The sequence below is a fragment of the Bacillus sp. NMCC46 genome (assembly GCF_002998465.1).
Taxonomy (GTDB): Bacteria; Bacillota; Bacilli; order Bacillales; family Bacillaceae; genus Bacillus.
Window position 1 is genome coordinate 1 of record NZ_PVQZ01000003.1, and the last position, 115343, is coordinate 115343.

General features: G+C 40.4%; 125 protein-coding genes and 1 other annotated feature (1 of these 126 running past the window's edge). Of the genes, 102 read left to right on the forward strand and 23 right to left on the reverse strand.

The features are described 5' to 3' along the window. Positions 1-217: 217 nt before the first annotated feature. Entirely contained in the window at positions 218-1138 is a 921-nt protein-coding gene (gene tagU / locus C6Y01_RS09500) for a polyisoprenyl-teichoic acid--peptidoglycan teichoic acid transferase TagU (protein ID WP_034660171.1), read from the reverse strand. Positions 1139-1320: 182 nt separating this feature from the next. On the opposite strand from tagU, the gene C6Y01_RS09505 reads away from it, so the two are divergent. From C6Y01_RS09505 to C6Y01_RS09570, 14 genes are all read left to right on the forward strand, one after another. After that, positions 1321-1644 (forward strand): hypothetical protein, encoded by a 324-nt coding sequence (locus C6Y01_RS09505; protein ID WP_024423640.1) that lies wholly within the window; start codon positions 1321-1323, stop codon positions 1642-1644. 24 nt (positions 1645-1668) lie between these two features. Continuing rightward, positions 1669-3777, forward strand: a complete 2109-nt coding sequence (locus tag C6Y01_RS09510; RefSeq protein WP_106038102.1) for a SpoIID/LytB domain-containing protein — start codon at positions 1669-1671, stop codon at positions 3775-3777. A gap of 23 nt (positions 3778-3800) precedes the next feature. Beyond that, positions 3801-5291, forward strand: a complete 1491-nt coding sequence (locus tag C6Y01_RS09515; RefSeq protein ID WP_106038241.1) for an N-acetylmuramoyl-L-alanine amidase — start codon at positions 3801-3803, stop codon at positions 5289-5291. 233 nt (positions 5292-5524) lie between these two features. Continuing rightward, positions 5525-6097: a prolipoprotein diacylglyceryl transferase gene (locus C6Y01_RS09520; RefSeq protein ID WP_034660168.1), complete on the forward strand. Its 573-nt coding sequence runs from the start codon at positions 5525-5527 to the stop codon at positions 6095-6097. 199 nt (positions 6098-6296) lie between these two features. After that, positions 6297-6956 carry a sugar transferase gene (locus C6Y01_RS09525; RefSeq protein WP_034281119.1) on the forward strand — a complete coding sequence of 220 codons (660 nt, stop codon included), beginning with the start codon at positions 6297-6299 and terminating at the stop codon, positions 6954-6956. Between the two features lie 18 nt (positions 6957-6974). Then, positions 6975-8426: a teichuronic acid biosynthesis protein TuaB gene (tuaB, locus tag C6Y01_RS09530; protein ID WP_034660166.1), complete on the forward strand. Its 1452-nt coding sequence runs from the start codon at positions 6975-6977 to the stop codon at positions 8424-8426. Then, the gene (tuaC, locus tag C6Y01_RS09535; RefSeq protein WP_106038103.1) at positions 8423-9607 is read left to right on the forward strand and encodes a teichuronic acid biosynthesis protein TuaC; all 1185 of its coding nucleotides are present in this window, start codon (positions 8423-8425) and stop codon (positions 9605-9607) included. Before tuaB ends, tuaC begins: the two co-directional genes overlap by 4 nt. Before the next feature lie 79 nt (positions 9608-9686). Continuing rightward, positions 9687-11024: a UDP-glucose 6-dehydrogenase TuaD gene (tuaD, locus tag C6Y01_RS09540; protein WP_034660163.1), complete on the forward strand. Its 1338-nt coding sequence runs from the start codon at positions 9687-9689 to the stop codon at positions 11022-11024. A 14-nt stretch (positions 11025-11038) separates the two neighbouring features. Further along, on the forward strand, positions 11039-11968 hold the full coding sequence (locus C6Y01_RS09545) for an NAD-dependent epimerase/dehydratase family protein (RefSeq protein ID WP_034660160.1): 930 nt from the start codon (positions 11039-11041) through the stop codon (positions 11966-11968). A 39-nt stretch (positions 11969-12007) separates the two neighbouring features. After that, complete coding sequence (gene tuaE / locus C6Y01_RS09550) at positions 12008-13465, forward strand: teichuronic acid biosynthesis protein TuaE (protein ID WP_106038104.1); 1458 nt, start codon at positions 12008-12010, stop codon at positions 13463-13465. A 72-nt stretch (positions 13466-13537) separates the two neighbouring features. Continuing rightward, the gene (tuaF, locus tag C6Y01_RS09555; protein WP_095285725.1) at positions 13538-14215 is read left to right on the forward strand and encodes a teichuronic acid biosynthesis protein TuaF; all 678 of its coding nucleotides are present in this window, start codon (positions 13538-13540) and stop codon (positions 14213-14215) included. Positions 14216-14239: 24 nt separating this feature from the next. Continuing rightward, positions 14240-14995 carry a teichuronic acid biosynthesis protein TuaG gene (gene tuaG / locus C6Y01_RS09560; protein WP_045210160.1) on the forward strand — a complete coding sequence of 252 codons (756 nt, stop codon included), beginning with the start codon at positions 14240-14242 and terminating at the stop codon, positions 14993-14995. A 25-nt stretch (positions 14996-15020) separates the two neighbouring features. Next, positions 15021-16211: a teichuronic acid biosynthesis protein TuaH gene (tuaH, locus tag C6Y01_RS09565; protein ID WP_034660717.1), complete on the forward strand. Its 1191-nt coding sequence runs from the start codon at positions 15021-15023 to the stop codon at positions 16209-16211. 134 nt (positions 16212-16345) lie between these two features. Then, complete coding sequence (locus tag C6Y01_RS09570) at positions 16346-17413, forward strand: glycosyltransferase family 4 protein (protein WP_034660156.1); 1068 nt, start codon at positions 16346-16348, stop codon at positions 17411-17413. Positions 17414-17448: 35 nt separating this feature from the next. Here C6Y01_RS09570 and C6Y01_RS09575 read toward each other — a convergent pair whose 3' ends face one another. Together C6Y01_RS09575 and C6Y01_RS09580 are read right to left on the reverse strand one after the other, a co-directional pair. Beyond that, a complete protein-coding gene (locus C6Y01_RS09575; protein WP_034660153.1) occupies positions 17449-18540 on the reverse strand; it encodes an LCP family protein in 1092 nt (363 codons plus the stop codon). Continuing rightward, positions 18525-19193, reverse strand: a complete 669-nt coding sequence (locus C6Y01_RS09580; RefSeq protein ID WP_106038105.1) for a YigZ family protein — start codon at positions 19191-19193, stop codon at positions 18525-18527. The genes C6Y01_RS09575 and C6Y01_RS09580 overlap by 16 nt, the downstream gene beginning before the upstream one ends. 221 nt (positions 19194-19414) lie before the next feature. Between C6Y01_RS09580 and degS the strand changes: the two genes are divergently transcribed. From degS to C6Y01_RS09700, 24 genes are all read left to right on the forward strand, one after another. After that, the gene (degS, locus tag C6Y01_RS09585; protein WP_003213166.1) at positions 19415-20590 is read left to right on the forward strand and encodes a two-component sensor histidine kinase DegS; all 1176 of its coding nucleotides are present in this window, start codon (positions 19415-19417) and stop codon (positions 20588-20590) included. 64 nt (positions 20591-20654) lie between these two features. Next, the gene (degU, locus tag C6Y01_RS09590) at positions 20655-21344 is read left to right on the forward strand and encodes a two-component system response regulator DegU (protein WP_008348273.1); all 690 of its coding nucleotides are present in this window, start codon (positions 20655-20657) and stop codon (positions 21342-21344) included. Between the two features lie 217 nt (positions 21345-21561). Next, on the forward strand, positions 21562-22404 hold the full coding sequence (locus tag C6Y01_RS09595) for a DegV family protein (RefSeq protein WP_034660152.1): 843 nt from the start codon (positions 21562-21564) through the stop codon (positions 22402-22404). Between the two features lie 120 nt (positions 22405-22524). Further along, on the forward strand, positions 22525-23904 hold the full coding sequence (locus tag C6Y01_RS09600) for an ATP-dependent helicase ComFA (protein ID WP_141227726.1): 1380 nt from the start codon (positions 22525-22527) through the stop codon (positions 23902-23904). 66 nt (positions 23905-23970) lie between these two features. After that, positions 23971-24264, forward strand: coding sequence for a late competence protein ComFB (comFB, locus tag C6Y01_RS09605; RefSeq protein ID WP_060597398.1), 294 nt, complete (start codon positions 23971-23973; stop codon positions 24262-24264). Further along, entirely contained in the window at positions 24261-24947 is a 687-nt protein-coding gene (locus tag C6Y01_RS18925; protein WP_189318694.1) for a ComFC family protein, read from the forward strand. The genes comFB and C6Y01_RS18925 overlap by 4 nt, the downstream gene beginning before the upstream one ends. Before the next feature lie 56 nt (positions 24948-25003). Then, positions 25004-25423 carry a TIGR03826 family flagellar region protein gene (locus C6Y01_RS09615; RefSeq protein WP_034660147.1) on the forward strand — a complete coding sequence of 140 codons (420 nt, stop codon included), beginning with the start codon at positions 25004-25006 and terminating at the stop codon, positions 25421-25423. Positions 25424-25502: 79 nt separating this feature from the next. After that, entirely contained in the window at positions 25503-25766 is a 264-nt protein-coding gene (gene flgM, locus C6Y01_RS09620) for a flagellar biosynthesis anti-sigma factor FlgM (protein ID WP_003213252.1), read from the forward strand. A gap of 18 nt (positions 25767-25784) precedes the next feature. Continuing rightward, a complete protein-coding gene (locus C6Y01_RS09625) occupies positions 25785-26267 on the forward strand; it encodes a flagellar protein FlgN (protein WP_034660146.1) in 483 nt (160 codons plus the stop codon). Between the two features lie 15 nt (positions 26268-26282). Continuing rightward, positions 26283-27803, forward strand: a complete 1521-nt coding sequence (gene flgK, locus C6Y01_RS09630) for a flagellar hook-associated protein FlgK (protein WP_106038106.1) — start codon at positions 26283-26285, stop codon at positions 27801-27803. Between the two features lie 9 nt (positions 27804-27812). Continuing rightward, the gene (gene flgL, locus C6Y01_RS09635) at positions 27813-28724 is read left to right on the forward strand and encodes a flagellar hook-associated protein FlgL (RefSeq protein ID WP_034660144.1); all 912 of its coding nucleotides are present in this window, start codon (positions 27813-27815) and stop codon (positions 28722-28724) included. Between the two features lie 48 nt (positions 28725-28772). Continuing rightward, positions 28773-29351 (forward strand): DUF6470 family protein, encoded by a 579-nt coding sequence (locus C6Y01_RS09640; protein WP_034660143.1) that lies wholly within the window; start codon positions 28773-28775, stop codon positions 29349-29351. A 28-nt stretch (positions 29352-29379) separates the two neighbouring features. Beyond that, positions 29380-29814: a flagellar assembly protein FliW gene (gene fliW / locus C6Y01_RS09645; protein WP_034660142.1), complete on the forward strand. Its 435-nt coding sequence runs from the start codon at positions 29380-29382 to the stop codon at positions 29812-29814. Then, a complete protein-coding gene (csrA, locus tag C6Y01_RS09650) occupies positions 29808-30032 on the forward strand; it encodes a carbon storage regulator CsrA (protein ID WP_003212955.1) in 225 nt (74 codons plus the stop codon). Before fliW ends, csrA begins: the two co-directional genes overlap by 7 nt. Before the next feature lie 154 nt (positions 30033-30186). After that, positions 30187-30528 (forward strand): flagellar protein FlaG, encoded by a 342-nt coding sequence (flaG, locus tag C6Y01_RS09655; protein WP_034660141.1) that lies wholly within the window; start codon positions 30187-30189, stop codon positions 30526-30528. A 20-nt stretch (positions 30529-30548) separates the two neighbouring features. Then, the gene (locus tag C6Y01_RS09660) at positions 30549-32063 is read left to right on the forward strand and encodes a flagellar hook-associated protein 2 (RefSeq protein ID WP_106038107.1); all 1515 of its coding nucleotides are present in this window, start codon (positions 30549-30551) and stop codon (positions 32061-32063) included. A gap of 17 nt (positions 32064-32080) precedes the next feature. Beyond that, entirely contained in the window at positions 32081-32485 is a 405-nt protein-coding gene (fliS, locus tag C6Y01_RS09665) for a flagellar export chaperone FliS (protein WP_106036481.1), read from the forward strand. Beyond that, positions 32482-32823: a flagella biosynthesis regulatory protein FliT gene (gene fliT, locus C6Y01_RS09670; protein WP_106038108.1), complete on the forward strand. Its 342-nt coding sequence runs from the start codon at positions 32482-32484 to the stop codon at positions 32821-32823. Before fliS ends, fliT begins: the two co-directional genes overlap by 4 nt. A 13-nt stretch (positions 32824-32836) precedes the next feature. Further along, positions 32837-33217: a DUF8042 domain-containing protein gene (locus tag C6Y01_RS09675; protein WP_058013569.1), complete on the forward strand. Its 381-nt coding sequence runs from the start codon at positions 32837-32839 to the stop codon at positions 33215-33217. A 33-nt stretch (positions 33218-33250) separates the two neighbouring features. Next, positions 33251-34936 carry a methyl-accepting chemotaxis protein gene (locus tag C6Y01_RS09680; RefSeq protein ID WP_106038109.1) on the forward strand — a complete coding sequence of 562 codons (1686 nt, stop codon included), beginning with the start codon at positions 33251-33253 and terminating at the stop codon, positions 34934-34936. A gap of 189 nt (positions 34937-35125) precedes the next feature. Further along, positions 35126-35689: a ribosome hibernation-promoting factor, HPF/YfiA family gene (gene hpf / locus C6Y01_RS09685; protein ID WP_034660135.1), complete on the forward strand. Its 564-nt coding sequence runs from the start codon at positions 35126-35128 to the stop codon at positions 35687-35689. A gap of 186 nt (positions 35690-35875) precedes the next feature. Next, positions 35876-38401, forward strand: a complete 2526-nt coding sequence (secA, locus tag C6Y01_RS09690; RefSeq protein WP_034660134.1) for a preprotein translocase subunit SecA — start codon at positions 35876-35878, stop codon at positions 38399-38401. Between the two features lie 67 nt (positions 38402-38468). After that, positions 38469-39570, forward strand: a protein-coding gene (prfB, locus tag C6Y01_RS09695) for a peptide chain release factor 2 (RefSeq protein WP_106038110.1) whose coding sequence is annotated in 2 segments (ribosomal slippage) — positions 38469-38540 and positions 38542-39570 — 1101 coding nt in all. Because the reading frame shifts where the segments join, the coding sequence is not laid out codon by codon here. Positions 39571-39694: 124 nt separating this feature from the next. Then, complete coding sequence (locus tag C6Y01_RS09700; protein WP_106038111.1) at positions 39695-41488, forward strand: M3 family oligoendopeptidase; 1794 nt, start codon at positions 39695-39697, stop codon at positions 41486-41488. A 16-nt stretch (positions 41489-41504) separates the two neighbouring features. Here C6Y01_RS09700 and C6Y01_RS09705 read toward each other — a convergent pair whose 3' ends face one another. After that, the gene (locus tag C6Y01_RS09705) at positions 41505-42239 is read right to left on the reverse strand and encodes an alpha/beta family hydrolase (protein WP_034660132.1); all 735 of its coding nucleotides are present in this window, start codon (positions 42237-42239) and stop codon (positions 41505-41507) included. A 189-nt stretch (positions 42240-42428) separates the two neighbouring features. Here C6Y01_RS09705 and C6Y01_RS09710 point away from each other — a divergent pair, with 189 nt between their 5' ends. From C6Y01_RS09710 to C6Y01_RS09730, 5 genes are all read left to right on the forward strand, one after another. Further along, positions 42429-43277 (forward strand): YitT family protein, encoded by an 849-nt coding sequence (locus C6Y01_RS09710; protein ID WP_034660131.1) that lies wholly within the window; start codon positions 42429-42431, stop codon positions 43275-43277. Positions 43278-43325: 48 nt separating this feature from the next. Next, the gene (gene cccB, locus C6Y01_RS09715) at positions 43326-43655 is read left to right on the forward strand and encodes a cytochrome c551 (protein WP_034660130.1); all 330 of its coding nucleotides are present in this window, start codon (positions 43326-43328) and stop codon (positions 43653-43655) included. 380 nt (positions 43656-44035) lie between these two features. Then, on the forward strand, positions 44036-44722 hold the full coding sequence (ftsE, locus tag C6Y01_RS09720; RefSeq protein WP_034660129.1) for a cell division ATP-binding protein FtsE: 687 nt from the start codon (positions 44036-44038) through the stop codon (positions 44720-44722). Then, positions 44715-45605 carry a permease-like cell division protein FtsX gene (ftsX, locus tag C6Y01_RS09725; protein ID WP_034660128.1) on the forward strand — a complete coding sequence of 297 codons (891 nt, stop codon included), beginning with the start codon at positions 44715-44717 and terminating at the stop codon, positions 45603-45605. Before ftsE ends, ftsX begins: the two co-directional genes overlap by 8 nt. Positions 45606-45716: 111 nt before the next feature. Continuing rightward, entirely contained in the window at positions 45717-46982 is a 1266-nt protein-coding gene (locus C6Y01_RS09730; protein ID WP_034660127.1) for a murein hydrolase activator EnvC family protein, read from the forward strand. A gap of 50 nt (positions 46983-47032) precedes the next feature. Here the strand turns inward: C6Y01_RS09730 and C6Y01_RS09735 are convergent, their stop codons facing one another. Further along, positions 47033-47773 (reverse strand): sulfite exporter TauE/SafE family protein, encoded by a 741-nt coding sequence (locus C6Y01_RS09735; RefSeq protein WP_034660126.1) that lies wholly within the window; start codon positions 47771-47773, stop codon positions 47033-47035. A gap of 153 nt (positions 47774-47926) precedes the next feature. Here C6Y01_RS09735 and ctpB point away from each other — a divergent pair, with 153 nt between their 5' ends. From ctpB to C6Y01_RS09750, 3 genes are all read left to right on the forward strand, one after another. Continuing rightward, on the forward strand, positions 47927-49375 hold the full coding sequence (gene ctpB / locus C6Y01_RS09740; protein WP_034660125.1) for a carboxy-terminal processing protease CtpB: 1449 nt from the start codon (positions 47927-47929) through the stop codon (positions 49373-49375). 344 nt (positions 49376-49719) lie between these two features. Next, entirely contained in the window at positions 49720-50073 is a 354-nt protein-coding gene (locus tag C6Y01_RS09745; protein ID WP_007500014.1) for a swarming motility protein SwrAA, read from the forward strand. A 68-nt stretch (positions 50074-50141) separates the two neighbouring features. Next, on the forward strand, positions 50142-51329 hold the full coding sequence (locus C6Y01_RS09750) for a PDZ domain-containing protein (RefSeq protein WP_034660124.1): 1188 nt from the start codon (positions 50142-50144) through the stop codon (positions 51327-51329). A 10-nt stretch (positions 51330-51339) separates the two neighbouring features. Here C6Y01_RS09750 and C6Y01_RS09755 read toward each other — a convergent pair whose 3' ends face one another. The 4 genes from C6Y01_RS09755 to C6Y01_RS09770 form a co-directional block, all read right to left on the reverse strand. Further along, complete coding sequence (locus tag C6Y01_RS09755; RefSeq protein ID WP_034660123.1) at positions 51340-51705, reverse strand: winged helix-turn-helix transcriptional regulator; 366 nt, start codon at positions 51703-51705, stop codon at positions 51340-51342. 148 nt (positions 51706-51853) lie between these two features. Continuing rightward, a complete protein-coding gene (locus C6Y01_RS09760; RefSeq protein WP_106038112.1) occupies positions 51854-53011 on the reverse strand; it encodes a tyrosine-type recombinase/integrase in 1158 nt (385 codons plus the stop codon). A gap of 44 nt (positions 53012-53055) precedes the next feature. Beyond that, positions 53056-53529, reverse strand: a complete 474-nt coding sequence (locus C6Y01_RS09765; protein WP_106038113.1) for an ImmA/IrrE family metallo-endopeptidase — start codon at positions 53527-53529, stop codon at positions 53056-53058. A gap of 12 nt (positions 53530-53541) precedes the next feature. Beyond that, positions 53542-54120, reverse strand: a complete 579-nt coding sequence (locus C6Y01_RS09770) for a helix-turn-helix domain-containing protein (RefSeq protein WP_106038114.1) — start codon at positions 54118-54120, stop codon at positions 53542-53544. A gap of 111 nt (positions 54121-54231) precedes the next feature. Between C6Y01_RS09770 and C6Y01_RS09775 the strand changes: the two genes are divergently transcribed. From C6Y01_RS09775 to C6Y01_RS09795, 5 genes are all read left to right on the forward strand, one after another. Further along, complete coding sequence (locus tag C6Y01_RS09775; RefSeq protein WP_106038115.1) at positions 54232-54453, forward strand: helix-turn-helix transcriptional regulator; 222 nt, start codon at positions 54232-54234, stop codon at positions 54451-54453. Positions 54454-54591: 138 nt separating this feature from the next. After that, positions 54592-54864, forward strand: a complete 273-nt coding sequence (locus C6Y01_RS09780) for a hypothetical protein (protein ID WP_106038116.1) — start codon at positions 54592-54594, stop codon at positions 54862-54864. A gap of 158 nt (positions 54865-55022) precedes the next feature. After that, positions 55023-55673 carry a Rha family transcriptional regulator gene (locus tag C6Y01_RS09785; protein WP_106038117.1) on the forward strand — a complete coding sequence of 217 codons (651 nt, stop codon included), beginning with the start codon at positions 55023-55025 and terminating at the stop codon, positions 55671-55673. Between the two features lie 331 nt (positions 55674-56004). Then, a complete protein-coding gene (locus tag C6Y01_RS09790) occupies positions 56005-56355 on the forward strand; it encodes a hypothetical protein (RefSeq protein WP_106038118.1) in 351 nt (116 codons plus the stop codon). Next, positions 56352-56597, forward strand: a complete 246-nt coding sequence (locus C6Y01_RS09795) for a hypothetical protein (protein ID WP_106038119.1) — start codon at positions 56352-56354, stop codon at positions 56595-56597. The genes C6Y01_RS09790 and C6Y01_RS09795 overlap by 4 nt, the downstream gene beginning before the upstream one ends. Here the strand turns inward: C6Y01_RS09795 and C6Y01_RS09800 are convergent. Beyond that, positions 56594-56971 (reverse strand): DUF2513 domain-containing protein, encoded by a 378-nt coding sequence (locus C6Y01_RS09800; RefSeq protein WP_034665894.1) that lies wholly within the window; start codon positions 56969-56971, stop codon positions 56594-56596. The two genes, C6Y01_RS09795 and C6Y01_RS09800, sit on opposite strands and share 4 nt — an antisense overlap. A gap of 132 nt (positions 56972-57103) precedes the next feature. Between C6Y01_RS09800 and C6Y01_RS09805 the strand changes: the two genes are divergently transcribed. The 36 genes from C6Y01_RS09805 to C6Y01_RS09980 all read left to right on the forward strand — a co-directional run bounded on the left by C6Y01_RS09805 (position 57104) and on the right by C6Y01_RS09980 (position 84296). Further along, the gene (locus tag C6Y01_RS09805) at positions 57104-57856 is read left to right on the forward strand and encodes a hypothetical protein (protein ID WP_106038120.1); all 753 of its coding nucleotides are present in this window, start codon (positions 57104-57106) and stop codon (positions 57854-57856) included. Between the two features lie 173 nt (positions 57857-58029). Further along, on the forward strand, positions 58030-58440 hold the full coding sequence (locus C6Y01_RS09810; protein ID WP_106038121.1) for a hypothetical protein: 411 nt from the start codon (positions 58030-58032) through the stop codon (positions 58438-58440). A gap of 10 nt (positions 58441-58450) precedes the next feature. After that, complete coding sequence (locus tag C6Y01_RS09815) at positions 58451-59239, forward strand: Replication protein O (RefSeq protein WP_106038122.1); 789 nt, start codon at positions 58451-58453, stop codon at positions 59237-59239. Next, positions 59232-59588, forward strand: coding sequence for a replicative helicase loader/inhibitor (locus C6Y01_RS09820; protein WP_106038123.1), 357 nt, complete (start codon positions 59232-59234; stop codon positions 59586-59588). The genes C6Y01_RS09815 and C6Y01_RS09820 overlap by 8 nt, the downstream gene beginning before the upstream one ends. Next, the gene (dnaB, locus tag C6Y01_RS09825) at positions 59585-60913 is read left to right on the forward strand and encodes a replicative DNA helicase (RefSeq protein WP_106038124.1); all 1329 of its coding nucleotides are present in this window, start codon (positions 59585-59587) and stop codon (positions 60911-60913) included. The genes C6Y01_RS09820 and dnaB overlap by 4 nt, the downstream gene beginning before the upstream one ends. Then, positions 60910-61125: a hypothetical protein gene (locus C6Y01_RS09830; RefSeq protein ID WP_106038125.1), complete on the forward strand. Its 216-nt coding sequence runs from the start codon at positions 60910-60912 to the stop codon at positions 61123-61125. The genes dnaB and C6Y01_RS09830 overlap by 4 nt, the downstream gene beginning before the upstream one ends. 102 nt (positions 61126-61227) lie before the next feature. Beyond that, on the forward strand, positions 61228-61431 hold the full coding sequence (locus tag C6Y01_RS09835) for an XtrA/YqaO family protein (protein ID WP_106038126.1): 204 nt from the start codon (positions 61228-61230) through the stop codon (positions 61429-61431). Between the two features lie 101 nt (positions 61432-61532). After that, complete coding sequence (locus C6Y01_RS09840; RefSeq protein WP_142394364.1) at positions 61533-61724, forward strand: hypothetical protein; 192 nt, start codon at positions 61533-61535, stop codon at positions 61722-61724. Positions 61725-61738: 14 nt separating this feature from the next. After that, positions 61739-62242, forward strand: coding sequence for a sigma factor-like helix-turn-helix DNA-binding protein (locus C6Y01_RS09845; protein ID WP_106038128.1), 504 nt, complete (start codon positions 61739-61741; stop codon positions 62240-62242). After that, complete coding sequence (locus C6Y01_RS09850; protein WP_106038129.1) at positions 62232-62666, forward strand: ArpU family phage packaging/lysis transcriptional regulator; 435 nt, start codon at positions 62232-62234, stop codon at positions 62664-62666. The genes C6Y01_RS09845 and C6Y01_RS09850 overlap by 11 nt, the downstream gene beginning before the upstream one ends. Before the next feature lie 135 nt (positions 62667-62801). Beyond that, positions 62802-63002 carry a hypothetical protein gene (locus C6Y01_RS09855; protein WP_142394365.1) on the forward strand — a complete coding sequence of 67 codons (201 nt, stop codon included), beginning with the start codon at positions 62802-62804 and terminating at the stop codon, positions 63000-63002. Positions 63003-63118: 116 nt separating this feature from the next. After that, a complete protein-coding gene (locus C6Y01_RS09860; protein WP_106038131.1) occupies positions 63119-63463 on the forward strand; it encodes a structural protein in 345 nt (114 codons plus the stop codon). Positions 63464-63593: 130 nt separating this feature from the next. Continuing rightward, the gene (locus C6Y01_RS09865; RefSeq protein ID WP_106038132.1) at positions 63594-63773 is read left to right on the forward strand and encodes a hypothetical protein; all 180 of its coding nucleotides are present in this window, start codon (positions 63594-63596) and stop codon (positions 63771-63773) included. Then, entirely contained in the window at positions 63773-64150 is a 378-nt protein-coding gene (locus C6Y01_RS09870) for an HNH endonuclease (protein ID WP_106038133.1), read from the forward strand. Before C6Y01_RS09865 ends, C6Y01_RS09870 begins: the two co-directional genes overlap by 1 nt. A gap of 262 nt (positions 64151-64412) precedes the next feature. Beyond that, positions 64413-64901 (forward strand): phage terminase small subunit P27 family, encoded by a 489-nt coding sequence (locus C6Y01_RS09875; RefSeq protein ID WP_106038134.1) that lies wholly within the window; start codon positions 64413-64415, stop codon positions 64899-64901. Beyond that, the gene (locus C6Y01_RS09880; RefSeq protein WP_106038135.1) at positions 64888-66615 is read left to right on the forward strand and encodes a terminase large subunit; all 1728 of its coding nucleotides are present in this window, start codon (positions 64888-64890) and stop codon (positions 66613-66615) included. Before C6Y01_RS09875 ends, C6Y01_RS09880 begins: the two co-directional genes overlap by 14 nt. A gap of 14 nt (positions 66616-66629) precedes the next feature. Continuing rightward, complete coding sequence (locus tag C6Y01_RS09885; protein ID WP_106038136.1) at positions 66630-66830, forward strand: hypothetical protein; 201 nt, start codon at positions 66630-66632, stop codon at positions 66828-66830. Between the two features lie 6 nt (positions 66831-66836). Continuing rightward, a complete protein-coding gene (locus C6Y01_RS09890) occupies positions 66837-68072 on the forward strand; it encodes a phage portal protein (RefSeq protein WP_106038137.1) in 1236 nt (411 codons plus the stop codon). Further along, positions 68050-68640, forward strand: a complete 591-nt coding sequence (locus tag C6Y01_RS09895; RefSeq protein WP_106038138.1) for an HK97 family phage prohead protease — start codon at positions 68050-68052, stop codon at positions 68638-68640. The genes C6Y01_RS09890 and C6Y01_RS09895 overlap by 23 nt, the downstream gene beginning before the upstream one ends. A 54-nt stretch (positions 68641-68694) precedes the next feature. Next, entirely contained in the window at positions 68695-69876 is a 1182-nt protein-coding gene (locus C6Y01_RS09900; RefSeq protein ID WP_106038139.1) for a phage major capsid protein, read from the forward strand. A 12-nt stretch (positions 69877-69888) separates the two neighbouring features. Continuing rightward, the gene (locus C6Y01_RS09905; RefSeq protein ID WP_106038140.1) at positions 69889-70191 is read left to right on the forward strand and encodes a head-tail connector protein; all 303 of its coding nucleotides are present in this window, start codon (positions 69889-69891) and stop codon (positions 70189-70191) included. Further along, on the forward strand, positions 70173-70505 hold the full coding sequence (locus tag C6Y01_RS09910; protein ID WP_106038141.1) for a phage head completion protein: 333 nt from the start codon (positions 70173-70175) through the stop codon (positions 70503-70505). Before C6Y01_RS09905 ends, C6Y01_RS09910 begins: the two co-directional genes overlap by 19 nt. Further along, the gene (locus C6Y01_RS09915) at positions 70505-70888 is read left to right on the forward strand and encodes an HK97-gp10 family putative phage morphogenesis protein (RefSeq protein ID WP_106038142.1); all 384 of its coding nucleotides are present in this window, start codon (positions 70505-70507) and stop codon (positions 70886-70888) included. The genes C6Y01_RS09910 and C6Y01_RS09915 overlap by 1 nt, the downstream gene beginning before the upstream one ends. After that, positions 70885-71283 carry a tail completion protein gp17 gene (gene gp17, locus C6Y01_RS09920; protein ID WP_106038143.1) on the forward strand — a complete coding sequence of 133 codons (399 nt, stop codon included), beginning with the start codon at positions 70885-70887 and terminating at the stop codon, positions 71281-71283. The genes C6Y01_RS09915 and gp17 overlap by 4 nt, the downstream gene beginning before the upstream one ends. Before the next feature lie 14 nt (positions 71284-71297). Beyond that, the gene (locus tag C6Y01_RS09925) at positions 71298-71906 is read left to right on the forward strand and encodes a major tail protein (protein WP_106038144.1); all 609 of its coding nucleotides are present in this window, start codon (positions 71298-71300) and stop codon (positions 71904-71906) included. A gap of 77 nt (positions 71907-71983) precedes the next feature. Next, entirely contained in the window at positions 71984-72304 is a 321-nt protein-coding gene (gpG, locus tag C6Y01_RS09930; RefSeq protein ID WP_159159659.1) for a phage tail assembly chaperone G, read from the forward strand. Positions 72305-72531: 227 nt separating this feature from the next. Then, positions 72532-76194, forward strand: coding sequence for a phage tail tape measure protein (locus tag C6Y01_RS09935; protein WP_106038146.1), 3663 nt, complete (start codon positions 72532-72534; stop codon positions 76192-76194). Beyond that, complete coding sequence (locus C6Y01_RS09940; protein ID WP_106038147.1) at positions 76191-77018, forward strand: phage tail domain-containing protein; 828 nt, start codon at positions 76191-76193, stop codon at positions 77016-77018. Before C6Y01_RS09935 ends, C6Y01_RS09940 begins: the two co-directional genes overlap by 4 nt. 8 nt (positions 77019-77026) lie before the next feature. Then, positions 77027-78931 carry a phage tail protein gene (locus C6Y01_RS09945; RefSeq protein ID WP_106038148.1) on the forward strand — a complete coding sequence of 635 codons (1905 nt, stop codon included), beginning with the start codon at positions 77027-77029 and terminating at the stop codon, positions 78929-78931. Positions 78932-79005: 74 nt separating this feature from the next. Continuing rightward, a complete protein-coding gene (locus C6Y01_RS09950; protein ID WP_223249906.1) occupies positions 79006-80859 on the forward strand; it encodes a right-handed parallel beta-helix repeat-containing protein in 1854 nt (617 codons plus the stop codon). Positions 80860-80869: 10 nt separating this feature from the next. Next, positions 80870-82471 (forward strand): BppU family phage baseplate upper protein, encoded by a 1602-nt coding sequence (locus C6Y01_RS19085; RefSeq protein WP_106038150.1) that lies wholly within the window; start codon positions 80870-80872, stop codon positions 82469-82471. Between the two features lie 14 nt (positions 82472-82485). Beyond that, complete coding sequence (locus C6Y01_RS09960; protein ID WP_106038151.1) at positions 82486-82761, forward strand: hypothetical protein; 276 nt, start codon at positions 82486-82488, stop codon at positions 82759-82761. Further along, a complete protein-coding gene (locus C6Y01_RS09965) occupies positions 82758-82904 on the forward strand; it encodes an XkdX family protein (protein ID WP_106038152.1) in 147 nt (48 codons plus the stop codon). Before C6Y01_RS09960 ends, C6Y01_RS09965 begins: the two co-directional genes overlap by 4 nt. Positions 82905-82943: 39 nt before the next feature. Then, complete coding sequence (locus C6Y01_RS09970) at positions 82944-83156, forward strand: BhlA/UviB family holin-like peptide (RefSeq protein WP_034324986.1); 213 nt, start codon at positions 82944-82946, stop codon at positions 83154-83156. A 17-nt stretch (positions 83157-83173) separates the two neighbouring features. Then, complete coding sequence (locus tag C6Y01_RS09975) at positions 83174-83437, forward strand: phage holin (protein WP_106038153.1); 264 nt, start codon at positions 83174-83176, stop codon at positions 83435-83437. Positions 83438-83495: 58 nt separating this feature from the next. After that, entirely contained in the window at positions 83496-84296 is an 801-nt protein-coding gene (locus C6Y01_RS09980; protein WP_106038154.1) for a peptidoglycan recognition protein family protein, read from the forward strand. An 86-nt stretch (positions 84297-84382) separates the two neighbouring features. On the opposite strand, the gene C6Y01_RS09985 is transcribed toward C6Y01_RS09980, so the two are convergent. After that, entirely contained in the window at positions 84383-84877 is a 495-nt protein-coding gene (locus tag C6Y01_RS09985) for a hypothetical protein (RefSeq protein ID WP_106038155.1), read from the reverse strand. A gap of 69 nt (positions 84878-84946) precedes the next feature. Here C6Y01_RS09985 and C6Y01_RS09990 point away from each other — a divergent pair, with 69 nt between their 5' ends. Beyond that, positions 84947-85255: a hypothetical protein gene (locus tag C6Y01_RS09990; protein WP_106038156.1), complete on the forward strand. Its 309-nt coding sequence runs from the start codon at positions 84947-84949 to the stop codon at positions 85253-85255. A 246-nt stretch (positions 85256-85501) separates the two neighbouring features. Further along, the gene (locus C6Y01_RS09995) at positions 85502-86635 is read left to right on the forward strand and encodes a Rap family tetratricopeptide repeat protein (protein ID WP_106038157.1); all 1134 of its coding nucleotides are present in this window, start codon (positions 85502-85504) and stop codon (positions 86633-86635) included. A gap of 195 nt (positions 86636-86830) precedes the next feature. Here C6Y01_RS09995 and C6Y01_RS10000 read toward each other — a convergent pair whose 3' ends face one another. Beyond that, on the reverse strand, positions 86831-86986 hold the full coding sequence (locus tag C6Y01_RS10000) for an Arm DNA-binding domain-containing protein (protein WP_189318695.1): 156 nt from the start codon (positions 86984-86986) through the stop codon (positions 86831-86833). A 67-nt stretch (positions 86987-87053) separates the two neighbouring features. Next, positions 87054-87242, reverse strand: coding sequence for a hypothetical protein (locus tag C6Y01_RS19090; RefSeq protein WP_106038159.1), 189 nt, complete (start codon positions 87240-87242; stop codon positions 87054-87056). A 542-nt stretch (positions 87243-87784) separates the two neighbouring features. Between C6Y01_RS19090 and C6Y01_RS10010 the strand changes: the two genes are divergently transcribed. Continuing rightward, a complete protein-coding gene (locus C6Y01_RS10010; protein ID WP_106038160.1) occupies positions 87785-88459 on the forward strand; it encodes an NAD(P)H-dependent oxidoreductase in 675 nt (224 codons plus the stop codon). 90 nt (positions 88460-88549) lie between these two features. Further along, positions 88550-88774: a binding site (T-box leader), on the forward strand. Positions 88775-88849: 75 nt separating this feature from the next. Further along, positions 88850-90199, forward strand: a complete 1350-nt coding sequence (locus C6Y01_RS10015) for an amino acid permease (protein ID WP_034660121.1) — start codon at positions 88850-88852, stop codon at positions 90197-90199. 211 nt (positions 90200-90410) lie between these two features. On the opposite strand, the gene C6Y01_RS10020 is transcribed toward C6Y01_RS10015, so the two are convergent. The 6 genes from C6Y01_RS10020 to C6Y01_RS10045 all read right to left on the reverse strand — a co-directional run bounded on the left by C6Y01_RS10020 (position 90411) and on the right by C6Y01_RS10045 (position 98336). Beyond that, positions 90411-91826, reverse strand: a complete 1416-nt coding sequence (locus tag C6Y01_RS10020) for a HAMP domain-containing sensor histidine kinase (RefSeq protein WP_095285736.1) — start codon at positions 91824-91826, stop codon at positions 90411-90413. Next, on the reverse strand, positions 91823-92509 hold the full coding sequence (locus C6Y01_RS10025; RefSeq protein WP_034660119.1) for a response regulator transcription factor: 687 nt from the start codon (positions 92507-92509) through the stop codon (positions 91823-91825). The genes C6Y01_RS10020 and C6Y01_RS10025 overlap by 4 nt, the downstream gene beginning before the upstream one ends. Next, entirely contained in the window at positions 92506-93489 is a 984-nt protein-coding gene (locus C6Y01_RS10030; RefSeq protein ID WP_034660118.1) for a YncE family protein, read from the reverse strand. The genes C6Y01_RS10025 and C6Y01_RS10030 overlap by 4 nt, the downstream gene beginning before the upstream one ends. Before the next feature lie 277 nt (positions 93490-93766). After that, positions 93767-95101: an MFS transporter gene (locus C6Y01_RS10035; protein ID WP_095285737.1), complete on the reverse strand. Its 1335-nt coding sequence runs from the start codon at positions 95099-95101 to the stop codon at positions 93767-93769. A gap of 40 nt (positions 95102-95141) precedes the next feature. Further along, complete coding sequence (locus tag C6Y01_RS10040) at positions 95142-95714, reverse strand: TetR/AcrR family transcriptional regulator (RefSeq protein ID WP_034660115.1); 573 nt, start codon at positions 95712-95714, stop codon at positions 95142-95144. A gap of 90 nt (positions 95715-95804) precedes the next feature. After that, the gene (locus C6Y01_RS10045; protein WP_106038161.1) at positions 95805-98336 is read right to left on the reverse strand and encodes a PEP/pyruvate-binding domain-containing protein; all 2532 of its coding nucleotides are present in this window, start codon (positions 98334-98336) and stop codon (positions 95805-95807) included. A 284-nt stretch (positions 98337-98620) separates the two neighbouring features. Here C6Y01_RS10045 and C6Y01_RS10055 point away from each other — a divergent pair, with 284 nt between their 5' ends. The 3 genes from C6Y01_RS10055 (at position 98621) to uvrA (ending at position 104031) form a co-directional block, all read left to right on the forward strand. After that, positions 98621-98866 carry a CsbA family protein gene (locus C6Y01_RS10055; RefSeq protein WP_012011392.1) on the forward strand — a complete coding sequence of 82 codons (246 nt, stop codon included), beginning with the start codon at positions 98621-98623 and terminating at the stop codon, positions 98864-98866. A gap of 295 nt (positions 98867-99161) precedes the next feature. Next, positions 99162-101147 carry an excinuclease ABC subunit UvrB gene (uvrB, locus tag C6Y01_RS10060; protein WP_034660110.1) on the forward strand — a complete coding sequence of 662 codons (1986 nt, stop codon included), beginning with the start codon at positions 99162-99164 and terminating at the stop codon, positions 101145-101147. Positions 101148-101154: 7 nt separating this feature from the next. Further along, entirely contained in the window at positions 101155-104031 is a 2877-nt protein-coding gene (gene uvrA, locus C6Y01_RS10065) for an excinuclease ABC subunit UvrA (RefSeq protein WP_034660108.1), read from the forward strand. 226 nt (positions 104032-104257) lie between these two features. On the opposite strand, the gene C6Y01_RS10075 is transcribed toward uvrA, so the two are convergent. Beyond that, positions 104258-104488 (reverse strand): hypothetical protein, encoded by a 231-nt coding sequence (locus C6Y01_RS10075; RefSeq protein WP_034660106.1) that lies wholly within the window; start codon positions 104486-104488, stop codon positions 104258-104260. 195 nt (positions 104489-104683) lie between these two features. Between C6Y01_RS10075 and C6Y01_RS10080 the strand changes: the two genes are divergently transcribed. The 5 genes from C6Y01_RS10080 (at position 104684) to C6Y01_RS10100 (ending at position 110661) form a co-directional block, all read left to right on the forward strand. Beyond that, entirely contained in the window at positions 104684-105019 is a 336-nt protein-coding gene (locus C6Y01_RS10080) for a magnetosome magnetite crystal formation protein family (RefSeq protein WP_034660105.1), read from the forward strand. A gap of 11 nt (positions 105020-105030) precedes the next feature. Next, positions 105031-106122 (forward strand): DUF4097 family beta strand repeat-containing protein, encoded by a 1092-nt coding sequence (locus tag C6Y01_RS10085; RefSeq protein ID WP_034660104.1) that lies wholly within the window; start codon positions 105031-105033, stop codon positions 106120-106122. Between the two features lie 6 nt (positions 106123-106128). Next, positions 106129-106323, forward strand: a complete 195-nt coding sequence (locus tag C6Y01_RS10090) for a PspC domain-containing protein (RefSeq protein ID WP_034660102.1) — start codon at positions 106129-106131, stop codon at positions 106321-106323. Beyond that, positions 106324-106710: a phage holin family protein gene (locus C6Y01_RS10095; RefSeq protein WP_024423577.1), complete on the forward strand. Its 387-nt coding sequence runs from the start codon at positions 106324-106326 to the stop codon at positions 106708-106710. Positions 106711-106803: 93 nt separating this feature from the next. After that, positions 106804-110661 carry a lamin tail domain-containing metallophosphoesterase family protein gene (locus tag C6Y01_RS10100; RefSeq protein WP_106038162.1) on the forward strand — a complete coding sequence of 1286 codons (3858 nt, stop codon included), beginning with the start codon at positions 106804-106806 and terminating at the stop codon, positions 110659-110661. A gap of 33 nt (positions 110662-110694) precedes the next feature. Here the strand turns inward: C6Y01_RS10100 and C6Y01_RS10105 are convergent, their stop codons facing one another. Genes C6Y01_RS10105 through nagA form a run of 3 tightly spaced genes read right to left on the reverse strand, consistent with a single transcriptional unit; the run spans position 110695 to position 113360 of the window. Beyond that, the gene (locus tag C6Y01_RS10105) at positions 110695-111420 is read right to left on the reverse strand and encodes a GntR family transcriptional regulator (protein WP_034660099.1); all 726 of its coding nucleotides are present in this window, start codon (positions 111418-111420) and stop codon (positions 110695-110697) included. Positions 111421-111444: 24 nt separating this feature from the next. Beyond that, on the reverse strand, positions 111445-112170 hold the full coding sequence (gene nagB / locus C6Y01_RS10110; protein ID WP_034660097.1) for a glucosamine-6-phosphate deaminase: 726 nt from the start codon (positions 112168-112170) through the stop codon (positions 111445-111447). Continuing rightward, positions 112170-113360 (reverse strand): N-acetylglucosamine-6-phosphate deacetylase, encoded by a 1191-nt coding sequence (gene nagA / locus C6Y01_RS10115; protein ID WP_034660095.1) that lies wholly within the window; start codon positions 113358-113360, stop codon positions 112170-112172. Before nagA ends, nagB begins: the two co-directional genes overlap by 1 nt. 177 nt (positions 113361-113537) lie before the next feature. Between nagA and hprK the strand changes: the two genes are divergently transcribed. The 3 genes in view from hprK to C6Y01_RS10130 are tightly spaced (at most 19 nt apart) and all read left to right on the forward strand, a layout consistent with a single transcriptional unit that may run on beyond the window. Continuing rightward, positions 113538-114470, forward strand: a complete 933-nt coding sequence (gene hprK / locus C6Y01_RS10120) for an HPr(Ser) kinase/phosphatase (protein WP_003212943.1) — start codon at positions 113538-113540, stop codon at positions 114468-114470. Positions 114471-114481: 11 nt separating this feature from the next. Further along, the gene (gene lgt / locus C6Y01_RS10125) at positions 114482-115306 is read left to right on the forward strand and encodes a prolipoprotein diacylglyceryl transferase (RefSeq protein ID WP_095285749.1); all 825 of its coding nucleotides are present in this window, start codon (positions 114482-114484) and stop codon (positions 115304-115306) included. Between the two features lie 19 nt (positions 115307-115325). Further along, a protein-coding gene (locus C6Y01_RS10130) for a nucleoside recognition domain-containing protein (protein WP_034660091.1) crosses the window boundary here: on the forward strand, positions 115326-115343 show its beginning. 927 nt of this gene lie beyond the right edge of the window; 18 of the gene's 945 nt are visible here — the first part of the coding sequence; it begins with the start codon at positions 115326-115328; its stop codon lies off the right edge, out of view.

Here is a 115343-nt window from a genome sequence, read left to right on the forward strand (position 1 = left end):
GAGGGGAAAACAAAACGTGAGTGAGCAAGTTCTCCTCACAGCTGCGTGCCAGAACATGAAGAAGATTGCCACACACCTAGCGAAGCTAGGCTAGGTGTGTGGGAGGCCTTTTTCATTAAATCCCATCCATCATAATTACGATGAAAATAAAAAAGATTGTAGAAAAACATGAGTTTCTCTACAATCTGAGAAGACTACAGTCATGTAGTCTTCTTTTTTACTGCTCCAAACTTTCCTTCAATTCCTTCTTCACTTTAGCCAAACTATTATCATCAAGCTGATAATAATAGATGTTATTGATGCGTGCTCCTGTTCCTTTCAGCTCGTGCTGCTCCACACGCTGTCTTGCATCACGGTAGTCATTCATCATCGTCCACATATCATCAAATGACATGTTGGTCTTCATATTGTTTTCCACGACTTTGAACATATCGCCGAACTTCGTAATAGATGAAATGTTTGCCCCTTTTGCAATGATGCCTTCAATGACTTGGCGCTGCCTTTGCTGACGTCCAAAGTCACCCTTTGGATCTTGCTTTCTCATTCTTGTGTAGGCAAGGGCTTGATCTCCATTTAGATTAATTTCTCCTGTACCAAATGAATGGCCGTCATAGCTGAAAGCAAATGTGCTGTTAACTGTAATGCCGCCAAGTGTATCGACAATATCCTTAAAGCTTTCCATATTGACTTTCACAAAGTAATCAACAGGTACATCAAGCAATTCCTCTACTGTATCTGCTGCCATTTGTGTGCCGCCGAATGCATAGGAGTGGTTGATTTTATCCATTGTGCCTTTTCCGACAATTTTTGTATACGTATCACGCGGGATACTCACCATCTCGGTCGTTTTGGTTTTTGGGTTAACGGTCATGTATATTAATGTATCCGCACGGCCTCGGTCATTTTTTCTTTCGTCAACACCCATGACTAAAATAGAAATCGGGTCTTTCTTATTTAAATCGACATCTTTGTCACGCTTATCTGACTTCTTTAAATTCTCCTGAATGCCTGCCACGGTTGATGCTGCTGTATTCCAAAGATGATATGCATATCCGCCAGTTGCTAATACGAATAAGCCAATAATCGATAAAACAATCCAAAGAACCTTTTTTTTCTTTCGTTTTCTTTCAGCTCTCATAATGTCCCTCACCTTTTCTATGATTCTTCCATGATTATAGGTTTACGAATCTTGATAAACAAGTTATTTTTTTACTCTGAACCTAGATATAGACGTTGTAACAAAAAAAAGGTTTCAAAAAACCTTAAATTTACCTTAAAATATTAAGTTATAAGACGATACAAAGACATGAGGTGAAAAAAATGAAGAAAATCGTCGTTTTACCGTTCTTAATACTACTACTTGGTATCGTGCTCACAGCATGTGGAACGGCTGAGCAGTCCTCGGGAGAAAACAAGACAAGCAGTTCAACTCCTCAGGTGCTGGAAGAAAAAGCTGAATTTATTGGAATGGCTGATGCACATACAGTCGAAGTGAAAAAAGTGAATACGACCTTAAGCTATGAATTTACGGATAATTTTAAAGATGTGTTAAATGAATTCAAACCAGGAGACACAGTAGAAATCTCTTACTTTATCAATGACAGTGGTCAAAAGGAAATTCAAAAGATTGAAAAACAGAAGTAAAAAAGATGGGCGGGATGAACAAAATTGAAGAAAACAGGCGTTACACTTATTGTTCTCATGACACTGACTCTACTAGTCGCACCCTTTCAGTCTGCCATGGCTAGCTCGACAATTTCAGTGAAATTGTCTAATTATATCGGAAATAAAAAAACGATGGATCTATCCACAGCTGGAGAATACAAGCTGTCAGGATCGAATGTGGCTGTCACGAAAAGATATGATGGCAAAAATCGATACGAAGTTGCTAATAGCATCGCGTCTGCCGGCTGGAAGAATCCATCAACTGTTGTCATTGTGAGCCGTGATGCATTTGATCACGCCATTTCTGTATCACCGTTAGCTTACAAACTAGGCGCACCCATTTTGTATACGAACATTGAAAGACTGACAAAAACAACTGAAAACCAGCTGAAGAAAATGAAGCCGGATAACATCCTGATCATCGGTAACACGAAAAGTATTTCCACAGCTGCTGAGAAATCTATTAAAAAGTATGGCAAAGTCAGACGTATTAGTGGAAAAGACAAGTTTGAAATCTCTCAAAAAATCGCTAAAGAAATGGGTAACTATAAGCAAGCTGTCGTTGTCGGCGGAAACTCATTTATGAATGGGATTGCGATTGCATCCTATGCATCGAGAAAGGGATATCCAATCCTGTTAACAAAAAAAGATTCCATTCCGTCTTACAAGCTGCCAAGTAAAGTCATCATCATCGGCAGTACGAAAAGTACGGGACAAAAAGTAGAGAATCAAATTAAAAAAACGTCACAGGTGACAAGAATCAGTGGTGCCAATCGCTATGAACTATCTGTGAATATTATTAAGAAATTAAATATCAATGCAGATAAAGTTTATTTGGCAAAAGCCTCTAGCTATATTTATGCTATGCCGCTGTCTCAATTGGCTGCAAAGTCTAACAGTACCGTTGTGTATGTGAAACCAGATTCTGTCACAGCGTCACTAAAAGCACTGCTGAAACAAAAGGGTACATATGCTTATCACCTTGCTGGTAGCACAAGTGCGATTAAAGATAGCTTGAAAAACTCATTAGCTAAACAAGTCTATCTGAAAAAAAATCAAAACTACCAATTGGATATTTCTAACGGAAAAATTTCATTAAAAGGCATAAAGACGTATAACACATTAAGAGTTGTTCCTGAGAAATATTCAACGAAAAATGTCCTTCAAATTGCAGGGAAGCCGTACTTAGGCAGCGTCAACTTTGCAATTGAATCAGGTTATATCAGGCCGACTCTCGAAAATATTCCATTTGAAGACTATCTAAAAGGCGTAGTACCAAATGAAATGCCTGCAAGCTGGCATGTTGAAGCGCTAAAAGCACAGGCAGTTGCCGCTAGAACGTATTCAGTGAAAAGTATTGGAAAAGTCGTACCTGATACAACTGCCTTCCAAGTATATGGAGGATATAACTGGTACACGAATTCGACAAAAGCTGTCGATGCCACAAAAGGGAAGGTACTGAAATACAACAATCAGCTCATTTCAGCAACCTATTATTCTAGTAATGGCGGTTATACAGAGGCAAGTGAAGAAGTGTGGGCAAATGCACTGCCGTACTTAGTGGCCAAAAAGGATACAAAAGATCCGGTCAATGCATGGACGCTAAAACTCTCTAAAAAACAACTAGGCACAACATTGACTGCTAGCACAGCAGCATCTCAGTGGTCTAAGACAAAAGAGACAAATGCAGCGGACCTTGCTGGTCTCAAATCATGGCTGCTCAAAAACAAAGAAACAGCTGCATCTGATATGAAGATTGCATCCATCTCAAGCCTGACATTCTCAGGAAAAACAAAAGGCCAGCGTGCGAAGACGGTATCGATCAAGCTGACATATCATCTGAAAAATAAAACAGGCACGTATGCAGTAAACAAAAGCACAACGGCAAGTATGAAGATGACCGAGTTTAGATCCGTCATGGGCGCAACAAAGGTGAAAAGCACATTTGCGTCTGTCAAAAACAATACAAATGACTTTACGATTTCAGGAAAAGGATATGGTCACGGCATTGGTATGAGCCAATACGGAGCCAAAGCTAGAGCAGAATCTGGAAACTCATATTCTTCCATACTTTCGTTCTACTATCCAGGTACAAAACTAACAAACTATTAAAGGGTTAAAGGAGGACATAGATGATGCGCTCAATCATGAAAACAGCCATCCTCAGCCTTATCGCCATTTTCGTTATTGTTCCGACAGCTTCAGCAGATAATTCCGTCTCACGAATTGATGGCGGGAGCAGATATGCTGTAGCAGCAAACGTAGCGAAAAAGGGATGGGGAACTGCAAGTACAGTCGTTTTAGTAGGGAAAACTGCGTATGCAGATGCAACAGCAGGGATTCCACTTGCACACCAAAAAAATGGACCAGTTCTTTATACAAACAGTAAGAGTCTTTCGGGTGATACGAAAAAAGCCCTAAAGGCTTTAAAAACAAAGACAGTTATCGTTTTAGGCAGTACATCAAGTGTGTCAAACAACGTAGTCAACGAAGTGAAGAAAATGGGCATCTCTACACAACGTATTTCAGGGAAAAATCGATATGAGCTATCTGCAAATATCGCGAAAAAAATGAAAAAGCCAGCAGGCGTCGTTGTCGTTGAAGGTTCCTTCTATGCTCATGGGATTGCAATTGCACCGGTAGCAGCACAAAAAGGATTCCCGATTCTCTACACAGATAAAAAGGGACTTCGTTCTGAAATCGCTTCTGTTGCAAAAGCAAGCAATGTCAAACAAACCATTGTAGTCGGCGGAGAAAATTACGTCACAAAAGCAGCTTATAATCAATTGAAATCTCCAACACGAATCAAAGGCTCCACTCGTTATGACGTTGCCGCTAATATTGTGAAAAAGTATAATATGAGCACGTATAATACCTATGTAGGAAGAGGATTTGGCTATGCCACTTCATCTTCTGCTGCAGGGATCGCAGCGAAGCAAAACAAAGCATTGCTTCTAACGAATGAAAAGACATTACCAAAAGTAACAAGAGCAACAATCAGCAGTAAAAAAATCACCAAATTTACTGTCGTAGGCAGTACAAATACGGTGACACCAACTGTTGTGAATCAATTAAAAAATCCTGCCGTCGGGAAAAAAGTATTCATTGATCCAGGTCATGGTGCACATGATTCAGGAGCTGTAGGCTACGGTTTATATGAAAAGAACTTGAATTTAGATGTAGCAAAACGTTTAAATACGAAATTAAACAACGCTGGTGCACTTGTTACCATGTCAAGAACATCAGACACATTTGACAGTCTTCAAACACGAGTGAGCAAAGGTGCGAATGCGAAAGCAGATATCTTCATTAGTGTCCATGCCAACTCAAATGATAACAGCAGTGCAAACGGAACAGAAACGTATTATGACAAAACCTATGCGTCTGCAAACAGCTTGAAGCTTGCGCAAAACATTCAGCCTAAAATGGTCAGTGCACTTGGTACAAGAGACCGTGGTGTGAAAACAGCTGGATTCTACGTGATTAAATATTCTAAAATGCCGAGTGTTCTTTTAGAAACTGGTTTTGTGTCCAGTCCAGTTGATTCAAACATCTTGAAATCTGCTACGTATAAAGATCGTTTAGCGTCAGGCATTTCAAGCGGTGTGTCAGGTTACTTTAGATAAGAAAATACAAACATGAGGGGTGCCTCAGATACTCCTCTTAGGCTGCTCGAGAACGTCTCTCGGCAGCCTTTTTTCAAAAGTCTATGAAGTGATCGGGTAATCAATAATGTGTCAAGTTAAAAATACATTTCATTTTTGGTTATCTTTGTTATAATTGAAACATAGAAGGTGAATGGTTTACGCATGAATCTTCAAGCGACAGCAAATCGACAAATCATGAAGAGGTGACGATCTTGAAAAAATTAATCACAATGCCGTTTCTAGTATTGCTTCTAGGTGTAGTACTTACAGCATGCGGCACAACAAATCAATCAAGCGACAACAATAAGGATGACAGCAAAAAGGAAACAACCGAAGCGGCTGATCAAAAGAAAGAAAATGCTTCAGAGGAAAAAACAGAAGATCAGTCATCTAATGAAAAAGCAGATGATCAAAGCAAAGAAACAGCTGCTCAAAAAGAAGAGCAAGCTGGTCAATCTGATGAAGCGGCAAAAGACAGCTCAAGTAAAGAAATCACAAAAGAAGAACCTGCTAAGGATCAATCAAAAGCTGATTCTAAAACAAAGAAAGAATCAACAACAAATAAGAAAAATGAAGTCACCAAAGAAGGCACATATGTCGGTTTGGCTGATGGACATACCATTGCTGTGAACATTGATGGCAAAGAAGTAGCTATTCAGTTCGGAAATGCGTTTTCTAAACAAGTGAACAGCTTAAAAGAAGAATCAAAAGTGAAAGTAACCTATACAAAAGATGCAAACGGAACCCTTCGATTAAAAACCATCGAATCCGTCAAAGCAAAATAAAGAAAAGACCCAAAGACCCGCAGAATTGCGGGTCTTTTTTACGTTGAAAAGGGCATAACTTTATATAAGTGCACATTCTTAACACAGTTTTACAAGACTTAACAGCGCATTTACATTTGCTTAATGTTGCTCTGATAAACTGACTTTCATAGAACATCTCTTTACACAACAACTACTTTAGATGGTGAGGTGCAGGTCAGTGAGTGCAGAGAAAGCGATGAATCTTTATAGAGAATATGAAGTGAGACGAAACCACTCTTTTGCCTTAACAGAACATATGGTTCGTTATTTATTTGCAAAACGTTTCATAGATTTAATGTTCTCGTTCATCGGATTGATGTTGAGTACGCCGATCATTTTGCTGTTTGCTCTCTTGATTAAGCTGGAAACACCGGGACCAGCCTTTTATATGCAGGAGAGGGTAGGGAAAGACGGTGTTTACTTTAAATTATGGAAGCTCAGATCGATGAGAACCGACGCTGAAAGCGGAGGAGCGAAATGGGCACAAAAAAATGACCCGCGTATCACCAAAGTGGGAGCCTTCATTCGTAAAACAAGAATCGATGAACTCCCGCAATTTATCAACGTGTTAAAAGGAGAAATGAGTATCGTAGGTCCGCGGCCGGAAAGACCGATGTTTACCGCAGAATTTAATCGGACGATTCCAGGTTTTACGAAAAGATTAGCAGTAAAGCCGGGACTGACAGGTCTTGCTCAAGTAAATGGAGGATATGAAATGAGTCCGAGTGAAAAATTAACACACGACTTACAGTATATTCAAAACTTGACATTTTCTCTCGACACGAAGATTATGGTAAAAACGTTAAAAGTCATCATGACGGGTGACGGAGCCAGATAAGTAAAGTAGGGAAGAGAAATGGCAAGTATGAAAAAACGCATACTAGGCGGGGCAAAATGGACAAGCTTGTCCGCATTCATCATTACGATTATCCAAATCGCACAGTTCGCTTTTTTAGGGAACGTGATGTCACTGAAGGAGTTTGGACTCGTTGGCATGATCACAACTGTCACAATATTTACGCAGATTTTACTTGATCTAGGGATTGGGGCAGCGATCATCCAAAAGGAACAAACAACAGAACGTCAATTATCTACATTATATTGGATCAATTTGCTCACTGGAATTGTCTTATTCTGTTTACTCATTCTAGTAAGCCCAATGATTGCCGCCTTTTATAACCGGCCAGAGCTGGAGGGTTTGCTCAAACTATTATCCATCATGTTTCTGATTGCACCAATTGGCCAGCAATACCAATACATGATGCAAAAGGACTTAGCCTTTAAAACATTAAGTACCATTGAAGCCATTGCAACCATGATATCGCTGTTTGTTTTACTCGTTCTGGCCTTTTTCATCAATCCGATTGTGGCCTATGTCATTTCTCAAGTGCTGCTGCAATCAGGAAAAGGGCTTATGTATGCCGCAGCTTATTGGAAGAAGTGGCGCCCAGCACCTGTTTTTGCATTAGGGGAAGTGAAAGAATTTTTCTCATTTGGTGCATTCCAGCTCGCATCCAGACTGGTCAATCGAGCAGGATCGAACATAGACATGATTTTAATCGGCCGGTTTCTTGGAGCGGAAGCATTAGGTATTTACAGCTTGGCGTATCAAATTGTAACGATCCCGGTGCTGAAGATTAACCCAATCGTGACGAGAGTGGCTTTCCCTGTTTTCGCAAAAAGTCAGCGTGATCACTCCATGCTGCGAGAGGGCTTCCTCAGTATGACGAATATGCTCGCATTGATTAGTTTTCCATTATTAATCGGTCTTGCTGCCGTATCAGATAGCTTTATAGAAGTAGTGTTTGGAGAGAAATGGCTCGTAGCCGTTCCGGTTCTTAACATTTTGTGCATTGTCGGCCTTCTGCGTGTGCTGATGAATCCAAACGGTTCAATACTTCTTGCCAAAGGGAGAGCGGACTTAGCCTTTTATTGGGATACGGGGATGCTCATCGTGTATGGATGCGCCTTATATGCAGGTGTCAGCACAGGCAGTCTGCTCACAGTAGCTTGGGTTTACTCAGGTGTCAGTCTGCTCAACTTTATTGTCGGCAGGTGGCTCATGGCGTATGTCATTCAGCTTGATATGAAGGTGTATTTAAAATCACTTGGAAAGCCTGCTGTCATGACGCTGTTGATGGCCGCCTGTGCGGTTTTCTTGCATCAAGGCATGAAGCTGACGTCAGCGGATATTTTACTTCAATTAGGATTGACGATTTGTGTCAGTGCTGCACTGTATGGCTTGCTGTTCATCAAAATGTATCCGCAGGTGGCAGGTAAATTATTGAGAAGAGGTCGTTCGTCATGAAGGTGCTATGGCTGACAAGTGTATATCCTAGTGAAAAACATCCAAGTGAAGGCGTATTCCATGAAACGCAAGTGCAGGAGCTGCTCAAACAAGGAATACAAGTGACTGTCATTTGTCCCAATCCAGTAAATTTACCGGTTTTGCGGATGCTGAAGGCGGCCTATCGGCAGAAAAAAGATATGCCCGAACAGGAAGTAAGAAAAGGAGTGACAGTATACAGGCCGCCCTATACAGCGATCCCTGGACAGCTGAAATGGGCACAGCCGAGTAAACGAATAGCGGCTTCTGTTCTAGGCGCCATGCAGCGTTATCAGCTGTCACCAGATTTTATCCATGCGCACTTTGCGATGCCGTCTGGCGGAGCGGCGGCTGTGATTCAGAAAGAAACGCAAATTCCTTATCTTTTGACCTTACATGGCAGTGATGTGAACGTGTATCCAGGCTATAGCAAAGGGGCACATGCAGCCTTTGAAACGGCGGTGAAACAGGCATCTGCTGTTCTGACGGTGAGCGAGGAGCTTGCTAAAAAGACAAATGACATGACAAAGGTGGAAGCGCAATGTCTCCCGCTCGGTATTCCGCTTCAGTCATTTTCTAAAACGGAAGAAGATCAACAAGGCATCAGGAAAAAGTTAGGCTTACCCCTTCACGACAAGCTCGTTGTCTTCGTCGGGCGATTAGTCAAAGAGAAGGGCTTACTTGAATTAGCTGATGCTGTCAGCGGCATGGATGGTGTGAAAGCAGTCTTTGTTGGAAAAGGCCCCCTTGCAAAGGGGGTGGAAGAACGGGCTGGAGCATCCATTGTACTCCCAGGACAGGTGCCGAATGAGCAGGTGAAAGACTACTTAATGGCAGCTGATCTGTTTGCACTTCCTTCCTATAGTGAAGGAATGCCTACCGTCGTCCTAGAGGCGCTTGCTTTAAAAGTACCTGTCATTGCGACACGAGTCGGTGGTCTTCCATCTTTATTTTCTAGCTATCAACACCTGCTCGTTGATCCGCGTTCGACGAATCAGTTAAAAGAGGCCATTCACGCCTATCTTTATGAAAACAGATGGAATGAACAAGTGAAGAACGATCTTCATCAAATCGTTCATACAGAATATTCATCAGCAAATAATGCGAAGCATCTCATACAGCAATATGAAAAGGTGCTTAATCAATCAATATCCATCGTTTAAACAAGATGAAATGTGCAAAGAATGATAGATAGATAAACAGCTTGGAACGGACAATATGCTTTTACTGAGAGGATGAAAAATGTTGAAGAAAATTGCTGTGATTGGAACAGGGTATGTCGGGTTAGTATCGGGTACTTGTTTTGCTGATATCGGAAATCGTGTCATCTGCTGTGACATCGATGAATCAAAAATCAACAGCTTAAAAAGTGGTGTCGTTCCCATTTATGAACCGGGTTTAAAGGAATTGATTGAAAAGAATACGGAGGAAGGAAGACTGTTTTTTACAACCAATATTCCTGCCGCTATCAGGGAATCAGAGATTATCTATATTGCTGTAGGGACACCGATGACAGCACAGGGGGAAGCAGATTTAACGTTCGTGAAAGCCGTCGCTCAAACAATTGGTGAACATCTAAATGGCTATAAAATCATCGTCAATAAAAGCACAGTGCCCGTTGGAACAGGCCGGCTCGTTCAAGCCATTGTCGAAAAAGCATCCCGCAGTAAATATCCTTTTGATGTCGTATCCAATCCAGAGTTCCTCAGAGAAGGCTCTGCAATCCAAGACACGATGAATATGGAGCGGGCAGTAATAGGCTCGACAAGCACCCATGCGTCAACCATCATCAAAAGATTGCATGATCCGTTTCAAACAGAGGTTGTGGAGACCAACTTAGAAAGTGCTGAAATGATTAAGTATGCTGCAAATGCCATGCTTGCCACAAAAATCTCATTCATCAATGACATTGCAAATATTTGCGAGCGGGTGGGCGCTGATGTTGAAAAAGTCAGCGAAGGAGTTGGATTAGACAGCCGCATCGGGCATAAATTTTTAAAAGCGGGCATTGGATTTGGGGGTTCTTGTTTCCCGAAAGACACGATGGCTCTTCTCAAAATTGCCGAAACAGCCGGCTACCGGTTCAAGCTGATCGAGTCCGTGATTGAAACGAACAATCACCAAAGAGCTCACCTTGTCAGCAAACTGATGAGTGTATTCGGTGATATTAGAGGAAAAACCATCTCTGTCTTAGGTCTCGCATTCAAGCCGAATACAAATGATATGCGTTCTGCGCCTGCATTAGACATTATCCCCATGCTGAGAGAGCTGGGTGCTTTTGTGAAGGCCTATGATCCGATTGCTTATGTAGAAGCAGAACGAGAGCTTGGCCCGCAGGCTGTCTTCAGTAATGACCTGTATGAAACAGTAAAAGATACGGATGCTTGTCTCATCCTAACAGAATGGGATGACGTACAGAAGATGGATAAAGATCAGATCAAGCAGCTGCTTCGTTCACCGATTGTAATTGATGGAAGGAATTTGTTTGATCCAGCAGAAATGAAAGAGAGAGGATTTATTTACCAGTCTATCGGCCGCCCAGGCGTATGGGAAGCAGAATTGGTATCAAAGGCACAATAACAGGGGGAGCTTGGATGAAGAAAGTATTGGTTACTGGGGGAAGCGGATTTATTGGATCACACACGGTAGAGGCTTTACTAGAAAAAGGCTACGAGCCCATCGTTCTTGATAACTTTTCAACTGGATCTCGGGAAAATATTGCCCATCTTTCCGTTCAATGCATTGAGGCAGATGTCACAAAATCAGAAACGGTTGATTTGATCAAACAAATGAGACCGGATTATATCATTCACCTTGCAGCACAGGTGAGTGTAGCCGTTTCCGTTCAGAATTTCGTTTATGACGAAGAAGTGAATATTAAAGGATCTCTGCATGTAATCAAAGCGGCTTCAGAGGCTGGTGTCAAGAAAGTGGTATTTGCCTCATCAGCAGCTGTCTATGGAGATCCAGTGTATCTGCCAGTAGACACCGCTCACCGGCTAAAGCCTGGTTCGCCTTATGGGTTATCGAAACTCACAGTAGAGCGATACTTAGAAATGGCAAAATCACTGTATGATGTGGACTATTGTATTCTTCGGTACAGCAATGTTTATGGTCCGCGACAAGACGCACTTGGCGAAGGCGGAGTTGTCTCTATTTTCTCTGATAAGTTTGCAAAAGATGAGGCTCCTTTCATTTTCGGAGACGGGGAACAAACAAGAGATTTCATTTATGTAGGTGATCTAGCAGCAGCGAATGTTGCGGCTTTAACAGCTCAATCAAACGTTTGTTTAAATATTTCATGTGGTGATTCGATCACTGTGAATGAGCTGTTTCAAACGATGAAGCGGGTGACGAGATCGCATCTTGAACCAATTTACAAGCCGCAGCGTGCAGGAGATATTGTGCATAGTACATTGGCAAATGAGGAAACGAAACAAGTCTTAGCATGGGAGCCTGTTGTGAGTTTACAGGAAGGTTTGGCTCGTACCATTTCCTACTATGAACAGGAAGTCAAGGCTTAATCCCTCAAATCGGATGGGTTGCTTAGGAGGAAAATGGGTATGAGTGTGAAACAAACAGCATGGCAAATCATGATTGGATGTATTTTGTTTGCAGCAGGGATCGGGCTTGTACAAATGGCAACCGCCCAGCCCGTCGGGTTAAAGAAGATGGTGGCTGTTCCGGTTATACTTTTGATCCTGTCGGCTGCTCTCGTGTTGATGAAGCTATACATGAATGGTGAGCAAATCTTCATGTCAGCCATCTATCTTTTGATTGCATTGACTTTTCTCAACAACGCTTTCTTTTCTATTAGTGCTGGATTCTTTAGTCTTTTTCTCTACCGTATTATGCTTATCGCCGTCTTTGCTTTATTCATATGGCGGATGAGAGATAAGGGGACGTACATATCGCAGTGGCAGCAGATTCGTGTCAAAGGAATTCTTGGTTTTTTCGCTGCGTGGTTTCTTTACGGGCTCATCTCACTGCTTTGGGCTCATTCGGTCACAGACGGCCTGAAATATATGTCCCTGCTTGCAATGGGGATGGGGTTTGTCTTTCTTGTCGTCATGTTCATTCAGCGAATGGATCAAGTGGTGACCTTTTATAGCATTTGGCTGGTCATGACTGTGTTTGTGATGGGGATTGGGTTCTATAATCACTTTACATTGAACCATTTACCGAATACCTCATTGTATCTAGGACCAGCGTATAAACAGCACTATCCTACATCTGTCTTTTTTAATCAAAATGACTTTGCGACGTTTTTATCGATTAGTTTCTTTTTATATCTAGCGTGCATGCGTCAAATGAAAAACGGTTTTATCAAAGCGTTTGGATTATTAGGGGCAATCGCCGCACTGTATCTCATATTGTTAACCGAATCCCGAGCCAGTCTGCTTGGCATATTTGCAGGAGTGGCGCTCTATGTGTGGCTGCTGCTGCCGCGATTTCTCAAAAAGTGGTCAATCATTGCAGCAGGCGGACTTGTTGTTATCTGTATCGCTGTCTTTTCAGCCAAGATTTATTCGGTCTTTTATGACTTGTTTCTCGCTTCTCAGGTCGCGCATTCTTTTAGTGAACCACTCCCGTCTAACATCGCGAGAGCGAATTTGATCAAAAATGCTTGGCACTTCTTTACGAATTCGTACGGATTCGGGGTTGGAGCGGGGAATGTGTCTTACTACTTAGCTCACTTTTCGATCTTTGATACAGACCAGGTCGTAGAAGTGCACAATTGGCTGCTGGAATTGATGACGAACTTTGGGTTAGCGGTCATGCTGGGCTATATCTCAGTATACGCCTATCTCATGTTCACACTGTACAAACAATACCAATGGGCTGACACAAGATCGGCAAAAATGATCATTGAAGGGTTGTTTGCAGCCATGCTGAGCTTTCTCGTTTCAAGTATCAGTCCTAGCTCCGTCTCGAATTTATATTTCCACTGGGTATTTTTAGGACTGGTGATCGCAGCGGTGAATATGTTGAAAAACAAACAACGACTCAAGCTGTGGTAAACCGTGTGTGATGCTACGTGTGTATGGCTACACTAGTGAAAGAGCAAATACGTCAATGTTGGGAGAATGAACATGTCTGGTTTCATATCTAGGATAGGGAAGCGAATCAAAAAGTACATCGTATGGCTCATCCTGCTGCCTGTCATATTAGGCGCCTTTGGTTTCTTTTTTGCTAAAGGAACTACGCAGCAGTCCAGTTACACAGCTGCTGTTACCCTCACTCTTGGTAAATATGATGATGGGGTGTATAACAATATGGCAGAAGTGACATCTCTATTAAAAAGCGATGCATTTCTAAACGAAGCACTCAGTGATGTCAAAGAAGAAGAAAGGCAGGATGTGAAAACCCGTCTCATCCTTACCAATCAATCAGATACACAATTACAGCTGTCTTTCACAGATGCCGATAAGGATCGCGCTTTGGCTGTCGTGAAGCAGGTGTCGGAGACATTTCTTAAGCAAGACAAAGCATTATTTACAAAAAGGCAGCAGGTGATTGAAAGTAGATTAGCTGCTCTTGAAGACGAATCTGTCAGCAATGATTCCAAAGTCGATAAAGAACGATTCTTATATGAATTGGAGTCGACAAAGCTTGGAATGAAGCAGGCAAAGATTGTCGATCCTGCACAAGTACTTGATGAGGGCAATAAAGGCATGTCAGCCAAAAAACGTGCACTGCTTGGGCTTGTCATTGGCTTTAGCATCTCGCTCATGTTTGTGGTCTTACCCGAAGTGTTCAAAGAATCTTAATGATGAACTGGAGATGAGTCTTAGGTGAACAATCAACCGTTAGTATCCATCATTACACCGGCGTATAATGCGGAACGTTATTTAACGGATACAGTTCATTCCGTCCTTGCCCAAACCTATTCCAATTGGGAGCTGATCATTGCAGATGATTGTTCTACAGATGGAACGAGAAAGCTATTAGGGGATTTAAGTCAAGCGGACGACAGAATCAACGTCATTTATTTAGAGGAAAATGGGGGAGCCGCCATTGCTAGAAACGCAGCCATCAACCAGGCAAAAGGGCGCTTTATTGCTTTTTTAGACAGCGATGATAAGTGGAAAGAGACGAAGCTTGAAAAACAGGTAGACTTCATGCTGACAAATGATTATGCCTTTACATTTACGGCATATGACATCATTGCAGAAAATGGAGAACCGTTAGAAAAAACCGTCACTGCGCCAGCGAAATTAGATTATAATGAAGCCTTGAAAAATACCATTATCGGCTGTTTAACGGTCATGCTTGATCTTAAAAAGGTAGGACATGTGGAAATGCCGAACATTCGCACAAGGCAGGATTTAGCTACATGGCTGTCTATATTAAAAAGAGGATTTACAGCCTATGGTATGAGTGAACCGCTCAGTGAATATCGCATCGTTGGGAACTCCATCTCTAGTAACAAGTGGAAAGCAGCGAAAAAAACGTGGTTTGTCTACAGAGAAATTGAGCAGCTTCATTTTGTCAAAGCGTCCTGGTGTTTTATGCACTATGCGACAAATGCTGTGAAGAAGCGCTTATAAACAGAAGGGAAAAAAGGTGATAAAGGTGAAAGCAGACTCGATCATACATGTTGTCGTAGCGACGGGAGAATGGGGACAGGACGGACTGAGGTACAGACGGCATCGGCTGGCCGAATTTCTAGCATCTGATCCAGAAACAAAAGAGGTCATCTGGGTATGCCCGTCATCATCTCGTCATACAGCTCCCTTTCAGCCCATAACAGATCGAATGAAGCAATTGACCATTCCTGATGTGCTCAAGAGTAAATTATTTCGCTTTGGCCGATATCAAGACATGTTCTATATTCATAAATTGTCCCCTCTTCTTGAACATTTGCGGCAGGAGGAAAAGAAGGGGATTGCTGTTTGTTTATGGTATACGTTTCCGGGCTTTCCGCTCTTATCTTCCTTATTTGAATGGAAACACATTGTCTATGATTGCAGTGACCTGTGGGGAGAGCCGATAAGCGGCAAACACAACATTCTTTCTTATATGAGGCAGCGTGTCATTGTCAAAGCAGAAAATCGAATCATTAAATACGCACACAGCATTACATGCTCTTCTCAATATTTACACGATCAAATCAAAAAACGTCTTATGGGAGAACCGAAAGATGTGTTTACTGTGGAAAATGGCGTCGAGTACGATGTATTTGCGAAAAGCAATCTTCCGTGTAAAGAAGATGTGCTGGAAGGAAGAGAAGGAACCGTGCTTGGTTTTATCGGAGGAATCAAGCCAAAGCTCGATTTTGACATGATGGCTGAAGCTGCTCGCATGCGGCCTGATTGGACATTTTTATTTGTCGGTCCGGATGGAACGAATGGAGATCCATCTTTTCAGCATGCACTCAAACGGCCAAATGTGATTTGGACAGGAGCTGTTGCACCAGAAGAAGTACCTGCTTATATGAAGCTGATTGATGTAGGCATGATGCCATACAAACAATCCCCTTACAATCAAGCGGTGTTCCCTCTCAAGCTCTATGAATTTTTAGCAGCTGGAATACCGGTTGTCGGTTTAAATCTCCCATCAACGGAAAGGCTAAAAGAGAAGGATGTGTATGAATATTTAGAGGGCGATGATCCTGCGCTCTTCGTAGAAGCCTGCCTGAAAGTGATCAGCAAAAAAGACGACACGACCTATAGACATCTAAGACAAAGCCGTGCGAAGAAAAAAGATTGGCACGCGCTGTTCACAAACATGGTGGAACTAACGAATATTAAAGAAAACGCATAATTCATTCGGGATTGTGCGTTTTTATTTGTTTCTTCTTCACCGGGGGAGCTTGTGATCATCCTCTATTCAATTGTATAATGGAAAGAGCGGCCAATATACAAAATACAGATTTCAATTTAGAAGGAGACTGACCTATGGATTACGAACGCGCCTTATTAGCGTTTTTTGTCTCTCTGGCTACAGTTTTAATTGTGACACCAATCGTCAAAAAGTTTGCAATTAAGATTGGTGCAGTGGACCAGCCGAATAAACGAAAAGTTCATGATAAAGTAATGCCTCGAATGGGTGGTTTGGCAATTTTTATTGGGGTAGCGGCTGGAGCATTAGCAGGCGGGCTGTTTCTACATAATAAAATTACAGCAATTTCAGTTGGTGCCGTACTCATCGTCATTTTAGGTATATTTGATGATAAATATAATTTAAGTGCAAAATTTAAATTTCTCGTACAAGTTCTTGTTGCTTGTTTGATTGTGAGCACGGGCTTAAAAATGGACTTTTTCTCTGTTCCTTTTTTAACAGATCGAATTGAGTTAGGCTGGATGGCATATCCCCTCACCGTGCTATGGATTGTCGGCATCACAAATGCCATAAATTTAATTGACGGCCTTGATGGACTAGCTGCCGGTATTTCTGTCATCGGTTTATCAACGATTGCAGTGATGGCATTTTCTGCTGATAAGATTCTGATTCTTTCTTTATCTCTTGTCGTCATTGGCAGTACGATCGGCTTTCTCTTTTACAACTTTCATCCGGCGAAGATTTTTATGGGGGATACCGGTTCGCTATTTTTAGGGTATATGATCTCGGTGCTGTCACTTTTAGGGTTATACAAAAGTGTCACTTTGTTTAGTGTTGTTGTTCCTGTGATCATTCTAGGTGTTCCTATATTTGATACGACCTTTGCAATCATTAGACGCATATTAAACAAACAGCCGATTTCAGCGCCAGACAAATCTCATATTCATCATAGACTAATGGCCTTTGGCTTGTCCCATCGCATGGCGGTCATCGTCATTTACATGATTGGCTTAGTCTTTAGCTTAAGTGCGATTTTGCTGACAAGCGCGACCATTTGGTTATCGCTCATCATTATCTTTTTACTGGTAATGTTTATGCAAGTGATTGCGGAAGTCACGGGTTTGGTCAACGAAGAGTTCAAACCATTTACGAAATTCTATAAACGAATGGTCAAAAGACAATAAAAAACAGCCCGTTCCTAGGAACTGGGCTGTTTTTATTATTGTCCTGGTGTGCTGGTCGAAGGATTAGCTGTATCACTTGACCCTGTTTCACCAGAGGGTGGATTGGTTTGTGAATCTGTTTCAGTCGAAGATTCAGCAGGAAGCTTTAAATGCGTCCGTAATTCATTTTGTACGTTAGCTAGATTGGTTTGATCTGGCTCAAAGTAATACGTTCGATTTGGTCCTAAATAAAGATCTGACCCTTTAATAGAAAGTGTTTCTGTGTCGTTTCCTTTAAATCCGCTGTAGATTTGCTGAAGTGCAAGACCTTCTGTGATACGGAAGTTGGTCGTAATGTGATCACTTACTTCTTTAGCGATATTATCGACGTTCGCAATGTTATTTGCCTTCGACATTTGATCAATCATTGCGCGTAAAATTTGTTTCTGACGATCATTACGTCCGAAATCACCGCGTGGATCTTGTTTTCTCATTCGAGCGTAAGCAAGTGCTTCTTCCCCGTTTAAATGCATATTGCCTTTTTTGAAGTAAATCTTTTTCGATTTTTTCACATCACTTTTTTCATTGAAGTCAAATGGAACATCGATATCAATTCCGCCGACTTCATCAATGACATCCTTGAATCCGTCAAAATCAACGGTTGCATATTTATCAATCGGAATATGCAAGAATTGTTCGACAGTTTCAATCGTCTCGTCTTTTCCACCTTTAGCAAATGCTGCATTGATCTTTTCTTTATTTCCTGTCGTGTCACTTGCAAGCTGTACGCGTGTGTCACGAGGGATACTAACCATTTTCATCGTTTTGTCTTGAGGGTTAATCGTTGCGACAATGAGTGAATCTGAACGGCCATGATCACCATCTGTGGCATAATCCTCAATTCCGACAAATAGTACAGAGAAAGGTTTCTTCTTAATATCAATGACCGCATCACGAAGCTTCGATTTCTCTCCTCGGTCTAGCTCATCATATGTTTTGTCAGCAGCCTGAAGTGTATTGACTATTTTATATACTGCAAATCCGCCCATGCAGATGATAAGAAGCAAAAATAAGACCAGGATACGTTTGAAAATTTTCTTCTTCTTACTCTTTTTCTTTCGTACACGCACTCTTACTCGTTGTGCCATTCATCTGTCTCCTTTATCGGACCAATGTCCTTTTCTAAATAAATCAGTTCGCCTTCTTTTGTAACACTCTTTCCATTTGTCAGCTCAGTCATCCATTCAATGAACTGCTCTGTTTGTGTTTCTTCTACATACGTCTCAAAAATAACATCTTCTGCATAATGAATTTCTTTTAGCTGAAAAGATGAGGCTCTAAGCTCATTCTCTACCTTTCCAAGCCATGTATAATCTATTGTTGTGTGCATCGTACGCATTAAACAGCGTTCTACCATACCAACATGGTTGATGGCTTCTGATACAGATTTTCCGTAGGCACGAATCAATCCACCGGCGCCTAGCTTAATACCGCCGAAATAACGAGTGACCACTACGACTGTATCTTTCAGCTTCCGTTTTTTTAACACTTCAAGCATTGGCACACCTGCTGTACCGCTTGGTTCACCATCATCATTCGCTTTTTGAATCAGGTCATGTTCTCCAATGAGATAGGCAGAACAATTATGTGTGGCATTCCAATGTTGTTTTTTAATGGATTGTATAAATGCTTGTGTTTCTTCTTCTGAGACAGCACGCTGTATATGACAAATAAAACGTGATTTTTCAATGACGATCTCATGCTCGCCACGACTTTTTACTGTAAGATAGCGATTCAGCAAAAGACTTACCCTCCTGACAAGCAAATTGTAAGACTAGAGAAAATTTGCATTGGTTTTAGAATTTTACAGCGTATTTTGTTATGATGATAGGGGCGGAAAAAGGGTCGTCATAAAAACTTCATGATTTATACGCATTCTTTCATTATAATTCGACATAAAATGCAGATCAATGACATTTATAATAAAAAAAGATGACATCACTGTTACGGGAGGGAAAAGCCATGACAACACCTAAAATGGATCCGAAATTATTGGATTCAATCATCATGAAAATGCTAAGTACAGTTGATGGCAGCAAGGACGAAGTATTTAGGATAGGCGAACAGTCCCGTCAACAATATGAAAGCCTAGTAGAAGAGCTGAAGCAAATCAAGCAGCAAGTAAACGAAGTAATTGATTTTGGGGATAAACTCGAAGTCCATACGAGACATGCTAGAAATCGCTTATCTGAGGTCAGCAGAAACTTCAACAAATTTAGCGAAGAAGAAATACGGGAGGCCTACGAAAAAGCACATAATCTGCAAGTGGAACTCACCATGATCCAGCAGCGCGAAAAGCAGCTGAGAGAAAGAAGAGACGATCTGGAAAGACGATTGTTAAGCCTGCAAGACGTCATTGAACGCTCTGAAACGCTTGTGAGTCAGATCACAGTTGTTCTCAACTATCTCAATCAGGACTTACGCCAAGTTGGCGTGTTACTTGAAGATGCTCAGGCAAAACAAGATTTTGGACTAAGAATTATTGAAGCCCAAGAAGAAGAACGCAAAAGGGTGTCCCGGGAAATTCATGACGGTCCGGCCCAGATGCTGGCAAACGTGATGATGCGTTCCGAATTAATTGAACGGATTTTCAGAGACCGTGGGACAGAAGAAGGCTTTAAAGAAATTAGAAGTCTCAGACAGAATGTGCGAAATGCTCTGTACGAAGTGAGAAGAATCATTTATGATTTAAGACCAATGGCTTTAGATGATTTGGGTCTCATTCCGACGCTAAGAAAATATTTAAACACAATCGAAGAGTATGATGGAAAAACCAAGATTACGTTCCAATGCCTAGGGGATACAGAAAGCGAAAGAATTGCTTCTCAATTTGAAGTGGCACTGTTTAGACTAGCCCAAGAAGCTGTCACAAATTCACTAAAGCATTCCGAAGCTGAAGAAATCTCTGTAAAAGTAGAAGTGACGAAAGACTTTGTCACGTTAATTATCAAAGACGATGGAAAAGGCTTTGATATGAAAGATGTGAAAACAAACAAAAACAAATCCTTCGGTTTACTTGGCATGAAAGAACGCGTAGACTTACTGGAAGGTAAAATGACCATAGACTCAAAAATAGGTCTAGGGACATTCATCATGATTCGCGTGCCATTAACATTGCAAAATAAAATTGTAAAATAGAGACAAAAGACATATTGACCATAAAGTTCAGGTGTAGAACAATAAACATGGGGAGGCGTAGCTTGTGACTAAAGTAAATATTGTAATTATTGATGATCACCAATTATTCCGTGAAGGTGTCAAACGGATTTTAGATTTTGAACCTACTTTTGAAGTAGTTGCAGAAGGAGACGACGGTGACGAAGCTGCACGTATCGTAGAACACTATCATCCGGATGTTGTCATTATGGACATTAATATGCCGAATGTAAATGGTGTAGAGGCTACAAAGCAGCTAGTTGAGCTTTATCCCGAATCAAAAGTCATTATTCTATCTATTCATGACGATGAAAACTATGTGACACATGCATTGAAAACAGGGGCAAGAGGCTACCTGTTAAAAGAAATGGATGCAGACACGCTCATTGAAGCAGTGAAAGTCGTAGCTGACGGAGGATCTTATTTACATCCGAAAGTTACTCATAACTTAGTAAATGAATTCCGACGCCTAGCGACTAGTGGCGTTTCAGCACATCCGCAGCACGAGGTATATCCTGAAATTCGCAGACCACTTCATATCTTAACGAGACGTGAGTGCGAAGTTCTTCAAATGTTAGCTGACGGAAAGAGCAATAGAGGAATTGGTGAGTCGCTCTTTATTAGTGAGAAAACAGTCAAAAACCACGTGAGTAACATTTTACAAAAAATGAATGTAAACGACCGTACACAAGCTGTTGTTGTAGCAATTAAAAACGGCTGGGTAGAAATGAGATAATGTTCCGGACAAGTACTCCTTTTTCGCCTGTTTTTGGTTCTCTCACATGTTAACTGGAGAGAAATGATAGGTAGATAAGGAGTCTTTTTCGGATATAACGGGCTTGCCTATTGATTAGGCAGGCTTTTTTGATTACTATTATAAATCTAATGAATAACAATGATCATTCTTTGAAAATAAAAAAGAGCAACTTAACGGATAAGGAAGGTATTTAAGAATGAAAATAGCCGTTGTAACAGACAGTACTGCTTATATACCACAAGAGCTGCGTGATAAACATCATATTCATATGATCCCTCTTAATGTCATTTTTGGCAACGAATCATACCGTGAAGAAATAGAAATGGATTGGAAGACATATTATGAAGAAGTCAAAAAGCATAAAGACCTTCCAACCACCTCTCAGCCTGCTTTCGGAGAGTTAATAGAATTATATGAAAAACTAAGTGAAACATACGATGCCGTGATTAGTATTCACCTTTCAAGCGGAATTAGTGGAACATATAATAGTGCAGCCTCAGCAAATGACCTAGTTGACGGGATTGATATTTATCCGTTTGATACAGAAACTAGCTGTATGGCGCAAGGTTTTTATGCGATAGAAGCTGCTGAAAAAATCCAAGGTGGTGCTTCTCTAGAAGAAGTGTTAGCCCATCTCAATTATCTGAAAGAGAATCAGAGAGCTTATTTTATGGTAGACGATTTAACTCATTTACAAAGAGGCGGCAGATTAAATGGTGCTCAGGCTTTTATTGGGAGCCTCTTAAAGGTAAAGCCTATACTGCATTTTGACAACAAGCTAATTGTCCCTTTTGAGAAGATTCGTACGCGGAAAAAAGCCATTTCACGTATTTTTGAATTATTTGACGAAGATGCATCACGTGGTGTCCCGATGAGAGCAACACTGATACATGGTAATAGAGAAGAAGAAGCAGACGACTTAATTGCGCACTTATCAGAAAAGTATCCTCATGTTGAATTTTATAAAAGCTACTTTGGTGCCGTGATTGGCACTCATCTAGGCGAAGGCTCTATAGCTCTTGGCTGGGTGATTAGATAAATCTTAAAAAACCTCTTTTCTAATAGAAAAGGGGTTTTGTTTTTCTATTTTAGCTGTTGGACGAAAGGTCATGTCTTTGCGCATAATAGGCAAACATCAGTTGAAAGGTGTTTGGTGAAATTGAACATGGACAAAGCAATGGAACTAAGGCAGCAACTGCAGTCACGCCACCTGCTTACCGCTGAAACAAGATGCTCACAGTCCGATTTGGATTGGCTGGAGGAGAAAGGGTTCGTCATCCGAACACCTGCTATTGAGAGGAAAGCAAATGGTCTTACTTGCTGTAGATGTGGTGTATCAAAAAAGCGGTACTTTGCCCACACTCCGTGTGACATGTGTCAAAAAGATTGTGTGTACTGTAGATCATGCATCATGATGGGGAAAACAACGGAATGTGGCTTTCTTTATGAATGGACGGGTCCACAAATGGAAGAAACATGTCATACGGAATTAACATGGCAGGGAAACCTGTCTAAAGGACAAAAAAGAGCGTCCGAAAAATTGATCGAAGCGATAAAAAACAAATCTGACCTACTCATCTGGGCAGTTTGCGGGGCAGGGAAAACAGAGGTGCTCTTTTACGGAATTGAATATGCCTTACATCAAGGAATGAGTGTCTGCATTGCGACACCTAGAACAGATGTTGTCCTTGAACTAGAGCCGCGGCTTAAAAAAGCATTTCAAGGAATGAAAATAGCTGTTCTTTATGGAGGAAGCCCTCAAAGGTTCCAAATAGCACCGCTAGTGATCGCCACAACTCATCAGTTGATGAGATACAAACATGCATTTGATGTGCTTATTATAGATGAAGTCGACGCCTTTCCTTATTCAATCGATGAACGTCTCCAATTTGCTGTTTTAAAGGCAATGAGAAAGAAAGGGGTTAGGGTTTATTTAAGTGCGACGCCCTCTAAGAAAATGAAAAGAGATGTATCTCGTGGACAACTAGAAGCCATAAAAATTCCTCTGCGCTTTCACAAACAACCGTTACCTGTCCCGTCCTTTCAATGGATTGGACATTGGAAGAAGAAATTAAAAAAGAACCAGCTCCCACCTAAAGTAATGAATTGGATGCAGAAACATATCACAAAGAAGAGAAGGATTTTACTTTTTGTTCCTTCTATTTCGACCATGAAGAAGGTAACGAAGGTTCTTAGAGAACACCGCTTAAATGTAGAAGGGGTGTCTGCTGATGATCCAGACAGGAAACAAAAGGTCCAGCACTTCAGAGATTATAAATACGATGTACTAGTTACAACCACCATTCTAGAAAGAGGCGTAACCATTCCAAATGTTCAAGTGGGGGTACTAGGTGCGGAATCTACTATCTTTACAGAGAGTGCACTTGTTCAGATTTCTGGTAGAGCAGGTAGACATCCCGATTTTTTTAAAGGAGATGTTATCTTTTTTCATTTTGGTTTAACGAGAAGTATGAAACAAGCAAAGAAGCATATCGTAAAAATGAATGATACAGCTGCAAAAGAGTTTTCTGAAAAATAATGTGGGTTCAACTAAATTTCATGGTACATTTATATTCACAATACACAAATGGCAGGAGAGACAAATATGCTACTCAATGCAAAAGAAATACTACTCAAGGAAATCCTCTATCAATATCTCAACCAATTAAACATGATTTGTCACTGTGAAAAGTGTATAGAAGATGTATTAGCGATTTCACTAAATCAAGTGAAGCCTCAGTATATAACAGATATCGATAAAATATCTTACAGTAAATCCGAGATGGTGGATAAACAGAAGAATACGGCCATGCTGGTCATTCTGACAGAAGCTGCTTCAAAGGTCACCACATTTCCAAGATGCGAAAATCGTCTGCCGATAAATAAGGATAACAATTGATCTGCCTAATTTGTGAGGGGCATTTTGTCGCTGCTTTTACATGGAAATCATTACTTCTATTAAATGATGATCATCTATGTATAGCATGTAAGCATCACCTAGAAAAAATTCAACGCCCGATTTGTCCAGCTTGTGGGAGAGCACAGTCGAATGATCAATTATGTCAAGACTGTTCCAGGTGGAAAGAACGCCCTGATTCTACTACAGTACTTGTGAAAAATAGGTCTGTTTATGCTTACAACGATTTGATGAAAGATGTCCTTTCCCGCTTTAAATTTCGAGGTGATACAGCTTTAGCTGAGCTTTTTAAACAAGATGTCCAAGCAGTATTTAAGCGCTCCTTTTCAATTAAAGAACCTGTGCTGATCCCGATTCCTTTAAGTAAAGAAAGGCTAAAGGAAAGAGGGTTTAATCAGTCAGTCATACTTGCTTCCTTGATTGGTCAGCCGATCCTGCAGCCGCTTGTGAAAATACATCAAAGCAAGCAGTCTAAGAAAAAGAAAAATGAACGTTTAGATCAAAAAAGAATGTTTCAAATCAAGCAGACAGATGCGATCGTTCAAAGGGATGTTATCTTAATTGACGACATCTATACAACGGGGGCCACCATTTATGATGCGGCAAGAATTTTAAAAGAAGCAGGTGTCAAAAGTGTTTCCTCTTTTACGTTGATCCGTAGTTAAAATTCAGGATAATTAACCGATAATAAGAAGAGAAAATAACGTAAGGGGTTTTGGTTATGAATCAATTGGCAAACTGTCCACAATGTAATCAGCTGTTTTTAAAAACCACCATCCAAACGGTTTGTAACAAATGCTTCGAAGAAGAAGAACGTTCTTTTGATATCGTTTATAAATTCTTGCGAAAGCAAAGTAATAGACAATCAACCATTGCTGAAATAGTAGATGCAACAGAAGTTGATGAAGAATTAATCTTGAAATTTATCCGTTTGAAAAGACTTCAAATTAGTCAATTTCCGAATATCAACTATCCTTGTGAAAGATGTGGCCAACCGATCAGAAAAAACAAGCTGTGCAGCCAATGTGAACAGGATATTCATTCGCAAATGAGTCAAATGAATCAAGAAGAAGAGCGTAAAAGGGAGATTGAATCTAGGAAAAAAGACACCTATTATGCCATTAATCCTAAAAACGATTGATTCCCTAAACTAAGTTGCAGTTTGGTCGATAAAATGGATAGAATCAAGACAGACTGTAACGGAAAGCGAGAGGAATCCCGTGAAAATTAATCGATATGGAACACAACCAGTAAATCCTTACAAGAAAACATATGAGAAACAAACGTTGCAATCAAATCAAGCAAAATCAACTGATAAAGTCGAAATTTCTAAAAAGGCAATCGAAATGCAAAAGGTGCCGAATATCATGAAAGAACGCCAAGATAAAATAGACCAAATTAAAAAAAGCATTGAAGCCGGAACATATCAAGTAGATACAAAAGGCATTGCTGATAAAATGCTGAATTTTTATAAACAACAATAACAAAAGGGAGTAGCGTGAATGTCAGTTAAAATAATCATTGAAGAGCTGCATCGTCTCTATGGATTGCATGAACAGCTTTTGAAGCTGTCGAAGGATAAAACAGAAATGCTGAAAAGCAATGAGATTGATGCTCTTTCAGAGGTTCTGAATTTAGAGCAAAAATATATTCAAGCCATTTCTCAATTAGAAGAAAAACGAATTGAAGCCACAGTTCAATTTTTACAAAGTGATGAACCGCCAACCATCACCGCGTGTATCGAAAAGGCTGAAGGTTCGGATCAAGAAGAGCTCATTTCATTATATGACAAATTAAATGACATCATGGTGGAACTGAAAGATGTAAATGAACTGAACAAACAGCTCATTCAGCAGTCGCTTCAATTTATTTCACTGACATTCGATCTCGTTAACCCTAATAAAGAAAATATGAATTACGGACAAAATGGTCTTGAGAGTTCAAAGCCTAAACAGCAGAGGGCTTTGTTTGATTCAAAGGCGTAAACAAGGAGGATACCAATGGGTTCTACATTCATGGGTCTAGAAACGGCAAAAAGAGGAATCACAGCCCAGCGTGCAGGGCTTTATGTCACATCAAACAACGTCTCCAATGCAAATACAGATGGCTACTCAAGACAAAGAGTTACCTTTAAAGCAGATAATCCTTATCCAGTCATTTCAGTTTATGACGGCAAGAATTATGGCCAAATGGGGACAGGTGTTCAAGTTGGAACCGTGGAAAGAATTCGAGACAGCTTTTTAGATCTGCAATTCAGAGATCATAACAATAACTTGTCTTACTACTCAACAAAATCTGATGCCCTTTCGCAAATGGAGGGAGTTATGAATGATTTGACGGATGAAGGCTTAAACAGAGCTTTTGATAACCTTTGGAAATCATTACAGGTCCTATCTGAAACAAAAAATGCCGATACAGCGTCTGCGCGTACAGTTGTTAAAACAAGTGCACAGGCTTTAGTAGATCAATTCCGTCTACTTAATTCGTCTTTAACAACGATACAAAAGAATTTAAAAACAGAACTCGATTCAACAGCCAAAAATGTGAACACGATTTTATCTCAAATAGATGAAGTGAACAAACAAATTGCAGCAGTTGAACCAAACGGGTATCTTCCAAATGATCTATATGATACGCGTGATGCGTTGGTAGATCAATTATCCTCACTTGTTGATATTAAAGTGAGCTATAATCCATCTGGCGGGAATGCACTCAAAATTGCTGAAGGAACTGTCAACATCGACATTATCGGTGCAAATGGACAATCTGCTGGAACGATTTTGAATGGCATTACGAGCGAAAAATCTGAACTGCAAATCTCCTATGATAACACAACGGGACTTGTTAACTCACTTCAATTCGGAACAACAACCATTGCAGCAGATCAGCTTCAAGTGAATGGTAAAGTAAAAGCACTTGTTGAGGCTTATGGCTACATGTCAAATGGTGCTGAAAAAGGCATGTATCCAGACATGCTTGCAGAGCTGGATGAAGTAGCACAAGTATTTATGGATACATTTAACGATGTGCATAAGCAGGGGTACACGTTAAATGGCACAAGTGGACAAGACTTCTTTGATATTGAGAATAACAATGAATTGAATAAAGGCTTAGCAGCTCGTATCAAAGTGAGTGATGTCATTTTAGCATCAACAGATAATATTGCAGCATCTCTCAATCAAACACAAGGTGACGGTTCGAATGCTACGAAATTAGCTGGTATTCAAGACTTAAAGGTACCAATCGGCGGCAATACAACGACGATCCAGGATTACTACCAAAATGTCATTGCTGAGATGGGGATCCAAGGGAAAAAGAACATGACGCTAGAAAGCAGTTCAGCCGCTCTTGTCAATTCAGCCAATGAACGTAGGATGTCGACGAGTGCTGTTTCCATTGATGAAGAAATGACGAATATGATCCAATTTCAGCATGCATATAATGCAGCTGCGAGAGTTGTGACATTACAGGATGAAATATTGGATAAAGTAATAAACGGCATGGGTGTCGTAGGAAGGTAGGTATAACTGATGCGAGTCACACAAGGTATGATTTCTCAAAACTCACTTCGTAATATTAGTAAAAGTTATGAAAAACTTTCTAAAATAAATGAGCAGGCACAAACAGGGAGACGTTTCACAAAAACGTCTGATGATCCCGTTGCAGCAGTAAAAAGCCTTCAATATAGCACAGCAATGTTTCGAAATGAACAATATCAAAAAAACTTAAATGAAGCACAGAACTGGATTGATACATCTGAAACAAGTGTCACTGAAATCATTGATATTATGTCAAATGTACGAGATAAAGTGCTTGATGCGGCTAATGGAACAAAGCAGCCAGAAGATTTAGCAGCTGTCGGAGTAGAAATTGGCCAGATGAAGAAACAAATCATTGACGCGATGAACACTCAGATGTTAGGTAAGTTCGTATTTAATGGAACAAATACAAATGTCAAACCAGTTGTTGAGAACGCAGATGGTACGTTTACGTTTAACTTTGAAAACTATACAGATGCAAATTCTGTTAAGTCGAACATTTCTGATGGTATCACTTTAAATGTGAACTCAAATCCAATTTCAGCGTTTGGTGGACAGTCTGCCAGCGGTCAAAATGTCATTGAAATGCTGACGGATTTAGAAAACTCATTGAAAAATGGAACGTTCGCAAATTCTGATGATGCGTTAGGAAGTATCGATCAGTTTAAAGAAGTGATGAGTGCTGAGCGCTCGGACCTAGGAGCCCGTTCAAATCGTGTTGACTTAGTAGGCAGTCGCTTGACTTCACAATTCGAAGTACTGAAAAATGCCAAATCAGATAATGAAGATGTAGAAAGTGAAAAAGCAATTATTGATCTTCTTCAACAAGAGGTTGTGAATAGAGCTGCTTTAGCAACGACGGCTAAAGTTATTCAGCCATCCCTTGTCGATTTCTTAAGATAATAAAAAGCATCCGTTGGGTGCTTTTTTGCATCATGGAGGTGTACCTATATGCAAATCCCTAGATTGTTAATGCAACAAACCTATGCAAAGCTGCAAATGTCGACAACTCCTTCTCGGCAAGAAGTAGAGCAGCCAAGAGCAGACCTTGAGATTCAGCAGCCCAGAGCCGTCATGAATATGACAAGGACACCGTCAAAATTAACCATAGATCAAACCGAAGCATTTGCCGATATGGATATCAAGTCGATTTTTAGACGATCTGAGGAATGGGCAGCTGAGGGGAAACGTGCTGTTGGAGAGGGAATGGGCCGAAGAGCGGAAGAAGGCAGTGAACTCATCAAGATCGAGAATGGTGGGAATGCAATTGCCGAGTTTGCCAAAATCAATGGCACCCCTCCAGCCAAACAATTCACCATTGGTGTGATCCCTTCATTCTTTAGTGTCAAAATTCACTATCAGCCATCTGAGCTTCAAATTGATGTGGAGCCTCAAAAAGCTATTATAGAGGCAACGCCTCATAAACCAATCGTTAACTACCAGCCAGGTAAGGTCAATATTGATATGTTACAATACCCAGATTTAAAAATAGAAGTTGACGAAACGGGCCAAAATGGTGATAAGGTATAGTTAAGAAAAATGAAAAAGGTCGTGAATTATGATCATTCAAACAAAATACCATGGTGAAATGACAATCAAAGAGGAGCAAATCATCAACTTCTCTAATGGAATACCAGGATTTCTAGATCAACAACAGTTTGTCATTTTACCTTTATCAGAAGAGTCTCCATTTTTAGTTCTTCAATCATTGAAAAACGCAGAGTTAGGCTTTATTGTCAGCAGTCCGTTTTTATTCTTCAATCAATATGAATTCGATCTAGACGAAACGGTCGTAGATATTCTAGAAGTAGAAGATGCCAATGATGTGGAAGTCATGGTGATCTTAACAATGGAATCTTCTATTGAAAAAACGACAGCCAATTTAAGAGCGCCTATTATTGTGAACCGGAAAAACATGAAAGCCAAGCAGGTGATTTTGCATGATTCAGCCTATCATACAAAACATTTGTTAGAGGTGGCATCCTCATGTTAGTTCTCTCGCGTAAATTAAACCAGTCGATTCAAATTGGCGATGATATTGAAGTCAAGATTATTTCAATCGAAGGCGATCAAGTGAAAATCGGGATTGAGGCTCCTAAGCACATTGATATTCATAGAAAAGAAGTGTACCTGTCTATTCAAGAAGAGAACAGTCGTGCTGCGAGTTTATCTGTAGATCTCCTCTCTCAATTATCCTCACAAAAAAAGTGAGGATTTTTTTTATCTGATTCAGCTATCCTTCTCCACGTTTCTGTGTGGATGTTCACCATCTATATGAAACTTTAACAAATCGGTCCATCTATATTTAATTTGAAAATTCAAAGCCGATATAAAAGGTAGATTAAAGCACAGGAGCTGAATAACTATGTCTGTTGGTAAGGTGACATCGCTAGAGCCAATTATCGATGCATTTCAAACCCGTGTTTCTAATAACCAGAATGACAATGTAAACTCTAATTTACAAGCAAATGGCAAGGTCGTTTCAAAAGAAGAAATTGAAAAAACGCTTCAAGGAGCAAACAAGCTGATTGAACCCACTCAATTTCATCTGCAATTTGAATTACATGAAAAACTCAATGAATATTATGTCAAAGTCGTAGATAACCAAACAGAAGAAGTCATTAGAGAAATTCCTTCCAAGGAATGGCTTGATTTCTATGCGGCAATGACAGAAATTGTCGGTTTATTTGTAGATAAAAGAATGTAAGTGAAGGGAGAACATAAAAAATGGTCAATCGAATTACTGGATTTTCAAATGTGTTTGATATTGATGAAATCGTATCAAAGCTAATGAAAACTGAGCAAGCACCACTTGATAAAATGACACGCCAGAAACAAACACTTGAATGGCAAAGAGACAGCTATCGCGAGGTGAACTCGAAAGTCAAAGAATTAGATGATTTGATCAACAGTTTAAACTTAACGCGTCCAAGTACATATGGCGCAAAAAAGGTGACAAGCTCAAATGAATCTGCTGTCACAGCAACTGGCTCAACTAATGCTACTTCTGGCTCAATCAATGTCACCCAATTAGCGACAGCTTCCGTCTTCAGATCATCTGGTACATCTGGATTTACACCAACAAATGGCACGTTTACATTCGAAGTGACGACACCAGATTCGACAAAACCGAAAACGGTGACGATCAATACTTCTGATACCGATACAATTGATGACATCGTGAAAAAGCTGAACAACTCGCAATTAGGTGTGACGGCTTACAAAGGACAGATCTTTGACGGATCAAACTATGTCGATACGGTCGCTCTCACTTCACGGACAACGGGAGAAGGTGTCAGTATTAAAGCAGCTGATGGTAATTCAGCTTCATTCTTCACTCAATTAGGCTTCCAAGTGGATGGAGATAACAAATTAGTTGCGACCACTCAAGGGCAAAAAGCACAATACGAGATTAATGGTCTGAAAATGGAAAATAACAACAATACATTTGAGCAGGCTGGTATTACGTACGAGCTTAAAGGGACAACCGATAAGCCTGTCAGCTTAAACGTTTCAACAGATGTCGATACAATCTTTGATAAAATTAAACAATTTGTTGATAAATACAATGAACTTGTTGAGCAGGTCAATGGCAAAGTCAATGAAAAAAGAAATAGGGACTATCATCCTTTAACAGCTGAAGAGAAAAAAGCAATGTCTGACAAAGAAGTGGAGCTATGGGAAACGACAGCGAAGTCTGGCTTGCTGAGAAGTGATTCCATTTTACGAGGTGGTGCCTCTAAAATAAGAAGTGATTTTTATGCTGATATTACGACAAGTGATGGGAATAGAATTCACATGACACAAATCGGAATTACCACTTCAGATAAATATAAAGATGGCGGAAAGCTTGTCATTGATGAACCGAAACTAAGAAAAGCCATTGAAGAAGACCCACAGAAGATCAGTCAAATATTTATGTCAGGTTCGCTAAATGTGGATTCAAAAGATAAAGATAAAGCGCAGCAGCAATATCAAGAACAAGGAATCATTCATCGTATCAAAAATTCCTTATCAGCCTTCACGAAGAGCATTCAAACAAAGGCTGGCAGCACAACGATGGAATTAAAGGAATACGGACTTGGTAAGGACCTTGATTCTTTAACAAAACGAATGAGTACGTTCCAAGACCGTTTGAAACTTGTTGAAGCTCGTTACTATACAAAGTTTAATGCCATGGATAGCGCGATTCAAAAGCTAAACAACCAATCTGGCTATCTTTCTCAACTGCTTGGACAATAATTGGAGGTTTATAACATATGGCAATAAAGAACCCTTATGCCGCCTATCAGAAAAATTCTATTGAGACTGCAACACCTGCTGAGTTGACGCTTATGCTTTATGAAGGCTGCTTAAAGTTCATTAGACTAGCGAAGTATGCCATTCAAAAAGAGGATGCAGAAACGAGAAATGTGAACCTGAAAAAGGCTCAAAACATCATTCAAGAATTAAATGTCACCTTAAATCGTTCTTATGACGTATCAAAGAGTATGGCAAGTATGTATGATTACATTTATCGCAGACTGATTGAAGCCAATCTTCAAAATGACGAAGAGATGTTGAATGAAGTAGAGCAATACGTAACTGATTTTCGTGATGCATGGAAGGAAGTTATTCAAACCGATCGAAAAGGGCGCCATCACTCTATCGGGGGATCTCTATGAGTATTGTGGACCAGCTGCATGACCAAACATTAAAAATGGCAGCCGAAATAGCGGCAAATCCGCAAAGTGACACCTTGGTTGAAGACTTTGATGCCTTTTTGATTGAGAGAGACGAATTAATGAGAGATATTCAGCATGAGCTGACGGATCAAGAAAAAGAGAAAATCAAAGAAATCATCCGAACAGATCAACAGATGGCGAAGCAATTAACTGTGATCCAAAATGGGATCAAAGCAGATATTCAAGCCATTCAAAAAAAGAAAACGAAACAGCTGAATTATCAAAATCCATACCAGCCTATGACGAGTGACGGCGTATATTACGATAAACGGAAATAATTAGGTGAGACCTGTGGCGTATCGTTCAGATGACTATATTTTATTAACCACATATTATGAACTTCTATTTACGATAGAAGAGAGTCTAAAATATTTAGATGAAATTGAGAAGGATTTTGCTAAAACTGAAGGGGATCGGATCTTTAATGATCTGATCCATGCCTTCTTTCATTTAGAGACAACGCATCCCCTTCTGCTTTCAATTATAGAAAATGAGCACTTTGCCAAAACGATTCGTTCGTTTGATCAAATTTTTTTAAGTTTTGATATACTAGCTTTCTATACATTCCCTTCAATACACTTCCAATCATTCCTTACATCATATTTTATACCTGAATATAGAAAGTGGATGGATGAAATACATGCCTGTATGAGGCCGTATGTCATTCATTAATTTTTGTTCAATTCAGACCATTCGGAGGAAATTATGAGACTAAAAAATCAATTTTTGTTTGGGCTTATTGTCATATGTGTATTGTTTGTCAGTATTTTAGGGGTCTCAAGCTTTATCTATTACAAAACAGATCAATCCTACAAGACGCTTCTCAGCAAAGAAGTGAAGCTTTATCAGACCTCACTGGAATTAGAGGTGCTTTTGCAAAAGCAGGAAGCGCAAATCAAAACCTATGTTGTCGTGCAAGATGCTGAAAATTTACAGAAAATTGAGCAAACATATGAAGAGATTAATAAGAAAACAACTGAAGCTTCAAAAATGAGCGCTGTCAAACAAGCAAAAAATCTATTAGATCAAATCTCAGAAAAAAATTATCTCTACTACACCTCAACGAACCGACTATTTAATTCATTGAATATGCAAAATCAAAAAGAATTCAACACCCGCCTCAGTCAAGAATTACAGCCTATCGAACAAGAAATACATACCTTTACAAAAGAATTTGCTCAAACCCAGTTGAAGCAACGTGACCAGAAAATCAATCAGCTCAATCAAGACAGTAACCAATTAGTGTTCACACTCATTCTAGTCAGTGCGGTCATTATTGTTGGCTTTTTGGTGATTGGGACAAGATTCGTTTATCGTATGACAAAGCCGATTGTTTCTGTCACAAATGCCGCGAGAAGGATGGCAGATGGTGATCTTACACTTGAAGAGATTGAAGTGACCTCTAAAAATGAGATTGGCCAACTTGGTATCGCTTTTAATCAAATGACGACTCATTTACGTCAGCTCATTTTACAGGTGCAAAATGGATCAAGACAATTAGCTGATTCTGCTGCTCAGTTTGAGGAAACCATTCATGAAACCATATCGGCAAGTGAGCAGACGTCTAGTTCGATTGAACAGGTCGGTGAAGCTTCACGTGAACAATCAGACGCGGTCGGAAAAGTAGCTTCTGCGATTCAAGAAGTCTCGACTGGTATGCAAAATGCAGCTGAACACACATCCGATGTTTCGGGTCACTCAATTTCAGTGACTGAAAAGGCTGAAGAGGGTGCAGCGCTTATTCAGCAATTCGTAAAACAAATGAGCTCTATCAAAGCGTCTGTGAACGAGCACCATTCCACAATGGCTCATGTACAAGCCCAGTTTACTGGCATTGAAGATTTGTTAGGTCATATCCATGCCATTGCTGACCAAACGAACTTGCTTGCTTTAAATGCTGCTATTGAAGCGGCAAGAGCAGGAGAACATGGAAGAGGCTTTGCGGTTGTAGCAGATGAAGTGAGGAAACTGGCGGAAGAATCTAGTCAGCTGACAGATCAAATTAGTCAATTACTCGCGAACGTGAACAAAGATACTGAAAAATCATCACATTCGATGACAAAGGTTGAGCAGGATGTAGCAGAAGGTGTGAAAGTATCGCAATTGTCTGAACAGAGCTTTCATGAAATTCTGGAATCTATTCGTGATATTTCAATGAAATCAGAAGAACTTTCAGCCACTGCAGAGCAAATTTCAGCTAGTACAGAGGAAATATCTCAGACGGTTGGGGTCATTGAAGAAGGAGCCAAACGCAATTCAGAAGAGACGGAGTACATGTCTGCGGCTGTTGAAGAATCATTGGCAGCAAATGAAGAGATGAAAGCAGCGGCGGAAGATTTAAAAACCTTATCTCATTCGCTGAAAACATCCATTTCATCTTTCACGATTTAAACGTGAGCTGGTCTTTTTCAAGAATGAGCCGAATATATATTCATCACCTATCAAGCAACAGTTGAAGCACCGCAAAATTCGACAAATTTCAATGAATATTCACATTTTTTTTACGTTTGAGCAGGAGAAAAGGAGGGAAAAGTAGAAATAGGTTTACATATCCTTAATTTTAAAGGAGGCGTTCTTTACATGAATTACAATGTCAGAGGAGAAAACATCGACGTAACACCTGCACTAAGAGATCATGTCGAGAAAAAAATTGGAAAGCTGGAGCGTTATTTTGAAACAGACGTAGATGCTTCAGTCAACGTGAACTTGAAGTTTTACAATGATCAAGAATCTAAAGTTGAGGTTACCATTCCAATGACTGATCTAGCACTTCGAGCTGAGGTGCATAATGAAGATATGTACAATGCAGTAGACCTAGCAGCCAGTAAATTAGAACGTCAAATTCGAAAGCACAAAACAAAAGTAAACCGTAAATTCCGCGAGCAAGGTGCCAAAAAACACTTATTTGCTGGAGGAAATGGGACGCCTGATGTAGCTGTTCAAGATGACGAAGAAATTGATGAAACAGAAATCGTCAGACAAAAACGATTCAATTTAAAACCGATGGATAGCGAAGAGGCCATTCTTCAAATGAACATGTTAGGTCATAGTTTCTTCGTCTTCACAAATGCTGAGACAAATTTGACCAATGTGGTCTATCGCCGAAATGATGGAAAATATGGACTCATTGAGCCAAACGCTTAATCTGATCTAAAAACAACCTAAAAAAAGTAAACCCGTTCCCTTCATAAGGGACGGGTTTTTTGTGCGAAATCATTGCAAATTCTTTGGAAATGAAGGAAGGTATGGTATGATAAATGCAGGTAAATATGGACCTGTCAATCTTTTGGACATGCCGAAAAATTGCATGAAATAGAGGAGCGTTATTATATGCTTGGAATCTTAAACAAAGTGTTTGATCCTACGAAACGTACGATCAGCAAATATGAAAAAAAAGCAAATGAAATCGAAGCTCTCGCACAAGATTTCGAGAAATTATCTGACGAGGCTTTACGAAATAAAACGATTGAATTTAAAGAAAAACTTGAAAAAGGACAATCCGTGGATGACCTGTTGGTTGAAGCATTTGCAACGGTTCGCGAGGCATCACGCCGCGTGACAGGAATGTTCCCGTTTAAGGTGCAGCTCATGGGGGGGATCGCGCTTCATGAAGGCAACATCTCTGAGATGAAAACAGGTGAAGGTAAAACGTTGACATCAACAATGCCTGTTTATTTAAATGCTCTTTCTGGAAAAGGCGTCCACATTGTGACAGTCAACGAATATTTGGCAAGCCGTGATGCAGAGGAAATGGGCAAGATTTTTGAATTTCTTGGCTTAACGGTTGGCTTAAACTTAAACAGCTTAGACAAAGATGAAAAAAGAGAAGCGTATGCCGCTGATATCACGTATTCAACAAACAATGAACTGGGCTTTGACTATTTACGAGATAACATGGTGCTTTACAAAGAGCAAATGGTTCAAAGACCGCTTCATTATGCCGTGATCGATGAGGTTGACTCCATCTTAATTGATGAAGCGAGAACACCTCTTATCATTTCTGGACAAGCTGCGAAATCTACAAAGCTTTACGTACAAGCCAATGCATTTGTTCGTACATTAAAAATAGAAGATGATTTCACATATGATATTAAAACAAAAAGTGTACAGCTGACAGAAAGCGGAATGACGAAGGCGGAAAAAGCATTCGGCATCGAGAACTTATTTGATGTTAAGCATGTTGCGCTGAACCATCACATCGCTCAGGCGCTGAAGGCACATGTTGCGATGCAAAAAGATGTGGATTATGTCGTTGAAGAAGGCCAAGTCGTTATTGTTGACTCTTTCACAGGACGTTTAATGAAAGGACGCCGTTATAGTGAAGGTCTGCATCAAGCTATTGAGGCAAAAGAAGGTCTCGAAGTGCAGAACGAAAGTATGACCCTTGCAACGATTACGTTCCAGAACTACTTCCGTATGTATGAAAAGCTATCTGGTATGACTGGTACAGCGAAAACGGAAGAAGAAGAATTCCGTAACATTTACAACATGCAGGTTGTGACAATCCCGACCAATCAACCAGTGGTTCGTGATGACAGACCTGATTTAATTTACCGCACAATGGAAGGTAAATTTAAAGCAGTGGCTGAGGATGTTGCGCAGCGCTATATGACAGGGCAGCCAGTTCTTGTCGGAACAGTAGCGGTTGAGACATCTGAGCTTATTTCTAAGCTGCTTAAAAATAAAGGGATTCCTCATCAAGTGTTAAATGCGAAAAACCATGAGCGTGAGGCACAAATTATTGAAGAGGCTGGTCAAAAAGGAGCCGTCACCATTGCGACAAACATGGCAGGTCGTGGTACGGACATCAAGCTTGGCGAAGGCGTCAAAGAGCTTGGCGGTCTAGCTGTAATTGGGACAGAGCGTCATGAATCACGACGTATTGATAACCAGCTTCGCGGACGTTCTGGTCGTCAAGGAGACCCAGGGATTACTCAATTCTATCTCTCCATGGAAGATGAATTGATGCGCCGATTTGGTGCAGAGCGCACGATGGCGATGCTTGACCGCTTTGGCATGGATGACTCTACACCTATCCAAAGTAAAATGGTGTCTAAAGCCGTTGAATCATCTCAAAAACGCGTCGAGGGGAACAACTTTGATTCCCGTAAACAGCTTCTGCAATATGACGATGTACTTCGTCAGCAGCGTGAAGTGATTTACAAACAACGCTTTGAAGTCATCGATTCTGATAACTTAAAATCGATTGTCATCAATATGATTCAATCTTCAATTGAGCGGGCTGTTGGTTCTTATACGCCGAAAGAAGAGCTTCCTGAAGAATGGAAACTAGATGGGCTTGTTGAATTAATCAACACGAACTATTTAGATGAAGGAGCTATTTCGGTCAAAGATATTTATGGCAAAGAAGCAGATGAAATCACCTCCTTCATCATGGATCGTATTAAAGAAAAATACGATGCAAAAGAAGAAACATATGGCGATGAACAAATGCGAGAATTTGAAAAAGTCATCGTTCTTCGTGCGGTGGATTCAAAGTGGATGGATCATATCGATGCAATGGATCAGCTGCGCCAAGGGATTCATTTACGCGCGTATGCACAAACGAATCCGCTTCGTGAGTATCAAATGGAAGGATTTGCGATGTTTGAGCATATGGTTGCTTCAATCGAAGATGATGTAGCCAAATATGTCTTAAAATCAGAAATCCAAAACAACCTAGAACGTGAAGAAGTCGTTCAAGGTCAAACAACAGCTCATCAGCCTCAAGAGGGTGATGAGGAGAAGACAGTGAAAAAGAAGCCGGTACGTAAAGTCGTAGACATTGGACGAAACTCACCATGTCACTGCGGTAGCGGCAAGAAATATAAAAATTGTCATGGGAAGACAGAATAAGTAATGGAAAGAGGTGAAAACCTCTTTCTATTCATGTCAGCCCCCATACATCTATGAGGTGAAGGATATGGAATTAGTAGAAATTAGACAAGAGCTTGAAAATATGGCTAGCAGGCTAGCTGATTTTAGGGGGTCTCTTTGACCTCGAAACAAAAGAAGCCAAAATTGCAGAACTCGAAGCGACAATGTCAGAAGCTGATTTTTGGAATGATCAGCAAAAGGCACAAGGCGTCATCAATGAAGCCAATGCACTAAAGGATAATGTGAATGCATACCATGAGCTCAGTGAATCTCATGAAGAGCTGCAAATGACACATGACCTATTAAAGGAAGATTATGACGAGGAGCTTCATGCAGAGCTTGAAAAAGAGCTGAAGAACTTAACCAAGCAGTTTAACGAGTTTGAGCTGCAGCTTCTCTTAAGTGAACCATATGATAAAAACAATGCCATTCTTGAGCTTCACCCTGGTGCAGGCGGTACTGAATCACAGGACTGGGGTTCTATGCTTCTGAGAATGTATACTCGCTGGGCAGAGCGCAGAGGCTTTAAGGTTGAAATGCTTGATTATCTTCCTGGTGATGAAGCAGGAATTAAATCTGTGACATTGCTCATCAAAGGGCATAACGCATACGGGTACTTAAAAGCAGAAAAAGGTGTCCATCGTTTGGTTCGTATTTCTCCTTTTGATTCATCTGGCCGCAGGCATACGTCCTTCGTTTCCTGTGATGTCATGCCAGAGTTCAATGAAGAAATTGATATTGATATTCGGACAGAAGATATCAAGGTAGATACGTATCGTGCAAGCGGCGCAGGTGGACAGCACGTCAATACGACTGACTCTGCCGTTCGTATCACACACATACCAACCAATGTTGTGGTCACATGCCAAACAGAAAGGTCACAAATCAAAAACAGAGAACGTGCGATGAAAATGCTGAAATCGAAACTTTATCAAAGACGGATCGAAGAACAGCAGGCTGAATTGGATGAAATTAGAGGAGAGCAGAAAGAAATTGGCTGGGGAAGCCAAATTCGCTCTTATGTATTCCATCCGTATTCTCTTGTGAAAGACCATCGAACCAATACGGAGATGGGAAATGTTCAAGCGGTCATGGATGGAGATTTAGATTCATTTATCGATGCTTACTTACGTTCGAAATTATCATAAAAACTCGGCTTCTTGCTGGGTTTTTTTAATTGTGAGAAAATATAATGAATATAAAGGAATACATACGCCATACTGACTCTATATCCTTTGTATGATGAAATTAGCAAATAAAGGGGGAAATATTTTGGGATTAACACCATTACAAGAGACGTGGGATTTAGATGCCTTTTTTAAAGGAGGCAGTTCTTCACCAGAATTTAAAACATACCTGCAACACATTCAGCAGCTATTAAATGAATTACGACAAAAGGTCGATGCCTTTTCAAAAGAAGATACACACATTGAAAGCAGGTTAACGTCTGTCTTTGACACGTATGAAACGACATATAAAAAACTGTCTCAAGCAGGTTCATTTGTTTCCTGTCTTCAATCTCAAAATACAAAGGATATGAAGGCTGGCAGTCTTCGAGGTACGATTGCCAAGCTGGAAGCTGATTTAGGTACCATTCTTGCGCTGTTTGATCAAGCGCTTGCTGCCATCTCTCCTAGCAAATGGGAAGATCTCATGAATTCAGAAGCCTTTTCAGATGTGCGCTACATATTAAATGAACGAAGAGAGCGCGTGAAGGATCAATTGCCTGTTGAACAAGAAACATTGATACAAAAATTAGCTGTAGATGGCTACCATGCGTGGGATGAGCTTTATTCTAGCTTGGTGAATAAGATTATGATTCCATTTGAACAAGATGGTGTAACGCAGATGATCTCTGTCGGCCAAGCGGAAAATGCGATGGATGATTCAGATCGTGAAGTCAGAAAGGCCGTATATCATAACTTAGAGCACGCATGGACGCAGGATGAACATCTATTTGCAAGCACCCTAAACCATCTGGCAGGTTTTCGTTTACAAGTATATGAAGCAAGAGGCTGGGATCATATTTTAAAAGAGCCGCTTGATATTTGCCGCATGAAACAAGAAACCCTTGATGCAATGTGGTCTGTGATTGATGAACATAAGCAGCCATTCATTGACTACTTACATCGAAAAGCTGACATGCTTGGAGTGGATAAGCTAAGCTGGTTTGATGTTGGGGCTCCTATTGGCAGTGAGACCAAGATCTATCCGTATCAAGAAGCAGCTGCTTTTATTGTGAAACATTTCGCTGGATTTGGAGAAGAGCTTGCTGCCTTTACAGAAAAAGCCTTTAATGAACGCTGGGTAGAAGCTGAAGATCGTCCAAACAAACGAGTAGGCGGATTTTGTACAAATTTCCCTGACAGCGGGGAGTCACGCATTTTTATGACCTTCTCAGGAAGTCCATCCAATGTGGCGACACTCGCGCATGAGCTTGGTCATTCGTTCCATCAGGAAGTGATGCAGGATGTTCGCATTCTTAATCGCAAATATGCGATGAATGTAGCTGAAACGGCGTCGACATTCGCAGAAATGATTGTGGCTGATGCTTCATTAAAAGAAGCGGCAAATGAAGAGGAGCGTCTCAGCTTGTTAGAGGATAAGCTGCAGCGGAGTGTAGCATTTTTCATGAATATTCAATCTCGTTTCTTATTTGAACAGCGTTTTTATGAAGAGCGTAAACAAGGAGAAGTGCCGGCGGATCGGTTGAATGAGCTGATGGTAGAAGCGCAGAAGGAAGCCTTCGGTGACTCTTTAGATGAATACCATCCACATTTCTGGGCGTCTAAGCTGCATTTCCATATCACAGGTGTACCGTTTTATAATTTCCCATACACATTTGGCTACATGTTCTCGCTAGGGATTTATTCAAAAGCCTTGCAGGCTGGTACTTCGTTTGAAGAGAAGTACATTGCATTACTAAAGGATACAGCTTCAATGACAGTAGAAGATTTGGCCTATAAGCACTTAGGCGTCGATCTTACCCAAAAAGACTTTTGGGAGGAAGCCATTGGTTTAGCTGTAGCAGACGCTGAAGAGTTTTTAGAAGCGACGAAAAAGTAAAAATGAAAAGCTCCTATTACGGGAGCTTTTTTGCTGGTTTTAGCCATTCAAGCATGGTCTGAATGATATCCTTTTGCTGCGTGAGGGCTGGAATGTCCGCAGGCTGATCACCTTTTTGTTTGCCGTACATGCCAAACTGAGCATGGTTCCCGCCTTTTATTTCATGGTAAACGGTTTGAGACGGCAGATTTGTTTTCGATTTCTTGATTTTCTCTTGTGTCGCAAGCCCATCCTTTTCACCTGATATAGAGAGTACGTTCAAGGACGATGATTTCAAGTTATCTGATGCTGGATAAGACGCAAGGAAAAAGAGACCGTCGAGCTTGCGCTGGTTTTTTTCTGCAAACATAGCGGCAGCTGTTCCGCCTAGTGAATGACCGCCAATATACCAGTGTTTGATCGTTTGATGAACTTTCATAATATCGTGTGCTTTGTTTGTATTAAAAATCGCAAACGAAAATGGCATGTCAGGGATAAAGACAGAATAACCTTTTTTCATCAGTTCATTCCCGATATTGGCGTACGAAAGTGGTTCTACCTTTGCCCCGGGATAGAGAATAATACCAGTATCGCTTTTTGCTGATGCAAATGTATACACATCGTTTTTATGTTCCACTTGCTCGATGTTCACTTGCTTTTTTAATGCGGCGGATGGTCCGTATGTAAAGCGGCTCCATGTATAGAAAGCACCAAAAGCCAAGATGATCAGTGCAAGTAATGTCATGCCTGTTATCTTCAGTATTTTCTTCATCGCATGTCCCTTCTTTCTCATGTACATATTAAATATACCATCATTTGCTCCTATGCCAAACGGCAAGTACGCTGATCCGTTTGTGTGATAAAGTATTAATCCATTAGCACTGCATTTGGCTGTTATTTACATTCGTTTTAGGAGGGCTTAAAATAGGTGTGCATTCAGAAGTAACGGAGGAAGAAAGACATGAAGCAGGGACATTCACAATTATGGATTGAAGCGAAAAATTACTTGTTCATTTTAATCGGATCAGCCATTGTGGCGATTGGATTTAATACGTTATTATTACCGAATCAGATTGCTGCAGGTGGAGTGAGCGGTATTAGTACGATTATGCAGTCATTCGGCTTTGAGGCGGCGTATGTGCAATGGGGACTCAATATTCCGCTGTTTATCGCTGGTTTTTATTTATTAGGCGGGACATTTGGCGTGAAAACGCTCGTTGGCTCTATTTTTTTACCTTCGATGGTGTTTGTCACAAGACATATTGCACCTGTGACACATGAAGCGCTCTTAGCAGCCATTTTTGGCGGAGTGGTGATTGGGATCGGAATAGGGCTCGTGTTCCTTGGAAATGGATCAACAGGTGGAACGGCGCTCGCTGCCAAAATCATCAATAAATATACAGGCCTCACGCTTGGCACCTGTTTAGCGATGATGGATGGCCTAATTGTCCTGGCTGCGATGACTGTTTTTGGGATTGAAGAGGGACTGTACGCTGTCATTGGTGTGTTTATTTCAAGTAAAACGATTGATGTCGTACAGGCCGGCTTCAGTCATTCGAAAATGGCGATGATCATTACAGGGCATGAGGATGAGGTCAGGCAGGCAGTATTTGATCAAATTGACCGTGGTGTCACAAAGATCTCAGCAGTCGGTGGATATACCGACCATGACCGTCCAATTCTGATGTGTGTCGTTGGGCAGTCACAATTCACAAAGTTGAAACAAGTGGTGAAAGCAATCGATGCATCAGCATTTGTCATCGTAATGGATGCAAAAGAGGTGCTTGGTGAGGGTTTTAAAAGGGCGTAAACAAGGATATAATAGCGTTGACCAAATGATTGTAAGGGAGGGAAATTGATGAAAAAAAGCGGATTAATGATGCTGTTTGCAGTGATGCTTCTTGTTCTTGCGGCTTGTGGAGGAAATTCAGGCAGCAGTGACAAAGAAGGCAGCAAAAGTGCTTCAACTGTGAGCAGTGGTGAGGAAATTTATCAGCAAAACTGTATTGGCTGTCATGGGAAAGACCTATCTGGTGGAGGCGGACCAAGCCTGAAAGAAGTAGGGAAGAAATATAATGAAAGCCAAATCGCAGATATTGCACAGAATGGTAAAGGCTCTATGCCAAGCGGAATGGTAGATGAGAAGCAAGCAAAAGAAGTGGCAAAATGGCTTGCAGAGAAAAAATAAAACCTTTGTCTAATCGACAAGGTTTTTTTGTTTTTATATGTAGAAAAAGATTTTTGAATAATATGAAAACGTATTATATTAAATTTTATTAAAAAAATAAGGGTAGAAAGACATGTTTATCGGTTTTAATTGTTCCTTTTACCTTTTAACTATAAGTTTTGAAATATAAATGTAATACCATTGCGTCGATTCATGACGTATAATTGGAGTTGTTGAAATTTAGACGATTCATTTTTTTCATCTTTTTGGATGAAAAGGACATAAATTGCTTGTACGTATCGAAGGGTATGTGCGTGACCATACATAACGTTTTTTGACGATAAGTGTCAAAACATCATGATAAGCTGTTAGTCAGCAATAAGAAAAGATTAGGTGATTACATGATTGAAATGAAGGAAGTCTACAAGATCTATCCTAACGGTGTAAAGGCGATCAATGGAATCAATGTCTCTATCCACCCAGGAGAGTTTGTGTATGTTGTTGGTCCCAGTGGTGCTGGTAAATCCACTTTCATCAAAATGATGTATCGTGAAGAGAAGCCAACCAAAGGGAAAATCTTAATTAATAGCAGAGATTTAGCCTCAATTAAGGAAAAAGAAATTCCTTACGTAAGAAGAGAAATTGGCGTAGTATTCCAAGATTTCAAACTACTTCCAACCCTCACGGTGTTTGAGAATGTGGCATTTGCTCTTGAAGTCATTGGGGAACAGCCTCATATCATTAAGAAAAAGGTGCTGGATGTACTTGATTTGGTACAGCTCAAGCACAAAGCACGACAATTTCCTGACCAGCTGTCTGGCGGTGAACAGCAGCGTGTATCTATCGCTCGCTCGATCGTGAATAGTCCTGAGGTTGTCATTGCAGATGAGCCGACAGGAAACCTTGATCCAGACACATCTTTGGAAATCATGAAGACACTCGAAGAGATTAATAACCGCGGAACAACAGTCGTCATGGCGACACACAACAAAGAAATTGTAAACAGCATGAAGAAACGTGTCATCGCAATCGAAGATGGAATGATTGTGCGTGACGAAGCAAGAGGGGAGTACGGCATTTATGATTAAAACTCTCTCGCGGCATTTACGTGAGAGCTTCCGTTCACTTGGAAGAAACACGTGGATGACATTTGCATCAATTAGTGCGGTCACTGTCACATTGATTTTAGTTGGGGTTTTTCTTGTGATTATGCTCAACTTGAATAACATGGCATCGAACGCTGAAAAAGAAGTAGAAGTAAAAGTGTTAATCGAATTAACGGCGAATCAAAAGCAGCAGGATGAATTAAAAGCAGAAATTGAGAAGATTCCTGAAATCAGTGATGTGAAGTACTCATCTAAAGATGACGAACTAAAAGCGCTGATTAAAAGCTTTGGTGAAAATGGACAATCCATGGGACTTGTTGATCAAGAAAACCCATTAAACGATGCGTTTATTGTGAAAACATCAGATCCACACGATACACCAAAAGTAGCGAAGAAATTAGAAAACTTAAAGGGTACGTATAAAGTAACCTATGGAAAAGAAGAAGTCAGCCGACTCTTTAATGTGGTCGGAGTGGCGCGAAATGTAGGTATTGCGCTCATTATTGGGCTTTTATTTACAGCCATGTTCTTGATCTCTAATACGATCAAAATTACGATTTTTGCTAGACGTAAAGAAATCGAGATTATGAAACTCGTAGGTGCAACGAACTGGTTTATCCGCTGGCCATTCTTTATTGAAGGATTACTGCTTGGTGTATTTGGTTCCATTATACCAATCGCTCTATTGCTTGGCACATATCAATATGCAGTGGGCTGGGTGGCACCGAGAGTACAAGGCTCATTTATTTCCATGCTTCCATATAACCCGTTTGTCTATCAAGTTTCACTGGTCCTTCTATTGATCGGTGCAATCATTGGTGTATGGGGAAGCTTGACGTCCATCCGTAAATTCTTAAAAGTATAAATCTATTTTTGATGGCAGCACTCGAGAATTTGATAGAAGGTGTGACCGGTTGAACCGATTCATCCGGTCGACTCTTTATGCAGGCAGTTGTCATAGGAGGGGAATATCGTTTTGAAAAGAAAGCTGATGATGGCTGGAATGGCAGCGTTTATTGGAACAACGTGGCTATACATTCCAGGGAACGAGAATCGTGCATTCGCATACGAAGACCTAGATCAAAAACGTCAACAAATCGAAGAGAAAACATCAAAGACTGAATCAACTTTGAAGAAAAAGAAATCAGAGCTGGCTAAGCTTGAAAAGAAAGAATCCAAGCTCAAAAAAGAAATTGAAAAGATTGACCACAAGGTAAGTGCTGCAACTGAAAAAGTCGCTGAAAAAGAAAAAGAAGTCAAACAAACGAAGCAAGAGATCAAGAAACTAAAAAAAGACATTCAAGTCATCAATGATCGAATTGAAAAAAGAAAAGCTATATTCAAAGATCGAATTCGTTCGATGCAAAAAAGCGGCGGTACGATCAACTATTTAGATGTGCTGCTGGGTGCTCGCAGCTTTAGTGATTTTGTCGGTCGTGTTGGAGCTGTCACAACCATTGTCGAAGCAGACAAAGACATGATTACAGAACATGAAAATGATTTAAAGCTGGTGGAGCAAAAAGAAGCAGAGCTAAATAATCAGCTAAATGGACTTGAAACATCTCTGAAAGAGCTAGAAGAGCTGAAAAAGGATTTGTCTAAACAGCAAAAAGAAAAAGAGAAAATCTTAGGGGATGTAACAGATAAAAAGAACCATGCCCATGATGAATTAGGCAAACTTGAAAATGAACAAGAAATTCTAGCGAACCAAAAAGCGGCTGTGAAGTCTGAGGAAGCACGCCGCCAAAAGGAAGAAGCGAAGAGAGCAGAACAAGCAGCTGCTGAAAAAAGTGCACCTGCACCTCAAAGCGGCGGCTCGGATCAAGTATCTGATACACCAGCAAGCAGCTCCGGCTTTATTAAACCAGCTGCTGGCCGATTCTCATCTGGCTTTGGCGGACGTTCAGGCGGACAGCACTACGGTTTAGATATTGCAGCAAAAGGCACAGTATCTGTCGTCGCAGCTGCAGCTGGAACAGTCACGAACTCAAGCTACTCATCGAGCTACGGGAATGTGATATTCATTACGCATAATATCAATGGACAGACCTATCAAACGGTATATGCCCACCTGTCTACAAGAAGTGTGTCCACAGGGCAGAGAGTCGAGCAAGGACAATTCCTTGGATATATGGGGAATACAGGCCAATCACATGGTCAGCATCTCCACTTTGAAATTCATAAAGGATTATGGAATGGCGCTAAATCAAATGCAGTCAATCCAGCGCAATATATCCGCTAATCAAAAAGCCGATAACATCATGTTATCGGCCTTTTTTATTCTAAATGAAATTAAAATAACAGCAGTAAACCGGCAATAATAGGTGTTAACAGTACAGCCGATTTCAATAAGAGCTTCGGTGCAAGGCGTGTGAATTTTGCGCCAATAAATGCCCCTAATACTGTTCCAATTAAAATTTGAATCAGCAAGATAAAATCAACATAGCCCTCTGTAATGTATCCAATTCCACCACCGATGGAAATTGGAATAATGACAAGCATTGTCGTGCCAACTGCCTGTCGAATGGAAAGTCTCAGTAAAATCAAAAGTCCTACTTGAATAAATGGTGCAGACCCGATACCAAACATACCTGACAGCAATCCGGATACAAGTCCTAAAATAATACCCCTTATGAGCAGCTGACGTGAAGAAAGCGGCTGATGCTCAGTGTCTTCCTTAAGAACAAATAATTTGATCATCATAAACACAGCGGATAAAAAGAGCATTCCAGCTGTTAAATAGTGCAGACTTTCTTCTGGAATAAAAGGAGCAACCTTAGCTCCTGCAAAAGAAGCAACACAAGCCAAAGCTCCGACAATCAAACCAGATTTCAGCTGAATATTCCCTTCCCGGTAGTGGCTGTATGCACCTGATAACGTCGTAAATGCCATTGCGGCTAAAGACGTCCCGAGTGCGGTATGGATAGGGATATCAAAAATTAACGTAAGCAATGCGATGACAAAACCAGCCCCGCCTGCTCCTACAAATCCTAATAAAATTCCTAATAAAAGCATCGTCAATATAATATACATAGCGAAGACTCCTTCTCGATCATAACAAAATAAAAATTACACCTAATGAAATGATTAGTCAAGCCTTCGCGGGAGAATGTCTTTACATGAAATCCCTTCTTCTGGCATATAATAACTCAGGTCATCAGGAAGAGTTGAAGAAGGAGGCCAAATATGAAAAAACAAATCGCATCTATTATGGCAAGTGTCGTTCTATTAATAAGTGCAGGGGTGATGACGCATAAAGAAGGAACTCATGCAGAGTCACCGCAAGCAGCTGCTGCAATGGCTGGACAAGCTCAATCAAGTGATAAGGCGAAAGAGAATGGGATGGAGAAAATCGAGAAAGCCTATGACCTGATATCGAATGAATATGTAGAGGAAGTGGATCGCCAAAAGCTGCTTGAAGGCGCCATTCAAGGAATGCTTTCAACTTTAAATGATCCGTATTCAGTATACATGGACAAGCAAACCGCCAAGCAATTTTCTGATTCGCTTGATTCTTCTTTTGAGGGAATTGGGGCAGAAGTGGGAATGGATGAAGGAAAAATCATTATCGTCTCTGCCTTTAAAAAATCCCCTGCGGCAAAAGCAGGTCTAAAGCCGAAAGATGAAATCATCAGCATTGATGGTGAGCCAATGAAAGATAAAAGCTTAAACGATGCTGTACTGAAAATCAGAGGAAAAAAGGGAACATCTGTCGCTCTGAAAATCAGACGAAACGGGATTGAAAAAGAGTTAACATTCCATATCAAACGAGAAGAAATTCCGCTTGAAACCGTAACTTCTTCTGTGAAAGAGGTAAATGGTCATAAAACGGGCTATATCGCGATCTCTAGCTTTTCTGAAGATACTGCGAAGGATTTCACGTCAAGCCTGAAACAGCTCGAGAAAAAGGGCATAGAAGGTCTTGTGCTGGATGTGAGAGGGAACCCTGGCGGCTATCTGCAAAGTGTAGAAGATATTTTGAAGCATTTTATTACGAAGGATCAGCCTTATATTCAAATTGCAGAACGGAACGGCGACAGGAAACGATATTTTTCAAAACGGAAAGAACAGAAGCCTTACCCAGTTAATGTCTTAATCGATAAAGGCAGTGCATCCGCTTCTGAAATACTTGCTGGTGCTATGAAAGAAGCCGGAAAATATGAAGTCGTCGGTGATGTCTCCTTTGGGAAAGGCACTGTGCAGCAGGCGGTTCCAATGGGTGACGGCAGTAACATTAAATTAACGCTGTATAAATGGCTCACGCCAAAAGGGAATTGGATTCACAAAAAAGGTGTCGTACCGACAATTGCGATTCATCAGCCAGATTACTTTACCGTAGGCCCACTTCAACTGAAAGAACCGCTTCAGCTGGATATGAACAATGAAGAAGTGAGACAAGCACAGACGCTGTTAAAGGGATTGTCATTTGACCCCGGCAGAGTAGACGGCTACTTTGATGAAGAAACGAAAAAGGCGGTGCTAGCCTTCCAAAGCACATACAATCTCGATAAATCAGGTGTGATTGATCTGAAGACAGCAAAAATGATGAACAAAATGGTGGATGAAGTGAAATCCTATGAGAAAAATGATCTTCAACTGCAGACTGCACTAAAAGCACTATATCTTAAAAAATAAAGAGGCGAATAAATGCCTCTTTTTTTTGGTTCATAAGTGTCACGAACATGTAATAGTTTATTCTTAAAAATAAATTATATCGAGAAATATATTCATTTATTTTACAAAAAACATAACATTCCTTCGATTTTACCCGATAACATATTTATATAAGAGACTTTCTGTTGATTTAAACATGTCATGAAAATGAAACTTTTGAAAGTTGTATGTTACATAAATAATTCTTACAATATAAAGTAGCACTCATTTTAAATATTTTATTTTTTGCGGATATTCAGCTTGAGCATTAAGCTGTACCGAGGTTTGCGCTTTTCTTAAAAGAACTAGTAAATGGGGGTACACAATTGAAAAGGGCAAGTATTGTGAGAGAGAAAAAATATTACGAGTTGGTAGAGGAGCTTAAGAGTCGTACGAAAGATGTGACGTTTTCCGCTACAAAGGCATTAAGTCTGCTCATGCTGTTAAGCAGGTACTTGGTCAATTACACAACGGTAGAATCAGTCGACGAAATCGATGAAGACTGTGCTGAGATATACTTCAATTATTTAATGGATAATCATAAGAGACTTGGTATAAACTTAACCGACATCAAGAGGTCGATGCAGCTGCTCGGCGGCATACTAGATGTAGATGTCAATCACTACTTAAAAGATTTTTCACTGTCGAATGTCACACTTTGGATGAATCAGGAGAAATAAACCTGGTGTCAAGCATCGATTTATTTGATAGAATAAGAGAAAATGCTTGACTTGGGCGGTGAACGATAATGAGCTCGGAGTGGATGGGAGCTGGATTAAAAGCGGTCGGTCTGTTTTTAATCCACCCTCTTTTTTATTTCATGATATTAATCAGCCTGTTACATGGCTACATCCGCGTAAAGCGGGAGAGAAAAGCGTTTCAAACAAGAATAGAAGATGTATACGATGAACTTAAATTTACATATTCAAAGGGATGGATTCTAGGGATTTGCCTATCCATCATTTCAGTAGGCTTAGGGATTGCCCTCCCGCCTGGATTCATCGTGCTGATTGCAGCGATGACCATCGTTTGCTCTTTATTCTTTAAGGCGAGTGCGCTTTCGTCTGCATACACACTCGGTTTCAGTTTTATTGCGGCACTTGGACTGATGTTTTTCCAAGTGAGCCATTCTTGGCTGCCGCAGCTCTCAATGATGAATGCATCAGCCGTTGTTATTTTGCTAGGTCTTTTATTAATGACCGAGGGGATTCTAGCCTATCGAACGGCACATTTACGAACATCGCCTGCAATGGTGATGAGTGCGAGAGGACTTTTGATTGGACAGCAGCGGGCAAACCGCCTGTGGCTTTTACCGCTTGTTTTGCTGATGCCGGCAGGTGAATTTACTTCTTCTCTGCCATGGTGGCCGGTGCTTCAAGTACACGATCAAAGCTTTTCATTTATTTTGATTCCATACATCATCGGTTTCGGGCAGCGGATTCAAGGATCACTGCCAATTGTGAGCATTCAAATTACGGCACGGCGTATTCTTATGCTTGGACTCGCTGTTGCTTTACTAGGTGCTGCAAGTATTTGGTTTGAGCCGATTGCATGGGGAGCTGTATTGATAGCGATTGTCGGAAGAGCTTTCCTCTCATGGAAACAGAGAGTCAATGACAATGCGGCTCCATTCTACTTCTCTAAGCGTAATCAAGGGCTGATGGTGCTGGGAATCATTCCGAATACACCTGCAGCTGATTTAAAGCTTGAGATCGGAGAAGTCATTACAAAGGTGAATGGAATTGAAGTCAAAACCGTTTCGGAATTTTACGAAGCCCTTCAAACCAATCGTGCTCTGACAAAGCTTGAGATCATTGGCTTGAATGGTCAGACAAGGTTTGAGAAACGCGCTTCTTACGAAGGGGAGCATCATCAGCTTGGCATCCTGTTTGTGAAGGATGATCCACAGCAAGAATCAACGGCGATTTCATCATAAAAAAAAGCTGCTAGAGATGGCAGCTTTTTTCTTTTGGGCGAGCTTCTTTTCCATAGGATTCGCCCCATTCACGCATAGCGAAGATGATGGGTTTTAAAGTATCTCCAAGAGAAGTGAGTGAATATTCGACACGAGGAGGGACCTCCTCATAGACTTTTCTGTGAACAACGCCGTCTTGTTCTAGCTCGCGCAATTGCAGCGTGAGAACACGCTGAGAAATCCTTGGCAGAAGCCGGCGTAATTCGTTGTATCGTTTTGGACCGCAAGTCAAATGATAAAGGATCACTCCTTTCCATTTTCCTCCTATTACACTCGTTGTGGTTGAAACGGGACAGCCATGATTGACAATACTGACTGGATTGGATGGTGCACTCATCTTTACACTCCTTTCTAAGACGAAATGGGTGATAAACGAACATGATTGTACCTAATGTTATAAAAGCTCGAAATACACTGATATAAAGGGGTTTCAAGGGTACTAATTCAAAACCTCCCCCAAAACCTCCCCCAAAACCTCCCCCAGTTTATAAATTCATTGCATCTTCAAAGGCATCTACTGTTTCAATTTCTAATTCTTCAAAAGAGTGGCTATATACTTGGTGAATCATTTCAGGGGTATTGCCAAGCCGATCCGCAATAGCTCGAGCGGGAATTTTCTTCCCTATTAAAATCGTAGCGTGGGTATGCCTCAATCCATGAACTGTTATTCGTTTTATATCATTTTCGTCAAAAATCTTATATAATGCATAATTCAAGAAATTACCCGAAACATGTTTAGCATTAGACTTATTTATGAAAACATAGTCATTATCTTCTAGGTGAGAGCCGAATGAAAGCTTTAATTCTTTACACCATTTGCGGTATAATTTTAATTGTTTCATAAGTTCCCCGCCGCCCCTTATAGTCCGGTAACTATTTTTGGTTTTTGGGGAACGAGTTCCTTTGCTGTCTCTAGTTCTACTGATAGTAATCGTGTTTTTATTAAAATTAATGTCAGACCATTTAAGACCTAACGCTTCACCTTTTCTTGCACCAGTTGAAGCTAAAAAAAGAATCATATAATATTGTGTGGTTTTTCCTGTGGATTTAACAATCTCCAGGAATTTTTTTAATTCAGCAGCAGTATAGAAATTGTCATTGATTTTTTCAATTTCTTCATCATCCTTTATTTTAATCTTAACAAACCGATTTCTATCGAGAATCTCATTTTCTACAGCGGCATTGATAGCTATTTTAAAAAGTGTATGATAGTTTTCAACAGTTCTTGGCTTAAACTCTTTTAACAACTTATTTATAAACACTCTTTGGTAAGTAGCTTTATCCAATTTACGCAATTTGTAACGTCCCAGTAAAGGCTTTATGTGTTTATCGATCGTAATGGTTCGATTGTATATGGTAGGTTTTTTCCATTGATTTTTATTGGTTTCGAACCAAATGTCGATCCATTCAGCAACCGTTAAATTAGAATTTTCTATTTGCTTAGTTTCGCCATTCAATATTGCCGATTTAACTTTAAGCAGTTCTCTGTATGCATCATTTTCATTTTTAAATCCTTGACCGGATGCTTCTTTTCTATTACCTAAAGCATCATAATATTTGTATCTATATTTCCACCGCTTTTCTTTTTTTGCATTGTAGTAAGAAAAGAGATGATCATCTTTTTTGCTTTTTTCACTCTTCATTTTATCAGCCCTTTCCACGTGGACAGACGCAATAAAAGGGGCGTTTATTTAGGCATCACCTCCTCAAAATTTTCAATGACTCCTAAAGGCTCGAAACAAATAGTATGTTTTCCAACTTTTTTATATAAACCATATTTCTCCTTATATCTTTTTAGAGCATCTTCAAGGAATTGTTCAGTAACATTCAAGTATTCAGCTAATTCAAAACGATTTCTTATTCCTTCTTTTTGTGCATCAATTAATCTTTCCAGCGGGAACAGCAACTTATATCCCCATTCACGTGCGCGCAATTCCTGTTTCCTATTTTCAAGGATGGATTGATCAATAATATTTCCATGAGTAGTAAAGTGATGACCAAGTTCTTCAGCAAGGGTACATGTTTTCTCAACACTAGATAATGTTCGATTGATCCATATCACATTATCACCGTATAAGCCTTTAGTGTTGGGAGATAATGATTTTTCATATACTTCAATGCCGCTTGATGCTGCATTTTTTAATAAAGAATGGTATTTCAATTAAGCTACACCTCATTTTTGTTCTCTCTTAGATTTAATAAATTGGAGAAACCTTTCTATCTCTTCTAATTCTTCGGAGGTCCATTCTTCGCCATCGTGATGAGCGGCAATTGTATTTATAATATTCTGTTTGTTGTTATCCTGTTTTTTGGGGAGATTTATATTATTAGACCCTTTTAAATCTTCCCAATCTAAATAACCAAATACCTTAGATATTTTATTTAATAAGTCTACAGAGATTTCACTATCAGCTCTTTCGATATTAGAGATTGTTCTTTGATCTACACCAACTAATGTTGCTAGATGGCTTTGGGTAAACCCTTTTTTTAAGCGTTCTTTTTTCACAATTTGCCCAGTGGTAATGTGAGGAGTATCATTGTTTGAATCTTTCCCCAATAGATAATCAGCACTTACCCCGAAAATGTTTGATAGTTCTAATAGTATTTGCATAGTAGGTGATATTCTCCCAATTTCGTAATTGGCTACAGTCGATCTATTAACGTTTAACTTCTTTGCAAGGGCATCTTGAGACATCTTTCTTTCTTTCCTTAAAAATCTAATTCGGCTACCCGTTATGTTTTCAGAAGACATAAAAAATCCACCTTTTCAAAAAAATTATATCACCCCTCTTGACGTTTCCTAAAATAACATATACTATTGGTTTATAAGTTACCTAAAGTAACAAAAGGAGGTGTGATATTGATGACATCAAACAAAAGACGTGAACAATTTCGAGAGCTTCGCAGGCAGATGAAATTGTCACAACGTCAAGCGTCGATTGATCTAGGTATCAGTGAAAGTCATTTCCGTAATATTGAGAGCGGTAGAGGTAATCCTGATGCAGTTCTACTTTTTAAGCTCTCTAATTATTTTGCTACAAAACCAGAGGTGTTATTCCCTGATTTAGCATCTATGGAGGAATAAGCTCAATCCCTATTTGTATTATAATGTGTTACTTTAGCAAACGCAACGAAAAATAACATATTCATGATTTTTTTTAGGAACAATGTGTTATTTTAGATAACAATAAGGGGTGGCAGATAGAATAAAGGGGGGGAACATGTGTCTATAGTTAACCTTGATGTGGCTGTTAATCAAGATGAAATTCGCAACTATATTAATCAGCAACTAGAATCAGCACTTGAAGAAGTATTATTCACTTGGGACATAGATGAAATGTCAAAGAGAACTTGCATGAGTAAACGCTTCTTAGAGAATGAATTTTTGCATGACCCAAGAATGAAACTTCTTGAGAGACGCAAGGAAAGAGGCAAGCGGTTTTGGTTCTATGAAGAATCAAAAGAAGTCATGAAACAGATTATGGATGAATGGTAAAAATCAGCGTGGACAGACGCATTAACAAACTAAAATATTGATTGGCTCAAATTTGAGCGCAACAAGAAAAATTAGTACACAGTACGCTGAATTTTCAGCACACCTAATTTTAAAATTTTCACTCGGATATTTTCCCGAGTCAAAATAGGAGGAACAACATGGATAACAATTTACAAGTAATTGAGCAGAATGGACAACTTTTGGTAGACAGTCGTGAAGTAGCGGAGATGACTGGCAAACTTCATAAGAACCTTGTGAGAGATATCGAAGGATATTTAAAGGTTTTGGGTCAAAGCTCAGATTTGAGCTCTGATAGATTCTTTATTGAAAGCACATATCAAGCAGGGACGGGAAAACTTTACAAACATTATTTACTCACTAAACAAGGGTGTGAAATGGTCGCCAACAAAATGACAGGCGAGAAGGGCGTATTGTTCACCGCTGCATATGTGACCCAATTTAATCAGATGGAACAGAACCTACAAAACTTTTCTAATCTTAGTCCACAGCTTCAACAGATGATACGTCTTGAGCAAAAACAGAATGAAGCAGATCAGAGGATCGGCAAACTAGAAAACAATCTAAGCATCAATGCGTATCAACAAACCGTCATTCAAAAGCAAATCAACAAACGTGTATACGAGCTTGTTGAACGATATGGAGAAGATTCAGAAGGAAAACGCCGTATGTTTTCGAGCATCCATCGCAATTTTAGGGACGCATTCGCAGTGCCGACTTACAAGGATTTAAGAAAGCTAGACTTTGAGGAAGCCATTTCATGGATTGGCACGTGGAGACCGTTGATATAATCGCATTGCTCAAAATTGAGCTTTGTGCATTTTTCGCCCCGCTCAAAATTGAGCCCGGATCAAGTACCAAAATGGTACTCGTATTACTCTCATTTCAAATGAGTGTATTCATTCACCGCAGATGACCGTCATAGTGTTCCGGGCATTGAAAATAGTGAGTAATTTCAAATGACACACTCACAGCTCAATTTTGAGCCGTCAAATTATGAAGAAGCTATGAGCTGATGTCATTAGAAGCGACGGCAGATGACGTAACGATTCGTTACCTCACGACGAAAAACTCACTCCTCAAAGTTGCGGAGTCAAAACAAACGGAAAGAAGGTAAAGCAAATGGAATTGTTGATAGAAAACATTTGTCCCGAGCCAGTAGACCGTGAGAGCTTTATTCGAAACACTCGATCTATTGTCGAACGTAAAGGTCTTGTTATGTTTTCCAAAGAGGAAGGCAATAACAACGGCATTATGTTTGAAGTTGTGGAACAGGAAATTCATGAGGATGGCAAGGTTATAAATACCTTTGACATGAACGGCGTTCCCTGTGTCCTACGATTGAGAGGAGCGACAGAAGAAGAAATACTAAACGTCAAGGCAAAAGTGAAAGCACAAGGCGAAGGGGCGAGCTTACCGTCAGAAGTATCTATATCAATGGACAAGATCGAATCACAGGAGGTAACGGCATGAGCGACAAGCAAAATAAAACAACCCCTGCGGCAACAGAGGTTGAGTCTAAACTTTTTCGACGAATTGGTATTTCTAGTTATGGAATTAAACAGCAAAGAATCAGTGAAAATCCAACTGATAATCTAAAAAGCACACTGAATGTTGAATTCTTATTTATCAGTCAGAATTCAGGTGTTGAAAAATTCGATAAGTTTTTGAAAGACTTAGTCCTATTCATTGAAGAACAGAACAAGCAAACCTAGAGACCAATTCTAGACTTAATAAACGCAGCTGCGACTTGAGACACAGTAGGTAATGACACACTAGCGAGTTGGGAAATTTTCGCTTTAGTGTCTTTCCAAATACCATCGTCTCTAATGTTGTCCAAAAATTCATGTCCGGAGAATGAAATAGACGAGACGATAATATCCCAAATTTCATTACCGCCTCTTTGGATAGAGCCGATAAGATATTCGGTCTCAATTAGTTTAGTAACACAGTAAATTGTTTCATCTTGACCAAACTTGTCTGCGATTTTAGAAGATTTGATATCGCTTAAACAGATATCATCATTGAGACCTAGCTTTTCTTCAAATTCAAGCATTAGCAATCTAACACAATCATGATTCAGTTTCATAGTTTCACCCCCTATCTAAACAGATAGGAACATTATACCAGCGTAAGAGATTAGCAAAAAGATAGAATTGAAATATTTTCTAAAAATTGAACCAAACCAATATTGGAATGGTTAAAACAGGAGGACAAACAAATGACAACTATCACGACATGGAATAAGAGACTCAAGAAGGTTTACACAGAGGTAAAGGAAATTGAACCGCTCATAACCGCTGCTATCAAACAGTATGAAAGCATGTATTCGCACGGTGTTAAAAAGATCATGCAGTCCAATTTGAAAGAGATTATGGCAGGAGTGCCAAAGGAAGAAGCCGTTGAATTATTAGGACCAAAGTTACTAGATGTGTTCGAGTGGGACGACATTCTACCAGTGGAGAAATACAGCAAATTCAATGCTTTGGTTTGGGCTAAACGTATTCAAAGAGAGCTTAATCAACAAGAAGAAGTCATTAAATATTATAGAAATCGCCTATGGAAGATCCATTCTTTGCTTGAAAAATTAGAGGCAACATATAGAAAGAATTACGAAAAGAAAAAAGTGAGAAAAGTCTTTGAGTTGATGCACCAAGTGACATACCTCATTTTCTTGAGACCTCAACGGGTTTCGGACATTGCTTATCTTATAGAAATGTGCTTCTTCACAATGACTAAAAACGACTTCTTGTCATTGCTGTCAATTGATCATAGCAAAGAAAGAGCGGAAGAAGTGAAAAGTCACATTGATTCTATTCCGGCAAAAGTCGATTTTAATACGTTTTGTCACTTTGTTCATGATTGGGTGTTAGAAGATGAAAACAATGACTTGTTTTTCACAATCCTTTCACACACTAATGTTGAGGCAGCGGTTCAAAGATATGACAAATATAAGTTAGATCAAGCTAAATAAAAAAAGCTGATCACAAGCGGATCAGCCAATGTTCTTACTTGTCATCATTATAGGGTCATGCAAGTAAGGAAGGGTATCGGGAAGCTCCTACACTTCCCGATATTGAATCGACTTTAACACGATTAACAAAAAAATACAATAATCAAATTTGAGATAAAAAGGGGATTTTTCAAATGAAATTAATGGGGACACCTTCAAAAGTTTTTAAAGCAAGAGCGAAGCTAGAGCATATCGGTCGTCAAGATGAAAAAGAGGCTCATATGTATGATGCGGGCATGGTATCAGTCTTAAAATTTGTTGCTGCCAAAATCCTTTATGGTCCTCAAGGGGCGCTTACAACAGAAATCGAGTGGTCTGACTCGTCTTTAGAAACACAACATACCGTAAACGAATTATACGAGAAGCTAGAAGGGTTTTTATCTAATTCAAATGATCTTGCGAAGCTATTGCAAGACCTTGATTCAGCACACGCAGCGAAGGCAAGTTTTGAAATTGAAGATGCCTTTGTAACTGGATTCGTGGCAGGTTTCCGCTACTTGATGGATGAAGCAGCGTACAGCAAGAACGTAAATTTTCTAAAGTAAGGTGATTGATATGGTCGGTTGGATCAAGTTGCATAGGAAGATTAGAAGTAACCCAATTTTCAATGATCCGCAGTTATTAAGGTTATGGCTAATATGTCTAACAGAGGCTTCACATACGGAACATGATCAGATAGTGGGTAGACAAAAAGTGAAGCTAAAGCCAGGTGAATTTGTGACAGGTCGTTTTGCTTTGATGGACATGTACAATACCGGTCTTAAATCTAAGGACAGGGTAAAGGGAGAAAAGACAATTTTTCGTTGGTTGGAACAGCTTCAAGAAATGGGATATTTGACAATAAAAAAGACCAACAAATTCAGCATTGTAAGCATTGATAATTGGGCTATTTATCAAGATGGGGCTTCCGAAAACGACAACAGTCTGACCATCAAAAGACCATCAAATGACCATCAAATGACCACAAACAAGAATGTAAAGAATGATAAGAATGAAAAGAAGATAAATAATTCTCGTCACAAGTACGAACCTTGTGACATGGCGAATGCCAATTTGCTTTATCAAAAAATACTTGAAAATAATCCGCAAGCTAAAAAACCGAACCTGGAAAAATGGGCGAGTGATTTTAGGCTAATTAGGCAGATCGACAAGCGGACAGATGCACAGGTGAAGTATTTGATTAACTGGACGCAAAAAGATATTTTTTGGAAATCAAATATATTGAGTCCTGCAAGCCTTAGAAAGCAATTCGATAAATTGACCGTAAAAATTAAAAGCGAAAGAGAAGCAGCAAAAAGAAAAGTGGCTGTGAATGAAAAGGAGTTTGATTTGACGGATGACTAAAAAAGAGACACTTGAATTACTAAAGCTAATCAAAACATACTTCGAGCATTTTGAGATAGATCAAGAAAGAATAGACGCATGGGCGAGAGTCTTAAAGCCCGAGGATTACGAGAAGATCGAGGCGAATTTGATCGTCTATGTGAAATACAATCAGTTTCCGCCTAAAGTTGCTGATCTACTTAACCAAAAAGAAAGACATTCCCGCTCCGCTGCCATACCAAACGTCGAAGAAACTCACAGCTACCTATCTGAAATGGACAAGGCTGAACCAACCGAGGAAGAACAAGAGCAGATCGAGCGACATAAAGCAGAGATACGAAAGGTGCTAGGGATAGGTGATCCATCATGACAGGAGCGGTATTTTATTTCAACGACGAAGCAGAACAGCAATATCTAGGCGCAATCTTACAAGAGCCGGATTTGATTAAATATTCGCAGCTCAAGCCAATTCATTTCTATCGACAGCAAAACCAATCCATTTACAAAGCCTTTCAAGAGCTTGATAAAAACGGCGATCCTATCGACATTGTGTCAGTTATTGAGCATGTGGGTCGAGAAAACCTAAAGGGGATCGGCGGAAGAAAATACTTAACTGAATTGATGAATGCCTCAATCACTACAGCAAAACAAGCATTCTATGAAAATCTAATTATTGATTATTGGAAAAAGCGAGAAATTGCGAAAGTGGGCGTTTCGCTTAAAGAATCTTCCAATAGCGACGATACGAGTCAAACTATACAAGAGGGTATAAGCTCTCTCATGAGTTTAGAGGATGCGACAGGCACGGACGATGACGGGTCTATCAATAATGATCTTGTTGAAATCTATCAAGAGTTAGAAACGCCTAAAGGTGATGTGACTGGTATGCCTAGCGGTTTTACTGAATTGGACCGAATGACGTCGGGTTTTCAGCGGCAAGAATTTATAATCGTTGCCGCTCGTCCATCCGTAGGTAAAACCGCCTTTTGTTTGAATGTAGCAAGCAATTTCATGGAAAACCCGCTTAATTTAGGTAAAGGCGGAGCGGTTGGCATCTTTTCGCTTGAAATGTCACGTAAGCAATTAATAAAACGGATGCAATCAAGTATCGGTAACATTAACGCTCAATCCATCCGCACGAGTAATTTAAACGCTGATGAGTGGGGCAGATTAAGCAAAGTGAACGGGGTTTTAGATTGTGCCGCTCTTAGAATATTTGATCAACCAGGCATGACGATAAATGACATTTGGGCAAAGGCTCGCAAGATGAAACGGGAATTTGAAGGCAAGGACATGATGATCATTATTGACTATCTGCAATTGATCGTCGGAAATCCAGTCCATAGAGGAAACAGACAAGCGGAAATCGGAGAGATAAGCCGTATGCTCAAGCAAATGGCAAGGGAATTGGATATTGCTGTCATAGCATTGAGTCAGCTTTCAAGGGGTGTCGAGCAACGCCAGGAGAAGCGTCCTATGATGTCAGACATTAGAGAATCGGGGCAGATCGAGCAAGACGCTGATGTTATCGCATTTCTCTATCGTGATGACTATTACGACAAAGAAACAGAGAATAAGAACATTATTGAAATCATTATTGCTAAACAGCGTAATGGTCCAGTCGGTACGGTTTCACTAGCGTTCGCCAAAGAATACAACAAATTCATCGACTTGGAATATAGGCAATCGTCATGACGGTCAAAGATTGGTATACAGAGGCGTTAAAGCTCAATCAATACGCCTTGATATTGCTGATCGAATTTCTTGTATACGAAAAGGCAGTGTTAAAAATGACGGCTCAAGAAGAACAGCTTTTCTTTTACCTACAGCCAAAATTTAAAGAAAAGATGAATGAGCATTTAAAGAACTATCATACAAAAATTCAATTGGAGGAATCGGGCATATGAATCAAAAGAAGGTGTATCAATGACAAAGCGACTACTCATCTTTTATATCGTGTTCGGAGCACTGTCAGTTTTAGCGGTCATGCATGTAAATTAAGGGAGGCAATGAAAGACTTGAGATTACAAGAGATTCCAAGTAAAATTATAGATATTGAGACTTTAGGCACAGGAAAAGAGTCAATTGTGCTGGTTTTCTCTGATGGCATATTGAAATATGCACCGTTGCCGCCACATGGTGAAACAAAAATCGTTACACATGACAACAAAGTAACTCGTGTTAGTTTCAATGAAGGCGAGTTATTCAAGTAAATAAAACCGTTCTACCGGAAAGCCGGGGGACACTGATCATGACAGCAAAGCGCTGTGTGGTTGGTGTCCCTTTTTTTATTTTCAGAAAAGGAGAAACCAAAATGAAAACGATGAGAGCTGCTTTTATAAAAGCGGGTTATAAATCTATGCCAACAAAAAGAACTGACGTTCCTAAGAACGAATGTACTCGAAATCACACGCAGGAGCTTTCAGAAGAAGATATAAAGTCGCTCATGGGTATTTACCGCCCTACATATAAAAGAGGGCGTGGAGGGGCATTTAAAAGCAAATAAAAGGGGGTGGTATTTTGAAAGATTTAATCAAGGAATATAAAGCAGCGTTAAAAGAAACTGAAAGGAGTTTGGCAGCATCTAAAGACGAAGGAGAAAAGAAAATGTACCGCTCAATGATCTATGACTTAGAATATGCGGTCGAGTGGATGGAAACAGAAAGAGAACCAGGGGCAAGGCGTGACTTGGATCGCCGCTCCTATAATCAACGTACTTTTCTTGCAGATAACGGGTTTCTTGAAGTTTTATCTTCAAAATATCATGTTCCCCAACCCGATCCATTTGAAGTAAATGAAGATGAAAAGGATTTACTCGATTATGTCTTATCTACGCTTACGCAGAAGGAGAAAGAGATATTCATATCCGTTGTTGGTCATAATGTTTCATTTAGCAAATGCGCCGCACTTCATGGGATAGCGAAAGGCTCGGTTCAAAAACATATAGAGAGAGCAAGGAAAAAGATCGCTCAAAAGGTAGAGGAATTGAGAGCGGGAGAAAGGGGATATGCTGATGTTGGGTGAACCGCCTGTAATTGATAAAAAGGAAACGAGAAAAAGAGTTGAAAGGATTCTCGACAACTACCGCTTATATCTTCTTCAAGTCCCGGACGATATGCTGCCAAAGATAACAGGAGGATTTAGCATAGTGCCGCCCGCCACAACCAACGCTTTCCGCTCATCTACTGAAAGCACAGCTATTAAACGGATTGAATGGGAGCAGAAAAGAAATGCCTTTCTTGAGAAGGTGCAAAGAGCGGTCAATCGTCTTCCGTGTAACGAGAGACAGATCATTATAAAACGTTACATGCAGCAAGAACCCGTTTTCGATTACCAGGTTTATAATGAAATCGGCATGAGCGAAAGATCGTATACACGCTTGAAAGGAAAGACATTTCTTGATCTTGCTTACGCTCTCAATGAAATTGTATTTAAAGCACCCGTTTAGAGGTGTTTTTATTTTGGCGTTTTATTGGCGGAAAACTGGCGTGTTTTTGGCGTTATGTTGGCGCAGCGTGACAGAAAAAAGGTTGTAATATTGTATTATGCGATAAATTGATTGAGAGAAAGCGAGGTAATTGACTTGAAAATTACCGTTCATAAGATGGAGCGGCAAACAACGCAAGCGTTTGGTCGTGGCACTTTAATATTTTTAGATGCTGAAGTCATTCTCGATAATGATGTTTCTTTTAGAGCGTGTTTTAAATTTCCTGGTATTGAAGATATATCTTTTGATAAAGCAGCAGAACTTGTACAAGAGCATTTAAAACATGGCATTGCATAATTGCAGTGCTTTTTTTATTTGTTGGGAACGGCTGCCTTTTGGGATTTTGGTTGTGTAGTCGCAAGCGTCTTGAGGAATGGGATAGAGGCGCAAATAATAAAAGGAGATGATTGATTATGGCGTCAGGATTTGGAGTGTCGGCGAACCCGACAAAAGCCAATCACAAAATTGGAGAGGATAAGGTTGTACGAATTGCGGTGCAAAACCATAACGACTTTAGTGCTGGTCCAAACCTTATTCCTCAACGTAAGGAAGGTGGAAAGTGGGTAACACTTAAAACGAACAGCCCAAACCAACTCAACCCAGGTGAAAAACTTTATGATCAATTTGACATCAAGGAATCACTAGGTAACAAAAAAGGTACTTATCGTTTTAGAGTGGATGTAGAACGTTACGACAAAAAGGGCAATCATGTTGCAACCCTTGGGACATTCTACACTAGCGAATTTTATATTAAATAATAATTGAAGCACCGTCTTTCATGGCGGTGTTTTTCTATTTGCTGTAAAGCGTCCCTGTCTGTTTACAAAAACAATGGCGGCTAACAAACAGGGGCGGCTTAGATCAAATAAAAAAGGAGAGTGTGGACTTATGAAATCGGGCTATGTGGTCTTAACGGATTATGATTGCGATCCTTACCTAGAGTTTTATGAAGATTATTCAGAGGCGAAAAAAGAATTTGATCGAAGAATTAAGGACAAAAATCAAAGCAGCTTTAATATTCATCTTTGTCAAACGCTTGAGTCTTTTACAAGTGAAGGTAATAAGTGATGCCCTTAAAACGTTGTAACGTTCCCGCCTGCCGAGAATATATAGACTGGACCGCACGCTATTGTATGAAGCACCAGGGCTATGCTGATAAGCAATACAACAAAGATGTGAGGTACAGCAGGGAGAACGAAGCGCACTACAAATACTATCAAAGTAGAGAATGGAAATCACTTCGAGAAGCAAAGAAGCGTGAGAGTCATTACAGATGCGCTGTGTGTGCCGCAGAAGGACGTGTGAACATGTCCAATAGGTTAGTGGTCCATCATAAGTATAAAGAGCTTAGAGAGGTATTTCATGACGATATAGAGCGCAATGATTTAAACAACCTTGAAGTGCTTTGTCAATTTCATCATAACCAGGTGACATTTAAGAAGTGATGGCATTTTCATTTAATTTATTTTGATTTAAGTCCCCCCGACATTGAACGGGGTGGGTTTTTTTGCTTCCTGGAAATCGGCGTCCCCTCAACTTTAAAAAAAGTGTTGAAATGGAGTTTTGATTTTTCCCGTTTTTTGCGGTTTTTCACTCATTCGTAAAATGGCTTGATCCTTTACAGGCGTTGAGATAGAGAGGTTTTGCTCATTTGTTTGATTGCCTAAAATTAATAGGTTGGATTTTGCTGAAAGGTGGTGGTTTTTATTGGCGAGAAGAAAACAAATGACGGACACATTAAAAGGGCAAATATCAAACGAAGAACGAGAGCAGCGGCAGCAGCATGAAGAAAAATTGAAAGGCATTTCGCCACTGGAAGAACCGCCTCCTTTTTGGATGACCACAATGGCAAAGAATGAATGGAAAAGGATTTACCCGCATATTATCGAGCTTCCTATATCTGAATTAGATCGGACCTTGCTCGCTATGTACTGTACCAGTTACGCACAATACAGACGTGCTTTAAAAGATGTGGAGGTAGAGGGACAAGTCGTTTTTGAAGTGAATAGTAAAGGGTTCGAGGTCAAAAAGAAAAATCCGTCTTTTGAAATCATGATGCAAGTGTCGAAAGAAATTCGAGCTATTGCAGGACAACTTGGACTTGCGCTTGATGCTCGATTACGTCTGGTTGGGTTAGGTGAAGATAGCGAGGATGACGATATATTTGAGGCAATGAGGCAGGATGACGACGATTAAAAAAGACCCCGGTACTCTTTACGCTCAAAAAGTAGTAAACGGGGAAATTATAGCAAGTCAAAAAGTCATCCAGGCGTGTAAACGACATTTGCGGGATCTTGAAAAATCAAAAGACCCTGACTTTCCATACGAGTACAAGCCCAAAAAAGGGGCGAAGGTTGAAAAGTTTCTTGAAATGCTGCCGGATATTTCAACGGGTAAACCTACGTCACTAGCACTCTTTCAAAAATTCATTGTCTATATGATATTTGCCTGGCGAGACAAAGAAACAGGATATAGACGATTTACAAAAGCATATATCAGTATGGCACGTAAAGGCGGTAAATCCGTTCTTGTTGCCGGGATCGCTTTATATGAATTGCTTTTTGGTGATGCGCCTAGATACGATAGACAGATTTACACGACGGCAAACTCTCGTAAACAAGCAAAAGCGGTTTTTAACATGATTGTCATGCAACTTAAAAAGTTGCGGAAGAAATCAAAACAAATTAAGAAAATGACCAAGATCATTCAAAATGAAATTCGTTTTTTGCTAGAGGATAGCATCATCATGCCGTTATCTCGTGATACAGACAACCTTGACGGCTTAAACGTATTAATTGGTATTCTTGACGAGTTTCACACGGCTACAAATACAAAAATGATTGAGGTTTTAGAGTCCTCACAAGGTCAGCAAGACCAAGGGCTTATCTTAATCATTAGTACAGCGGGTTTCAAACTGAATGGTCCTATGTATGCACAAGAATATCCGTATGTAACGGATATATTGAGCGGAAAGAAAGAGAACGAAAATTATTTTGCCGTTGTCTATGAACAAGATGACGCAAAAGAGATAAGCGACGAAAGCACTTGGATAAAAAGTAACCCGTTGCTTGAAGTTGAAAGTATGAAAAAGAAATTGCTCAAGAACTTACGCAAAAAATTGAAAGAAGCCAGGGAAAAAGACGATCTGAACGGAACGCTTGTTAAAAACTTTAATTTGTGGCGTTCTGCTTCGTCGGATAGTTTATTGAACGGTGACGATTGGAAAGATTGCGTCGTTGAGGAGAAGCCGGATATATACGGGAAGCCTGTTTATATCGGTGTGGATTTATCCAGGTCGGAAGATTTATCTTCACTTGGCTTTATTTATCCTTTAGAGGATGCAGAGGAAAACTTTTATATTGATAGTCATTCATTTGTTGGGCGTAAAGGCGGTTTAGAAAACAAGATACAGCGTGACAAAATTGATTATAGAAGGCTTGAGCAAGAAGGATATTGCACAATAACAGACAAAGAGTCCGGCATCATTAATTTACAACAAGTTATTGATTACATGGTCGATCACATAACGAAATATGATTTGCAAGTAAAGGGTATCTTTTATGATCCATATAACATTTCATTGTTTTTAAATGAAATTGATCAATATGGCTATCCTGCTATTGAAGTAAGACAAGGAGTAAGGACGTTATCAGAACCAACGAAAAACTTTAGACTTAACGTCATGGATCAGCGTCTCCTGCATACAAACAACCCATTGCTAAACCTGGCAATTAACAACGCCATTTTGAAAAAGGTCAATGATACGGTGCAGATCGACAAGGACTTGAACCGTGAAAAAATTGACCCGATCGCTGCTTTAATGAATGCATATACAGAAGCAATGTACCATTACGAGCAAAACGAAACAGATTGGGACGCCTACTATCAAAGTGAAGATTTTGGGATATAGAAGGAGGGGAAACAGTGCCAAAACAATTTAATCATCTAATTTTAGGAGTATGGCGGTTCTTCATATCGAACCTTCATACTCTTTTGTTTTTGTTGGGGCTAGTCCTTATCAATACCGCCGTTTATATGGCCGGAATGATTTGGGGGATTGCGGCTAGTGGTGTTTTGCTAGTCTTTGTCGCCATTCTTCTCAACCATGAAACAGAAAGGGGGTAGAGGAAATTGGCGTTCTTTAGATCAATAAATCAACAAAGCGCAGGACAAAGGGAATTTAACGAAATTTTGGTGGGCTTAGATGGTTTAAGTTATGTGCCGGCAACAGCCATTAAAAATAGTGATGTGTTCACAGCGGTTCACGTACTGGCGTCAGACATAGCAGCAAGCCCGATCATGATTAGAAACGAAGGAATAGAAGAAAAGGATAGTGATCTGTTTCAGCTTATCAACGAGCGCCCTAACGATTATTACTCGGGGTATTCATTCAAATATATCCTTGTCGCCAATGCGCTTTTAAACGGTCAATCGTTTGCTTATATCAAACGGGATAAAGAGGGTACACCCTGGGAGCTTATACACATTTTGAATTCTGAAGTCTCGGTTGATCAGATAAAGGGACGGAACGATATTGTTTATCGTTATTACCCTTCTGACGGAAAAGAAACTATTTTGAAACCGTCTGACGTGCTGCATATCAAGTTTTCCTCACTGGATGGGGTAAACGGAAAGAGCCTCTTATCATGTCTCAAGCATGAACTTGAAAGCCAGGAGGCGGGTAAAAGGCTTGTCACGGACTTTTTTAGACGTGGCACAAATTTAAGCGGCATTGTAACGCTTAAAAAAGGCGTACCGTCATCAGAAGCAAGGGAAAACTTGCGCAATGAATTTGAAAAGTTTAATTCGGGTATGAGGAATCAACAAAGAATAGCCGTTTTGAGCGAAAACGAAGAATTTAAGCAACTTGAAATCAGTACGAAGGTTCTTGAAATCGTCAATAATTACACGCATTCAACAAAGCAGATTGCGAAAGTATTCGGGTTGCCACCTCATAAGTTGGGGATCGAGCAAGTGAACACTTCACTAGAACAAGCGAACCTGGATTATTTGACAAATACGCTTTCAAATTACTTTGCTGCCATTACAGCGGAGTTAAATTTCAAAATGCTTTTTTACCCGGAAAGCAGGACCAAACGCTTTCAATTTGACGCAAGACGATTTAAGGAAACGGACGCTAAAACAAAGCGGGAAAATGTCATTGCATTACTTCAAAACGGCATTTATTCGCAAAACGACGCATTAGCAGAATACGGAATTGCGCCTATTGAAAATGGAGATAGGCGCTTTATGAGTTTGAACTATGTGGATGTTGACATTATGGACGAAATCCAAAAAGCGAAGGCGAAGGGGCTTCCTATTCCTTCACTTGATAAAGGGGGTGATGATATTGGAGAAGGAGATTAGAGCCATTCAAGAGGGTTCGCTAAAGGCGACAGAAGAAACCGATAAAGGCAGGATGATTACAGGCTATGCATTGAAATTCGGTACACGCAGCCGAAACCTGGGCGGCTTCATTGAAACCATTGAAAAACGAGCGCTGCAAAATGCTGATATGTCAGATGTAAGGGCACTTATTGATCACGATCCGTCAAAGATTCTAGGAAGAACCAAAGCCGGAACACTGAAACTATCTGTGGATGACATTGGCTTGCGTTTTGAATTGTCTTTGCCGAACACGCAATACGCAAACGATCTATATGAAAACTTGAGACTTGGCAACGTTTCAAATTGTTCATTCGGTTTTCATCTTGCTGCAAACGGCGACAGCTTTAAACGGGACGACAAGACGGGGCTTCCATTGCGGAGCTTAAACAACATTTCACGAATTACTGATGTTTCTATCGTCACTTATCCGGCTTATGAAGACACAGATGTTTCGATCGCCCAGCGGCATTTAAAGCAGCATCAAAGCAGCCATTTAGAAAAAGAAAAAATCAAGTTAGAGCTTGATCTAATTGAATTAAGTCTTTAGAAAGCACTCGTACATTGCGGGTGCTTATTTTATTTGGAAAAGGAGCATGTACACATGTTAAAAGAGAAAATCCAGGAATTACGTTCAGAGATCACAAAGAGACAAACGGCTATCAATACAAAAATCAAAGAGGCTCAACAACGAGCGGAAGAAGACAAGCTAGAAGAAGCAAAAACGATTAAAGATGAAATCACTTCTTTAAAAGCAGAAATTGAGACAATGACAGAAAAACTAAAAGAATTAGAAGAATTGGCAGGAATGAAAGCGGAAGAAATCACAGGAGCGGGACAAGACGGAAAAACAGAGGAACAAAGATCATTTCCAGCAGTCACGCCGCATGTGCGCTTGGATAAAGGAATCGAGGAACAGCGCCGCAGCTTTGAAACGTTCTTGCGTACTAGAGGTGAAGTCCGGGACGGTTTGACAACAGAAGGAGCAGCGGCAGTTATTCCTATCGAGGTCATTACGACACCGCAGAAAACGCCGGAAGATATTGTTGACTTAGTTGAATTTGTGAATAAAGTCAATGTGACAGCACCATCCGGTTCATATCCAGTTTTGGAAAACACAGAAACCGAACTTGTGTCGGTTGCGGAACTTGAGAAAAACCCAGAGCTAGCAAACCCAAAATTCAATAACATTGAATGGAAAGTTGAAACGTATCGTGGTCAATTGGCTATTTCTCAAGAATCAATTGATGATGCTGGCGTAGATTTGACGGCACTTGTAGCGGATCATTTGCAACAAGTTAAACGAAATACAAGAAATACAAAAATTGCAGGCGTCTTAAAGACGTTTACAGCTAAAACAGTTACAGGAACGGACGACATTAAAAAGATTTTAAATGTTGATTTAAAGCAAGCCTATGTTCGTAATGTTCTTTCGACGTCATCCGCCTTTCAATTCCTAGACACCTTAAAAGACAAAAACGGTCAATACATCTTACAAAGTAACATTTCTTCACCATCCGGCAAAACGCTTTTCGGAAGCCCGATCAAAGTTGTTGATGATAAGTTGCTCGGTAAAAAAGCCGGTGATATGAACATGTTTATCGGTGACTTAAAACGAGCTGCCTTCTTTGCGAATCGTGTAGACGTTGTTGCGAAGTGGGTTGAAAATGCGGTGTATGGTCAAGTCCTTTCCCTTGCTATTCGTTTCGACGTAAAGCAAGCAGACAAAAACGCAGGCTTTTATGTAACAATCAAGCCGCCAGTTGAAACAGGCGCTACAGAATAGGAGTGAAGAAATATGACCCTTGAAGAATTAAAACACGCTTTAAGGATCACTCATGACCTGGATGACAAAATGCTAGAAACGATAAAAGCGGCTTCTGAAAAGTTTATCAAAGACAGCGTCACCTTATCGAAAGAGAGGGACGCTTTTTTTATTGATAATCCTTGTTTTGATGATGCGGTCATGATGCTTTGCGGTCATAGGTACGAAAACCGATCAGCGGTATCAAACAAGAATTTGCAAGAAGTGCCGTTCGGCGTTATGTCGTACATTCAACAATTTAAAGGAGAATACCCTTCATGGACTATGGACGATTAAATACGCCGATATCTTTCGTTAAAAAGGAACCTAAAAAGGACCCTATATCCAGGGAGAACACAACGACAACAGAAAGACTTTTCACCACCTGGGCGGAACGGCGAGACCAAAAATTAAGAGAAAAGCTATCAACAGCAGGTACGGTTTTAGAAGATAGTTTGACCTATGTTATTCGCTATCAACAAGTATCGACCATTTCCAACGCTATGCACGTACAGGACCACTTGACCAACGAGCTTTATCAAGTCATTGATATTCTGCCAAACGAGCAGGACAAAGACTTGATCAATGTCTTTGTAAAGAAGGTGAGCTGATGGCCCTTGAAGCTAACGGAATAGAAGAAACATATAAAGCCATTGAAAAGATGGCTCGTCAAAATGTAAAAGCGGAAAAGGCTGCCGTTCTTGCAGGAGCACAGATGATGGCGGATGGCTTGGAAAAGAACACGCCATTTGATAGCAATAGCGGCAATAAGAAGCATTTAAAATCAGATGTTTTCTATTCCAAACCAAGAGAGGACGGGGAAATATTTTCAACCGTTGGCTATGGTAAGGAAACGGCTTATAGGCTGCATTTTACAAACTTCGGAACGATCAAGCAGCGCCCGCAAAGTTTTATAGAACGCACGATCAACGAGTACGAACAACTCGTTTTATCGAAAATGCAAAGTGTTTATAGGGGGTTGCTCGGGTTATGACGCTAATGCTACCAATCCAAGAAGTAGAAATGATTTTGACAGGATCAGCCGATCTGACAAGCTACGTGCCGGGTGAAAAAGTCTTTCTTGTGGACGTGCCGGAGTTAGATCAAAAGGTAGATCAAGCCCCAATGATCCGTATTAATGAGCTTGAAAGCTATCGTAATGCGTATGAGGATGATCAAGCGACAGGCATAAGCGTTGATATACAAATAGATTTATGGACCGGGACAATCAAGGAAGCGCAAGAAATACAACCGATTATTGATCGTTTGATGGCTTCGGCTGACTATCAGCAATACGCTTCCGCCTTTGATAAAGACCCGGATATAAAGCTGTACAGATATGCACGAAGGTACAGAGCAAATAAAGAAATAGAAATCAGTTTTGAATAGAGAGGATGAAATAAATGGCTACAACAGGATTGAGAGATATACAAGTCGGCGTTTTTGAAGATGACGTCACCAAAGAAGCAACCGAAGTATTAAAAGTACCTGGGGCAATCGAATCAAAATTAGAACCAAGCTCGGAAATTGCCGTTCTTTACGGGGATGATGGGGTATTTGATCAAGAAGGCTCGGGCGTAGGTGAAGCAAAGTTAGAAATCGGCGTAGCTGATCTTACAACAGAAATGAAAAACAAATTGCTAGGAGCGGATGCAATTGGCGGATGGCTTGAAGCATACGGAAAAGATACTGACCCGCCTTTCGTTGCTATCACATTCCGGCAGAAAACAAAGGGCGGTTTTTGGTATGTTGGACTTTTGCGAGGTAAATTCGGTATTCCGTCTAATGAAGGTAAAACAAAAGAGGATAAAGTCGAATTTATCACGCCAACAATTGAGGGACAATTCATGCCCCGTAAATTCGACGGCTTAACTTATGTCATGGCGTATAGTGGAAGCCCTGGATTCACTGAAAAAGCCTTTTATGATTTTGTCTTTAAAGGGATCGCCCCTAGCACTGACGGCGACAACGGAACAGCGGAAGCGCCATCAAGCACCACAACAAAAAAATAGTGTTTTCTGATAGCCAGGTGATTTATTTTACCTGGTTAAACTGGATTCATTAAAAAATATACGAGGTGTTTAATATGTTGAAATTAACAATGATTGATGCACAAACAAAAGAAGAAAAAACATACACAAAGGATATGCCGTCAGCTCGTCAATTAAGACGTGCGCTTGAAATACAAGCTCAAGCAGAACAGGGGGAAATGGAAGGTACTGCAATGCTTGATGAAATGGTCACTTATGTAGTGGGTGTATTCGGGGAGCAATTTTCATATGATGACTTTTTAGACAATGTCCCTTCTGATAAAACATTTGAAACAATTGCTGATGTCATCATGCAAGTGACAGGACAAAAAAAGGGAAACGACGGCTTGAAAAAGAAAGCGGTGAAAGCACAGAAATAGAGCATTTAGAAACGTGGCAAGATTACCTAGAATCATTAGATGATATTTACGAAGATTTGATGAAAGAAGGGTACAAGTATCATGAGATAGATAACATGGACTTGAACGGGTTTTTACGTCTTGCAAACAGAAAAGGGCAAAGCGCGGGCAGTGTTCCAATAGATCAGATTTTAAGACCAGGAGGCTTTTGAGCCTTCTTTTATTTTTGAGGAAAGGAGGTAAACCATATGGCAACGGAAGGGCGTCCGATAGGCTCTTTAGTCGTTAATACGACGTTAGATAGTACAGGGTTTGACAAAGGCGTCACAGCCTTGAGGCAGCAGCTTAAAACGGCACAGTCGGCAACCAAAGCAACCGCAGCCGAATTTAAAGCATTAGATGACAAGCTGGGCGAAAGTAAAAGTAAGGTGTCGGGCTTGTCAGATCAATTGAAGATTCAAGAAAGAATTGTAGATTCGTATAGACAAGCATATGAAAAGCAAGTTGAGCAATATGGAGAGGGATCAACCCAGGCGCAGAAATATGCACAACGTTTAAACTCTCAAATAACAAGCTATCGCAACATGCAAAACGCTTTAAGGCTTTCACAAAGCCAGGTTGAAAGACTTGAACGTGCCGAATCAGAAGCAGCAAACAGCGCCGACGATTTAGCAACAAGTCATCAAAATGTATCTAATGATGTAACGGCAGCGGGTAAAGAGGTTTCCAAACTCTCAAGCATTTTAAAGGGCGGATTTGCTACGGCAGCGGTAGCGGGTACGGCAGCCATTGGAGCATTAACGGCAGCCGTTGGCACGCTTGGCGCAAAAATGACGGCTGATATACAAGCCTCACAAGGGCGTTTAAGAGCGCAGCTAGGCTTGACGGGTGATGAAGCCAAAAGGCTCACAGGCATAGCAAAAGACGTGTGGTCACAGGGCTTCGGAGAGAATTTGGATGATGCAAGGAATGGTTTGTTTCAAATTAAACAAAATATCCGAGGCATTGCAGACAAGGACCTTACGGACGTAACCAAAAAAGCCCTGGTGCTTGCAGATGCTTTTGATTCAGAAGTAAATGAAGTTGCGAGAGCGGGCAACAACCTTATGAAAGGTTTTGGCGTGTCTGTGAGTGATGCGTTTGATCTCATGACGTATGGCGCACAAAACGGATTGAATTTTTCAAATGAGATGTTCGATAACCTGTCCGAGTATTCAACGTTATTCGGAAAAATGGGTTATTCAGCACAAGAATATTTTCAATTACTCGTCAACGGAACAAAAGCGGGCGTTTACAACCTGGATTACGTCAACGACGTCATGAAAGAGTTTCAAATTCGTGTCAAGGATGGCTCGAAATCGACTAATGAAGCAATGGCGAGTATGTCGAAACCTACACAAAAAGTCTGGCAAGATTTTTTACAAGGTAAAGGGACTGTCAAAGATGTATCAAACACCGTTTTAAAAGAGCTGAAAGGCATGAAAGACCAGGTGGACGCCAACAATATCGGCGTGGCTCTTTTCGGGACAAAATGGGAAGACCTAGAGGCTGACGCCATGTATGCCCTGGGCGGCATTGATGGGAAGATCGGTGACGTAAAAGGCAAAGCTAACGAAGCGGGGGAGGCTTTGCAAGACAATCTAGGCACACGCTTTAAAAAGATCGGGCGTCAAGCACTATCAGCGCTAGAGCCATTAGGAGGCGCAGCAGCTACATTTCTTGAGAAGGCATTTAATATTGCTGATCCAATCATGAAAGAAATGTCCAGCGCTGGCAATACAGTAAAACAGGCAATGGCGGGTATTTGGGGCATATTGCAAGGTGAGGGAACAGCAGAACGCTTAGAGGGTTATGGCATATTATCGCAGCTTTTCCCGCCTGGCGTGGTTGATATGATTGTAAACACTACTGATACAGTAAAAGGCGTAATAGAAACGATTAAAAATTCATTTAAGAGTATGCAGCCGACTTTCCAGGCAATAGGCGGCATTTTGATGAATGTATTTGTTACAATGGCGCCTATTGTAAAACAAGCCCTGGGTGGCATCTTGTCATTTATTGGACAGCTTGCCACAGTGTGGGGAACGTTTTGGAAAGAAAACGGCGGTGTGATCACACAAGCCTTACAAAATATATGGTCTGTGGTCCAATTTGTCATGCCTGCCATTATTGCCATTATTAAAAGCGTTTGGGGCAATATTAAAGGCGTTGTCATGGGCGCAATGCAAGTGATTCAAGGCGTCATAAAATTCTTCTCGGGCTTGCTGACGGGAGATTTCGGCAAGATGTGGGAAGGCATCAAAAACGTGTTTTTCGGCTCGATTAATGCGATATGGAATTTTGTGCAATTGTCCTTTTTCGGAAAGATTCTCGGGATTGCGAAATCACTAGGAAAAGGGCTATTAGGCATCTTCCCGAAAATGTGGTCTAGTATTGTCGGATTCTTTAAAAATGGCGCTGTAAACACCGGGAAAATGGTCACTTGGCTTAAAGACAAAGCCGTTTCAATTGCAACAAGTATGAAAGACGGCATGGTCAAACGTTTTTGGGACATTGTAGACGCAGCCAAAAAATTACCGGGTAAAATCGGTAATGGCATTAAAAGTATGGCGTGGGCAGCGCTTAAAGGTGTTAAGTCGCTTGCGGATAAAATGAATAACAAATTATCTTTTGTCGTAAATGGCGTAATAGGTGGCGTTAACTGGGTTCTTGGTAAAGTGGGTGTGCCTAAAGAAAATCAAATACCAGAATGGACACCGCCAAAATACGCAAAAGGGACGGGCGGACACCCAGGAGGACCCGCCATTCTAGGGGATGGCGGAATGAAAGAACTGTTTATCACGCCTGGCGGTCAAATGGGGCTGTCTCCTTCAACTGATACAATGATGAACCTTCCAAAAGGAACCGAGGTATTGTCGGGACCTAAAACGAAAGCATTGTTTGATGACGTGCCATTTTACAAAGATGGTACAGGTAAAGGCGGCAACTTCATTTCTAATCTTTTCGGTAAGGTGAAAGACCTGGTACTTGATGTGTCTGACTTCATTACAAAGCCTAGCAAGCTAATGAATACATTGCTTCAAAAAATGGGGATCACGACCCCGAGCATGGCAGGCGGCTTTGGTCAGATCGTCAAAGGCAGTTTTTCTTTTATCAAGGACAAAGCGGTTTCCTTTATTAAAAACAAGATCAAAGACTTTGGTTTTGTTCCTGGTGAGGGAGGCAGCGCAGCAGTGAAAAAATGGGTGGCTCAAGCAATTGCGATTAAGGGAATTTCCCCATCTTTTTCAAAAGCGCTTGAAACGATCGCTATGAAAGAATCCGGCGGAAACCCTACAGTCGTAAACAATTGGGACAGCAACGCAAAAGCGGGGCATCCGTCCCAGGGGCTTATGCAATTCATTCCGTCTACTTTTGCGGCGAACAAAGAACCTGGTTACGGAAATATCAAAAACCCTGTACACCAGGTTATTGCTGCTATCAACTATTTGAATAGTCGTTATGGCGGAATTAACAAGCACCCTGGCTTGGTCAACATGAGAAAAGGCGGCAAGTACATTGGCTATGATAAAGGCGGTATCATTACCCGAAATCATACGGCAGAGGTTCACAAAGGGGAAATGATATTACCTTTAAGGCAATTCAGAAGAAACCGAGCTATGCAGGTGCTTGCTCAAGCTAATCGAATGGTGGGCTATCAGCCCGAGCAGCCGGGACAAGGTTCAACAAATGTAATTGTTCAAAATGATAGTGCTGATGCTATTAAGCAACTAGAAAACAAGTTTGATCAAATGATCGGTTTGTTGACACAGATCGCCATGAAAGACACCACGATAAATGTTGAGGGACTAAACAAGTACAATATGGATTTACTTAAAAATAGACAGCGTAGGGGAGGGCTTGCGACTTGAGTTATGAATTTTATACGGATTACGGGGAAGGGCTTCAACTGATCAGCAAGCGCCTTCCCTTTTTACGTTGCGTAAAATTTACGCCTGTGTCGGCTTCAATCGAACGTCAAACGGCGGTTGTGGCAAATAGACCAGGATTAAAACAAACGTCGAAAAAAGTCCGTTTCAAAGAAAGAAAAATCAAAGCACGATTTTATATTAAAGCAAAAAGCACGGATCAGTTTAATAGATATAGAGCGGCGCTTACAAGGGAACTTGTAAGAGAAGAACCCTATTACATTAGTTGTTCTTTTTCACCCGGTATACGTTACCTGGTGACGTGTGACGACGAAATCGAAATCGAAAAAGATGACGGGAAAAATTATAAAGAAGTTGATGTGGAATTCACCGCATCGCTTGGGCTTGGCGAAACCGTTTTTAATACTGAAAAGCCCTTAAATTTGAGTGGAGAGTATTTTTATCTCGGCATGAATTTACCGAGTCAAGACGATCTGAAATACCGTTTCACGTCCAAGACGTTCAAAGTCTACAACGCTTCTGATGTGACAATTGATCCGATTGACTTTGATTATAGCGTCACCATGTATTTAACAGGTAAGGACGTGAAGATACGCAATGATGCCACGAAAGAGGCGTTAACGATAAGGAGATCAGTTTCTAAAAAGCAAAAAATCATTATCACACGTCAATATGTCACGATTGATGGGAAAATGGCGGACACGTCCGGGCGCTTTCCGAGCTTGCGCCCTGGCTTTAATCCATTTGAGATCGAAGGCGCATCCAGTATTGATATACGATTTGTCTTGCGCTTTTACTATAAGTAGGTGAAAAGATGAATCAATTATTTGTACAGTCAAAGCACGATCTATCAAATAAAGTACCTTTGGAACATGTAGAACCCGAAGTCTCGGATAAATTAGACGGCACAAAACAATTATCATTTCAGTGTTTACAAATGCCCGAAACTGAACTTGCTTTCGATATGCTTGTAAATGACAACGTATTGCTTGTAGATGAGATTGAGCACAAAGCGCAGCGTTATATCATTGTAGAGGATGAAAAGCGCACAGAAAACGGCGTGTCATTCCGAAATGTAGCGGCTGATCATATGTATATTGTTCGTCTGACATATAACCAGGTAGATGAAGAAATTAACGGAGAAATAGATATAGACACAGCGCTTAAACACGCTTTAAAAGGAAGCGGCTTTTCATATACCATCATGCCGGATGCTAAAGGATTGAAAGCCAAACTAGAAGGATTCGGCAAGAAAAAGTCGTTAGAGCTGATGAACGATCTTATATCGGCTTTTGTCGTGGAACTTGATGTAAACAATGATCATATATACGTATTCAAAGAAATCAAAAAGCGGATCAATTACAAATTAGATACCAGGGCGAATATGAATACGATTAGTGTTAAAAGTAGTCTGTCCGAGTCTTACACACGAATAAAAGGATATGGCAAGGTAAAAGAAGAAAAGGACACAGCAAGCGAGGAAACAAAAGGCTATGACAGTAAATCGGCGAAATGGAAAACAAACAGTGATTTAAATGCCATGTATGCGGAGGACGTTGGACAAACGTTCTCTTTTACGTTTAAAGGGACAGGCTTCAGCGTGAAGCTGATCAAAGAAAAATTAGGCGGGAAAATCACGTTTAACATAGATAAAAAGACAAACAAAACATTCAGCACGTACAAAGACACAGGCAAAGAAAGTCATGTGGTTGAAACGGTTGACGTGATCCGGGGTCTTGAGGATAAAGAGCATACGGTCGTTGCTACATTCAAAGGAAAAGACAGCAAAAACCCGAACACTAAAAAAATGAAAACGGGTTTCCGGGTTAGTATTCCTAACGGGAATTTTATTGGACTTTATCGGACCTTTAAAAATGATGAAAAGTACATGTTCCCTCCTGTGACATATATTCACCCGGACGAAAAACTTTTTCTTGTAGACGGTCGCCCACGAGTAGCAGAGACAGTTTACGAGGATTCCATTTCCAAAAAAGAGGACATGGAAAAACTTCTAAAAAAGAAAATTGATCCTTATCCAAAATTAACAATCGAATTGGATTTTGAAAAAGTGTATGATTCAAAACTCGAAGCGATCGAGGACAATATTTCCAAAGGTGCTATTGTTCCAGTCATTGCCGATACAGCATACGGCATTCTTTTCGAGGGAGAGGTAAGGGTACAGGAGATCAAATATAACCCTCTCAATTTGGACTTGAAGCCGTCTGTCACGCTTACAAATTATCGTAAAGACATTATTGACTATCAACTAGAAAAAGATGTCGAGATGAAAAAACAGCGGAATTTAATCAAGAAGCAAATAGCAGAAATGCTTGAGGCGCAAAAAAGCATAGCAAGTAACATACAAAGTCAATTGAGTAATGTCAGTGTGAAGGTTTCCCAAGATGTGAGCTTGTCATATTCATCTGTTACGAAAACATGGTCAATAGATGATAGCAGCATAGACGGCGTGGAAATTGATGAGGTAGGAAGCAGTAGTATTAACATTGAAATAGGAATTGACATAAAGCCGAAAAGCCCCAAGGCGAGCGTTGATTTTGATCTAAGTTTAAAGGGATTTACAGCGGGCGCAACTGTTGATCCAACTAATCCTAGTGGTATGAACATTGCCCTTGCTAAAGGTGGTCAAAGAATCAGCCCAACGGCTGCCGATATTCCAAACGGCGCACAAATTAATATTTCATTTTACTTAGATAGCTGACGGTTAAACGTCGGCTATTTTTCATGGAATATTGTCATAAGGAAGGAGTTGATAACATGGGGAGATTCAGCCTATTGAAAGTATTTAAGATTGGCAAAAATGCAGAGTTTGAAGAAAACCTATCCCAAAATGCAAGATCAATTGAAAATGCCTTGAATCAACTAGACATAGATATCAAAGAACATAAAGCAAGCGAAGAAGCTCATGAAGCGGCACATATCACCCACAGAGGGAAAAGCGTCGCTCACTGGCTTAATAGTTATTGGTCACGCCTTGTAAATCTGATCGTTAATCATGACGGTAACGACGTGAAAGAGGTTGTGGACGCTAGGGTTGCACTTGATGCGTCCATTCATCCGACTTTGAATGATCGTCTTGAATATGACTTTGATCAGCTTGAAAAGAAAGTGAATGACATGCTTTCGATCGTGTCTTTGCAGCCGTTTTTAAACAAATACGGCAATTTCACAAAGGCATTACAAGCAGCGCTAGAATTATCAAAAGATCGCCCCATTTGGCTTTATATTCCCCCAGGAGGCTATACGCTGCGTGAACGGGTGAGGATTTATAAAAATACTCATATCACTTTACAGGCAGGGGCAACGATCAAGCGTGGCTTTGTTGGCAGCATGTTTGTAAATGGTGATTCAAATGAGAGTTTCACCGAGTACAAAGGGCACGGAAACTTGATCATTGACGGACAAGGAACAATTGACAGTATGGGGCATGAGATCAAGCAGCAATGTTCAATTTTCGGCTTTGCTCATGCTTCCGGTATTATCATGCGTGATATCACATTGAGAAATGTTTGTGGGGGACATGCTTTCGATTGTGCCGGGAATGAAAATGTTTTGATCGACAATGTGACATTCGAAGGGTTTGCGGACTATGTAGGAGATAGATGGTTCTCCGCAGCGGTTCAAGTTGATTTGATGCGTTCCTCTAGTAACTTCGGTGCGTTTGGAGCTTATGATCACACACCGACAAGAAACCTTACTATGCAAAATTGTACTATCCGAAAATCCGCAGAGCTTGGGGGCTATCCTAGAGCCATTGATTCACATACAAGCACGGACAGCGTTCTCTATTCGGGCATTAGATTCCTCAATAACAAGGTTTACGATTGCACAGAATGGGCGGTGTCGGGCAACAAATGGCAGGACGTATTTGTTGACGGCAATACGTTTGAAAACTGTTCCGGCGGCGTTAGAACGTTATTACCGAGTGTTGATAGTGTCTATACGCTAGACAAAAACGGCAATACCACTGGAAGAGTCAATAAGACAAAGCGTCACACAATCACAAATAACAAATTTATCAATATGTCGGTTGACCATGCGATTCAGGTTTATGGTCGTAAAGGTTATCAAACGATTGATCATGTCGTCATTTCAAAAAATCAAATTGACGGTACAACAAGGCACGGTATTCATGTATCAGATGTGAAACATTTTGTTATTGATGATAACAACCTTGAAAATATAGGACATCATGGAATTTTAGTCACACGCAGCACACGAGGGAAAGTTCACCATAACACAGGACGTGACATCCAGGGTAACGGCGTGCGAGTAGAGGAAGGAAATTGCGATTATGTATCGGTAGACGACAACACACTTGAAGAGATCGGTTTTTCCGGTATATCTGTTTCAGGTGATTCAGAATATGTACAGGTAGATGAAAACACAATTGTGAATGCGGGCAAGCGTGGGGATGAATACGACTTTATTTTGCTTATGGATGGCGTCAAAAACAGCGCCGTTCGTAACAACACCGCAAATGGAAAGACTGGAAGACACGGTTTGTATTTAACAAGCAAATGTTCATCCATTCAACACTATGGAAATCGTTTAAAAGGCGCTGGAAAAGTATCTGCATTAAACGATAATAGCGTTGATCCTATTCGGACCGTTGAAAATATTACTTGAGGGGGATAACATGACGAATCAACTTTTTAAAAATGGCGTGCTGCCTTTCGTGGTTGATGCCTATGATCAAAGCGTGTACGATTCAAAAATCGTTTTTTCTACACAAGATATAGGTACGGCAAAGCTAATCTTTCAATTGCGCAAAGATGGTGTGCCACTTCCATTGTCGGCGGTTGACGGAAAACTTGTACTAAAGTTTGCAAATGGATCGAAAAATATTCGGAATATCACTCTTATAGACAAGGTTGAGGGAATAGCTGAATACGTCTTAGATAATAACGAAATCAAGCTATATGGCAAGGTCCAAGCGTCATTAAATTTGTATTACCGTAACGGACAAGCCTTGTCGATTCACGAATTTACATTTGAGATTGATCGAAATTTAATTGACCAAGACATTGCCCCGGCAGCGGAATTTTATATTGATGATTTTCAATCGTTGAAAAAACAAATTGAACGCATGGCAGCAGAACTTGAAACCGATATAAAAAAACGTACCGATGTAATGCAAGGAAACATTGACGAGATCACGAAAGAGCTTAAAGAGCAGCTTGACAGAATGAAAGAGAAACTTGACGATCTCGAAGCGCTTGAAACGAAAGAAGGTGCAAAATCTAAAGTAGCCGAAGCGCTTGCAGCAGCTAAAAAATATACGGAAGATTACGCAGAGACACCCGCCGGCGCTTTGAAAATGGCTAAAGAGCTTGTTGCGGGTTTTCAACAAAAGAAAATCACGGCTGATACAGGCATGCCGTTGATCTCTCTGAAAGATACATCCATGAGCATTCTTGATGCAATTATCAATAATGGAGTAGGGCAAGGAACTTTCTACGCAATTGCCGGTTCAAGAGATTTACCGAATCAGCGATCTTTCCGAGGTTTCTATCATATGACTGATTCCACGAACGGCGTAGCCTCTTTCGGATGGGTATACGCAACCGACTATGTAAATAACGTCTACACAAACTATTTAAATAATAATGTATGGAGTGGTTGGTCAAGGTTGTCTAATCACAATTTGTTGTCTGAAACCGGACAAAGCCAGTTGCTTCCGAACGGTACGGACATTTTAACGCTGCCTTCCGGTTGTTACTATGCCGTTGGAACAAATGTCGTCAATATGCCGAGTAAAACCGATTCATCGTGGTTCAATATTTACGTTATTGATAACAGTAACAACCGTAAGTACTTTCATATTGTTAGAAGCGGCGATAATTTACATTGGTTCGGCACAGTCCATACGGACGGATCGTTCAGAGGATGGAAACGGATGCTGACGGATGATGATTCAATCAGCACATGGAACCAAGTAACGTTAGTCGCTGGAACAGTAAAACAATTTGCGGGAAATCCTCTCCAATTCTCCATACGTCAAAATGACTTACTACTTCGGGGATCGTTTGAGGGAGTCCCGGCGAACGATACAGTCATTGCCCGTTTTGCTCAAAAACCTTCAGCTAACACTGTATTTGTAGGTGCAACGGTTGGATCGTACGGTTCAGCCCGTTTAACTCTCGGGGAAGATGGATCATTAAAATTTGACGGTCTCAACGCAAATGATAATTCCAAGGTGACGAGAATTGAGATAAATGAATCTATTCCGTTGTGGTAAAGGAGGGAAGAATCATGCACATTTATTACTTTGACGAGAATTTTAAATATCAAGGTGAAGATGTAATAAGTGATTATGAAGAGATTCCGAAAAATGCTACGGATGTACGTCCGAAAAAAGGTTTATATCTTCCTGAATATGATGCAGACAAGAGAGAGTGGTTTGAATCAGCATCTAAAGAGTATATAGAGAGCTTGCAACCAACGCCGCAGCCGTCAAAAATAGACCTCATGGAGAAACAAGTTGCCGAGCTTTATTACTTGTTTGCATTAGGGGGTGATCCATCGTGAGTGATTTCGATTGGTTCAGTAGAATCAAAGGTTTTTATGATAGAGAATTATGGACAAAAGAAATGGTTTATAACACCGTAGCAGCGGGGAGAATCACACCCGAACAATACGAGGAAATAACAGGTGAGCCATACGAGGTATAGGCTTATTTTTTATGCTTATGGCGGGAGAAGGTGAGCAAAATGGAAATGGATTTGGCACAATATTTAATGACACAAGGACCCTTTGCGGTGCTTTTTTGTTGGGTACTGTTTTATGTATTGAACACGACAAAAGAGCGTGAGAACAAGCTTAACGAGCAAATAGACGCACAAAATGACGTACTAGCAAAATTCAGTGAGAAATATGACGTAGTAATCGAGAAATTAGATAGAATCGAAAGAAATCAAAAATAAGAAAAGAGGTATTTAATATGAAAAACTTTGACAAAGGCACGGTCGTTCGCACGGTGCTTCTTTTTATTGCATTGATCAACCAAGGACTTATCATGTTTGGCAAACCTGTTTTGCCGATCAGTGAGGACCAGGTCACTTCGTTGGCTGAAACATTGTACCTTGCCTTCTCAATGATCTTTACTTTAGTGACAACCCTTGTTGCATGGTACAAAAACAACTATGTGACAAGTCGAGGTAAAGCCCAAAAAGAAGCGCTGCAACAAAAAGGATTAACAAAATAAGAGCTGCCCCAGGCGGCTTTTTTAATACTGAAAAACAATTTTAAGGAGACGATGAACAATGGTAAAAATCATTCAAGACTTCATTTCAAAAGGGAATAACAATCGACCAGGCAACTATATGAAGCCTTTATATATTACGGTCCACAACACAGCCAATACAGCAAAAGGGGCAAACGCAGCAAGTCACGCAGCTTTTGTTAAACGATCTAGTACAGCCGTTAGCTGGCACTACACTGTGGATGAAAATTGTATCTATCAGCATTTACCATTAAACGAAAACGGTTGGCACGCAGGGGACGGCAGAGGAACGGGCAATATGAAGTCAATCGGCATTGAAATTTGTGAAAATGCTGACGGAGATTTTGAGAAGGCGATCGAAAATGCTCAATGGTTGATTCGCCAATTAATGCAGGAACAAGGCATTACATTGGCAAACGTTGTACCGCATAAGCATTGGAGTGGGAAAGAATGTCCCCGCAGGTTGCTTAATCGTTGGGACAGCTTCAAAGCCGGGATCGCCGTTGCTAACACAAATAAAAAGCCGTCTGCTAAACCAACAAAAGCAGAACCATCCAAAACAGCAGCTTCCAAGCCTTCTAAAAAGTCATATGGCTTGCCAACAGGCATTTTAAAAGTGACAAAGCCTCTTACAAAGGGATCAGCAGTAAAAGCCGTACAGCAAGCCCTAGCGGCGGTTTACTACTACCCGGACAAAGGAGCAAAAAACAATGGCATTGATGGCTATTACGGACCGAAAACAGCGGATGCGGTCAAACGATTCCAATTGATGCATGGTCTTGTTGCTGATGGCATTTATGGACCGAAGACGAAAGCAGCCCTCGAAAGGCTATTAAAATAAAAATCTATAGACATGAGACTATAGAAAATGATAACAATTAAACCCCTGTCCTTAATGGATAGGGGCTTTTTTGGTATAAAACTATATTAAAAACTTACAAAGAAACCAGGTAATACAGGGAATCTATCTCCAAAGGAATCTTCAGCGCTTCCAGTAAGATAAACTTTTCCGCCTTTGTTTTTATTAATATCTACTACACTTGAAAAACCACCAAGGGGAGCTCCAAAGCCTCGAATAGGAACGTCTCTTTTATAACCACTTTTGTATCTTAACTTTAACTTACCATGAAAAACCCACGGTCCTTTTGCATTAGGTTTGACACTCCAATAAATATGCCTACGATCGCCAGTTACACTTAATGAAGCCGTTCCACCCGGTCCCCATTGTGTTGTGTTAGTGGAAACTTCCCCTGCTTTCTTTTGTAAAGCAAGTTCGCTTATTGAGGTGTTAGGCAATGTCTTTATAACAGAATCATATTTTCCACCAAAAACGACTTCTGACTCACTTGCTGAAACGGAACTTGAAAAAACGGTTAAAGCTAGAACAGAAACTAAAACAGAACTGATTAATTTTTTAAACACTATTTACACTTCCTTACAAATTATTTTTGAGTTATAATTCATAGAAAACTTAGGAGGTAATAAACAAAGATGATTAAACATGCGGACAAATTCAAGACTTTTCTCAACTTAATGGTGAACCGAGAAAAAGAAACTGAAAATGCAATTCAAGACTTTCACACTTCCGGGGGGAAAATAATTTTCCGAGTTGATTATAAAAATGTAGATATTGCTTTGAAAATAGCAAGTTTACTAGGTGAAAACACTTCAAAATATAGTATTCAATTATTTTGTTTCCCCGGCACTGACGATATAGATTTCATTCAATTTGCAATTTCAGAAATCCATGAGCCTAAGCTAATGAATTTTTTGGAGGAAATGCCCGAAAAGTGGTCTTAGGGCTATCTATTTACCACCTACTTCCATTGTATTTAATTACAAATGTACATATAAAAGGAACGGAGGACAAGCCGAATTACCTTAAAATTTCCTTAATTTAGTCAATTCCACTTCGATTTAACCAAAATTCGACTTTTTGTCATTTTCATATGTAGACAAAATTTGCGGTTTCTTTTCGGTGTGGAAATATTTCGAAAATGATAATATATGTCATTATAGGGAATGTAAAGGAAGGGGTAGGGTCTTATGGAGAAAGTGCTTTCTTCTCATGTCGGTATGAAAATCAATGAATGGTATTACCATATTCAAAGATTTAACGTGCCGGACGCCGAAGCATATAAAGAAGAAATAAAATCTTTGCTCGATGATATGGAGGAAAACCAGGATTTATTATTATATTTCTCACTCATGGAATTCCGACATAAATTAATGTTGGATTATTTGAATCCATTGGAAAATGGAAAAGAGCGTGCTAACTTTAGAGAATTAGCAATAAAGATTAAAAAAGATCAAGAGAAATTGACAGGATTGCTTGATTATTATTTTAATTTTTTCTATGGAATGTATGAAATCGAAAATTATGAATACCTCAACGCCATTACCTTCTACAAACGAGCAGAAAAAAAGCTGTCTCTTGTAAGTGATGATATTGAACGTGCCGAGTTCAATTACAAGATGGCTGAAATCTATTACCACATGAAACAAAACCACATGTCCATGCATCATATAGCCCAAGCAATAGAATGTTATCGAGAAAAAGAAACTTATACTGTTAGACAGATACAGTGTTCCTTTGTCATTGGATTAAATTATATTGATATGGGTTGCCCCGAAAAAGCAAAGCCTCATTTTGAACACGCACTAGAAAAAGCAACGGAAAGCGACACCAAAAGATTAGTAGGATCAGCGCTGTATAACTTAGGATTAAGCTATTTTCACAATGATGAAATAGCTGCTGCAATAAAATATTTAAATGATTCAATCAATGCTTTTAAAGAACGAGGATATGAGCATTTTAACAGAATACTTGATCCTTTAAGTGTGCTTGTAAGGTCATATTTTCATGAGAAGGAAAACGATTTAGGGTTATATGCCCTCAACCAGGGAATCGAATTGGCTGAAAAATTAAATGATGATGTTATGCTTAAAGTGTTCACATTCTATAGGGCGCTTTATGTGAAGGAAGATTATGATAAAGTGTTGAGTGATACCGAATATTTAACCGAAAGAGGAATGTATGCAATTCTTGAAGAATTATCGAAAGATGCGGCAAGAAGATATAAAACAGTAGGAGATAAAGACAAGGCGTCGAACTTCTATGAGAAGGTTCTTTACTTCCAACAATTAATAAAAAGGAGCGATTGCCTTTATGAAATTTAAGTCAGTAGTAGCAACCCTCATCATTATTGGCACTTTGAGCACGCTTGGTTATTTCGCCTTTTCACAAAACCATGAAGAAGCTATCAGAGGACACACATCAAGTATCGGTTATGATAAATTCCATTAGAAAAAAGCCCTTTTCGGGGGCTTCTTTTTTTATTTGAACATTATTTTTCAGATTGAAAATCCGTGAATCTACAATTCTTTTGCCTTTGCTTCTGCTGCTTTCATTGCTTCGTTTTTTGAAGCAAACCCTTTTCGAACAATCCTTTTTCTTTTCCCTGTTGCTTTATCGAGTGTTTCTAGAATATAAGAAAAAGTATTGTCTCCACACGGTTTTACACTAATCATGTTTCTCCTCCTGTAGCCGTAATATATTAAATTCATTTTACTAAATATCCCATATAAAGCAATATAATTAGAACCGCCATTCTCTTTTCTCTTTATCCCAAGTCAGTTCATTTCTTGACATAAGATTTTTTACGGCTTTTCTAATGGATTGTTCGTCTTTTCCTGTTTTTATTTTTAAGTCCTCCATTGTGGGGTTCTTGCGAAACCTGCTCATATTATATATGATCCTGTATAGCTTCCTCTCAAGATCATTCATGAAATCACCACCGTGAACTATCTTATTTGAATATCTTTTTCATTAGCTTGCCGGATGCTTTACCCGCAGCACGTCGCATGATACGTTTTCCGATAGTACCTTTTTGAACGGCATTGACGTCCCCCAGGTATTTAGATGTTTTATAAAGGAATGATCTTATTTTGTTTATGTTCATTTTGCGCTCCTTTTACGTCTGTCCATTATAAAAAAACTCCCCCAATACTCCCCCAAACTTCCCCCAAATGAATGCTTTCATCTGCATTTGTTTGCAAACGTTTGTTCTTGTGTAATGTTTAAGAAGGTTGCTAGAACAACGTTTTTTAAAACGAGAATAAAAGTTTGCATACGAAACATCTATTTGTACCTAACGAACAAAAATGTGCGTACTTGAATCAATGGAAGCTTTTCTTTTACCATAGAGATATCACATCACACATTCGGGCTGTTTGTTTTATTATCATAACAATTTCTATATGGGAATGGAAAGAAATTGGATTGATGAAACTTCTCACCCTAATCGTTCACTAGAAAGGATGAATACCATGCGAGACAAAGAGCAATTAAAAAAAGAAATCATTGAGGCGTATGAATTCCGTCATGCGACAAAAGAGTTTGACCCGACGAAAAAGATTCCAGAAGATGACTTTGCGTTCATTTTAGAAACAGGAAGACTCTCCCCAAGCTCTGTCGGGTTTGAGCCTTGGAAATTTCTCGTCGTTCAAAATGAAGCATTTAGAGAGAAATTAAAAGAATATACATGGGGTGCGCAAAAGCAGCTTCCAACTGCCAGCCATTTTGTGATCATTTTGGCAAGAACAGACGCCCGGTATGATTCAGCATATGCAGAATACATCAACAAGGAAATCAAGGGAATGACAGACGAAACGTTTGAAATGGTAAAAGAACGCTACAAAGAATTCCAAGAGAATGATCTTCATTTGATGGAAAATGACCGTACGCTCTTCGATTGGGCTTCCAAACAAACGTATATTGCCCTTGGAAATATGATGACAGCCGCGGCACAAATCGGCATTGATTCATGCCCTGTTGAGGGATTCAGCTACGATGAGATTCATCGTATTCTTGAGGAAGAAGAATTACTTGAAGATGGTCAGTACGACATCTCTGTCATGGCAGCCTTTGGGTATCGAGTCATTGAGCCAAAGCGCGGCAAAACGCGTCGTCCGATGGATGAAGTAGCCGTTTGGATTCGTTAAAAGAAAATGTCTGAAAAAGGCTGTTGACAATTGCGTGGTTAGTCAGTATATTTAAAAAATAAAATCTTTGATAAATAGACAAATTGACTATAAAACGCTTTGACTTGAGAATAGTAAATGAATATCCGTTTTCTAAGAGAGCTGCGGGGTGGTGCAACGCAGTAAAACGAATCATTGAACTCGCTCAAGGAGCGGCAAGACTGAATGAATAGTAAGTCTTTACGTGTGACCTCCGTTATCGGGTTTCAAGTTGGATTCAGCTATGTCTGAATCAATAAGAGTGGTAACGCGGTTGCAAGGTCAGTCGTCTCTTCAAGGAGATGACTGGCCTTTTTATATGCTTTTATCTTATATTTGTCTGAAGATTCAAATTTAAAGGAGCTATAGAAAATGGAAAAGGAACATGTGCAGTTAAAACGAACAATGACGTCAAGGCATATCATGATGCTCGCACTTGGCGGTGCCATCGGTGCTGGTCTGTTTAAAGGAAGCAGTTCTGCCATTGATATCGCTGGTCCTGCTGTCATTTTGGCATATATGATTGGTGGTCTTATTTTATTATTTATTATGCAAGGACTTGCCGAAATGACGGTTGCACGACCTGGCGCTAGAACATTTCGTGATTTAATTGAACCTGTGTTAGGCAAATACCCCGCCTATTTCTTAGACTGGATCTATTGGAAAATGTGGGTGCTGAACATTGCAGCAGAAGCGATCGTGTCTGCAATCTTTATTCAGTACTGGTTCCCGCAAGTACCAATATGGACACTTGTGTTAATCATTTCACTTGTTGTGACATTGATCAATGTTTGTTCAGTCAAAATGTTTGCTGAGACAGAATACTGGTTAGCCTCTATAAAAATTGCTGTCATTCTTTTATTTATTATCATTGGGTTAACGATGCTGTTTGTCTCATTCGGACAGCATGCAGCACCGGGATTATCCAACTTAACCGACCACGGGGGATTTTTCCCGAATGGAACGGGCGGCTTAATTGCGGCAATGCTGGTGGTCGTGTATTCATATGGGGGAACTGAAATGATTGGGGTCACATTAGCAGAAACAAAAAACCCTGAAAAAGTCATCCCAAAGGCCATTCAAAGTACATTTGTACGAATCATCGGTTTTTATGTACTTCCGTTCTTCATCATCGTCAGCTTGATTCCTTGGAATCAAGTAAACAATGAGCAAGTGAGTCCATTCGTCACGGTGTTTGCAACGATTGGTGTGCCATATGCAAGTGATATCATGAACGGGATTATTTTACTAGCGATCTTGTCTTCTATGAACTCTGGTCTGTATGCTTCTTCAAGGGTACTATTTACACAGGCGATGGATGGCCGTGTATGGAAGGGTTTTTCTAAGCTGTCGAAACAGCAGGTGCCAGTCAGAGCGATTCTAGTATGTACATCTACTTTGTATGCAGCCGTATTAATCTCTCTTTTTGTAGGAAGTCAAACCTTTAATTATTTAATGGGATCTTTAAGCTACACAGTCTTATTCATCTGGTTTATTATTGCTGTCGGGCATCTAAAGTCTCGAAGCGTAACAGCACCAGGAGGATATCGCGTCAAGCTGTATCCTTTCACGACATGGTTTTCTGTCATTGCGATCATTGCCATTTTTATTGGCGTAGTATCAACAACTCCGATCGTCCAAACCTTGGTCACAATGGGTATCTATCTCATCATCACTCTTTCTTTCTTCATCAATAGAAAGCGGTTTGAAACAGTTGTTTAATTTAAAAGCGTGCAGGACTTTTGAAGAAGGTCTGGCACGCTTTTTTAATGTAGTTTTATTGTTTGAACTGAAGCAATCGACTCTCCTTTTGAAAGGAATTGATGCATAAAAGTAGATGATCAAAAAGGGGCTGAAAATAGCTGTTCGAATTTAGACGACTGATGCGTATATATGGATCAAGCGAATGACCCTACCTTTAAAATCGAATTTGTTATGTCGTAGGCAGGTCTTCATCGATCGGAGTATTTGGCAGCTGAATGATGGCTGTCGTACTGCATCCTGGCTCAGATTGAATATCGAACGTGCCATGATGTTTTTTCATGATTTGATAGACAATGGCTAGTCCAAGACCGGAGCCGCCATCTTTTCTCGTACGTGCCTTATTTACTCGGTAAAATCGCTCAGAAACATGTGGAAGGTCTTCTTTTGGAATGCCGTTGCCCTCATCTGTCACTCTCAATTCAGCCATATGCTGGTGAACTAGTAATTCAATCGAGATCGATTTTCCAGAGGGAGTGTAATGAATGGCATTGTCCAGTAAATTACGAACCACTTGTTGCAGCCGATCGCTATCGCCATACACAATACAATCCTCATCAAGTGTTCGTTTCAGATAAATGCCTTTTTGATTAGCGATAAATGCCATTTGATCAAGAACGTCATGAATCAGCTGTGCAAAGACAATTGGCTCCATCGTTAGTGGATAAGAATCACCTTCTAGCTGCGCAAGGTCTAAAAGATCGTGCACAAGCCGGCTTAAACGTGCGGCCTCATCCTGGATGATGTGCATTCCTTTTTTTTGATCAATGATCCCTTCTTCAATTCCTTCAGCATATCCTTTCATATAACTTAGCGGAGTCCGAAGTTCGTGAGAGACATTCGCAAGAAATTCCCTGCGGTGCTGCTCAACTTTTTCAAGGGTAGAAGACAGTTTGTTAAAGGAGCGGCTCAGCTGGTTTAACTCATCTCCATTTTTGGTCACTGCCATACGTTTTGAAAAATCACCAGATTCCATTTCCATAGCAATTTCTTTCATTTGATTAATTGTCCGCACGACTTTATTGGAGCTTTTATATCCGATAAAGAAAATCAGGAGCAGGATCAATAAAATGGATATGCCAAGTGTCAATCTGATTTGGACAAAGGGTTCATACACATCCGATAAGGGCATGGATAGAAAAATTGCCCCCGATAGCTCATCTTTGCTTGAGAAAACAGGGATGGCGATGCCAAGAATATCTTGATGAAACTGTGAGTGTTCTCTAATCAGCACGACGGTTTCCCCTTGAAGGAGCTTTTGGCGTTCCTTGAACGTAATGAGATTATCATTTGTGTTCGTATCAAAAGGAAGACCACTTGAAAGCTCCATTGGGTCATCTGTAAAAATAATGTTCGCCTGACTTGAGTCGTTTGCCCATTTTATTCTATCGGTAAAATACGTATCTTTCCCGTGTTTATGATAGATTTGTGCCAGCTTTTTACCTTGTAAACTTAAGGAATCGATCTGTTTATCAATATATAAGTGCTGGTATAAGTAATAGGTAAGGGCAAGAGCTGAGGCAGCAACGATTCCGGTCACTACAAGGATTAAGAAGAGCACTTTCTTTTTAATCGATAAAGGCTTCATTCTTCCTCCTCAAACTTATAGCCGACACCCCAAACGGTTTTAATATGCCGTTCCGCTCCCTTTAATTTCAGTCGCAGCGTTTTGATATGTGTATCGACTGTTCGTAAAGAGCCGCTCGTGGAATGTGATTCCCACAATTTTTGATAGAGCTGTTCTCGTGAAAACACTTGGCCTTGATTGAGTAAAAGAAACATGAGTAAATCGAATTCTCTTCTAGTTAAATTAATGGGCTCCTGATGGATATAGACTTGTCTGCCATCCTGATCAATCTCCATGTTGCCAATCTGTATTCGGCTGCGCTTTAGCGAAAGACCTCTAATTCGTCTCAAGGTTGTTTCAATTCTTGCTGCAAGCTCACGTAGACTGAAAGGCTTCATGATGTAGTCATCCGCACCAATTTCTAGACCTCTAATTCGATCCTCCTCATTACTTCTAGCTGTTAAGAATAAAATGGGGATTTGAGATGTTTGCCGAATACGCTGGCAGACTTCAAATCCATCCATATCAGGCATCATGATATCCAGTACAACAAGGTCAACGGGTTCCTTTTCAAGCTGGCGTAAGGCATCCATTCCATTATTAGCTGTGATGATGTGAAAGCCTTGTCTCTTTAAAAAGGATCCGATTAACTCAAGCATATCGAACTCATCGTCTACGATTAAAATATGCATTTGTTCTTTCATTTCTTTTCCTCCAACACGATAGCATAAGGTCCTGATGGGACATTCAGTCGATTTTTCATCATGAATGTATGTTTATCGATAATTGATACTGAATTGTCATCTAAGTTACTCACATATATTGATGTGGTATCAGCGGTGATATAATTCGGGTTTTGACCAGTTTCAACAGAAGCAAGCTGCTTATTTGTCTCTGTATCTACTTTGTACAGCGTATGATCTCCATGACAAAGTACATATAAAGTAGAAGAATTTTTCTCTGAAAAGAATGCAACGGGCATAACGCCTAGTTTCATTTCTCGCTGCTTTTTACCTGTTTTTGGGTCGTAAGAAAAAATGCTTTTATTTAAGGTACCTTGTTTACCGTGTCCACCGACCCAAATGGACTTTCCATCAAAATGAATACCAGAAGGCCGTTCAAGTACAGAGAACGTACGTATATGTTTTTGCTTCTCAATATCTATGACGGAGACAGTATGACTTTCTGCATTTAAAACAAATAAAGTACCTGAAGAAGAAAATGTCATAGAAGAAGGTAACTTTCCGGTCTTCACAGTTGCTTTTATTTTTTTACGCTGCGTATCAATAAAATAAACGACATTTTTCTGTGTATCCGCTGCAATTAAGGTGTGAGAAGCTGCATCATATGTAAGAGAAGTCAGCCCTTTATTCACATCCATATAATCTGTTGCTGTACCTTTTTTTAAATTAATTTCGATAAGCGATTCTCCTTCTTTACTTGTTGCAATGATGACGTCTTTGTTGATTTGGATAAGGTCAGTGAGCGGATGTTTTAAATCAACGGAAGAGATCATTTTATTCTTTTGTAAATCAACTATTGAAAAGGAAGCTTTTTTTAATTGAGAGATGACCGCGATCGATTGAGAGCTGCCAGGTGGATTAAATTGCTGGTCTTTGCCACAGCCTGACAGGAATAATATTAGAGCTGATAAACAGATCAAAACATATTTTGCACGTTCCATTCTTCCGCTCCTTTGCGTCCTATATTTTCAAAAAGCATACCACAAAAATTGTGAAAAAAAATCGAAGTTATCAGTACTGGAAGAGATGAAAAACAGCTTTTAGGTGGGTGAACGGGGACAATTTCGATCGAAAGTTCCTTTTTTGTCTAGTCATATGGCTTTTTTTCATCTTTAAAAAAGGATTTTCAATATTTGATTACTGTACCCGCTCTAGCTTACAGTGATACAAATGATGAAAACTCCCCCGCTCTAAATCAACATAGAGCGCAGGGAGTCATTAGGCGGAATGCCCCGATGATGGAGAGGTGGAACTTGTTTTGACGCGTTGAGATAAAAGGAAACCAAGGATTCCTGCGCCCATTAATACAATAAATAAAGATTGGAAACCACTCATGATACCAATCAATGTCGATGAAATGATACTGCCAAAGTATCGAAAGGTAGAGAAAATACCAGATGCCGAACCAGATAAGCTTTGATCAACAGCAGTTAAAGAAGCCATCTGCATACTGGTCATACCAATCCCTGATGAAATTCCACCTGCGATTAGTGTCACGATTAGCAGTGGTAAGGAGGGGTACTGACTCAATGTAATTAACATGATGCCTGATAAAGTGAGGCAGAGAAATGAAAAGCGAATCATTTTTTTCGCGCCTTTTTTCGGATGAAGTCTAGCCCCTAGCAAACCGCTAAGAGACATACAAAGCGAAAATACCGATAGAATCATACCGCCTTGTGTATGAGAAAGGGCAAGTTGTTGTTCCATAAACAGCGGCATAATAAGAAGGATGGCGTACATGACAAAATTACTTAGCATGATCGACAGATTCGCATTTGTAAATGAACTGTTTTTAAATAGGGACAAATCGATGATCGGATTCTTTACTTTCCGTACATGTTTAAAGAATAAAGGAATCACAATCAATGCTAAAATGCCATAAATTAAATATTCATTTAGTAACTGGCTTTTTGTGCATAGAATGATTGTGGCAATTCCGATGGTTAAATAAAATGAACCGATGATATCTACCCTTGCTTGTAGGCGTGTATGCTTTATGTTTGGAATGAGTAAAATACCGGTGACAAGTGTAAGAAACAGAAATGGGATATTCACTAAGAATATGGAATGCCAATCAAAACTCTGAATGAGAATCGATCCAATAAAAGGCCCAAGTGCAGCACCAATACCAGCACCAAATCCAAAGTAACCCATTGTTTTAGACAGTTTTTCGGGTGATACTGTTGCACGAATCAATGCAATGCTATTCGGTGTTAAAATAGCCCCGCCAGCTGCTTGAATGGATCGAAAGATGATGAGAAATGCTAGGTTAGGTGCTAAAGCACAGCCAATCGAGCCGATTAAAAAGAGTGTCACTCCGGTTAAATACATGCGGCGGTGTCCGTATATATCTCCTAACTTACCAGCGATAGGCTGAGTGACCGCCATGACAATAAGATAAATCGTGACAACCCAAGTAATGTTTGAAATGGATTGATCATAATAAGTTGATATGGATGATAGAGCGACTGCGATCATCGTTGAGTTGACCGGAACTAGTATAGCTCCAAGTAACAAAGAATAGATGATCAAGCTCTCTTTTTGTAACCTCAATGTGTATACCACCTTTTGTAAAAAAGAAGAATTCCACCCTTTAAACGGGAGAAATTCCTCTCATGAAAATGTGTGTGTATGTCTCAATAAAATCATCTTTTTGTGTTAAAACGAGTTGGAAGTCTTGCTCTAGCTGCTGAATAAAAAAACCGAAATACGTACTAATGAAAATGTCTGCATAAATGTCTTCTTTTCCTTTTAAGACATGATGCTGAGCACTCATCTTTTTGAAATATTGTATCAGCATTTCCCTTAGTTCTTGAGGATAAATTTTTTCATGACTGGTCAAATCTTTAAACATAGCTGGTTCTCGCATGCTGATATAAATAAATTCTTTTTTTGAAGTTAAATCTTCAAGGAAATAGGAACCGAGAAACTTTAAATCGGTGTATAAATCGCCTTTAAATTCTGCTTCTAAGGTTTTCGTCGGTGTCGATTTCATTTTCATAATGGCAGTAATGACGCCGCGTTTGTTTTTAAAGTTGCGGAAAATAGTCGCTTCACTGACATTCGCTTTTGTGGCTATTTCTTTGGTTGTGGTTTTTTGATAGCCCTTTTCAGTTAATAAATCCATTGTTGCGCGAATGATTCGTTGATTTGTAGATTTTAACAAGCATACTCACCTCAGGTTATGAATGTGTTTGCAACAAAGTAAGTATACCGATAAAACCTATGACCGCCAATATGACCCAAAACGATAAAGTTAGACACGTGAATGCTGTTTTAATATCTGAATGCGTCCATTGCTACCATCTACTGTCACAAGGTCACCGGATTGAAGTGTTTCAGTCGCTATTCGGGTACCTAGGACAGCTGGCATCATATACTCTCTAGCGATAATAGCTGAATGAGACAAAATGCCGCCAGCATCGGTTATGACGGCTTTTGCATCTCTAAATAAGCTCGTCCATAAAGGTGTGGTTGTTTTGCAAACTAAAACATCATCCTTTTGAAATTGTGAGAATTCCTCAGCACATGTAATGACTTTTACTCTTCCAGAAACAATACCGCTAGATGCGCCAATTCCATAGATCATATCGTTTGTGTTATTTTCATTTTCTCTTAATGAACCGAGCATTCTTTCCACTTGCTGCAATTCAGCTTCAGTGGGGGTGCCCATATAAGCTGGTGGTTGAATGGCTTCATTTTCTTTCATTTCAATTTTTCTTTGTGCGATGACCGTGTCGAATGTTGTAGACGTTGTGAGCGCTGTGTGTACCTCCTCATCGTAGAGATACCATAGATCTTCTTGATGGGGAATCGCTCCTTTTTGTACAAGAAGTTCACCAATTTTTAATAGATATACCCTGGCTTTAGCATCTAACATGGCATCAATGTAGAAGTGATGATCATCACGGATATTAGCGGCCTGTAGGGCAAATTGATAAAGTGTCTCAAATTTTGTTTTAAACGCTTCATCCTTCACTTGGCTCATAAAATGTTCATATGTCTCTTGTCTTTTGATGACGGCTTGTACAAATTCTTCATCAAAATCACATTGGGACTGAATGTTGTTTCTGATGATATCTAAAATAAACTCAGGGTTTTCCACCCATGTCTCTTCCGTAAGGTCATGACTTTTAACAGATCGCCAGCCATAGACTTGAAGAAAATCCTCTAATTCCAAAATGAAGTGTCTGCCTTTTTCCGAGTGATTGAGTGCATCAAGCAGCTCTGGGTTCTTTTCATTGTTCATAAATGCTTGATGAAGTTCAGGATCTTGAAGGACACTCTTTGCAAAATCAGAAAGCTTCTTGTCTGTTTCAAGAGATTTGTTCATCACGCCTATCAACATCTCATGCAGCAGGACCACTTGTGTTTGATCACCAGTATATGTCACAAGCATGTCTTCGATCATAGCCGATAGAATAACTTGTGGTATGACAATATCAAAATGATCATCGTAGGCTTGTATATAAAAAGCCTTTAATTCTTCGAAGCCGATGATGGCTTCTTCAATGGTCATAGGTTCCTTCATTTGGCGATCGAGTTTTTCGTAAAAGGGAAAGAAATTTTTCTCTAAAATCTCATACATACGTTCACTTAAATGCGGAAATAACTCAAATATGCGCTCATCAAAAACTGGCGCAGCTTCTGCACTCGCTTCAGGCAGTGACGGTGCTGAGTACAGGTGGCCTCTATAAAGCTTGATATTTTTAATATTCAGATCAGGTACTTGATATTTTTCACCATTTTTCTTCATTCCGCTTTTTAATGCTGGGATGATCAGACTTGAGAAGAGAGGACTTGTTGGGCCCGGCATATGATCGTCCATTGAGATCCAGAAATCCTGCAGCTCATCTGGCTGCATTTGAAAAGAAACACCTGCTGTTTCATCTGCTGCTTTTGGGAGAGCTGCGGTAATCGGCCTGGCTTGAAGTAAATAAAATGTGCCATTTGTTATTCCAAATTCGATATCGACTCCATGTCCATAAAGTGCTTCTACTTGTTTGGTGATTTGCGTCATTTCTTCTAATTGATCATCATTCAGGCAAAATTGCCCAGCCATTTCCTCCGTTACTGCTTGTTCTATGACACCCTCTTGATAAGGAACAATTTGCAGCTCTTTCGTTCCAAGTGATTTTTCAATAGAAAGTGTCTCTTTGTTTACAATAAATGTGTCTGGTGTCACAAGCCCGGAGACGATTGCTTCTCCTAGTCCGTAGCTTGCTGTCAGCATCATTTCATTTGTTTTTCCCGATACGGGATTCTCACTAAAGATGACTCCGGAGACGTCAGAATGGATCAATCCTTGCACGACAACAGCCATGAGCGGCATCTCTTCCCCGTTTTCATCCATCTCTTCCTTATATTCTGTCACTCTCGCTGCAAAATAAGAAGACCAGCATTCTTTGACAGCCTGTAGGAATTCTTCATTTGTTTTGATATTTAAATAGGTCTCGTACTGTCCTGCAAATGAGGCGCCTTCGAGATCTTCAGCAACAGAAGAGGATCGAACTGCAACTGAGGGATAAGTCTTCCGCAATGATTGAAAGGACGCAAGGAGTTCTGCTTCCATTTGAGAAGGAAACGATGCTTCTTTGATTTTGTGAGCAAGGTTTTGTTCAGTTGGATGCAGGTTGTGATATGAAAGAAAGCTGGAAAAGCTGTTGGTTTTGATAATAAATCCATCTGGGACTGGCAGTCCGTGATTGTTTAATTTAATTAAATTCAAGCCTTTTGCCCCTGCGAGTGCTGCGGATTCTTCAGCCGCATGAAATAAAACTGAATACATGGGAATGCCCCCTTATCCAAATAGCCAATGGTTTGTATGTCTCTCTATAGTTTTTAAAATGATAGTGCGCACTATCATTTTAATCATAGGATTTATTGGATGTTACTGTCAAAGACGGAAAGACCTATCTTTACAAAGGGGACATTCTCACTAATTTCCTTCCATATCTATATCAAAAGTCTCCGAACAGAAAGAAAAATAGGTGAAATTGAAAACTGTGAATTGTTCAATATGCCAATCTTTACTATAATCAAGGAAGTAGACCAAGAAGAGGGAGGGTTTTTGTGATTACAAAAGCCATATTTGCACTTGTTTTTCCTTTCCTGCTCGTTATTTTATTTTCAAAGGTTACTTATAATCATTATGTGGGCATTGCATTAACAGCAGCGCTTTTATTTGCCTCGTACATGAAGGGCTATACAGAAACCTACTTTATTGTGGGATTAGATATAATTTCTTTAGTAGCTGGGGCATTATATATGGCTAAAAAAGAAATTGAAAAAAGAGAAAAGGCTGAAAAACATCATTGATGTCATCATTAAGAGCGTGATAGGCCGAAAGGTGACGTTTTTTAAGCTGTGCTTACGAATTCTAGTGAGTGCAGCTTTCTTTTTGTGCTCTTTTTCTGCTCATCGAATATCTCTCACCAAAATGTTCCATACTGAAAGGAAGGTTTTCGTAAGAGGGTTATTTGCCATTGAAGAGAGGGTATGACTGTATTGGAAATAAAAATCAAGCAAGAGCCGAACTTTAGTTCGTATTTTTGTGTTCTTTTATGATAATATATTCATTAGATAGATTTCGTAACGAAACGGAGGCTTTGATGTGAGTGACCGCTTTGAATTAGTTTCTAACTATCAGCCCCAAGGAGATCAGCCGAAGGCGATTGAAAAGCTTGTTGAGGGGATCCATCAGGGGAAACAGCATCAAACGCTGTTAGGTGCTACAGGTACGGGAAAGACCTTTACTGTATCCAACCTGATCAAAGAAGTGAACAAACCGACACTTGTCATTGCGCATAACAAGACACTTGCCGGTCAGCTATACAGCGAGTTCAAGGAATTCTTTCCGAATAATGCTGTCGAATATTTTGTGAGTTACTATGATTATTACCAGCCAGAGGCGTATGTGCCCCAGACTGATACATTTATTGAAAAGGATGCCAGCATCAATGATGAGATTGATAAGCTGAGACACTCCGCTACGTCCTCGTTATTTGAGCGGAGAGATGTCATCATCATTGCCAGTGTGTCCTGTATTTATGGCTTAGGTTCGCCAGAGGAATACCGAGAGCTTGTGCTGTCTTTACGTACTGAAATGGAGATTGAACGCAATCAGCTTCTTCGTAAGCTGGTGGACATTCAGTATTCTCGTAATGATATAGATTTTCAGCGCGGAACCTTCAGAGTACGAGGAGACGTCGTTGAAATTTTTCCTGCTTCACGTGATGAGCATTGTATCAGAGTGGAGTTTTTCGGTGATGAAATTGAACGTATTCGTGAAGTGGATGCATTGACTGGAGAAATACTCGGTGATCGTGAACATGTGGCTATTTTCCCAGCATCTCACTTCGTCACAAGAGAAGAAAAAATGGAAAAAGCAATTATTAATATTGAACAAGAGCTTGAGGAGCAGCTCGAAAAGCTTCGAGATAATGGAAAATTGCTAGAAGCGCAGCGCCTTGAGCAGCGGACAAGATATGACCTTGAGATGATGAGAGAAATGGGCTTTTGTTCAGGAATCGAGAACTACTCAAGGCATCTGACCTTGCGCCCTCCTGGTTCAACACCTTACACATTGCTTGATTATTTCCCAGATGATTTTATGATTGTTGTCGATGAGTCACACGTGACGATCCCGCAAATCCGCGCGATGTACAACGGGGACCAAGCAAGAAAGCAAGTGTTGGTTGATCACGGATTCCGTCTGCCTTCAGCACTTGATAACAGACCGCTCACCTTTGATGAGTTTGAAAAGCATATCAACCATATTGTGCATGTATCTGCCACTCCTGGTCCTTATGAGCTTGAGAAAACCCCAGAGGTTGTAGAACAAATTATTCGTCCAACAGGTTTACTTGATCCAATCATTGAAGTGCGTCCGATTGAAGGTCAAATTGATGACTTAATTGGAGAAATTCATGCGCGGATTGAGAAAAATGAGCGTGTGCTCGTGACTACGCTGACGAAGAAAATGTCTGAGGATCTCACAGATTACTTAAAAGAGATCGGAATCAAGGTCAATTATCTGCATTCAGAAATTAAAACCCTTGAGCGGATTGAGATTATTCGAGATTTACGTCTCGGAAAATATGATGTGCTTGTGGGAATCAACCTTCTTCGTGAAGGACTGGATATTCCAGAGGTGTCGCTCGTGACGATTTTAGATGCGGATAAAGAAGGCTTTTTACGCTCTGAAAGATCCCTCATCCAGACGATTGGCCGTGCAGCGAGAAATTCAGAAGGCCGGGTCATTATGTATGCAGATAAAATGACCAAATCAATGGATATTGCGATTCAAGAAACGAAGCGCAGACGAGAGCAGCAAGAGGCGTATAATGAGAAATTTGGGATTACTCCGCAAACCATCCATAAGAAAATCAGAGATGCCATTAAGGCAACAAAGATACATGAGGAATCGGAAGAATATGAAACAAATGCAGCACCAAAGCTGTCAAAAATGAGCAAAAAAGAACGAGAAAAAGTGATCGAAAAGGTCGAGATGGAAATGAAAGATGCAGCAAAAGCGCTTGATTTTGAAAAAGCAGCAGAATTAAGAGATCTATTGCTAGAGCTAAAAGCGGAAGGATGATTGCCTGATGGCTATGGAACGAATAGAGGTGAAAGGTGCTAGAGCCCACAACCTTAAAAATATTGATGTGAATATCCCGCGTGACCAGCTAGTGGTCATCACGGGTTTATCTGGTTCAGGAAAATCGTCTCTTGCCTTTGATACCATTTATGCAGAGGGTCAGCGCCGATACGTTGAATCTCTTTCAGCGTATGCGCGCCAATTTCTCGGTCAAATGGATAAACCGGATGTAGATGCCATTGAAGGTCTTTCTCCGGCGATTAGTATTGACCAGAAGACGACGAGCCGGAACCCTAGATCAACGGTTGGAACCGTTACTGAAATCTATGATTATTTACGTCTCTTGTATGCTCGAGTCGGGAAACCTATTTGTCCGATACATGGGATTGAAATTACGTCCCAAACGATTGAGCAGATGACAGATCGTATTTTAGAATATCCAGAAAGAACGAAATTGCAAGTGCTTGCTCCGGTTGTATCTGGTCGCAAAGGAACACATGTCAAAGTACTTGATCAAATTCGAAAGCAGGGCTATGTTCGAGTAAGAGTCGACGGAGAGATGGAAGATCTGTCAGAAGAGATCGAGCTTGAAAAGAACAAGAAGCATTCCATTGAAGTCGTGATTGACCGAATCGTGGTGAAGGAAGGCGTTGCGGCTCGGCTGTCTGACTCCCTTGAAACGGCGCTGCGACTAGGTGAAGGCCGTGTGATGATTGACGTGATTGGACAAGAAGAGCTGTTATTCAGTGAACATCATGCTTGTCCGCACTGCGGATTCTCTATTGGTGAGCTTGAGCCGAGAATGTTTTCATTTAATAGTCCTTTCGGTGCCTGCCCGAGCTGTGACGGGCTTGGCTCTAAACTAGAAGTTGACCCTGAGCTCGTCATCCCTAATAAGGATTTGACGTTACGACAGCATGCTATTGCCCCATGGGAGCCGCAAAGCTCACAATACTATCCTCAGCTTCTTGAGGCAGTATGTACACATTACGGCATCGACATGGACATTCCAGTGAAGGATATACCGTCGCATTTATTTGATAAAATTTTATATGGCAGCGGCTCTGAACGGATTTATTTTAAATATGAAAATGATTTTGGTCAGGTACGTGAAAATGAAATTGAATTTGAAGGCGTTCTTCGTAACATTGAGAGACGCTATAAGGAAACCAGCTCTGATTATATTCGTGAGCAAATGGAAAAATATATGGCTAATCAGCCATGTCCGACATGTAAAGGATATCGTCTGAAAAAAGAAACGCTTGCGGTTCTGATCAATGGAAAACATATCGGAGAAATCACTGATTTGTCTGTCTCTGATGCCCTTGATTTATATGGTGAAATCGAGTTGTCTGAGAAAGATTTGCAGATTGCCCAGCTCATTTTACGTGAAATCAAAGAACGCTTGTCTTTCTTAAATAATGTGGGATTAGATTACCTCACATTGAGCCGGTCAGCGGGCACACTATCCGGCGGAGAGGCGCAGCGGATTCGTCTGGCGACTCAAATCGGGTCAAGGCTGACAGGTGTTCTTTATATATTAGATGAACCATCCATTGGTCTGCATCAGCGTGATAATGACCGGTTGATCGGGACATTGAAAAACATGCGTGACATCGGGAACACCCTCATTGTCGTAGAGCATGATGAGGATACGATGCTGGCCGCTGATTATTTGATTGATATTGGACCTGGAGCAGGAGTTCATGGAGGAGAAGTGATTTCAGCTGGGACGCCGGAAGAAGTCATGAAGGACAAGAAATCTTTAACAGGACAATATTTATCGGGTGAGAAATTTATTCCGCTGCCGATCGAAAGAAGAAAGCCTGACGGCCGCTACATTGAGATCAAAGGTGCAAAAGAAAACAACCTCAAAAACGTCAATGCGAAGTTTCCTCTAGGCGTCTTTACAGCTGTGACCGGTGTGTCCGGCTCAGGGAAAAGTACGCTTGTGAATGAAATTCTATTAAAATCACTTGCGCAAAAACTGCACAGAGCGAAGGCGAAGCCAGGACAGCACAAAGAGATCAAAGGAATGGATCACTTAGATAAGGTGATTGATATTGATCAATCTCCAATCGGCCGTACGCCGAGATCCAATCCAGCTACGTATACAGGCGTATTTGATGATGTGCGGGATGTGTTTGCACAAACCAATGAAGCAAAGATACGAGGCTATAAAAAAGGCAGATTCAGCTTTAACGTCAAAGGCGGACGCTGTGAGGCGTGTCGTGGAGATGGCATTATTAAAATCGAAATGCACTTTTTACCTGATGTGTATGTGCCTTGTGAGGTGTGCCACGGGAAACGTTATAACCGCGAGACACTTGAGGTCACATATAAAGGGAAAAACATTGCCGATGTCCTTGAAATGACTGTGGAGGACGCACTCCAATTTTTCGAGAATATCCCGAAAATTAAGCGGAAGCTTCAAACGATTTTTGATGTTGGGCTAGGATACATTACACTTGGACAGCCTGCGACGACATTGTCCGGGGGAGAGGCGCAGCGTGTGAAATTAGCATCTGAGCTTCACCGCCGTTCAAACGGAAGGTCTCTTTATATTTTAGACGAGCCGACAACAGGTCTGCATGTGGATGATATTGCCCGTTTATTAAAAGTGCTTCAGCGTTTGGTCGAAAACGGAGATACGGTACTAGTGATTGAGCATAACCTTGATATTATCAAGGCTGCTGATTACCTCGTTGATCTCGGACCAGAGGGCGGTGCAGGCGGCGGAACGATCATTGCATCTGGGACTCCTGAGCAGATTGCAAAAGAAGAAGCTTCTTACACTGGTCGATACTTGAAGCCTATTTTAGAACGTGACCGTGAACGAATGAAACAGTTGGTCAAAGAAACAGAAAGTGTAACTTCATCATAAAAAAACCCTCGTTAAGAGGGGTTTCAGATTGTTGACAAAGGGCTAAAATGATGTTTATTTTAGCCCTTTGTCTTCTTTTCAGTGTGATAGAAAAACTTTGAAGTCTAGGAAGGATGAGCACTGGCGCGGAGCGAATTTGACATTCGGGAGCACCAGCGCGCAGTCCTGACAAAGAATGCGAGGGTTTGCCTACACGCTGAAACCCCTCGTTAAGAGGGGTTTTCTTTTATTGCGCATCTTCCTTTGGCATTAAATGACTGAGTTGCGTTAAATCCTTTAAAATATGTGTGCTGCTGCTGTCGAGCAGTACTTTTAAATAACGGATATCACCATACTTTGGATGAGACGGATGAATGGTCTCAAGCTCCCTGATCATATCGCTGTTCATGCTTTTCTGTTTCTGTATAAGGTCTAAAAGCGTTTGAGCCGTGTGGTTAGTATTATGATGATCTGTCAAAATAATTACCCCCTATAATGATAATCACCATCTTTTCAACATATTTTAAAGGGTAATCCGTGAAGAATCTATACTTAGGTGCAAAAAGATATAATTTGTGTCTAAGGTCATATGTAATTCGAATGATTTTGAAACTTTTGATACGCAATAAACGTATGAGTTAGAAAGGAATTTTCATCATGAAGGAGCGAATATATGAATAGAGATCAGTCGATCATTGCATCTATTTGTTATTTTAGTGTATTTTTTATGCCGTTTATTGTACCGATCGTGGCATATTTTGTAGTTGATCAAAAGGAAACGAAACGGCACGCGATGCGGGCATTGTGGTCACACCTTTTGCCAGTTGCAGCGTGCGTGATACTGGTTTTTGGATCTATCCCATTTTTATTGGCGACACAGGCAAGTGACTCACTTATTCCAGTGATCACGATGCTCATCTTGTCCTTTTTAGTCGCCATTGGCTTTTTGATCTCTGTCATTTGGAATATCATTCAAGGTATTAAAGTACTTCAATCCATCAAATCGTAGGAGGGCTTTGTATGAATGAAAAAGAACGCATTTTAAAATTAGTAGAAGACGGGACATTATCGGCAAAAGAAGCGATTACGCTGCTTGAAAAACTAGAAGAAAGTCAGTCTGTTTCATTAGAAAAGTCTACAGCTAATCACACCTTTCATGAAGAAAAAGCTGGCACAGAGAGCAAAGGAAATGGTACTGAAAATCTTGGTGCAAAGCTGTTTGGCTGGTTAGATTCTGCGGTGAAAAAGGTGAAAGACGTAGATCTTGATTTAAACTTTGGACAGTCGGTCGACGTTGAGCACATTTTTCAGTTCAAAGACGCCACGCTCTCTCATTTAGATATTCAATTGTCGAACGGCAGTCTCAATGTGATGCCTTGGGACGATGGGGATATTCGTGCAGAGTGCCATGCGAAAATCTACCGTGCAGAGGACGGAGAGCAGGCAAGACAGCAATTTCTCAATCAATTGGACTGCGGCCTGGAAGGGGATAAATTTTTTATACGGACCGAAAAGAAGACGATGAAAGTCAATGTCACTTTATATGTACCTCGTATCCAATACGATAAAATCAAGGTTAAACTGTTTAATGGTCCGATTCGCGGGGAAAAGCTAAAGACAAAAGAACTTGCTGCGAAAACCACCAATGGTGTTGTCTCTTTTGCCTCGTTACAGGCAGAAAAGGTCGGAATTGAAACAGCAAACGGACAAATTAAACTGGCGGATCACGAGTGTGGTATGATTGAAGTAGAAACCATCAATGGGCTCATTGACCTGCGCGGGAAAAGTGAATCAATTGATGCCCAAAGCTTTAACGGAAACATTGCTGTTCAGCTGTCGGATGAAAAGTGCCGTTCCATTTATGCGAAAACGACAACAGGCAGTGTGGACGTCCAGATCCCGCGTGCGTGTGCAGTGACCGCTGAACTGAAAAGCAATCTTGGGTCTATTTCTCATGATTTGCTTGATGCAGAGATGATTAAAGAGAAAAATGAAACATTACAAAAAGAGAAAATGATCAAAGCCAATCAACAGGCAGTGAACAGTATATCCATTTTTGCAGAAACAAAAACAGGTTCAATTCAAGTAAAGCACCAATCAGACAAGGAGTGATTCTACATGAAGAAGCTTTATCGTTCAGCAACAGATAAAAAAATAGCGGGTGTTGTTGGTGGACTTGCCGAATACTTAAGTGTCGATGCATCCCTGCTTCGCATTTTAACAGTCATCATCGGATTTTTGACAGCATTTATGCCTATCTTCCTGGTCTACTTCATCTGGTATTTTGTTGTTCCGGAAGAAGGCACTAAATAAATGCTTAGATGGATCGTCAGTATTTTAGTAAATGCATTACTTTTAATCGTCATTGCTGGATATTTTGATTCAGGCATTCTGCCAGGGCTCGGAAGCGTATATATTGAAGGGTTTGGGGCAGCCATTGTCGCAAGTATCATTTTATCCTTGCTCAATATTTTAGTGAAGCCGTTTTTGATCATTTTAACGCTTCCAGTAACCGTCCTTTCACTAGGATTGTTCTTGTTTGTGATTAATGCCATCACATTGATGATGACATCGAGCTTTATGGGTGATAGTTTTAACATTGATGGGTTTGGAACGGCCATTTGGATGGCTGTCATTTTATCCATTTTCCATCTGTTGATACAAAAAGGAATTGTGGAGCCGTTAGCGAAAAAAAGCTAACGGTTTTTTTGTACCATTTTGTATCGTTTCTCCGTTTCATCTGACATAAAAACTTCCTTCAGGAGACACAATATCCGAAGGAGGCGGTGCACGATGGTGAACGTGAGCAGACAAATCATGCTTTTATGTTTTTTTATCATTCTTTTTTGTTTCAATCAGCCTGCTTCAGCAGGGCCTTTTATTCAAACACAAGTCAATATACCGGACAAGCCTTTTTCTCCTTTTATCTTTGATCGATTTCATGTGGATGTCCGTCCAGTTCTAGGGGAAAAAAGCCGTGATCTCCAGTTTCGTGCGTCTATTACGGATCCGGAACAAATTTTGTCTGCGAACTTGTACTATAAACAAAGTGATGAACTGGGGTACCGTTTGCTTCCAATGGAACGGTTACCAGGTATGAAGCCAGAATTTACAGCGAAAATTCCGCCAGATCAATTATGGAATTCAACCGTTCGTTACTATACAGAGTTTCTTACGCAAAAGTCCGTGATCAAAACGGCAGAACAATCTGTACACTTAAATGGATTTGAAGAGGATCTTTCTCACATTCCGGACTTAGTCATCACGGAAATTGTCGTCAATTCAAAGAATCGCAAAGGCAAAGATGCATTTGAATTTATCGAGGTGTATAACACGACACATGAGCCAATCTCTCTTAAACATTATCAACTTCGCTACCGCAATCCTGCACAAGGAACTGAAATGGATGATGTGTATTCCTTTCACGCAAATCCAGTCACCATTTCACCTGGAAAACCTTATGTTTTCTGGCTGAGGAAAAAAGGGCAGGAGCATTTAACTGTAGCGGACTTCAATGCCATGTACAAAAGTCAATTAAAAGAGGGAGAGCATGTATCTGTCATCGAGAGCAAAGGGCTGTCCAACTCTAAATCTCGTCTTGTTTCAATCACAACAAATATAGGGGAGGAGATTTCTTCAGCAGCATTTCGTTTGAAGCCATCATGGTTTAGTGAGCATAAATCTTTGCTGTTTAAATATCCAATGGACGGTACTTCGCAAATGAAGCTGATCTCGAAAATTGAAGAAGAGCCTACGCCTGGAAAAGTGCTAAAAGCACAAATTCCATCTGAGAAAAAAGAAATGTCTCAAGATATCCATAAACCTGTGATTGAAGATATGACAGTGAGGAAACCAGTGAAACCAACTGAAAGCATAGAGATTAAAGCGGATGTACAGGATGATCAGGCCGTCAAAACCGTCAAGCTTCGCTATCGAACAAATCGGAAAGATGATTTCAAGGAAATACTGCTTCAAAAAGATCATAACGACCGGTTATTTCATCATATTATTTACTCACCTGAGTTGATTGGTAAAGAACAATTGGAATATCAGCTTGAAGCGTCAGACGGCGAAAATACAGCAATGACGATGAAAAAAATGATTGATGTGGAGCAGGTTAGCAAAGCCCACGGTCTTCGATTCAATGTAGAAGAAGGAGATACGGTTTCAGGATTATTTCCATTAAAGGCAACGTCTGATCGGAAAAAAAGCATTGAATTATTGATAGATGGAAAGCGGAATCAGCAAGTATTTTCTGCCCTTGAAGCAGATCCATATATCGCATTTGATGTCAAAGGGACAAATTTATATTTTAAAAATGGTGTGTCCATAGGTAAGCACTTACTTTCTATTTTTGATGATTCGACAAAAGTGTATCGTACCTATACAATGCCAATACCAGAAGCAGAGATGAAAAAAGCAGGTCTCCAAACGATCTCCTTCCATGCTGGAACGAAGTCTTCTCCAGTAGATCGGCTGCCTGGAGAGAATCACGATGATTTTGAATTAAAAAACGTCCGGATGATCCTGTCGAATGGAACACAAATTCCTCCAATCAATGCAAAGCCGCAAAAAGAATGGAAAATGGGAGACAGCGGTAACGCCAAACAGGTAAGAACATTTCAATTTGAAATTCCAAAAGAAGCTTATGTTTCAACCTATATGAAGTGGGACACAAGAAGGCTGAAAGAGGGGCCGCATTTGATTGAGGCCAAAACCTCAGACGAGCATGCATCTGTACATGTGAACGTTGATAACACAGGTCCGAAAATCAAGACCAACGTTCAAACAAAGGATCCATATAAAGGAGCCTTTACGTTAAAAGCAAAGGTAACGGATCGTTGGAGTGACATAGAGGAGATGAAGGCATATGTAGATGGCAAGCCAATTTCCTTGCCATATCAGACGTCCTCTAGCGAATTAAACCCGGGTGAGCACACGTTGACAATTAAAGCAAAAGATGCCGCAAGGAACATGTCGACGTTGAAAAAAGAATTCAAAACGGTACATGAACACCCTGAGACACCAGAACGAGTAGCAGATAAGACGAAAATGAAATCGTCTAAGCAAACTGTGCTCACCAAGGATCCAACGAATGATAAGCTGGATTACTCCTTTTACCGTGCCTATCAATATACATCGCTGCATCCATCAATGAAGATTTTGAAATATGCAGCGGAGACAGAACCGCCAAAAAGCTTTAACGAAAAAGGAGAAATGATCTTTTCTAATCAAGAAAGGAATCGCATTGCATTTGCTGATGGTAAGTCAGTTGAAACGAAGGATTTACATCGTTTTCCTTATCATCGTTTTCAAATCAAGGTTCATCAAGATGTACGTGAAAAGGATGTCGTCGAAGCGATGTGGAAAGGGAGTTCATTGTCAGGGAGAAAGGTGACCATGTATGCATGGAATCATCAGCAAGAAAAGTGGGATAAAATCACTCATCATTTTGCTGAAGATCAAAAAGAATTTTACCTGAAAGGACTGCTATCAGTAAGACAGTACATGAAGAATCATACGTTTGATTTGCTTGTACAGGATGAAATCAGCAAAGCGCAAAAGCCATATAAGATGGTTTGGATGTCTGACACACAATATTATGCAAAGAGCTATCCTCATATCTTTAAACAAATGGTCGAGTGGATCCGAGACCAGAGGGAGAAGTTAAACATTCAATATGTGTTCCATACAGGTGACATTGTGGATGATTCAAAGGATAAACAATGGCATCGTGCCGATACGTTTATGCGTGTGTTAGATGAGCATCAGATTCCATACGGTGTTTTAGCAGGAAATCATGATGTTCGACATAAGGACGGCTTATATGCGGAATATGGGAAATATTTCGGGGAGAAACGCTTTGCAAATAAACCTTACTATGGTGAATCCTATCAAAACAATCGAGGTCATTATGATCTCATCTCTGCCGGTGGCAATGATTATATGATGGTATACATGGGCTGGGGGATTAAGCAAGATGAAATTGATTGGTTAAACCGTGTGATTTCTGAGCATCCAGATCGCATCGTCATTTTAAATTTCCATGAGTATTTGTTGGTGAGTGGCAACCGCAGCCCGATTGGCGACCTCATCTTCCATCAGGTGGTGAAACGCCATCCCAATATTGTGGCAGTATTTAGCGGCCATTATCACGGAGCAAGCAGGAAAGTAGATGAGCTTGACGATGACCAGGATGGCAAAGTAGACCGGAAAGTATATCAAATACTCGCTGATTATCAGTCAGGACCTGAAGGTGGACAAGGGTTTATGAGGCTGATAACAGCCGATCAAGAAAAAAACCAGCTTCATTTTACGACGTACTCACCTTATATGAATCAAGAGCATTTCTATGATCCTAAAACGTATGGAGATCAGGATGAATTTTCAATTGATGTGGATTTGACGCCGAAAATGAAATCTGTCAAAACCAATTATTTTGAACTTAATGTCTACACAAATGTCCTGATAGGAGAGGCACGCGGTGTAAAAAGCGGCAAAAAAGCAAGCTTTGAGTGGAAAGGCTTAAGGCCAAATGAAGACTATTATTGGTACACTGTAGCAAAAGATCGTTTTCAAGGAAAAGCAATTTCGCCTATATGGAAAATTCATACAAAAGATGATCGTGAAGCAACATTTCTTAGGAAATAAAAAACAGTGCTCCTCCTTTTATGAGGGCACTGTTTATCTTTCCATTGTATGAATGAGCTTGTAACGATCCCCTCTATACACGGAGAGAACATACTCAAATGGAATGTCATTCTGAAAATAAGTCGTTCTTGCGATTGAGAGCACGGGATCGCCTGTTGAAATAGACAGCACGTGTGCTTCTTCCTTTGAAGCTACATTCGCTTCAAGCTCTTGTTTTGCATGAGCAATTGCAAGGCCTGTTTGAGTCTCTATATATTCATATATAGAGCCAGTTAAATGTTCCTTTGTTAAATCTCCTGCAAATGCTTCAGGGATATAGCTCGTTTCAATCGCCATCGGTTCATCATTTGCAAGGCGTATCCGTTTGAGTTCAAATATAGCATCGCTATTTGACAGTTGTAAGACAGGCAGTAAGTGCTCTGGACATACGGTTTTTTTAAAGTCAATGAGCTGGCTTGAAGCTTTAAGCCCACGCTGGCGCATATCCTCTGTAAAGCTTGTTAAGCCTTGAAGCGGCTGTTCAAATTTTTTTCGGCTAACAAAGGTGCCTTTTCCTTTTTGTCGATACAAATATCCTTCGTTCACAAGGTTCGATAAGGCTTGTCTGACAGTCATTCGACTTATACCAAAGCGTTCGGCATATTCTCTTTCAGAAGGAATGAGTGTATCAGGTGCTAATGTTCTATCCTCAATCTGTTTTTTCAAGTTCTCCATAATCTGATGGTACATCGGAATAGGTGACTGCTTATCAATAAACATGTGAAAATCCTCTCGTGTTTAGCTTTAGCGTAGTGAACCAGCTTCTCGATCAATCAAAATTGTCACATCTTCATGAAGTTTCAGAGCAGATGCTGGGAAGTCTGGATGTATCTCAGTCTGTTCTAAATATTGTATCACTTTCGCTTTTGATTTTCCTGATGCAAGAAGGAGAATCTTTTTACTTGAAAGAATGCTTGCAATGCCCATGGTAATGGCATGTGTAGGCACCTTATCAATAGAAGAAAAGTATCTTGCATTGGCCTGCCGGGTGTTTTCATCTAGTTGCACGACATGAGTCTTTGAGTTAAACGGGGTACCGGGCTCGTTAAACCCGATATGTCCATTTTGACCGATTCCAAGAAGCTGAAGGTCGATGCCGCCTATATCTTGAATGAGCTGATCATATCTTAAGCATTCTTTTTCTAAATCAGGTGCAGCGCCATTTGGAAGGAAATACTGATCCTGAGGGAGATCAATATGATCAAATAAATGACGTTTCATGTAGGTCATATAACTATTTTCATGATCTGGATCAAGTCCTGCATATTCATCTAAATTGACTGTTTTTGTTTGTTTGAAAGACAATTGGTGTGCTTGATGAAGGTGAATTAACTCTTGATATGTATCAAGAGGTGTACCGCCCGTTGCTAGGCCAAGTACTGCATCTGGTTTAGAAGCGATTGTGCGTGCGATAAGGGCTGCTGCTTCTTTTCCTAATTGTTCTTTATCTTCAAATTCGATGATCTTCATTAGTGATTGGCCTCCTTTTTCTCAAAGACGATTTGTCCACGGCAGATCGTCATCATTAGTTCGCCAGACTCATCCCAAATCACAAGGTCTGCTTGTTTTCCAACTTCGATAGAACCGAGCTGCTGGTCAAGTCCTAGCTGAATGGCTGCATTGGTTGAGGTCATCTTCGCTATCTCTGTCCATTCACAATGTGTAATCTGTTTCATCCGTTTGACGCCATCTTTCATTCTCAGAATCGATCCTGCAAGTGTACCATCTGAGAGTAATGCTTTTTCGCCGCTGACTGTGACTGTTTGACCGCCAAATTCGTACGTCCCATTCCCGAGTCCTTTTGCGCGCATCGAATCTGTAATCATGATCAAACGATCACTTCCTTTTGCTAAATATGCAAGCTTAATGGAAAGTGGATGGGAGTGTATTCCATCCGTAATCAGCTCGGTATGAAGATTCTCGTTCGTAAGAGCAGCCCCCACAGCATTTGGTTCACGATGCTGAAACGAACTCAGTGCATTATAAAGATGCGTGACATGGCGTGCACCATGCTTTGCTGCTAATTCAATCATGTCATGACGAGCATTCGTATGTCCAATAGAAGGAATGATGTTTTTTTCTTGCAACAGAGAAAGAAAAGCAAAGTCAGGGTCTTCCTCAGGTGCAAACGTGACAATTCGAATAAGCTGTTGAGAAGCATCCAGCCATTTTTCAAAAAGAGGGAGATCGGGCTGCTTTATCCATTGAACAGGCTGTGCCCCTGCTTTATCTTTAGAAATAAAAGGACCTTCAAGATGGATACCTAAACATTGTGCCTGAACTCCTGCTTGTTCTTCATTATAATGTTTCCACTGAGAGACATTTTTAAGTGCTTGCTCTATCTCATGATGGTTTTGAGTGATGGTTGTTGCTAAAAAACTTGTCGTTCCTTCTGATGGTAAGTTGTTAGCGAGTGTATTCATGGCTTCTGATGTCGCATCCATCATGTCTGCTCCATATCCGCCATGGATGTGAATATCAATCATTCCGGGAAGTAAATAAAAGTTTTCCCGGGAAATATATACTTTTTCATAATTTCCTGTCGGTGGTGATGTTGAAATATAGTCAATCTTGCCGTCGCGTAAACCGACAAAACTGTTTGCAATCATTTCAGTCTTTGTCACAATATGAATATTGGAGAGCAATAAAGAGCTGCTCATGATTGTGCCCCCTTTAGTCATTGTCTTTGACTTAGTTTACCCTTTTTAAGTATAGTTGTCTATACCAGTGAAACAGATGAAACAGGATCAGGATAAAATACTGTTTTGGGATCATGATTGAAAGTGATAAAATAGAGCTGTATTTCTGAATCGCCTGTGATAAAAGGAGGAAGAAGCGTGCCGAAAGTTCGTACGAAGGACATAATGGAACAATTTCATCTTGAACTGGTAAGTGGGGAAGAAGGGATTAATCGTCCCATTACAATCAGTGATCTTTCCAGACCAGGTATTGAAATGGCTGGTTATTTTACATATTACCCAAAAGAAAGAGTTCAACTTTTAGGGAAAACAGAGCTTTCTTTTTTTGAACAACTCCCAGAACGCGAACGAAAGCAGAGAATGATGTCTCTTTGTACAGATATTACCCCTGCAATTATTTTGTCACGAGATCGTGAAGTGCCGAAGGAATTAATTGAAGCTTCAAATGAAAATGGCGTCCCTGTGTTACGATCAAGCCTAAAAACGACAAGACTTTCGAGTCGGTTGACCAACTTTTTAGAAAGTAAGCTTGCACCAACGACCGCCATTCATGGCGTGCTCGTAGATGTATATGGTGTAGGTGTATTGTTAATTGGAAAAAGCGGAGTAGGAAAAAGTGAAACAGCCTTAGAACTAGTGAAGAGGGGACACAGGCTGGTCGCAGACGATTGCGTGGAAATCCGTCAAGAGGATCAGGATACGTTAGTTGGAAGCGCACCAGAGCTGATTGAACATCTTTTAGAAATCCGTGGATTAGGCATCATTAATGTGATGACCTTATTTGGAGCCGGTGCTGTCAGAAGCTATAAGAGAATTACGATTGTAATGAACCTTGAGCTTTGGGAACAAGGCAAACAGTACGATCGTTTAGGACTTGAAGAAGAAAAAATGCGAATCATCGATACAGATGTACCGAAGCTGACCATCCCTGTCCGGCCAGGAAGAAACTTAGCGGTCATCATTGAGGTGGCTGCGATGAACTTCAGGTTAAAACGCATGGGACATAATGCGGCGGAACAATTTACAAGTAAACTTGCCGATGTCATTGAAGACAATGGCCAGGATGAATAGGAGTTGTCTATATGAACGAAGCGATTCAGCCAATTGATCCGATTGCTTTTCAGCTCGGACCTCTTTCGGTTCATTGGTATGGTGTGATCATTGGGGTCGGAGCCTTGCTGGGACTCTGGCTTGCACTGAGAGAATGTGAGAAGAGAGGAATCAATAAAGATACGTTTATTGACTTAATCTTATTTGCCATTCCAATAGCCATTATTAGTGCACGAATTTATTATGTATCCTTCGAATGGGATTACTATCAGCAGCATCCAAATGAAATCATTAAGATTTGGAATGGCGGAATTGCTATTCACGGCGGGCTGATAGGTGCTGTGCTGACAGCGATCGTCTTTACAAAAGTGAAAAAGGTATCCTTTTGGAAAATAGCCGATGTAGCAGCACCTAGTATTTTACTAGGGCAGGCGATTGGTCGCTGGGGGAACTTTATTAATCAGGAAGCGCATGGTGAGGCGGTTTCAAGAGCCTTTTTAGAGAATTTGCATCTGCCAGAGTTTATCATTAATCAAATGTATATTGATGGGACCTATTATCACCCAACGTTCTTATACGAATCATTATGGAATCTTGCCGGTGTTGTGATCTTGATTTTATTACGCAGAACATCGCTGCGCAGAGGCGAAATCTTCTTGTCTTATTTAATCTGGTATTCAATCGGTCGTTTCTTCATTGAAGGGATGAGAACGGACAGCTTGATGCTGACAGAACATCTACGAATCGCTCAAATGATTTCGATTGCCATTTTTGCAGTGGCTGTTCTGCTGATGATCTTTAGAAGAATGAAAGGATACGCATCGATTCCGTATAAAGAGAACAACTCATCGAATTAAGCAGGGGGGATCAGAAGAGATGGGAGAGACATGGAAA

What these genes read in the sequence shown, in the direction of transcription:
- C6Y01_RS09980 (WP_106038154.1), top strand. Translation starts at nt 83,496, where the DNA reads ATGGTAAAAATCATTCAAGACTTCATTTCAAAAGGGAATAACAATCGA.
- tuaC (WP_106038103.1), top strand. Translation starts at nt 8,423, where the DNA reads ATGAAGGTGCTATGGCTGACAAGTGTATATCCTAGTGAAAAACATCCA.
- C6Y01_RS09860 (WP_106038131.1), top strand. Translation starts at nt 63,119, where the DNA reads ATGGCGTCAGGATTTGGAGTGTCGGCGAACCCGACAAAAGCCAATCAC.
- C6Y01_RS09505 (WP_024423640.1), top strand. Translation starts at nt 1,321, where the DNA reads ATGAAGAAAATCGTCGTTTTACCGTTCTTAATACTACTACTTGGTATC.
- C6Y01_RS09805 (WP_106038120.1), top strand. Translation starts at nt 57,104, where the DNA reads ATGACAACTATCACGACATGGAATAAGAGACTCAAGAAGGTTTACACA.
- C6Y01_RS09570 (WP_034660156.1), top strand. Translation starts at nt 16,346, where the DNA reads ATGGATTACGAACGCGCCTTATTAGCGTTTTTTGTCTCTCTGGCTACA.
- C6Y01_RS09735 (WP_034660126.1), bottom strand. Translation starts at nt 47,773, where the DNA reads ATGTATATTATATTGACGATGCTTTTATTAGGAATTTTATTAGGATTT.
- tuaF (WP_095285725.1), top strand. Translation starts at nt 13,538, where the DNA reads ATGTCTGGTTTCATATCTAGGATAGGGAAGCGAATCAAAAAGTACATC.
- C6Y01_RS09595 (WP_034660152.1), top strand. Translation starts at nt 21,562, where the DNA reads ATGAAAATAGCCGTTGTAACAGACAGTACTGCTTATATACCACAAGAG.
- C6Y01_RS09515 (WP_106038241.1), top strand. Translation starts at nt 3,801, where the DNA reads ATGCGCTCAATCATGAAAACAGCCATCCTCAGCCTTATCGCCATTTTC.
- C6Y01_RS09835 (WP_106038126.1), top strand. Translation starts at nt 61,228, where the DNA reads ATGAAAGACTTGAGATTACAAGAGATTCCAAGTAAAATTATAGATATT.
- C6Y01_RS09935 (WP_106038146.1), top strand. Translation starts at nt 72,532, where the DNA reads ATGGCAACGGAAGGGCGTCCGATAGGCTCTTTAGTCGTTAATACGACG.
- C6Y01_RS09770 (WP_106038114.1), bottom strand. Translation starts at nt 54,120, where the DNA reads ATGTCTTCTGAAAACATAACGGGTAGCCGAATTAGATTTTTAAGGAAA.
- tuaB (WP_034660166.1), top strand. Translation starts at nt 6,975, where the DNA reads ATGGCAAGTATGAAAAAACGCATACTAGGCGGGGCAAAATGGACAAGC.
- fliW (WP_034660142.1), top strand. Translation starts at nt 29,380, where the DNA reads ATGATCATTCAAACAAAATACCATGGTGAAATGACAATCAAAGAGGAG.
- C6Y01_RS10045 (WP_106038161.1), bottom strand. Translation starts at nt 98,336, where the DNA reads ATGTATTCAGTTTTATTTCATGCGGCTGAAGAATCCGCAGCACTCGCA.
- C6Y01_RS10105 (WP_034660099.1), bottom strand. Translation starts at nt 111,420, where the DNA reads ATGTTTATTGATAAGCAGTCACCTATTCCGATGTACCATCAGATTATG.
- C6Y01_RS09960 (WP_106038151.1), top strand. Translation starts at nt 82,486, where the DNA reads ATGCACATTTATTACTTTGACGAGAATTTTAAATATCAAGGTGAAGAT.
- C6Y01_RS09640 (WP_034660143.1), top strand. Translation starts at nt 28,773, where the DNA reads ATGCAAATCCCTAGATTGTTAATGCAACAAACCTATGCAAAGCTGCAA.
- gp17 (WP_106038143.1), top strand. Translation starts at nt 70,885, where the DNA reads ATGACGCTAATGCTACCAATCCAAGAAGTAGAAATGATTTTGACAGGA.
- lgt (WP_095285749.1), top strand. Translation starts at nt 114,482, where the DNA reads ATGAACGAAGCGATTCAGCCAATTGATCCGATTGCTTTTCAGCTCGGA.
- tuaD (WP_034660163.1), top strand. Translation starts at nt 9,687, where the DNA reads ATGTTGAAGAAAATTGCTGTGATTGGAACAGGGTATGTCGGGTTAGTA.
- C6Y01_RS09760 (WP_106038112.1), bottom strand. Translation starts at nt 53,011, where the DNA reads ATGAAGAGTGAAAAAAGCAAAAAAGATGATCATCTCTTTTCTTACTAC.
- comFB (WP_060597398.1), top strand. Translation starts at nt 23,971, where the DNA reads ATGCTACTCAATGCAAAAGAAATACTACTCAAGGAAATCCTCTATCAA.
- nagB (WP_034660097.1), bottom strand. Translation starts at nt 112,170, where the DNA reads ATGAAGATCATCGAATTTGAAGATAAAGAACAATTAGGAAAAGAAGCA.
- C6Y01_RS09990 (WP_106038156.1), top strand. Translation starts at nt 84,947, where the DNA reads ATGATTAAACATGCGGACAAATTCAAGACTTTTCTCAACTTAATGGTG.
- C6Y01_RS09660 (WP_106038107.1), top strand. Translation starts at nt 30,549, where the DNA reads ATGGTCAATCGAATTACTGGATTTTCAAATGTGTTTGATATTGATGAA.
- C6Y01_RS19085 (WP_106038150.1), top strand. Translation starts at nt 80,870, where the DNA reads ATGACGAATCAACTTTTTAAAAATGGCGTGCTGCCTTTCGTGGTTGAT.
- C6Y01_RS09775 (WP_106038115.1), top strand. Translation starts at nt 54,232, where the DNA reads ATGACATCAAACAAAAGACGTGAACAATTTCGAGAGCTTCGCAGGCAG.
- C6Y01_RS09870 (WP_106038133.1), top strand. Translation starts at nt 63,773, where the DNA reads ATGCCCTTAAAACGTTGTAACGTTCCCGCCTGCCGAGAATATATAGAC.
- C6Y01_RS09785 (WP_106038117.1), top strand. Translation starts at nt 55,023, where the DNA reads ATGGATAACAATTTACAAGTAATTGAGCAGAATGGACAACTTTTGGTA.
- C6Y01_RS09900 (WP_106038139.1), top strand. Translation starts at nt 68,695, where the DNA reads ATGTTAAAAGAGAAAATCCAGGAATTACGTTCAGAGATCACAAAGAGA.
- C6Y01_RS09575 (WP_034660153.1), bottom strand. Translation starts at nt 18,540, where the DNA reads ATGGCACAACGAGTAAGAGTGCGTGTACGAAAGAAAAAGAGTAAGAAG.
- hpf (WP_034660135.1), top strand. Translation starts at nt 35,126, where the DNA reads ATGAATTACAATGTCAGAGGAGAAAACATCGACGTAACACCTGCACTA.
- C6Y01_RS09925 (WP_106038144.1), top strand. Translation starts at nt 71,298, where the DNA reads ATGGCTACAACAGGATTGAGAGATATACAAGTCGGCGTTTTTGAAGAT.
- C6Y01_RS09945 (WP_106038148.1), top strand. Translation starts at nt 77,027, where the DNA reads ATGAATCAATTATTTGTACAGTCAAAGCACGATCTATCAAATAAAGTA.
- C6Y01_RS10030 (WP_034660118.1), bottom strand. Translation starts at nt 93,489, where the DNA reads ATGGAACGTGCAAAATATGTTTTGATCTGTTTATCAGCTCTAATATTA.
- flgL (WP_034660144.1), top strand. Translation starts at nt 27,813, where the DNA reads ATGCGAGTCACACAAGGTATGATTTCTCAAAACTCACTTCGTAATATT.
- C6Y01_RS09820 (WP_106038123.1), top strand. Translation starts at nt 59,232, where the DNA reads ATGACTAAAAAAGAGACACTTGAATTACTAAAGCTAATCAAAACATAC.
- C6Y01_RS09680 (WP_106038109.1), top strand. Translation starts at nt 33,251, where the DNA reads ATGAGACTAAAAAATCAATTTTTGTTTGGGCTTATTGTCATATGTGTA.
- flaG (WP_034660141.1), top strand. Translation starts at nt 30,187, where the DNA reads ATGTCTGTTGGTAAGGTGACATCGCTAGAGCCAATTATCGATGCATTT.
- C6Y01_RS10085 (WP_034660104.1), top strand. Translation starts at nt 105,031, where the DNA reads ATGAATGAAAAAGAACGCATTTTAAAATTAGTAGAAGACGGGACATTA.
- tagU (WP_034660171.1), bottom strand. Translation starts at nt 1,138, where the DNA reads ATGAGAGCTGAAAGAAAACGAAAGAAAAAAAAGGTTCTTTGGATTGTT.
- C6Y01_RS10010 (WP_106038160.1), top strand. Translation starts at nt 87,785, where the DNA reads ATGCGAGACAAAGAGCAATTAAAAAAAGAAATCATTGAGGCGTATGAA.
- dnaB (WP_106038124.1), top strand. Translation starts at nt 59,585, where the DNA reads ATGACAGGAGCGGTATTTTATTTCAACGACGAAGCAGAACAGCAATAT.
- C6Y01_RS09850 (WP_106038129.1), top strand. Translation starts at nt 62,232, where the DNA reads ATGTTGGGTGAACCGCCTGTAATTGATAAAAAGGAAACGAGAAAAAGA.
- C6Y01_RS09915 (WP_106038142.1), top strand. Translation starts at nt 70,505, where the DNA reads ATGGCCCTTGAAGCTAACGGAATAGAAGAAACATATAAAGCCATTGAA.
- C6Y01_RS10020 (WP_095285736.1), bottom strand. Translation starts at nt 91,826, where the DNA reads ATGAAGCCTTTATCGATTAAAAAGAAAGTGCTCTTCTTAATCCTTGTA.
- C6Y01_RS09975 (WP_106038153.1), top strand. Translation starts at nt 83,174, where the DNA reads ATGAAAAACTTTGACAAAGGCACGGTCGTTCGCACGGTGCTTCTTTTT.
- C6Y01_RS09755 (WP_034660123.1), bottom strand. Translation starts at nt 51,705, where the DNA reads ATGAGTGCACCATCCAATCCAGTCAGTATTGTCAATCATGGCTGTCCC.
- C6Y01_RS09790 (WP_106038118.1), top strand. Translation starts at nt 56,005, where the DNA reads ATGGAATTGTTGATAGAAAACATTTGTCCCGAGCCAGTAGACCGTGAG.
- cccB (WP_034660130.1), top strand. Translation starts at nt 43,326, where the DNA reads ATGAAAAAAAGCGGATTAATGATGCTGTTTGCAGTGATGCTTCTTGTT.
- C6Y01_RS09810 (WP_106038121.1), top strand. Translation starts at nt 58,030, where the DNA reads ATGAAATTAATGGGGACACCTTCAAAAGTTTTTAAAGCAAGAGCGAAG.
- C6Y01_RS09705 (WP_034660132.1), bottom strand. Translation starts at nt 42,239, where the DNA reads ATGAAGAAAATACTGAAGATAACAGGCATGACATTACTTGCACTGATC.
- tuaE (WP_106038104.1), top strand. Translation starts at nt 12,008, where the DNA reads ATGAGTGTGAAACAAACAGCATGGCAAATCATGATTGGATGTATTTTG.
- C6Y01_RS09545 (WP_034660160.1), top strand. Translation starts at nt 11,039, where the DNA reads ATGAAGAAAGTATTGGTTACTGGGGGAAGCGGATTTATTGGATCACAC.
- degS (WP_003213166.1), top strand. Translation starts at nt 19,415, where the DNA reads ATGACAACACCTAAAATGGATCCGAAATTATTGGATTCAATCATCATG.
- C6Y01_RS09795 (WP_106038119.1), top strand. Translation starts at nt 56,352, where the DNA reads ATGAGCGACAAGCAAAATAAAACAACCCCTGCGGCAACAGAGGTTGAG.
- C6Y01_RS09625 (WP_034660146.1), top strand. Translation starts at nt 25,785, where the DNA reads ATGTCAGTTAAAATAATCATTGAAGAGCTGCATCGTCTCTATGGATTG.
- ftsX (WP_034660128.1), top strand. Translation starts at nt 44,715, where the DNA reads ATGATTAAAACTCTCTCGCGGCATTTACGTGAGAGCTTCCGTTCACTT.
- C6Y01_RS09750 (WP_034660124.1), top strand. Translation starts at nt 50,142, where the DNA reads ATGAGCTCGGAGTGGATGGGAGCTGGATTAAAAGCGGTCGGTCTGTTT.
- C6Y01_RS10100 (WP_106038162.1), top strand. Translation starts at nt 106,804, where the DNA reads ATGGTGAACGTGAGCAGACAAATCATGCTTTTATGTTTTTTTATCATT.
- ftsE (WP_034660129.1), top strand. Translation starts at nt 44,036, where the DNA reads ATGATTGAAATGAAGGAAGTCTACAAGATCTATCCTAACGGTGTAAAG.
- C6Y01_RS10025 (WP_034660119.1), bottom strand. Translation starts at nt 92,509, where the DNA reads ATGAAAGAACAAATGCATATTTTAATCGTAGACGATGAGTTCGATATG.
- C6Y01_RS09895 (WP_106038138.1), top strand. Translation starts at nt 68,050, where the DNA reads ATGATATTGGAGAAGGAGATTAGAGCCATTCAAGAGGGTTCGCTAAAG.
- C6Y01_RS10090 (WP_034660102.1), top strand. Translation starts at nt 106,129, where the DNA reads ATGAAGAAGCTTTATCGTTCAGCAACAGATAAAAAAATAGCGGGTGTT.
- fliS (WP_106036481.1), top strand. Translation starts at nt 32,081, where the DNA reads ATGGCAATAAAGAACCCTTATGCCGCCTATCAGAAAAATTCTATTGAG.
- C6Y01_RS09995 (WP_106038157.1), top strand. Translation starts at nt 85,502, where the DNA reads ATGGAGAAAGTGCTTTCTTCTCATGTCGGTATGAAAATCAATGAATGG.
- C6Y01_RS09865 (WP_106038132.1), top strand. Translation starts at nt 63,594, where the DNA reads ATGAAATCGGGCTATGTGGTCTTAACGGATTATGATTGCGATCCTTAC.
- C6Y01_RS09615 (WP_034660147.1), top strand. Translation starts at nt 25,004, where the DNA reads ATGAATCAATTGGCAAACTGTCCACAATGTAATCAGCTGTTTTTAAAA.
- secA (WP_034660134.1), top strand. Translation starts at nt 35,876, where the DNA reads ATGCTTGGAATCTTAAACAAAGTGTTTGATCCTACGAAACGTACGATC.
- C6Y01_RS09830 (WP_106038125.1), top strand. Translation starts at nt 60,910, where the DNA reads ATGACGGTCAAAGATTGGTATACAGAGGCGTTAAAGCTCAATCAATAC.
- C6Y01_RS10095 (WP_024423577.1), top strand. Translation starts at nt 106,324, where the DNA reads ATGCTTAGATGGATCGTCAGTATTTTAGTAAATGCATTACTTTTAATC.
- C6Y01_RS10000 (WP_189318695.1), bottom strand. Translation starts at nt 86,986, where the DNA reads ATGATTAGTGTAAAACCGTGTGGAGACAATACTTTTTCTTATATTCTA.
- ctpB (WP_034660125.1), top strand. Translation starts at nt 47,927, where the DNA reads ATGAAAAAACAAATCGCATCTATTATGGCAAGTGTCGTTCTATTAATA.
- C6Y01_RS09815 (WP_106038122.1), top strand. Translation starts at nt 58,451, where the DNA reads ATGGTCGGTTGGATCAAGTTGCATAGGAAGATTAGAAGTAACCCAATT.
- C6Y01_RS09880 (WP_106038135.1), top strand. Translation starts at nt 64,888, where the DNA reads ATGACGACGATTAAAAAAGACCCCGGTACTCTTTACGCTCAAAAAGTA.
- C6Y01_RS09800 (WP_034665894.1), bottom strand. Translation starts at nt 56,971, where the DNA reads ATGAAACTGAATCATGATTGTGTTAGATTGCTAATGCTTGAATTTGAA.
- C6Y01_RS09840 (WP_142394364.1), top strand. Translation starts at nt 61,533, where the DNA reads ATGAAAACGATGAGAGCTGCTTTTATAAAAGCGGGTTATAAATCTATG.
- C6Y01_RS19090 (WP_106038159.1), bottom strand. Translation starts at nt 87,242, where the DNA reads ATGAATGATCTTGAGAGGAAGCTATACAGGATCATATATAATATGAGC.
- flgK (WP_106038106.1), top strand. Translation starts at nt 26,283, where the DNA reads ATGGGTTCTACATTCATGGGTCTAGAAACGGCAAAAAGAGGAATCACA.
- fliT (WP_106038108.1), top strand. Translation starts at nt 32,482, where the DNA reads ATGAGTATTGTGGACCAGCTGCATGACCAAACATTAAAAATGGCAGCC.
- nagA (WP_034660095.1), bottom strand. Translation starts at nt 113,360, where the DNA reads ATGAGCAGCTCTTTATTGCTCTCCAATATTCATATTGTGACAAAGACT.
- C6Y01_RS09970 (WP_034324986.1), top strand. Translation starts at nt 82,944, where the DNA reads ATGGAAATGGATTTGGCACAATATTTAATGACACAAGGACCCTTTGCG.
- C6Y01_RS09710 (WP_034660131.1), top strand. Translation starts at nt 42,429, where the DNA reads ATGAAGCAGGGACATTCACAATTATGGATTGAAGCGAAAAATTACTTG.
- C6Y01_RS10015 (WP_034660121.1), top strand. Translation starts at nt 88,850, where the DNA reads ATGGAAAAGGAACATGTGCAGTTAAAACGAACAATGACGTCAAGGCAT.
- C6Y01_RS10080 (WP_034660105.1), top strand. Translation starts at nt 104,684, where the DNA reads ATGAATAGAGATCAGTCGATCATTGCATCTATTTGTTATTTTAGTGTA.
- C6Y01_RS09910 (WP_106038141.1), top strand. Translation starts at nt 70,173, where the DNA reads ATGGACTATGGACGATTAAATACGCCGATATCTTTCGTTAAAAAGGAA.
- csrA (WP_003212955.1), top strand. Translation starts at nt 29,808, where the DNA reads ATGTTAGTTCTCTCGCGTAAATTAAACCAGTCGATTCAAATTGGCGAT.
- uvrA (WP_034660108.1), top strand. Translation starts at nt 101,155, where the DNA reads ATGGCTATGGAACGAATAGAGGTGAAAGGTGCTAGAGCCCACAACCTT.
- C6Y01_RS09905 (WP_106038140.1), top strand. Translation starts at nt 69,889, where the DNA reads ATGACCCTTGAAGAATTAAAACACGCTTTAAGGATCACTCATGACCTG.